Genomic DNA, 112,650 nt, shown 5'->3' on the forward strand with positions numbered 1-112,650 from the left:
GGCGCACATCCGCTGCACCAGGGCCTCCTCGTCGCCCCGGTACGGACTGGCGAACCACGACGCCCCGGCGAACTCGCGCAGCCGCCGCCGGGTCAGCGTCCGACTGTCCCCCCGGTCCGAGGGCTGTGACAGCAGGAGCCCCTCCGTGCCGATCGGCCGAACCGTCAGTGTTCCCGGAAATTCCCGGGGCAGGAGGCTGTACTGGTACACGACCCCCAGGTCGGCCTGCCCGTCCTGGAGGAGCGCCAACGCCTGCTCCGACTCGTACTCGGTCAGATGGATGTCGATCCCGGGATGCTCGTCCCGCAGCCGACGCAGCGCGGGCAGGACCAACGGCGCCGCGCTCGTGTACATCACCAGGTGGACGCGGCCCACCGGCTCGCCCTCGCCCTCGAACTCGGCCCTGGCCGCCTCCACGCGCGCCAGGATGCCCACGGCGTGCTCGGCCAGCCTCCGCCCGGCCGGGGTCAGCCGCACCCGGCGCCCGTCCTGGGCCAGGAGCGGTACACCCGCCTCCCGCTCCAGGACCGCGAGGTGTTTGGAGACGGCGGACGTGCTCATGCCCGTGACCTCGGACACAGCGACCATGGTGCCCAGACGCTCCAGTTCGACCAGCAGACGCAGCCGGGTGAAATCCATCCACCAAAACTACATGATCCATCAACCACGGGTTCGTGGACAGCAACGGAAGATGTCGATCCAATGGTCGGGTGATCCCCTCATCCATCTCCTCGCTCCGCCGTGCCGACGTCCGGGTGCCGGCGCCGCTGATGCTGCTCATCGGCATGTTCACCCTCCACACCGGCAGCGCCCTGGCCGTCACCGCCTTCGACCAGGCGTCCCCCGCCACCGTCACCTGGCTCCGGCTCACCTGGGCCGCGCTGCTCCTGCTCCTGCTCAGCGGTCGCTCCCTGTGGCGGGCCGTGCGCGATGCGACGTGGCGCGAACGCGGCTCCGTGGTGATCCTGGGCACAGCGAGCGCGGGGATGATGCTGTTCTACTCCGAGGCCACGGCCCGCATCGAACTCGGCACCGCGACCTCCATCGAGTTCCTCGGCGCCCTCGTGGTCGCCGTGGCGGCGATGCGGCGCCGCCGCGAACTGGTGTGGATCCTCGCCGCCGGGATCGGCGTGGTGTGCCTGACCCGTCCCTGGCAGAGCGACCTGGACGTGCTCGGCGTCGGGCTGGCCCTGGCGGGCGCGGCCTGCGTGGCCGCCTACATCGTGCTCACCCAGCGGGTCGGCGCGGGCTTCGGCGCCGTCCACGGCCTGGCGCTGGCGATGACCGTCTCGGCCCTGGTCACCGCGCCGCTGGGCGCCCCCGCCGCGATCGCCGCGCCCGACCTCGACCTCATCCTGCTCACCCTGGGCATCGCGCTCCTGTTCCCCCTGGTGCCGTTCCTGCTGGAGATGGTGGCCCTCCAGCGCATGAGCCGCACCGCCTACAGCACCTTCGCCAGCCTCGAACCCGCGGTCAGCCTGGTCATGGGTCTGGTCGTCATCGGCCAAGCGCCCGCCGCGGTCCAGATCGCGGGTATGGCCCTGGTGGTGGCCGCGGGCGTGGGCGCCGCCCGGGGCGACGGGTCGGGGCGCTCGGCGCCGCCTCCGGAACCGGACCCGCGTCACTCCCGCACCGACGGCTCCGACGCACGGAACGACGTGGTGATGCACTAGCTTGGTGCGAATCATGGCCGCGACATCTGATCTCCAACTCCTGCGTGCCCACGAACCGGTGCTCGTGTGCACCAAGGGGGAGCTGTTCTTCCCCACCCGCGTGGACAACTACGTGCGCAACTGCAGCCTCTGGGTCGAGGAGCCCGGCGGGCGCGAGCGCGTCCTCGTCCCGGCGGGGGAACTGACCCTGGAACGCCTCGGACAGGCCGAGCGCGAGTGGCCGGACCGCCACAAGCACCTGCGGTTCGTCCAGGAGGAGTCGATCCGCGAGGAGGCCCGCCGCTTCCGCGGCATCGCCCGCACCGTCATCCCCAAGAGCGGCCGCCTGGCCGCCGTCGGGGTGCTCGGGCGCATCCTCGACATCCTGATGAAGTTCTCCCTGCTCATCCGGGGCGCCGTCCCCGGCGGGGTGACCTTCGCGGCCGTGACCCGCTACCGCGAACGCGTCGACGACGGCGGCGCCACCTACTACGGGCGCGTCACCCGCGAGGGCGGCTACGTCATCCTCCAGTACTGGTTCTTCTACGCGATGAACGACTGGCGGACGATCTACGGCGGCGTCAACGACCACGAGGCCGACTGGGAGCGCGTCACCGTCTACCTCGCCGAGAACGGCGACGGCACCCACCGCCCCATGTGGGTGGGCGCGTCCTCACACGAGTACCACGGCGACGACCTGCGCCGCAGCTGGGACGACCCCGACCTGCACCGGGTCGGAGACCACCCGGTGGTCTACGTCGGCGCCGGATCGCACTCCCACCAGATGCTGCCCGGCGACTACCTCATCCAGGTGGACCCGGCCGTCCTGCGCGGCGCCGTCCGCGCCTACCGGAGGATCACCCGCCTCCTCTTCCGCGCCGACAGCGCGATCAACCGGCACGGCATCGGCGTCCCCTTCGTCGACTACGCCCGGGGCGACGGCATGCGCCTGGGACCCGGCGGCGACCGTGAGTGGGAACCCGTCCTCATCGACGACGACACCCCCTGGGTCCGGGGCTTCCGCGGCCTGTGGGGACGCGACACCGGCGACTTCTTCGACGGCGAGCGGGCCCCCAGCGGCCCCCGCTACGAGCGCGACGGCACCATCCGCCGCTCCTGGGCCGACCCGCTCTCCTGGGTGGGCCTGCACAAGGTCGCCCCCACCGAGACCGCCGCCCGCGCCGAACTGCGCACCCACCTCGACGCGCTCGACGGTCGGCTGCGCGAACTGGACGCCGACATCGTCGCCCGCCGCGACCGCCTGCGCCAGCTCGACGCGGCGCGCATGGTCCTGCACCGCAGGGCCAGATCGCGCCCGCTCGCCCGCGAGTACGCCGAACGCATCGAGACCCTGGAGCGGGAGCTCGCCGAGGTCTACGAGGAGCGCGTCCTGACCGCCGACGAGCGCGAGACCCACCTGCGCGCCCTGGCCGACGACACCCCGCTCGTGCCCGGACCGACGGACCACCTCAAGGCCCCGCACCTGCCCTACTCCTCGGGCGAGCAGCGCACCGCCCGCTTCCTGCACCTGTGGGTGGCCCTGAGCACCCCGCTGCTGCTGATCTCCCTCGGCCTGACGCTGTTCCTCCTCAACGGGCAGACCACCCTGTACGCGATGCTCGGCGTGGTGGTGGCCTTCGCCGCCGTCGACTCCATCGCCCGGCGCAAGTTCCTCTCGTTCCTCACCGGGCTGGCCATCCTCGCGGTGCTGGTCGGCGTCATCGTGGGCGTGGTGGCCGCCTTCATCGCCGACTGGCGGATCGCCATCGCCGTCCCGATGGCCGTGGTCGTCGTGGTCCTGCTCGTGGTCAACGTACGCGACCTGCTCCGCCGCTGACCGCGACGGGTGGCGGGGCGACGACGCGGGGAGGAACCACACATGGACGATCCCCTGTTCCCCGCCCCGCCGGTGACCGTCGCACCGGGGGCGGTCCACCTGCCCGGGTGGCTGCCCCCGGCGCGCCAGGCCGAACTCGTCCGGCACTGCCGCCGCTGGGCGCGCGCCGGGATGGTGCGGCACGCCATGCCGCGCGGCGGGGTCATGAGCGTGCGTATGCTCAGCCTGGGCTGGTACTGGGAGCCCTACCGCTACTCCCGTACGCTGCCCGACGGCACCCCCGTGCCGCCCTTCCCCGACCTGCTGGGCACACTCGCCCGGCGGGCCGTGGCCGACGCCCTCGGCGCGCCGCCCCCGCCGGACGCCGACCCCTACGACGTCGCCCTGGTCAACTTCTACGACGCCGACGCGCGCATGGGCATGCACCAGGACCGCGACGAACACTCCGACGCCCCCGTCGTCTCCCTCAGCCTCGGCGACACCTGCGTGTTCCGTTTCGGCAACACCCGGACGCGCGCCAGGCCCCACACCGACGTCGAACTGGCCAGCGGCGACCTGTTCGTGTTCGGCGGCCCGTCCCGGATGGCCTACCACGGCGTCCCGCGTACCCGCCCCGGCACCGCGCCGCCCGAGCTGGGCTTGGAGGGACGGCTCAACATCACCGTCCGGGCCTCCGGCCTGACCGCCCGACCCCGCCCGCGGGCCGCCCCCGACACGGCGCCCGGAAGCACGGAGCGAGGTGACGGGGACGATCCCGCCGCGGGGTGGCATCCTGGACCCTGCCGACGCTGCCCGTGACCCCCGACCCCCGACCCCCGACGACACGACGAGAGGCCGCCCGGTGAACGACGACGAGACCGCGTCCCGAGAGCTGATCCGACTCATGACCGGACCCTGGGTCGCCAGGTCCGTGGCCACCGCCGTGCGGCTCGGGGTCGTCGACCGCATGGACGGCGACCCCGTGACCGCGTCCGACCTCGCGGCGGTGCTCGACCTGGAGCCGGAGCGGCTCGGCCGCCTGCTGCGCCTGCTCTCGGCCGTGGGGGTTGTGCGCCGGGACGCGGAGGGGTACGCGCTCACCGCCACGGGCGAGCGGCTGCGCGACGGCCACCCCTCCGGCCTGCGCGACCTCGCCCTGCTCTACGACAGCGACCTGTTCGCCGACGCGTGGGAACGGCTGCCCGAGACCGTCCGCACGGGCCGGACCGGGGTCGACCTCGCCCACGGCACCGACGTGTTCACCCTCCTGGAGGGCCGCCCCGACGACGCGGAGCTGTACGCGGCGGGCATGGCGGCCGGGGCCCGCTTCGTCCGCGACCTGCCCTCGGTGTACGACTTCGGTGACGCGCGCACGGTCGTCGACGTCGGCGGCGGCAGCGGGGAGCTGCTCCACGCCGTACTCGACAGCGCCCCCGACACGCGCGGCGTGCTCCTGGAGCGCCCCACTGCCCTGGCGACGGCCCGGAAACGCCTGGCCGACCACGTGGCCGCCGGCCGCTGCGACCTGGTCGAGGGGGACTTCCTGACCTCCGTGCCCGAGGGCGCCGACGTCTACGTGCTCAGCCGAGTCCTGCACAACTGGTCGGACGCGGACGCCGGACTGATCCTGCGGAACTGCCGGGAGGCCATGCCCCCGCACGGTCGGGTCCTGGTGGTCGAGCGGGTGCTCCCGGACGGGGACGACCCCTGGCTGTCCCTGGTCTTCGACGTGCACATGATGGTCATGACCACCGGAGCCGAACGCACCGAGCGCCAGTACGAGGAGCTGCTGCGCGGATCCGGTCTGACCGTCGGGCGGATCCTCGACCTGCCGCTGGAGATGCGCGTCCTGGTCGCCGGACCCGCCTGAACCGTCGGCTCAGGGGGTCAGCAGTTCGCGCATCCGGTCGGCGTGCAGCCGGACGGACTCGGCCGACTCCTCCGCCGCGGAGGACCGCTCCCTGCCCTCCCCGAGGTTGCCGACCAGGGCGGCGATCAGCCCGAGCAGGGCCAGGAACCACGTCACCGGGGACATGGTCATCACCCCGAGGACGACGAAGAGACCGGCCACCACCAGACCGCCCCACAACAGGAGACGGCCGTTGTTCTGTGGCTGGTGGCGGTCGTCGATCCGCCGCTCGGCCCTCGCCAGATCGGCGGCGTCGGCGCCGTCACCGGTCAGCGCCACGCGTGTGCCGCCCACCGGGACCGAGGACGTGTCGGGGGCCGGTGCGGTGGCCTCGGCCAACCGGCCGGTCAGCTCGTGCGGGGCGCGCGAACGGCGGGACCGCTTCGGGCGCCCCCACCGTCCTCGCGCATGCCCGGAGCGCGCAGCGCGGCGGAGGCCGGGACCGCCACCCCCTCCCGGGACCAGTGGCGCACGGTCGACAGCGGCAGGTGCTCGCGGGCGTCGGCGCCGAAGACTCCGTCGGCGGTCAGCATCCACAGGGCGCGATGGCCGCGCGTGACCTCGGCCGTCGGCACGGGGAGGTGGGCGAGCAGGTCGGCGGCCAGGTTCCCGCCGAGGGCGCGGGCGTGCTCGGCGCTGGTGCGCGATGGAGGCGTGCGCGCTCTCCAGGTCATCCCTGAGCTCCTGGATCCTCCGGTTCTGCGCGTAGTCGATGAACTCCATCCTGTCCCCTCCGTTGGGCGGTCGACGGCGGTGCGCGCCCGGGGTTTCGACGTGCCGCGCGCGTTCGCGGTTCGCCCGCCGACCGGTCGGTGACCGCGTCGTGCCCTTCCGCTCCGGAGCGTGGGGGAGGAGGGCGCCCGGGCCCGGTCCGGGCGCGGTGTCCGCCCGTGGCGGTACGCTCCAGGCGGGGCCGCGCAGGTCGTGGCGGCCCGGTGCCGGTGGATGAGGACAGTGGGGACGATGGCGGAACGGGGATCGGGCATGGCGGTACCGGCGGAGTCCGGCCCGGGGACGAGCGGCAGTCTGCGGGCGGCGCGGCGCATGCTCCAGTTGCAGAACAGCCTGGTCGCGCTCCTCGGCACCAAGCCCTTCAGCCAGATCACCTACAAGGAGATCACCGAGGGCGTCGACATCGACCGCTCGACCGTCTACCGGTACTACAACCACAAGAACCAGGTGCTCCAGGCCGCCGTCGACGTGCGGTTGGCCGCCTTCGCCTCCCAGGTGGACCTCACCTTCGGCCGGAGGGAGACCGTCGACGGCTACATGGGCCGCCTGATCGACTCCTGGGTGGGTCTGTGGCTGGAGTCGGGCGCGCTACTGGCGGCGGCCTCGGGGCTGGGCGCGGAACCGGGTCCGCAGCGGGACTGGTGGCGTGAGCGCGTCGAACCGTGGGTCGAGGCGGTGCGCGAGGCGATCGAGGTCGCCCGCTTCGTGGAGGAGCTGCCCGACGACGGGCGGCCCGCGCGCCCGCTCGCGGAGATGGTCGTGGGGATGTGCCTGTCCACGTTCAACGGCGAACTGACCGTGGAGCACACCGCCGAGCACCGTCAGGTCGTCCGGGACCTACTCCTGGACGCCGTGCTGCGCACGATGGGCCGGGTGTCGTGAGGGGCCGAGCGCGCGGTCGAACGCCTGACCGGATGCCGGGAACGCTCACCGCGTCTGACCGGTGTCCCGGGACCCCGGTGGGACGTGTGCCGTCCGCCCCGCTTCCCACACGACCATCCCCGGCAGGCGACAGCGCGAAAAGCGTTTCGGTCGGCGTGCGCGGGCGACGCCGCACGACCGGCAGGTGAAACGGGCCCGGAAGATCCGGTCGCGCCGGTGGGCGCGGGACCACTCCGCGCACTCGCGTGAGGAGTGCGCCGGGTTCACGGACACCACCGGCGCCCCGACCCGGCCGCGCCTTGTCGGTGATGAGGTCTCCGAGCTCAGACCTCCTGACGGGCGACACCGCCGAAGGTGCCCACCACCGCGCCGAGCGCGAACATGGACGCCTCGTCCTCGTCCATGTGCACGATTCCGGCGGGAACGCGCACCCGGTAGGGCTTGGCCTCGCCGCGGAGGATCTCCAGACCGTCGATGATCCTCTGCCCCTGCAACATCAGGAGCGCTTCCTCGACCCTGCCCGTGCGGTCGCCGCGTGACCAAATCGACATGTGCTCACCCTAACGACCCTCCGGGCCCGGGACAACGGCGCCGTGGACGGGGCATCGTCGGTGGTCGGGGCGTGTGTGTGCCCGGGCTGGTCCGGTGCGCGGGGCGTGTGTTCCGGTGGGGGAGGGGGTGGCTCAGGGGGTGTGGGCGGTTGTCCCGGAGGGCGGCGGCGGTGCATTCTGGCCGGGCTCTCCGGACCGGTGGGGCTGGGCGGTACCCGCGTACACCACCGAGGGATGGAGCCCGACCCAGCCACGCCAACGAGCCTCGACCATCTCCTGCGAACCCGAACGGACCGTGGTCGACCGGGCCGCAGGCACACCGGGACACGGTCCCGCGTCCCACCGTGCCACGCGGCCCGGGTCGTCCCGGACCGGGACGGACGGGGATCGGAACGGGTGCGCCCGTCAGGCCCGCCCGATCCGGCGCGGGAGACGGACGCGAGGGCGCCGGCGCCCCAGGCGACGCCGTCGGTGGTGACCTCCCACCCCAGCTCTCGGGCGACCAGACCGCTCAGGGGGTGGTCGACCGGGTGGGGGAGCCGGTCGGGCAGCTCCCACTCGTGCTCGCCGTACCGCGGGTCGTCGAGGCGCGCACGCTGGGCCCTGAGCTCGGTCCGGACGAGCCTGGCCAGCTCCCGGACCCTCCTCAGCTCGTCCGGGTGGTTCCCACGCAGGTCCTGGGGAGCGTGTCCGGTCCGTGCCGCCGACTCCTCCGCCTTTGTGAATCTACGACGTAAAGGTGACGTTACGTTCCCTCCCGGCCCTTTCCCCGAACCATCCACACACCCAGCCCCGGATCCGTAGGGTGGTCACGCGCGGAATCACGCGAGTGCCGGTGTGGGGCGGGTGGACGGTTGGTCCCCACACCGGTCCACCCGCGCGCTCGCCGTGGACCCCGCTCAGCGGCGCTGGCCGAGCATCCAGTGGCCGCCACAGGACCAGCCCAGGAAACGGCGCGCCGACTCCGGCTCCCGCTCCACCAGCGTGCCGTACTCCAACACCTGGCGGAGCCCGCCCAGCACGGGGGTCAGCCGTTCGCGGGCTGTGCGCGGCACCCGGTCCAGGCGCTCCTCCATCCACCCGAGGACCTCCCACCGCTCCTTCTCGGGGCACAGGGACAGGAAGAACAGGCACTGCCGCCACGCGAACGCCGCGTTCCTCACGTGCCCCAGCGGCAGGGCCACGCGCGGCAGGCGCGCCACGCCGGCCTCGGCCACCGTGTAGGCCCGCCTGGCGGCCTCCGCCCAGCCGTGGCGCGGCCGGGCGCCGACGCTCACCAGGGCGGCCAGGTTGTGGGTGGTGAGGATCTGCGCCTGCTCGATCACCATGCCGTTGCCCGCCACCCCGGACCGGGCGTTCCCGGCACGCCTGCGGCACAGGTCCGCGAACGGCGTCGACGACCGTCGCGTGGTGGCGCGCTCCTCCTCCGCCGCGACCAGCACCTCGGCGCCGTCGATGGCGTAGTAGCGGGCGTAGGGGCTCCCCTCCGTCAGCTCGGCGGCCAGCGCGGCCACGAGCGGGAACTTGGGGGAGAACCTGCCCATGAAGATGTCGGCGGCCAACTCCTCCAGGAAGGGCGGGGCGCCCTCGACCCCTCGGGCCAGGCCGTTGAGCGCGCTGACCATCGGGTTCGGCACGAGGGTGCCCGGGAAGTGGGTCAGCAGGGTCGCGCCGAGCCGGGGCAGCAGGTCCCGGACCGCCGCCGCCCGGGCGTTCCCGCGCCTCCGGTGCCCGTCGGTCGCCCGGATCCAGGGCAGTTCGTGCTCGCGCACCTGGTGCTGCAGGTTGAGCAGCAGGAGCGAACGCCGGTTGCGGAAGGCCCGGTGGTGGGCGCGCAGGAGCCGGGAGAGCGCGGGGTCGGCGACGGCGGCCGTCTCGGCCTCGGCCGTCAGGGCGGGGATCACGGAGGCCAACACCTCCGCCGACGGGATGACCCCCCGTTCGACCAGTTCGTCAGGGGTGCCGACGCTGGCCCGCAGGACGATCGCCCGGAGCGGCGCGGGGATCGGCCAGGTGCCCGGGACACCCTCCGCTCTGGTCGTGGGGCGCAGGACCGCGTCGGTGTCGGTGATCCCCGAACCGCTCGGCAGGGGAGCGAGCCGGTCCAGCAGCACCCGGGACAGGACGTCGTGCGTGGGCCGGGCCGCGTGCTCGGCCTGTTCGCGGCGCAGCGCCGTGTGCCGGTCCGATCCCGGGAGGCCGCGTTTGCGGATCATGGAGTCGACGGCGTGTTGGAGCAGGCCGCGGCCGCGCGGGGAGGGACCGCTCCCCTCCACCGCCTCCCGCAGGGCGGTGAGCAGGATGGCGAGATTCTCCTTCGGCTTGCGGTGCTTGGCGCACAGGGTGTGTTCGGCGGCCAGGCGGGCGTACTCCTCCAGCAGGGTACGGCCGCGTCCGGTCCAGCCTCCCGGCCGCCGGGTGTCCACGCGCCCGTCGGCCACGGTCTCCAGCCAGTGCGCCAGCACCCGGTCGGCGAACGGGTTCCACACCGCCAGGGCCTCCTGTTGGGCCCTGGCCCGGGTACCGGTCCTGCCCGCGCGCTCCCCGAGCGGGCGGCGGACGTCGTCGACGGTGTCGCGGAAGACCGTGCCCGCGGGCGTGTCCTGCCGGGGCGCGGGGCGGGGGGTGAAGCACAGCCGGTCGGTGAACGGCTCGATCGCGGCCAGGATCCGCAGCGCGGCGTCGGTGTCCTTGGCGCGCAGCAACCAGGCGACGGTGAGCATCGCGCCCTGTTCGGGCAGGTCGAGTGCGTACTCGCCGCTGTCGAGCAGGGCGGTGAGTTCGGCCAGCCCCTCCTCGGTCAGCAGGTGGGCGTGGACGGCCCGGCGATCGGCGGGCAGGCCGTGGCGGGCGGCCAGCTCCTCCTCGTGGGGGCGCAGGGGGCCGCCCGCGGCGGCGGCTCCGGTGGCGAACCCGCCGTGCGCGACCTCGGGGGTGACCCAGGCGGGGAGGCCGCGGACCGGGGTGCGGGAGCCGATGGTCAGGGTCCCGTCGCCCATGCCCTCGACGACGCGGGTCCACGCCTCGGCACGGGCGCGGGCCGACGCGCGGACGTCGGGGTCCTGGTGGTGGAACGCGGTGGTCAGGGCCGCGGCCAGCCGTCCGGAGGGGTAGTCCCGGCCGACCGCCTTGGGGGTGTGGTTGGGGTTCATGCCAGCGCGGCGGGTGCTGCCCCCGCGTCCTCCCGGGAGTCGGGTGCTCTGCTGCCTGAGCTACGCGCTGTACGGCCAGCGTGGCGGGCTCCGCCCCCGCGCCCTCCCGGTCCCGAGCCGGGTGCTCTGCTGACTGAGCTACACGCTGTGTCGGCCCCGGAGCCTAGCAGGGGACCCCCGGGACGGCGCCACCGGTTTTTCCGGCCGGTCCCCCGACGGGGCGCGCCGGGGACGGCCGGACCGGGGGCGGGTGCGACCCGGTGGGGCGCACCCGCGCCGGGTTCAGCGGGTCCGGACGATCGTGGCGAGCAGGCCAGCGATGATCATCATCGACAGGCTCACGATCATGAGCACGAGCGCGACGGTTCCGACCATGGTGTGTCCTTACGTTCGTCGTTTCCGGGCACCGTGCCTACACGCGTCGGCGCCCGACGCGCCGGTGCCGCACGAGAACGGGTGCGGCGCGTACCTCTTCGCCGCGCAACCCTATCTCGGCTCGTGGCGGGGCGTGCGCCGGGTCGCCGCCGCGGACGGGCGGGTCGGCGGGTTGTCCACAGGTCGGTGTGGGGGCTGGTGGGCGCGCGGCCGTCCGTGGTCCGATGAGGACATGGGCACACGCGGAGTCCTCATCGACATCGACGGCGTCCTGACCGTGTCGTGGCGGCCGGTCCCGGGTGCGGCGGCGGCGCTGGACCGGTTGCGGCGGGCGGGGACGCGCACGGTGTTGCTGACCAACACCACCTCCCGTACGCGCGCCTCGATCGCCGAGACGCTGCGCGGGGCGGGGTTCGACGTGTCCGAGGAGGACGTGCTGACCGCGCCCACCGCGTTGGCCGCCTACCTGGCGGGGCACCATCCGGGGGCCCGGTGCCGCCTGGTCAACAGCGGGGACATCCGCGCCGACCTGGCCGGGGTGGACCTGGTCGAGGAGGATCCCGACATCGTGGTCACCGGAGGGGCGGGGCCGGAGTTCGACTACGCGACGATGGACGCGGCCTTCAACGACCTGCGCTCGGGTGCGCGCCTGGTGGCGATGCACCGGAACATGTACTGGCGGACGGCGGAGGGGATGCGGTTGGACGCCGGCGCCTTCGTCGTGGCGTTGGAGCGCGCCGCCGGGGTGACGGCCGAGGTGGTGGGCAAGCCCGCGGAGGCGTTCTTCACGGCGGCGCTGGAGCGGTTGGGGGTGCCGGCGAAGGAGGCGGTGATGGTGGGCGACGACGTGGTCAGTGACGTGCTGGCCGCCCAGCGGCTGGGGATCACCGGTGTCCTGGTGCGTACGGGCAAGTTCGAGGAGGGGGTGCTGGACCGGATCGAGGGGATGCCCGATCACGTGGCGGGGTCGTTCGCGGACGTGCCCTCGCTGCTGGGCGTGGACGAGGCGCCGCCCGACCAGGAGGACCAGGTCCGCTGATAGGCCGCGACCAGCCACCGGTTCGCCCAGTCGGTGTCCGGTTCGGCGGGCAGGTCGGAGGTCCGGCACAGGGCGGTGAGCCGCTCCTCCAGGTCGCGGGCGCGCTCCAGGGCATCCCGCCGGGTGTGTTCGCCCCGGCGCAGGGCGCGCAGCCAGGCGCGGTCGGGTTCGGGGACGGGCAGGGTGAGGTCGCCGGTCTCCATGAGTTCCACGCCCTGGATGCCGAGCCGGACCATGTGGCAGGCGTACTTGGTGTCGAAGCCGTGCACGGCCACCAGTTCGGGGCGGTTGGTGTGCCGACCGCCGCGGGTGCCCTCCAGGCGTTCGCGTTGGGCGCGCAGGTAGCCGAGGAAGCGGTGGCCCGCCCGGCGGGAGAGCAGGCGGCGGCGGTGGGCGCGCAGCTCGCGGCCGAGGTCGGTGAGGACGACGAACTCCGTCTCGGGGGTGAAGAGCGGCAGCAGCACGGTGGGGTTGCCCTCCAGGGCCAGGCGGGTCCACTTCCGCAGGGAGTACACGGTCAGTTCGAGGTCGTCGGCCGTGGAGCGGACGTGTTCGGGTCGGCTGCGGTACATGTACTGCTCGAAGGTCCGCAGGCCGATGACGTACTCGGGCGGTTCCACGCAGATCCCCATCTCGTCGCGGTCGCTGGCGCCGTCGACGGCGAGGCCGTGGACGGTGGAGCCGACCTCGCAGCGCAGGAGGGTGCCGCGTTCGGCGATGCGGGCGAACTCGGGGGTGGAGTGCTTCACGGGGCTCCTTGGCGGACCTGTCGGGAACCGGGGCGTGCGCACGGTAGCGCGTTCGCACCGGCGCGGGCGAGACGTTATCGGCCCCGTGGCCCTTGCCCTCGTGGGGGCGAGACCGTTTACTGGTCAGGCGCCGCCGGGTGCCGGCGGTGCGGACGATCGACCACAGAAAGCAGGACCGTGTCCGCCAACGCCCCCAAGATCGACACCTCCATCCCCCACAACGCCCGCATCTGGAACTACTGGCTGGGCGGGAAGGACAACTACCCGGTGGACCGGGAGATGGGTGAGCAGATCCGCTCGTTCTTCCCCGAGATCGTGGACAACGCGGTAGCCGACCGCGGGTTCCTCGTCCGCGCGGTGACCTACCTGGCGGCGGAGGAGGGGGTGCGGCAGTTCCTGGACATCGGGACCGGGCTGCCCACCCACAACAACACCCACGAGGTCGCCCAGTCGGTGGCGCCGGAGTCGCGGGTGGTGTACGTGGACAACGATCCACTGGTGCTCGCGCACGCCCGCGCGCTGCTGACCGGGACCGACGAGGGCGTCACCGACTACGTGGACGCCGACCTGCGCGACCCCGAGGCCATCCTGGCCGCGGCCTCCCGCACGCTGGACCTGTCCAAGCCGGTGGGTCTGATGCTGCTCGGCGTGATCAACTTCGTCGACGACGACGCCGAGGTCCGTTCCATCCTGGACCGTCTGTTGGCCGCTCTGGCGCCGGGCAGTTTCCTGGTGATCTCCCACCCCGTCGACGACATCGACCACGAGCGCGCCCACGAGGTCGCCGCGGCGTGGAACGAGAAGGGGACGCCGAAGTTGACGGTGCGGTCGGCGGCGGGGGTCCGGGCGCTCTTCGAGGGTCTGGAGCTGCTGGAGCCGGGTGTGGTCTCCTGCTCCCTGTGGCGCGCGGGGGAGACCGAGGTGGGTGAGCTGCGCCCGGTGGCCGAGTACGGCGGTGTGGCCCGTAAGAACTGACCGGGAGGCGCGGTGCCCCGCACCGGTGGACGGGGTGCGGGGCGCGCGGCCCCGCCGGGCGCCGGACCCGTGGACGGGCCGGCGCCGGTGGCCCGGTGCGCTGGTGGTCCGGTGGTGTTCCCCGGCGTCAGCGGGGCCGTTGGTCGATGATGCGGCGGAACTTGCCGACGGACCGTTCGATGCCCTCGGGGTCGACGACGTCGACGGTGACGCTGACGCCGACCCGGTCCTTGACGGTGGCGGTGATCCGCCGGGCGAGTTCGGCGCGCTGGGCTCCGGTGGTCTCGGGGCGGGCCTCCACGCGCACGGCCATCCGGTCCAGTCGGCCCTCGCGGGTGAGGACGAGCTGGAAGTGCGGCGCCAGTCCGTCCAGGCCCAGGACGATCTCCTCGATCTGGGTGGGGAAGACGTTGACGCCGCGCAGGATGATCATGTCGTCGCTGCGGCCGGTGACCTTGTCCATGCGGCGCATGGGGCGCGCGGTGCCCGGGTGCAGGGTGGTCAGGTCACGGGTGCGGTAGCGGATGACCGGCATGGCCTGTTTGGTCAGGGAGGTGAAGGCCAGTTCGCCGTACTCGCCGTCGGGCAGGACCTCGTGGGTGACCGGGTCCAGGATCTCGGGCAGGAAGTGGTCCTCCCAGACGTGCAGGCCGTCCTTGGTCTCCACGCACTCGTTGGCCACGCCGGGGCCCATGACCTCCGAGAGGCCGTAGATGTCGACGGCGTGCAGGTCGAAGCGTTCCTCGATCTCGGTGCGCATCTGCTCGGTCCAGGGTTCGGCGCCGAAGATCCCGACCCGCAGGGAGGTCGTGCGCGGGTCGACGCCCTGGCGTTCGAACTCGTCGAGCAGGGTGAGCATGTAGCTGGGGGTGACCATGATGATCTCGGGCCGGAAGTCCTGGATGAGCTGGACCTGTTTGGCGGTCTGGCCGCCGGAGGCGGGGATGACGGTGCAGCCGAGCTTCTCCGCCCCGTAGTGGGCACCCAGTCCGCCGGTGAACAGCCCGTACCCGTAGGCGACGTGCACCTTGTGTCCGGGGCGGCCACCCGCGGCGCGGATGGAGCGGGCGACGACGGTGGCCCAGGTGTCGATGTCGTCCTCGGTGTAGCCGACGACGGTGGGCCGCCCGGTGGTGCCGCTGGAGGCGTGGATGCGGCTGACGCGCTCCTGGGGGACGGCGAACATGCCGAAGGGGTAGTGGTCGCGCAGGTCGGCCTTGGTGGTGTGGGGGAAGTGCCGCAGGTCGGCCAGTTCCCTCAGGTCGGAGGGGTGGACCCCGGCCTCGTCGAACCTGCGCCTGTAGAAGGGCACATTGGTGTAGGCGTGCTCCAGACTCCACCGCAGGCGCTCCAGTTGCAGGGCGCGCAGTTCGTCGACACTCATGCGCTCGGCCGGGTCCAGGAGTTCGGGTGCGGGGGCCTGCCCCAGGCGTGTGCGCGGTGCGGCACCGGTCGACCGCCGGATGGTGTCGTCGATGGCCATATGAGACTCTCCGTGGTGCGGAGCGCGGGGGGCCGCCACGCCGGACGGAAGGGCGCGGCGGCGCGGACGCCGCGCGTTCGAGGTGGGGTCGGTCCGTTACGGCGCGGCCCGACTTGCTTACTTACCGAACGTTCGGTTACTAATGCATTAATGCAGCCTCCGGGCGGCCGTGTCAAGGAGAGGTGTCGATGAGTTCACACGAGACGGTGGCCCAGGCCACCGCTGTCAACATGGGAGGCTCCGCGTGAGCGACGTCTACTTGGTCGACGGGGTGCGCACCCCGCAGGGGCGGTACGGCGGCGCGCTGGCGGCGGTGCGGCCCGACGACCTGGCCGCCACGGTGGTGGCCGAGGCCGTGCGCAGGTCCGGCGTCCCCGGTGAGTCCGTGGACGAGGTGATCCTGGGAGCCGCCAACCAGGCGGGTGAGGACAACCGCAACGTCGCCCGGATGGCGGCGCTGCTGGCGGGCCTGGCCCCGACCGTGCCCGGGTACACCGTCAACCGCCTGTGCGCCAGCGGCCTGACCGCCGTGGCCTCCGCCGCCCAGGCCATCCGCGCAGGCGAGGCCGACGTGGTGGTCGCGGGCGGTGTGGAGTCGATGACCCGCGCCCCCTGGGTCATGGCCAAGCCCGGCACCCCCTGGGCCAAACCGGGAGAGGTCGCCGACACCTCGTTGGGGTGGCGCTTCACCAACCCCCGGTTCGCCGACCACGACGCCCAGGCCCCCGCCGACGCCACCCCCCACGACCTGCGCTACACCCTGTCGATGGGGGAGACCGCCGAGGAGGTCGCGGCTCTGGAGGGGCTGACGCGTCAGGAGTGCGACGCCTTCGCCCTGCGCAGTCACCGGCGCGCCGTCGCCGCCGCCGAGGCGGGCCGGTTCGACCGCGAGATCGTCCCGGTCACGGTCACCGGGCGCAGGGGCGCCACGCACGAGGTCACCGCCGACGAGGGGCCCCGCCCCGACACCGACGAGGCGTCCCTGGCCAGGCTGCGCCCGGTCTTCCGCGAGGGCGGCATCGTCACGGCGGGCAACTCCTCCTCCCTGTCCGACGGCGCCTCCGCCCTGGTGCTGGCCAGCGCCGAGGCCGTCCGACGCCACGGCCTGACACCGCGCGCCCGCGTGGTGGCCTCCGCCTCGGCCGGTGTGCCCCCGCAGATCATGGGGCTGGGTCCGGTGCCCGCCACGGAGAAGGTGCTCGCCCGCGCCGGATGGACGCTCGACGAGGTCGGCTCGGTGGAGCTCAACGAGGCCTTCGCCGCCCAGTCCCTGGGCGTGGTGCGCCAGCTCAAGCTCGACCCCGGGCGCGTCAACGCCGACGGCGGCGCGATCGCCCTGGGCCACCCGCTGGGCAGCTCCGGCGCGCGCATCCTGGTCACCTTGGTCAACCGGATGGAGCGCGAGGACACCCGGCGCGGTCTGGCCACCCTGTGCGTGGGGGTCGGTCAGGGGGCCGCCCTGCTGGTCGAGCGGGTCTGAGGAGGTCTGATGAGCGACGTCGAGGACGGCGGCGGGGCAGCCGCCGACAGGGACGGCGACTTCGCGACCCTGCGCGTGGAGTGGCGCGAGGACCGCGCGGTGGTGGAGCTGTACCGGCCCGAAGCCCGCAACGCGATCAACGGGGCGATGATCGCCGAACTGCACGAGGTGTGCGCCCGGCTGGAGGCCGACCCCCGGCCCCTGCTGCTGACCGGGCACGGGAACGTGTTCGCGGGCGGCGCCGACATCGCCGAACTGCGCGACCGCGGCCGCGCCGAGGCGATGGCCGGGATCAACAGCCGCCTGTTCGAGCGCCTGCACCGGCTTGCGGCGCCCACCGTGGCCGCGGTCGACGGCTACGCCCTGGGCGGGGGCGCCGAACTGTCCTACGCCTGCGACATCCGCCTGGCCACGCCCGCGGCGGTGTTCGCCCAGCCCGAACCGGGGCTGGGCATCATCGCGGGCGCCGGGGCGTGCTGGCGGCTGCGGGAGCTGGTCGGGGCGTCGGTCGCCAAGCAGGTGCTCCTGGGCGGGTTCCGACTGGACGCCGAGGCGGCCCTGCGGCACGGCCTGGTCGCCGAGATCGTGCCCGCCGACGAACTCCGCGGGCGGGCGCACGCCCTCATCGACCGGATGTCGGCCTCCTCGGCCCTGGCACTGCGGATGACCAAGATGGTGCTGGACGCCGACGGGGCGCACCCGATCGCCGACGACCTGACCCAGGCGGTGCTGTTCGAGAGCGCCGACAAGCACGACCGGATGACCCGTTTCCTGGAGAGGAAGAAGCGTTGAGCAGCACCGACACGGGCGTGCCCGGGACCGTCGCCGTCATCGGCGGCGGCACCATGGGCGCCGGTATCGTCCAGCAGTTCCTCACCTGCGGCGCGGACGTCGTGCTGGTGGAGGCCACCGCGGAGGCCGCCGAGGCGGGGCGCGGCCGGGTGGCCGCCGGTCTGGACAGGGCACGTGAGCGCGGCAAGGTCGACGCCGCGCCCGCCGCCTACCTGGAGCGGCTGACCACCGTCACCGACACCGCCGCCATCCCCGCCGACACCGGCCTGGTCGTCGAGGCGGTCCCGGAGCGGCCCGACCTGAAGACCGCCGTGCTCACCGCGGCCGAGGCCGCCGTGGGCGAGGACACCGTCCTGGCCTCCAACACCAGTTCGCTGTCGGTGACCGACCTGGCCGCCGCGCTGAGGCGTCCCGGCCGGTTCCTGGGCACGCACTTCTTCAACCCCGTCCCCGCCTCCAAGCTGGTCGAGATCGTCACCGCCCCCGACACCGACGCCGCGGTGGTGGCCAGGGTGCGCGGCTGGGTCGGCGCCCTGGGCAAGACGGAGATCGTGGTGCGCGACGCCCCCGGGTTCGCCACCAGCCGTCTGGGGGTGGCTCTGGGGCTGGAGGCGATCCGGATGGTGGAGGAGGGCGTGGCCTCGCCCGCCGACATCGACACCGCGATGGAGCTGGGCTACCGGCACCCGATGGGGCCGCTGCGCCTGACCGACCTGGTCGGCCTGGACGTGCGGCTGGCCATCGCCGAACACCTGGCCGAGGAACTGGGGGACCGGTTCGCTCCGCCCGAGCTGCTGCGCCGTATGGTCGCCGAGGGCAGGCTCGGGAAGAAGACCGGGCAGGGCTTCCACACCTGGGACGAGGGAGAGCAAGCGTGAGCGAACACAGGGCGGCGGAGTTCGAGGAGGCCGACGGGCTGGCCACGGTGCGGCTGAACAGCCCCGCGCTGACGGTCGCGGTCAAGGAGGAGCTGCTGGCGGCGCTGCGCGCGGCCGCGGCCTCGAAGACCGCGCGGGCGGTGCTGCTGCTGGGGTCGGATCGGGCCTTCTGCGTGGGTCAGGACCTGGCCGAGCACGCACGCGTCCTGAGGGAGGCGCCTGAGACCGCGCTGACCACCGTCCGGGAGCACTACAACCGGATCGTCCTGGCCCTGGAGGAGATCCGGGTGCCGGTCGTGGTCGGTATCGGCGGGGCCTGCGTGGGCGCCGGGATGGGCTTCGCGCTCGCCGGCGACGTGCGGATCAGCGCCCGCAGGGCGAAGTTCGGCACCGCGTTCACCGGGATCGGCCTGGCCTCGGACTCGGGGCTGGCCTACCGGCTGGTGCGCTCGCTCGGCCAGGCGCGGGCGATGGAGCTGATGCTGCTGGGCGACGTGGTCGCTGCCGACCGCGCGCTGGAGCTGGGGCTGGTCACCGAGGTCGTGGACGACGATGCGTGGGAGAAGCGCGCCCGCGAGGTGGCCGCGCGGCTGGCGTCGGGGCCCACGCTCGCGTTCACGGCGGCCAAGCGCGAGGTGCGCGCGGCGGCGAGCGGGACCCGTGAGCTGCCCTCCCTGCTGGAGGAGGAGGCCGAGTTGCAGAACCGGCTGGGGGTGAGCGCCGACCACATCGGCGCGGTCGACGCCTTCCTCAACAAGGAGACGCCGACCTTCACCGGTCGCTGACCTGCCCGATCCGGCCGCCCGGGACTTGCCCGGGCGGCCGGATCGGTGGATACTAATTACTTACCGAACGTTCGGTTATGAATGGGGAGCGAGCAATGTCCACCGTGACGGCCCAGGCGCCGCCCGAGGGCGCCGACGTCCAGCAGGCGGAGTTCGACGCCAAGATCGCCGCCGACCAGCGCATCGAACCGCGCGACTGGATGCCCGACGGGTACCGCAGGACCCTGGTGCGCCAGGTGTCCCAGCACGCCCACTCGGAGATCATCGGCATGCAGCCCGAGGGCGACTGGATCGCCTCGGCGCCCAGCCTGCGCCGCAAGGCCATCCTGCTGGCCAAGGTCCAGGACGAGGCCGGACACGGGCTGTACCTGTACGCCGCCGCCGAGACGCTCGGCGTGGACCGCGCCGACCTGACCGACCGGCTCATCGAGGGGCGCCAGAAGTACTCCTCGATCTTCAACTACCCGTCGCTGACCTTCGCCGACGTCGGCGTCATCGGCTGGCTGGTGGACGGCGCGGCGATCTGCAACCAGGTACCACTGTGCCGCAGCTCCTTCGGCCCCTACGCCCGCGCCATGGTGCGCATCTGCAAGGAGGAGTCCTTCCACCAGCGCCAGGGCTACGAGCTGCTCATGCGCATGATGGAGGGCACCGACGCCCAGCGCGCGATGGTGCAGGACGCCGTCGACCGCTGGTGGTGGCCCTCACTGATGATGTTCGGCCCGCCCGACGCCGACTCGCCCAACACCCGGCAGTCCATGGCCTGGCGGATCAAGCGCGACACCAACGACGAGCTGCGCCAGAAGTTCGTCGACATGACCGTCCCCCAGGCCGAGCGGCTCGGCGTCACCCTGCCCGACCCCGAACTGGCGTGGAACGACGAACGCGGCCACTACGACTTCGGCGAACCCGACTGGGCCGAGTTCAAGCAGGTCATCTCCGGCAGCGGCCCCAAGAACGCCGAGCGGATCGCGCGGCGCCGGGCCGCCCACGAGAAGGGCGCCTGGGTCCGCGAGGCCGCCACCGCCTACGCCCGCAAGCACGCCCAGGAGGCCACCGCATGAGCACCGAGAACACCCACCCGTCCCCCGCGCGCCCGGAGTGGCCGCTGTACGAGGTCTTCGTCCGGGGCAAGCGCGGACTCAACCACGTCCACGTCGGCTCCCTGCACGCCCCCGACGACCGCATGGCCCTGCACAACGCCCGCAACCTCTACACGCGCCGCAACGAGGGCGTGAGCATCTGGGTCGTGCGCGCCGAGGACATCACCGCCTCCAGCCCCGACGAGAAGGACCCCTTCTTCGAGCCCAGCGGCGACAAGGTGTACCGGCACCCGACCTTCTACCCCATCCCCGACGATGTCCCGCACATCTGAGCGGACGCCCGTGACGGCCCCGGGTGACGGGACGAGACCGAGGAAGACATGAGTGGCGACAACATCTACACGGCCCTGAGCGAGGAGCACGGCGGCGACACCCGCTGGGCCTTCGGGACGGGGTTCACCGACGCCCTGGCGGGCGTGGACACCACCCTGCCCGAGGGGGTGGACGGGCAGGACCTGGCGCTGTACTGCCAGATGCTCGGCGACGACGCGCTCGTCCAGGCGCAGCGGCTCATCCACTGGGTGACCGACGCCCCCGAACTGGAGGAGGAGGTGGCCCTGGCCAACATCGCCCTGGACCTGCTCGGCCAGGCCCGGCTCCTGCTCTCCCGCGCGGGGCAGGCCGACGGTACCGGACGCGACGAGGACGCCTTCGCCTACCACCGCACGGCCGACCAGTTCCGCAACGTCCACCTGGCCGAGGCCCCCAGGGGCGACTTCGCCCGCGCGATCGTCACCCTCCTGGTGCTCTCCAGCGTCCGGCTGGCCGTGTTCACCCGCCTGGCCGACAGCCGCGACCCCGTCCTGGCCGCGATCGCCGCCAAGGCCGTCCACGAACTGGCCTACCACCGCGACTACGCGGTCTCCTGGGCGCTGCGGCTGGGCGACGGCACGCCCTACTCCCACGAACGCATGGTCGAGGCCGTCACCGACGTGTGGCCCCTGACCGGCGAACCCTTCGCCACCCACCCGGTCGAGGCGCGCCTGACCGCGCAGGGCGCGGCCGTGGACCCCGCGACCGTGCGCGCCGAGGTGCACGACGTCCTCACCCAGGTCCTGACCACGGCCACCCTGCAGGCCCCGCCCGCCTTCCCCGAGCCGGTCCTGGCCGGCCGCGGGGGCGAGCACACACCCGAACTGGCGCCCCTCGTGGCGGAACTCCAGAAGGTGGCCCGCGAGCACCCGGAGGCGACATGGTGACCACCACCCGACAGGAGACCCGTGAGCGCGCCCGAGCGGCGGCCGCCGCGGTCACCGACCCCGAACTGCCCATGCTCACCCTCGCCGACCTGGGCATCCTGCGTGACGTCGCGGTCGAGGAGGACGGCACCGTCACGGTGTGGATCACCCCCACCTACACCGGCTGCCCCGCCATCGCCGAGATGCGCGCCGACGTGGACCGGGCCGTGCGCGCGGCCGGGTTCGACCGCGTGGACGTGCGCACCGCACTCGCCCCGGCCTGGAGCACCGACTGGATCACCGACGAGGGCCGACGCAGACTCGCCGAGCACGGCATCTCCCCGCCCGGGAGCGCGCCGCGCCGCACGTCCGGCCCGATCCCGCTGACCCTGTCACCCACCCGGACCGTCCCGCGCTGCCCGCGCTGCGGGACCGCCGACACCGAGGAGCTCTCCCGGTTCGGCGCGACCGCCTGCCGGTCGCTGCACCGCTGCCGTTCCTGCCTCGAACCCTTCGAGCACGTCAAGGAGGTCTGATGACCACGACCGCCACCGAGACCGCGGCGCCGCGCCGGGGCGCCGCGTTCCACCGGCTGCGGGTGGCCGACGTCGAGCGTCTGTGCGACGACGCCGTCGCCGTCACCTTCGACGTGCCCGACCACCTGGCCGAGGAGTACGCGTTCGCGCCCGGGCAGTCGCTGACCCTGCGCCGCGTGGTGGACGGGGTGGAGGAGCGCCGCAGCTACTCCGTCTGTTCGCCGGTGGGCCAGGCCCCCAGGGTGGGCGTGCGCCTGGTACCCGGCGGCCTGTTCTCCTCCTGGCTCGTCAACGAGGTGCGCCCGGGCGAGGAGATCGAGGTGGGCACCCCCACCGGCCGGTTCTGCCCCGATCTGACCACCTCCGGGCGGCACGTGCTGGTCGCCGCCGGGTCGGGTGTCACGCCGATGCTGTCCATGGCGTCGTCGCTGCTGCGCGCGACCGACTCCCACGTCGTGCTGCTCTACGGCAACCGGCGCAGCGACACCGTGATGTTCGCCGACGAGCTGGCCGACCTCAAGGACGCCTTCGGACCCCGGTTCGAGCTCGTCCACGTGCTCTCCCGCGAGCCGCGCGAGGCCGAGCTGTTCACCGGCCGGTTGGACGCGGCCAAGCTGGAGCGGCTGCTGGACACGGTCGTGGCCGCCGACGCCGCCGACCACTGGTGGCTGTGCGGGCCCTACGGCATGGTGACCGGCGCGCGTCGGGTCCTGCGCGGTCGCGGGGTGCCCGGGGAGCGGATCCACCAGGAGCTGTTCTTCGTCGAGGGGGACGAGCCGCCGCCCCAGACGCGTCACGAGGAGCCCGGTGTCCAGGGCCCGGCCAGCGAGGTCACGGTCGTCCTGGACGGGCGCACGACCACGCTGACCCTGCCCCGGGGGGTGCCGATCCTGGACGCGGCCCAGCGCTACCGGCCCGAGCTGCCCTTCGCGTGCAAGGGCGGGGTGTGCGGTACGTGCCGGGTGAGGGTGTGCGACGGGGAGGTCTCCATGCGGCGCAACTACGCGCTGTCCGAGGAGGAGGTCGAGGCCGGGTACGCCCTCTCGTGCCAGGCGTTGCCCGAGACCGACGCCGTGACCGTGGACTTCGACTCGTGAGCGGGGGCCGGCGGACCCCCGGGAGCGACGGGGGCAACGAGACCGCACGGCGGATGTTCGAGGCCGACCGGGCGTCCAAGAACCTGGGGATGCGGCTGGTGGCGGCCGGTCCGGGCACGGCCACGGTGGAGATGACCGTGGGGCCGCTGATGGTCAACGGGCACGGCATCGCGCACGGCGGGTTCGTGTTCACCCTGGCCGACACCGCCTTCGCGTGCGCGTGCAACCGGGACGGGCGCGGGGTGACGGTGGCCTCCGGCGCCGACATCACCTTCGTGGCGCCGGTCCACGAGGGCGACGTGCTGGTGGCCACCGCCGTGGAGCGGGTCGCCTACGGGCGTAGCGGGGTCGTCGACGTGACCGTGCGCCGGGGCGAGGACGTCATCGCCGAGTTCCGGGGGCGCAGCCGCACCCTCAACGGCGGCTGAGCGGACAGGTGCGTGGGGCCGGGCCGGGGTACCGGGCGGTGTCCGGGCTCCTTCCACCTGCGGACATAGCTGTGGCCCGCGTCCCCCAACGCGGGCCACAGCCTGCGCGGCCAGGGTGCACTGAGTGCGGTCCGGCCGCTGGGAAGGCGGGTGGGCGTCTGAATACGTGTCGGTAACCCCCATTGCCGACACGGGCACCAGCACCCGCGCATGGATTGTGGTGAGCGCCCTCAGGTGGGTGAGTTGGGTGGACTTGGGGTCTCTCCGGGGTCCTTATGAGGCGCTTCACCTGTGAGAACGCTTCGTATGGGTCCAGTGTTCCCTACGCCCGGCCCGATTTTCGGCCGTGTCGGTAAAAACGAGGTGCGGAGTACGCCACGACCTCCCTAAACTCCTCCTCCGACCGACGAGGAGGGGCGGCGGTGTGCGCGACACGGTGACGCTGTGGCGTCCGACGGGACCAGAGGAGCTGGCACTGGTCAGGGCGTCCGGATGGCGGGCCTGGCCGCCGAGACTCCCCGGACAGCCCATCTTCTACCCCGTGCTCAACGAGGACTACGCGGTCCGCATCGCCCGGGACTGGAACCTGCCCCGCGACGGCGAGGGCCACGTCACGCGGTTCCACGTGGACGCGGCCTTCGCCGCCCGGTATCCGGTGCGTCAGGTCGGCGGCCGGACGATCCTGGAGCTGTGGGTGCCCGCGGAGGAGCTGGGCGAGTTCAACGCCCACATCCGCGGGCCGATCGAGCTGGTGCGTTCGTTCCCGCCCGAGTGAGCGGGCCGCCCAGAGCGTCGATGACCTCGTCCAGGGCGTCGGCCAGCACGACCGGCTCGCGGTCGTGGTCGGTGCGGTCGTCGGGGTTACGGCGCTGGTGGGGGACGTGTCGTCGGGGATCGCGGGTGGTGGTCATGGGGGGTGTCGGGCGCCCGGTCGGGCGGTCGGCGCCCTCCTCCTTGTCGTGTGCTCACGTTCTCCAGCCGCGCTCGGCCGCGTGACTCCCGGTGACCGTCGCGGTGTCCGCCACCACCAGGATTAGCACCTCCCGGTGACGTTCGGTGGATACGGACGGTGCCTGTGGATGAACGGGCGCCGTCCCGTACCGTCCCTGTCCCCGGTCCCGGACCGCCGCGCGTGTGAGCGTCGCCCCGGTCCCGGGCGGCTCCGTGCGGGCGCGAACGGGGGGTGCGCGCGACGGGCGAACCCCGCACCGTGCCACAGCGGACCACCACCGTGTGGTTGACTCCTTGGGCGGAACGCCACGACGGCATCGACGACCGCCACAGCGAGACACAGGTGACCCCACATGTACGCCGAAGAGCGTCAGCGGCTCATCCTCGAGCGTGTCCGCCGGGAGGGGAGGGTCGACGTCGCCGCGCTCGCCGCCGAGTACGACGTCACCTACGAGACGATCCGGCGGGACCTGACCGCTCTGGAACGACACGGGGCCCTGCGTCGCGTGCACGGTGGCGCGATTCCCGTCGAACGGCTCGGATTCGAGCCCACCCTGACCCAGTGTGACACCCTCATGACCAAGGAGAAGGAGCGGATCGCCAAGGCGACGCTGGCCGAACTGCCCGACGAGGGCGCCGTCTTCCTCGACGACGGTTCCACCACCGGACGGCTCGCCGAGCAGATCCCGGTCGACCGCGAGCTCACGATCGTCACCAACTCCGCTCCTGGGTTGGGCGTTCCAGGCACTGGAGGAGACCTACGTCGACGTCGCGTTCCTCGCCACGAACGGCATCTCCGCAGAACGCTGCCTCACCACCCCGACCCCTCCGAGGCGCGGGTCAAGCGGGCGATGATCCGTGCGGCCCGCCGTGTCGTGCTGTTGGCCGACCACACCAAGGTCGGCGACGACCACTTCACCCGCTTCGCCTCCGTCGAGGAGGTCGACCGCGTCATCACCGACACCGGCCTGGCCGACGGTCTGTCGCGGGAGCTGGCCGCGATCGGGCCGCGCGTCACCACGGTCTGAGCCGGTCCCGGCCCGCGTCGTCGCGCACGTCCACGACGTCGAGGTCCACCCGGACCACGGGCAGCCCCAGCTGCTCCTCGACCAGCGCGCGCATGGTGCTCCTGGCCGCCTCCGCGGCCTCGGGGATGGGTCGGTCGAGCCCGACCCGCACCGTCGCCCGGACGACCACTCCCCGGGCCGTCTGCTCGATCCGGCAGCGACCCACGACCACGCCGGGCACGGCGTCGACCGAGGCTCGGAGAAGGGCCGCCACGGCCGACTCGCGGACCTCGGTGCCGCCGGGGCCGGATCCGTCCAGGACGATGCTGCGCCCGCCGCGCCGCTCCGCGCGTACGACGCGCATGACGTCCGAGACCAGCCCGGGCGGAGCGGTCACCCGCCGCTCCTCGGACCGGCGCACCGCCGTGACGAGGGGCCGCAGCTCCTCGGCCTGGTCCCGGCAGTACCGGCACGCGGACTCGTGCTCGGTGAGCGCACCGGAGACCAGGTGGCGCAGCAGAGCGTCCACCGAGTTGGCGCAGGGCAGTCGGTCGTGGACGTCGGACGGGTCTACCGCCATGACTCAAGCGCCTCCACGAGATGGGTACGCGCGCGGTGTATGCGTCCACGCACGGCGGTCGGGGTCGCATCGACGATCCCGGCTATCTCCTCATAACCCAATCCTTCCATTTCGCGCAGAATCCAGCAGACACGCTGTGCGGGCGGCAGCTCGGACAGTGCGTCGTGCAGGGCCTCTCTCAGGTCCCCGGCGAACGCCTCAGCCGCCGGTCCGGGGGCGGCGGCCGTGATCCGCTCGCCGCCCTCGATCGGCGTCTCGGGTCTCCTGGCGCGCAGGACGTTCAACGCGCGCCGTCCCACGATGCGGTTCAGCCAGGCGGCGAAGCTCTCGGTGTCGGCGAGTTCGGGCAGCTTGCGCCAGGCGGTGACCAGCGCCTCCTGTGCGGCGTCACGGGCGTCCGCGGGTTCTCGCAGGATGCGCAGGGCGATGCGGTAGACGGTGTCCTGGTGTCGGCGGACGAGGACCTCGAACGCCCTGTCGTCGCCGTCCTGGGCGCGCTCGACGAGCACACCCTCCGAGAGCGCGTGCGCGCCGCGCGTCGGCGACCGAGTGGGCCCTCCGGTACACATGCACAGAGAAACTACCCCACGCGATCGTGTGATAACTCATTGATTTCACCTCCTCCTCGCGTGTCGGCGAGAGTGAAGCAGATCACAGTAAATCGACCGTGAGTCCCGCGCTTCCCGGCGTGTCCTTACCACTGACACACGACGCGACCGCGTCGACGAGGACGACCCGTGCCCGAGTCGGGGCACGCCGCCCCTCCCGCCCTCACCCGAAGGAGTCGCACGTGACCCACATCCAGGAAGCGGCGAAGGCCCTGGGCCGGACGCCCGGTGCCTCTCCGAGAGAACCCCGTGCCGCGCGGCGCACCGCTCTGCGGGTCTTCCGGCCGCAGCCCTCGGTGCCCGCGTTCGTCGCGGGTCTGTCCGTCACGGGCGTCGGCGGAACGGCCGTACTGCTCTCGATGGCTCAGTTCGGCGTCCCCGCGCCGACGCTCCGGGTCCACGACCGGCTGGTCGGCGTTCCGGTGACGCCCTGGGAGTCGCCGGGGGCGATGATGGCCTCCGCGGCCGCGGCGGCCCTCGGACTGACCCTGATCGTGGCCGCCCTCGTTCCCGGGGTCCACGCGAGCCTGCGCGCCGACGACCGCGCAGCGGTCGTGGGCGTGTCCGGGCGAGCCCTGCGCTCGCTGCTCACCGGCGCCGTCCACGGGGTCGACGGAGTCGCCCGGGCTCGGGTGCGCGTGGGGCGCCGCTCGGTGCGGATCAGTGTTCGCGCGCACGTTCGTGACGCCGACGGAGTGTCGTGGCGGGTCGAGGCCGTCGTCCTCCAGCGCCTGGGGGAGCTGGCTCCGCTCCGCTCCCCGCGTGTGGTCGTGCGGGCGCGGGTGGCGGCCTGATCGCGCGGGAGCGTGCGTAGGAGGGCGGGGCCCGGACCGCCGCCCGGCGGTGGGGAATACCACGGAGGCCGCCGCTGTTCAGCATGATAGTTTCTGACGAAACTACTTCTTTGGAAGAGAATTAGGAGCGGGTCATGCAGTTCGGAGTCTTCTCGGTCAGCGACGTGACCACCGACCCGACCACCGGCCGGACGCCGACCGAGGCCGAGCGGATCAAGGCCATGGTCGCCATCGCCCTCAAGGCCGAGGAGGTCGGCCTGGACGTGTTCGCGACGGGAGAGCACCACAACCCGCCGTTCGTCGCCTCCTCGCCGACCACCATGCTCGGCTACGTCGCCGCGCGGACCAAGGACCTCATCCTGTCCACGTCCACCACGCTGATCACCACGAACGACCCGGTCAAGATCGCCGAGGACTTCGCGATGCTCCAGCACCTGGCGGACGGGCGCGTGGACCTGATGATGGGCCGGGGCAACACCGGCCCGGTCTACCCGTGGTTCGGCCAGGACATCCGCCAGGGCATCCCGCTGGCGCTGGAGAACTACAACCTCCTGCACCGGCTGTGGCGGGAGGACGTCGTCGACTGGGAGGGCAAGTTCCGCACGCCGTTGCAGGGCTTCACCTCGACCCCGCGCCCGCTGGACGGCGTGCCGCCGTTCGTGTGGCACGGCTCCATCCGCAGCCCGGAGATCGCCGAACAGGCCGCCTACTACGGTGACGGCTTCTTCCACAACAACATCTTCTGGCCCGCCACCCACACCAAGAAGCTCATCTCGCTCTACCGCCGCCGCTTCGAGCACTACGGCCACGGCACCGCCGACCAGGCGATCGTGGGACTCGGCGGTCAGGTGTTCATGCGCCGCAACTCCCAGGACGCCGTCCGCGAGTTCCGGCCCTACTTCGACAACGCGCCCGTCTACGGCGGCGGGCCCTCGCTGGAGGAGTTCACCAGCCAGACACCGCTGACCGTCGGCAGCCCGCAGGAGGTCATCGACCGCACCCTGACCTTCCGCGAGATGTTCGGCGACTACCAGCGCCAGCTCTTCCTCATGGACCACGCGGGTCTGCCGCTCAAGACCGTCCTGGAACAGCTCGACATCCTCGGTGAGGAGGTCGTCCCCGTACTGCGGAGGGAGTTCGCCGCCCGCCGCCCCGCCCACGTCCCCGACGCGCCCACCCATGCCTCCCTGCTGGCCGCCCGGCGGGAGGCCGACACGACCACGGAGGTCGTCCGATGACCACGCGCTCGATCGTCACCGTCACGGCGGGGCTGAGCACCCCGTCCTCCACCCGCCTGCTCGCCGACCGGCTGACCGCCGCCACCGGGGAGGCGCTGTCCGAACGCGGGGTGCGGGCCCAGACCACGACCGTGGAGCTGCGCGAGGTGGCCCACGACGTCGTGAACGCCATGACCACCCGGGTTCCCACCGGGCAGCTGCGCGAGGTCCTGGACCGGGTGAACGACGCCGACGGCGTCATCGCGGTCACCCCGGTGTTCAACGCCTCCTACAGCGGGCTGTTCAAGTCGTTCTTCGACGTGGTCGAGCCCGAGGCCCTGGACGGCATGCCCGTGCTGGTCGGGGCGACCGGCGGCAGTCCGCGGCACTCCCTGGTGCTGGAGCACGCGCTGCGGCCGATGTTCGTCCACACCCGTTCGGTCGTGGCTCCGACCGGAGTGTACGCGGCCTCGGAGGACTGGGGTTCGGGTGAGGGCGGCGGCCGTGAGCTGACCGAACGGATCCGCCGCGCGGCCCACCAGTTGGCGGGCCTGGCGGTCGACCGCGCTCCCGTGGGACGGGACGGCTTCGAGGACCCGGTCTCCTTCGACGACCTGATGAGCGGCCTGGGGCGGTGAGGCCCGCGTGCCACCGGGTGGAGCACGGGCGTTCCGGGCGGACGGGCACCGGTCCGCCCGGAACGCCCGTGCTGGTGCGCCGGACACCGTCCGGGGGCGTCGGGTGTCCGGCGGGTCCCATCGGCGAGTGCCGGAAATCCGCTTTTTATGGGGTGTTTACACGCGGGCGGTTGGTGGCTACGCTCATGGGAGCGCTCCCGAAGTGGTGTACGCCACGAAGATGGGTGGCGTGGGTCATGCGGGTTTCGTTCGGGTGATTCCGCCATCCCGGTATGGGAGCGCTCCCATACAGCCTTCCCCCACGACACGACCACAACGATCCCCCACGACACGGTGCCCGCCACGCCGATCACCGAGGTGGTCATGCTCCTTCCGCTTCCCCCCGACTCCGACCGCGCCGGCCGCGCACGCACACCGTGCCCGGCCCGCGGACCGCCCGCGCGCCTGCTCACGTGATCCCTGATGGACCGACCCCCCAACCATGAGGAAACAGCAGATGAGCATTTTCAGACGTGTGCCGGACCCGGGTCCGGCGGCACGACGCGGACTCGCCGCGATGACCGTCCTCCTCCTCGGCGGCGCACTGGCCGCCGTCACCCTTCCCACGACCGCCAGCGCCGCCACCCAGTGCGAGGTCGACTACCGGATCGACAACGACTGGGGTTCGGGTTTCACCGCGAGCGTGGAGATCACCAACCTCGGTGATCCCGTCGACGGATGGGACCTGGACTGGGACTTCCCCAGCGACCAGCAGATCACCAACATCTGGAACGCCACCCGGACCCAGTCCGGGCAGAGCGTGACCGCCAGCAACGTCGGCCACAACGGCTCCATCGCCACGGGGAGCAGTGTCTCCTTCGGGTTCCAGGGAACCTACGGCGACGACAACCCCGTTCCGTCCGAGTTCGCCCTCAACGGCACGGTGTGCCGGGGCGAGGTGGACCCGGATCCCACGGACGAACCGACCGACGAACCGACCGACGATCCCACCGACCCGGACCCGACCCCCGGTGAGCGCGTCGACAACCCCTACGTCGGCGCCGACGTCTACGTGAACCCGGTCTGGTCGGCCAACGCCGCGGCCGAGCCCGGCGGCGACGCCGTCGCCGACGAGCCCACCGGTGTGTGGCTCGACCGCATCGGCGCCATCGAGGGCAACGACAGCCCCACCACCGGCAGCTACGGCCTCCGCGACCACCTGGACGAGGCCCTGGCGCAGGCCGCCGGCGACCCCCTGGTCATCCAGCTCGTCATCTACAACCTGCCCGGCCGCGACTGCGCCGCCCTGGCCTCCAACGGGGAGTTGGGCCCCGACGAGATCGACCGCTACAAGCACGAGTACATCGACCCGATCGCCGACATCCTCGCCGACTACGAGGACACCGAACTGCGCGTCGTGACCACGGTCGAGATCGACTCCCTGCCGAACCTGGTCACCAACGTCGGTTCCCGGCCCACGGCCACCCCCGAGTGCGACGAGATGCTGGCCAACGGCAACTACGTCGAGGGTGTGGGGTACGCCCTGGCCACACTCGGCGACATCGACAACGTCTACAACTACGTGGACGCCGGACACCACGGCTGGATCGGCTGGGACAACAACTTCACCGCCTCGGCCGAGATCTTCTACGAGGCCGCCAACGCCGCCGGAGCCACCCCCGACGACGTGCACGGCTTCATCGCCAACACGGCCAACTACTCCGCCCTGGAGGAGCCCTACATCGACGTGGACGGGGTCATCGGCGGCGCGCTGGTCCGCCAGTCCGCCTGGGTGGACTGGAACCGCTACGTCGACGAACTCTCCTTCGCGCAGGCACTGCGCACGGAGCTGGTCGGCCTCGGGTTCGACGAGAACATCGGCATGCTCATCGACACCTCCCGCAACGGCTGGGGCGGCGACGAGCGTCCGACCGCGCCGAGCTCCTCCACCGACGTCGACACCTACGTGGACGAGAGCCGGATGGACCGGCGCATCCACGTCGGCAACTGGTGCAACCAGGCCGGCGCCGGCCTGGGGGAGCGTCCGCAGGCCGCTCCCGAGCCGGGGATCGACGCCTACGTCTGGATGAAGCCGCCGGGTGAGTCCGACGGCTCCAGCGAGGAGATCCCCAACGACGAGGGCAAGGGCTTCGACCGCATGTGCGACCCGACCTACGAGGGCAACCCGCGCAACGGCAACAGCATGAGCGGCGCCCTGCCCAACGCCCCGATCTCCGGCCACTGGTTCTCCGAGCAGTTCCAGGAGCTGCTGGCCAACGCCTACCCGCCCCTCGACTGACCGATTCCCCGTGCCGGGGTCCGCGCGGGCCCCGGCACACCCCGGCGACGGGGGTGGTCGGTACGACCGCCCCCGATGTCTCGACCCTGTTGGACAACGTTGTCTTCTCGTTGGAGGGAGATCCATGACAACGCCCAGACCCCCACAGCTCCTCGCCGTCCTCGGGGCGGTCCTCGCCCTCGTCGCGGCGCTCGTGGTCCACGCGCTGCCCGCCCAGGCCGACACGGGCTTCCGTGTCCAGGACGGCCGACTGGTGGACGCGGCCGGCAACGACTTCGTCATCCGCGGTGTCAGCCATCCCCACACCTGGTACTCCCAGGAGGTCGGCTCCCTCGCCGACATCAAGTCCCTCGGCGCCAACGCCGTCCGGGTCGTCCTCAGCAGCGGTGACCGGTGGACCGAGAACGACGTGGCCGACGTGGCCGACGTGGTCGCGCGCTGCAAGGCCAACCGGCTGATCTGCGTGCTGGAGGTCCACGACACCACCGGTTACGGCGAGGAGCAGGCCGCCGCCACCCTGGACCAGGCCGTCGACTACTGGCTGCGCGTCCGCGACGCCGTCGAGGGCGAGGAGGACTACGTCCTGGTCAACATCGGCAACGAGCCCTACGGCAACGACGAGGCGACCAACGCGCACTGGGCCAGCGACACCAGCCGTGCGATCAACCGCCTGCGCGACGCCGGGTTCGACCACACGCTGGTGGTCGACGCCCCCAACTGGGGCCAGGACTGGCGCGGGATCATGCGGCGGGAGGCACAGGGCGTCTTCGACTCCGACCCGCACGCCAACACCGTCTTCTCCGTCCACATGTACGGCGTCTACGAGCAGGAGTCGACCGTCGTCGACTACATGGAGTCCTTCGTCGAGGCCGGTCTGCCGCTGATCATCGGCGAGTTCGGCCACGACCACAGTGACGGCGACCCGGACGAGAACGCGATCATGCACCACGCCGAACGCTTGGGGCTGGGCTACGTCGGCTGGTCCTGGAGCGGTAACAGCGGCGGGGTCGAGTACCTGGACATGGTCGAGGACTTCGACGTCACCCGGCTGACCCCGTGGGGCGAGCGGATCTTCCACGGTCCCGACGGCATCGTCGAGACCGCCGAGGAGGCGCCGGTCTACGGGGGCGGCGAGCCCACCGACCCGCCCACGGACGAGCCCACCGACCCGCCGGCCGACGGCGACTGCACGGCCGAGTACGCGGTGCTCCACCAGTGGCAGGGCGGTTTCCAGGCCGAGGTCACCGTCACCGCCGGAACCGACCTGGACGGTTGGACCGTGGAGTGGACGCTCCCCGACGGCGAGGGCCTCGGGCAGGTCTGGAACGCCGACCTGTCCACCGACGGGTCCCGGGTGACCGCGGTCGACGTCGGATACAACGCCGTCCTGTCCGAGGGCGCAACCACCACCTTCGGCCTCATCGGAACCAGCCAGGGTCCCGCCGGGGTCCCCGAAACCACCTGTACCGCGGGTTCCTGACCCGTCCGGACCGGCCGTGCTCGCGCGGCCGGGCCGGTGCCGCCCCCGGCGGGTCTGCGGGGGCGGCACCGGAGTATCCGAACATCGTTCGGTAACGTGTGCGCATGGACTCAGCCAGCGTGTACACCAGCTGTCAGAACAGGCTTCTCGACCTGGCCGCCGAACTCACCGCCGACCAGATCGCCACCCCTGTCCCCGCGCTGCCCGCCTGGGACGTGCGCCAGACCTACGCCCACCTCGCGGGGATCAGCGTCGACATCGGACACAAGGGCCTGACCCCGCCCGCGGACGACGAGACGACCGCCCGCCAGGTGGCCGAACGCGCCGAGGACGACCTGCCCACGATCTGTGACGAGTGGCGCTCGGCCACCCCCGCCCTCCTGGAGGTCCTCGCCCGCCAGACCAGGGCGCGCTACGCCCTGCCCGTGCTCGACGTGTGGCACCACGAGAACGACCTGCGCGGCGCCCTGGGGACGACGCCCCAGACCGAGTACGCCGACCAGATCGCCGACTTCGTCCTGCGTGGCCTCGCCCGCGGCTGGGACGAGGCCCTTCCGGGGGTGCGGGTGGCGGCCACCGACACCGGCCAGGAGTGGCGTCTGGGCGGTGGCGACGACCTGGCGCTTCGGGCCAGCGCCTTCGAACTCGCACGGGCCGTGACCGGACGTCGCAGCATCGCGCAGATCACCGCCATGGACTGGTCCGGCGACCCGTCGGCCGTGGCCGCCCGTCTGCCCACCCTGCCCGCACCGGAGCGGGACCTGGAGCTGTGACCGGACGGCCGCCCCGGCGGCCCTCCCCGGCTCCGGCGGCTCAGCGGCGGTAGGGCAGGCGGTCGAGTTCGCTGACCTCGCCCAGCGTGGACCACTCGTTGCGGCCCAGGCGCGCCAGCGGTCGCAGCCGCGTGACCTCCGGGTGGCCGTCGACCAGGACCTCCTCGGCCACGGCGGCGTGCACGACGCGCCCGAGGACCACCGTCGAGTCGCCCAGAGGCACGGTCGAGTGCAGGACGCACTCCAGGGCCACGGGCGAGTCCGCCACGCGCGGCGGCCGCACCGCCTTGCTCTCCTCCCGGGTGAGGCCGACCGCGTCGAACTCGCTCACGTCGTGCGGGTAGGGGGTACCGGTCGCGTTCACCTGCTCCTGGAGTCGCGCCGGAGCGAGGTTGACCACGAACTCCCCGGTCGCCTCCGCGTTGCGCAGTGAGTCCTTGCGCCCCACCGACGTGAACTGCACGATCGCCGGATCCGTGCAGGCCACGGTGAAGAAGGAGTGCGGAGCCAGGTTGTCCACGCCCGACCCGGAGGTGGTCGAGACCCAGGCGATGGGCCGCGGCACCACCACGGCGGTCAACAACTGGTAGAAGGCCCGGCCGGGCAGGTCCTGGGGAGTCCATTCGGTACGCATCGGGTTTCGCAATCTACCGCATGCCGCGGGTGTCGGACGCCGGTTCGCGTGGTAGACGTGCACTCAGGACAACTACGGACAGTTGTCATATATTTACAGAAAGGAGCGGATCATGCGCCGAGCGTACTCCGTCGCCGGGGCCCTCGCCACCGCCGCCGCACTCGTCCTGAGCACCGCCGCGCCCGCCGCCGGGGCCAGGGGAGAGATCATCTTCGTCACGCTGGGCGGGGGGTCCGTGCACCACGCCAACCCCTCCGGCTGCGTCAGCGTTCCCGAGAAGGCGGCGGGGGTGGTCAACTCGACCGACGCGCGGATCAAGGTGATGAGCGGTTCGTGTCACTCGACCGACGGGCGTGTGGTGGAGGCGGGTGAGGACGGCGTGGTCTTCCCCTGGGAGAGGCGCGTGGTCGTGTTGTGACGCCGTTGCCGCGCCGGAGGCGTCGGTTGAGGGTGGTGGAGGGCGACGGAGTGGGGGGTGCCGCGCCGGAGGCGTCGGTTGAGGGTGGTGGAGGGCGACGGGCGGGCATAGTGACCCCATGCAGCTCGTCACAGCCGACGACGTCCGCGCCGCCGCCGCACGGGTGGAGGGCCGCGTCGTGCGCACGCCCCTGACAGCCGGTCCCGACGGGGGGCCGCCGTTCCTCGTCAAACCGGAGAGCCTCCAACCGACCGGCGCGTTCAAACTGCGCGGGGCCACCAACGCCGTCGCGCTCCTCGACCCCTCCCAGCGCGCCGCGGGGGTGGTGACCCACTCCTCCGGCAACCACGGCCTGGCGCTGGCCCACGCGGCTCGGGAGCAGGGGGTGGCGTGCACGGTGGTGGTCCCCGAGGGGGCGCCCGCGGTCAAGGTGGACCGCGTCCGCGCGTGCGGGGCCCGGGTGGTCACCGTGTCCCCGGAGCGGCGGTCGTCCACCGCTCGGGAGCTGGCGGACAAGGAGGGGCTGGCCCTGGTCCCGCCGTTCGACGACCGGCGTGTGATCGCCGGTCAGGGCACCGTGGGCCTGGAGATCCTGGAGCAGTCACCGGAGGTGACCACGATCGTGGTGCCGGTGGGCGGGGGAGGGTTGGCCTCAGGGGTGGCCACGGCGGCGATGACCGTGCGGCCCCGCCCGGTCCGGGTGGTGGGCGTGGAGCCGGAGTTGGCCGCCGACGCCGCCGAGAGTCTGCGGGTCGGGCGGCGCGTGGCCTGGGGGCCCGAGCTCACCCATCGGACCCTGGCCGACGGGGTGCGGGTGTGCCTGTCCGATCTGACCTTCGCGCATCTGATGGCGCGGCTGTCGGAGGTGGTGACGGTCACCGAGGACGAGATCGCCCGCGCGGTGGCCGCCCTCGCGTACGGGTCGCGCCTGGTGGCCGAGCCCAGCGGCGCCCTGGCCGTCGCCGCGGTCATGGCGGGCCGGGTGCCCACGGAGCCGGGGCGACCGGCTTCGACGGTCGCGGTGCTCTCGGGCGGCAACGTCGACCCGGACATCTTCGCCCGCCTGGTGTCCCCACGGTAGGCCGCCGCCCGGGGGTGACCCCGAAGGTCGGCGTGTCGGCTCGTTCGTCAGCGAGGGGCCGGGTGGCCGTTGTGCCGTGCCAGCTCGGTGGTCTCCTCTGCGCGACGGTCGGCCTCGGCGCGGTCCTCGCGTCGGCGCAACGCCATGTCGGAGATGATCGCCAGCCCGAGGAGCAGGACGAAGGCGGCGCCGATCAGCACGGACCACAGGGCGGTGCCGAAGGATGCGGGGTCGGTCATGGTGCCTCCGGGGGGTGGCTTGCCGTCCCCAGAAGAGTAATACCCGTTTACTTTCGAACCCACTGTTAGCAAGAGTGAACTGGGTCATAACGAGGGCATGGATCTGTGCCCCGAAAGCCACTGGCGTTACCGCGTGTCACGGGTGTACTCCGGTGGGCGGGCCCGGACACTGGTTCGGGTCGTCTCCTCCAACCCTCAGGAGAACTCCATGCGGCAGAAGTGCACCGTCCTGCGTGACACGGGAAGTCCGTCGACCACCGGCCCCTTCGACCTCGGCGGCCTCAGGCGTCCCTCAGCGCTCGCCGCGACCGCCGAGGCCGCCGGTGAGCCCGTCGTCGAGGTCCTGGAGATGGACAAGCACGACCTCGACGACGCCGCGCGCGATCCACGGGTCCGCGCGGTCGCCCCCGTCATGCCCACCCTCCTCATCGAACCCACCCCCCACGACACCGACGAGGCCACCACCGTCGACGACACCCGCACCTGGGGTGTGGCGGCCGTGGGTGCCGACACCTCCTCCGCGACCGGCGCCGGGGTGACGGTGGCCGTCCTGGACACCGGCATCGACGCCGAGCACCCGGCGTTCAGCGGCGTCGACCTGGTGCAGCGCGACTTCACCGGCTCGGGCGTCGGCGACCGCCAGGGCCACGGCACCCACGTGGCGGGCACGGTCTTCGGCCGCGACGTCGACGGCACCCGCATCGGCGTAGCCCGCGGGGTGGAACGCGGCCTCGTCGGCAAGGTCCTCGACGACCGGGGCCGGGGCGACTCCGAGATGCTGCTCCAGGGCATCCAGTGGGCCGTCGACCAGGGCGCCCACGTGGTCTCCATGTCCCTCGGCTACGACTTCCCCGGCCTGGTGTCCAACCTCGTCGACCAGGGGTGGCCCGCCGACCTGGCCACCTCCTCCGCGCTGGAGGCCTACCGCGCCAACCTGCGGATGTTCGACTCCCTGCTGGACCTGCTGCGGGCCCGCGCGGCGTTCGGGCAGGGGACCGTGGTGGTGGCCGCCGCGGGCAACGAGAGCCGCCGCGAGGTGCACCCCGACTACGAGATCGCCGTCTCCCTCCCGGCCGCCGCCGAGGGCGTGGTGTCGGTGGGCGCGCTCGGCCAGGGCGGCTCGGGACTGACCATCGCCCCCTTCTCCAACACGTTCCCTCAGATCAGCGCGCCGGGCGTCGGGGTCCTGTCGGCCCGGACGGGCAGCGGCCTGGTCGCGTTCAACGGCACGAGCATGGCCTGCCCGCACGTGGCCGGGGTGGCCGCGCTGTGGTGGGAGCGTGTGCTGTCCGAGTCCGCCCCGCACGCCGCCACGACCGTGACCTCCCGCCTGCTCGCCCACGCCGACACCGGAGCGATCGACTCGGGGGTGGCCGCCGCCGACCGCGGCGTGGGCATCGTCCGCGCGCCCTGAAGGGTCTCAAACACACGTCGGGGCCCGGCGGACGGTCTCCCCGTCCGCCGGGCCCCGACCGGACGTTCCTAGAGGATGGCGCCGGGGCGGTAGGCGGCCGCCTCGGGGTGCTCCTCGGTGATCTCGATGACGCGTTCCACGACCGCCGCGATCTGGTCCTCGGCCGCGCCGGTGAACGTGATCCGGCTGCCCAGCAGCGCGTCCAGCTCCGCCCGGTTCAGCGGGAACCGCTCGTCCTGGCCCAGCCGGTCCAGCAGGTGGTTGCCCGTGCCCTCCTGGCGCATCGCCAGCGCGGAGGCGACCGCGTGCTCCTTGATCAGCTCGTGCGCCGTCTCCCGGCCCACACCCGCGCGCACGGCCGCCATGAGCATCTTGGTCGTGGCCAGGAACGGCAGGTAGCGGTCGAGCTCGGCGGAGATCACCGCGGGGAAGGCGCCGAACTCGTCGAGCACCGTCAGCATGGTCTCCACCAGCCCGTCGAACGCGAAGAACGCGTCCGGCAGCGCCACCCGGCGCACGACCGAGCACGACACGTCGCCCTCGTTCCACTGGTCCCCGGCCAGCTCACCGGCCATCGACGCGTAGCCGCGCAGGATCACGGCCAGCCCGTTCACCCGCTCGCACGAGCGCGTGTTCATCTTGTGCGGCATCGCCGAGGAACCGACCTGGCCCTCCGCGAACCCCTCGGTCACCAGCTCGTGCCCGGCCATCAGACGCACGGTCTTGGCCAGCGACGAGGGTCCCGCCGCCAGCTGCACCAGCGCGGTGAGCACCTCGAAGTCCAGCGACCGCGGGTAGACCTGTCCGACGCTGGTCAGGCAGCGCTCGAACCCCAGGTGGGCGGCGACCTCCTCCTCCAGCGACTTCAGCGCGTCGCGGTCCCCGCCCAGCAGGTCCAGCATGTCCTGGGCGGTGCCGACCGGACCCTTGATCCCGCGCAGCGGGTAGCGGGCGATCAGCTCCTCCAGCCGCCCGTGGGCGACCAGCACCTCGTCGGCGATCGACGCGAACCGCTTGCCGAGCGTGGTGGCCTGGGCGGCGACGTTGTGCGACCGGCCCGCCATCACCGTGCCGCCGTACCGGGCCGCCAGGTCGCCGAGCCGCGCCAGCAGCGCCACCACGCGGTCGCGCACCAGCAGCAGGCTGTCGCGCACCTGGAGCTGCTCGACGTTCTCTGTCAGGTCGCGCGAGGTCATGCCCTTGTGGACGTGCTCGTGGCCCGCCAGGGCGTTGAACTCCTCGATCCGCGCCTTCACGTCGTGCCGGGTGACGCGCTCACGCTCGGCGATGGAGGCCAGGTCCACCTGGTCGAGGACCTTCTCGTAGTCCGCCACGACACCGTCGGGCACGTCGACGCCCAGGCGCGCCTGCGCCCGCAGGACGGCCAGCCACAGCCGCCGTTCGGCGACCACCTTGTACTCGGGGGACCACAGCCGGGCCAGCTCCGGGGACGCGTACCGGGCGGCCAGGACATCGGGGATCAGAGGTTTCGCGCTCACGTCGTCCCACCCTACAGTCCTGAACTGCGAAGTCCGTGCCCGGACGGGGGTTGGCGGGTAGGGCCGGGCCTCCCCCGGACACGGTGGCGGGACCGATGCCACCCGGCCCGTCCGGCTCCCGGCGTCGGGGCCGTGACGACGTCCCACACGCCTTTGAGGACCCTGTCCCGGGCCGCGGCCCGCCCGCGCTTCCTCCTGCCAGTCCGGCCCCGGCGGGCGCCACTCCACTCCGCCGGGATCCTCGCCCGGGGGGCACACGGCGATCGCCCGCGAACCCACCGTCAGCGACGCGGCCGTGGGCAAGCACGTCGGCACCATCCCCGCCGAGCTCGACCTGCCTTCCGGACGAGGGGGCGCACCGCCGGGTCCGCACGGTCCTGGCCCACCTCGGGGCCGCGGCGACCGAGACGGTCCGTACGGGCTCCCCTGAACCGGCCTGCCCAGGATCGTCGGGCGCTTCGGGCACCCGCCCGAGCCACGGACGGACCCGGACGTATCGTGGGAACCGAGTCCGCCACGCGGTGCGAACCCCCGCGGCCCCTGGAGGAGACCGGATGCAGCCGACCGTCGCCGCCCCGGAGAGCGTCACCTGGAAGATCCACCTGGACCGCTCCATGTGGGTGGCGGGCGTACGCGCGCTCATGCTCCAGGCCCTGCACCCGCTGGCGATGCAGGGCGTGTGGCAGCGCTCCGACTTCCGCGTCGACCCCACCGGGCGCCTGCTGCGCACCGCCCACTTCGTCGCGATCACCACCTACGGCAGCCCCGAGGAGGCCGAGGAGCTCGGCGCGCGCATCCGCCGTGTGCACCGCGCCCTGAGCTTCGCCGACCCCGACACCGGCCGCACCCACCGCGTCGACCAGCACGACCTGCTCGTGTGGGTGCACTGCGCCGAGGTCTCCTCGTACCTGGAGACCACCTACCGGGCGGGGGTGCCGCTGACCTCCGAGGAGATGGACCGCTACGTCGACGAGCGGGCGCGCGCCGCCGTCTACGTCGGACTGGAACCGGACGACGTGCCGCGCGACGTGGCCGAGCTGCGCGGCTACCTCGCCGCTGTCCGGCCACGGCTGCGCGTCACCCCCGAGGCCCGCCAGGCGGTGCGGTTCCTGCTGTGGCCCACGGTCCCCGACCGCCTGTCCTGGCTGGCCCCGCTCAAACCCCTGTGGTTCCCCGTGGGCGCGCTCGCCTACGCCACCCTGCCCGCGTGGGCGCGGCGGGCCTACGGTGTCCTGCCCGAGGCGCCCGGGGCGCGGCCGACGGCCACCGCCGCGCTGCGCGCCCTGCGCGGGGGCCTCAACCGGGTCCCGGAGCGCTACTACAACCTCATCTTCGACGAGGCCACCGTGCGCAGCGCCGACGCCGCCCGGGAACGCCTCCTGGCCGCCGGGTACCGGGTCGGGAACGGCCTCCAGGCCCTGCGGGCACGTACCCTCTTCACGTCGCCGCCGGTTCCGGAGCCCCGCGCCCCGGTCTGACCGGCACCCGGGTACGTGAGGAGGACCAAGGTGACACACGCCCAGGGCACCGGTGTCGAGGCGGGGGCCGCGACGGCGCCGGACGCGTCGAAGGACGGCGTTCGGATCACGCGGGTCCACCACGACGACCCGCGCGTGGCGGGGCTGCTCGCCGGGCTCCTGGAGGAGTACACCGAGCGCTACGGGGCGGACAACGCCGCCCGGGAGCTGGAGCGCTACCCGGTCACGGAGTTCACGGCTCCGCACGGCCGCCTGGTCCTGGCCGAACTCGACGGCGGGATCGTGGCCGGGGGAGCGGTGCGCCCCTACCGGCAGGAGCGCGCGACCCAGCCCGAGACCGCCGAGTTCAAGCGCGTGTGGACCTCGCACCGGCACCGCCGCCGAGGGCTGGCCCGACGGGTCATGACCGCCCTGGAGGAGGCCGCGCGCGACCTCGGCTACACCCGCGTGGTGCTGTTCACCGGTCCCTCCCAGCCCGAGGCGCTCGCCCTGTACGACCGGCTCGGCTACCGCCGCCTGGGCCGGGACGAGGTCGAGGAGTTCCCGTACCCCGAGGCGATCGGCTTCACCCGCGATCTGACCGGCTGACCGGGCGGGTCACGGCTGCTCCGGCGGCGTCCTGCCGGCCGGAGCGCCTCGCCCGGGCGGGCCCCGCCTCCGCCGCTGGCGGACTCCCCGGGGGCGACCCCCACGACCACGGTCAGCGTGTACCCGTCCTCCGGGGCGCTCTCGGCCGCCCCTGGTCAGTGGCCGCGTGATCCGGGCGTTACGTGCTATGCCCGGGAGAAGCGTGTGAGCGGCCTGGGAACCGCCTGGGGCAGCGGATACGACCCCGTGCGCCCTCGGGAGCGCCCGGGGACCGACGTTATGGGGGCCGCTATGTCCGTGGAGCGGTCGGGCGGGCGGCGCCGCCGTACGATGGGTCACACGGGCCGCCACAAGCGGCCGAGAACCCCGCGACCGACGAGGAGAGCCACGACGTGAGCGACCAGCAGCGTTCCGGAGCCGAGCAGGACGGCTTCGTGTTCACCCCACGCAAGAACGGCCAGGCGCAGTCGGTCTCCGACGAGCTCGCCGCGTGGATGCGCACGGGCTGGGCCGACACGGAGCGCCGCGACCTGGAGCCCGTCGCGCAGGCCGAGCACACCGCCCGCCGCCGCGCCGCGCTCAGCGCCGCCTTCCCCGGTGAGCGCCTGGTCGTGCCCGCCGGCCAGCTCCTCACCCGGTCCAACGACACCGAGTACCCCTTCCGCGCGGCGACCGACTACGCGTACCTGACCGGCGACACCTCCGACGGCGGCTGCCTGGTGCTGACCCCGCGCGCGGACGGCGGCCACGACGCGGTGCTCTACCTCAAGCCGCGCTCCAACCGCGACAACGGCGAGTTCTGGCTCGGCGGGTACGGCGAGCTGTGGACCGGCCGCCGCAACAGCCTGAGCGAGGCCGCCGACCTGCTGGGCGTGGCCACCGCCGACGTGCGCACCCTGCCCGACGCCCTGCGCGCCGACGCCGTGACCACCCGGATCGTGCGCGGCCACGACGCCGACCTGGACGCGATCGTGGACGAGCTGCGCGCCGACGCCGACGACGAGGCCCGCGCCAAGTCCGCCAAGCTCGACGAGGACCTGGGCGTGACGCTGGCCGACCACCGCCTGGTCAAGGACGAGTGGGAGATCGCCCAGCTCCAGCTGGCCGTGGACGCCACCGTGCGCGGCTTCAACGACGTCGTCACGGCGCTGCCGCAGGCCAAGGACACCTCCGAGCGCTACGTCGAGGGCACGTTCTTCCTGCGCGCCCGCGTGGAGGGCAACGACGTCGGTTACGGCACCATCGCGGCCTCCGGCCCCAACGCCACCACCCTGCACTGGACCCGCAACGACGGCCCCGTCCGCGACGGTGACCTGCTGCTGCTGGACGCCGGCGTGGAGACCACCACCCTGTACACGGCCGACGTCACCCGCACCATGCCGGTGTCGGGCACGTTCACCGACCTCCAGCGCAAGGTGTACGACCTGGTGTACGCCGCCCAGGAGGCCGGGATCGCCGCGGTGGCGCCGGGGCGCCCGTTCACCGACTTCCACAACGCCGCCCAGCGGGTGCTGGCCGAGGGACTGATCGAGTGGGGTCTGCTGGAGGGGCCGGTCGACCGCGTCCTGGAACTGGGCCTCCAGCGCCGGTACACCCTGCACGGCACCGGCCACATGCTCGGCCTGGACGTGCACGACTGCGCGGTCTCCCGCCAGGAGGTCCACCTGTACGGCGACCTGAAACCGGGCATGGTGCTGACCGTCGAACCGGGCCTGTACTTCCAGCCCGACGACCTCACCGTGCCGGAGGAGTACCGGGGCATCGGCGTGCGGATCGAGGACGACGTCCTGGTCACCGAGGACGGCCGCCGTGTGATGTCGGAGGGCCTGCCGCGCACGTCGGCCGACGTCGAGGCGTGGCTGGCCGAGCGCATGCCGCGCTAGGCGGTGTTCTTCGGGCCCCCGCCGCGCTTCGGACCGGCTTCGGGCGCCCGAACGGCGCCTCCGCGGTGACCGTTCCACACGACGGAACCCTTCGTGTCCGGGCCGTCTCCCCGCAGGGAGGCGGCCCGCCGTCGTGATGGCCGCCCCCGGTGCGGACGTCAGAGGCCGGGGCCGCCCCAGTCCCCGGTGAGCAGAGGGAACACCGGGCACGGGTCGGCGACCACGGGCTTCCACACGGGTGCGGGCGGTGGTGCGGGCATGGGGCTCCCCGGGGCGGCGGCACGACTCGGGGAGGACGCACGGGACCCGCCGGGCGCTGGCTCCCACACGCGGCGCGGTCCCCCGACGCGCCATCCTCCGCCCGCCCCGGGACGCGGCCGTGCGCGGCAGCCCCCCGTGCTCGGTTGCGGGTTCGTGAAGGAACGCGTCGACCTGTGGTTTTCCTGAGCGACCTGTGTTCTGGTGAGGAACATGAGGGATGACCGGATCCGACATCCGCTCTTCGCCCGCTTCTACACCTGGGTGGCCGGAGCGATGGACGACGCCGGTCTGGTCGACCACCGCCGGGCGCTGCTGGCCGGGCTGCGCGGCCGGGTCCTGGAGGTCGGCGCGGGCCACGGGCCCAACTTCCCCCACTACCCGCGCACCGTCGACCACGTCACCGCTCTGGAACCCGAACCCCACCTGCGCCACACCGCCCGGGGGAGGGTCACGGCCGCGCCCGTCCCGGTCACCGTCGTCGACGGGCGAGCCGAACGGCTCCCGTTCGAGGCGGCCCGGTTCGACGCCGTCGTCGTGGCGCTCGTCCTGTGCTCGGTCGCCGACCAGGGCGCCGCGCTGGAGGAGATCCACCGCGTCCTGGCCCCGGGGGGCCGGTTGCGCTTCCTCGAACACGTGCGCGCCGACACCGCCCGGATGCGCCGCACCCAGCGGCTCATCGACGCGACCCTGGGCCCGCGCCTGCTCGGCGGCTGCCACTGCGCGCGGGACACGCTCACCTCGATCGAGCGCGCCGGTTTCACCCTGACCGTCCTCGACGCCTTCCTCTTCCCCGAGGCCCGCACCCCGCACTCCTTCCACGTACGCGGTGAGGCGAAAAGACGCTGAGGACCCGTGCGCCGGGCGGATAGGGTCGTCCCCCGAAACCTCCGTCGGGCCGCCACCGACGACCGGCGGCCCGACGACCGCAGTCGAAGGGAAGCCGTGACCGACTCCAGTGCCGCCGACGCCGCCGAGCCCACCCCTGATGAACTCCGGGCGGCCTTCTTCGCCCTGCACGCCGACCTGCCCCGCCAGGGCCCGGGCTCGGACGCGACCACCCGCCGGATGCTCGACCTGGCCGGGCCGCTGCCCGAGCGGCCCCGCGTCCTGGACGTCGGCTGCGGTCCGGGCCGGTCGGCGCTGCTGCTGGCGGCCGAGGCCGGTGCGCGTGTGACGGCGATCGACGTCCACCAGCCGTTCCTGGACGCCCTCACCGCGGCCGCGGCCGAGCGCGGTCTCGCCGACCGCGTCACGGCGGAGAACCGCTCGATGGACGACCTGCCCTGGCCGGACGGGACCTTCGACGTCGTCTGGGCCGAGGGGTCGGCGTTCGTCATGGGGTTCGAGCGCGCCCTGCGCTCGTGGCGTCGGCTGCTGGCCCCCGGCGGGGTGCTCGTGGTCACCGACTGCGAGTGGACCACGGACACGCCCTCGCCCGAGGCCCGAGCGTTCTGGGACGCCGCCTACCCGTTGCGCACCCGGGAGGAGAACACCGCCGTCGCCCGCGAGGCCGGGTACCGGGTCCGGGCCGCCCGCCTCCAGCCCGACTCCGACTGGTGGCCGGAGTACTACGAGCCGCTGGAGGCCCGGGCCGAGGCGGCCGACACCTCCGTTCCGGGGATGGCCGAGGCCGTGGCGGGCGCCCGCGCCGAGATCGCGCTCCGGCGCGACCACGGCGGCGAGTACGGCTACACGGCGTTCGTGCTGCGGCCGGAGGGGGAGCCCACGGCCACCGGGGACTGAACGGCGGGGCGGATATGACCTGTGCCTCGATCTGCCCAGGCATGTCGTGGGAATGAAAACGGTTGTCATATGCTGTGGGTCGCGCTCCGCACCCCGGAGCGCGACCCCTCCCGCTCATCCCCTGGAAGAAGCTCCCGTGCACGTCACCAGACCCCTGACCGGCGCCTGCCTGACCCTGGCCTCCGCACTGACCCTCACCGGCTGCTTCCCGTCCGGCGAGCCGACCGCCGCCACCGACGACCGCCTCTCGGTCGCGATGATGCAGCCGCCCCGATCGGCGCTGTCCCCGCTGAGCGACGACGCCTTCAAACTCTCCCGCTGGAGCACCGCCGAGACCCTCGTCGTCCTCGACGAGAACGGCGACCCCCAGCCCGCCCTGGCCACCGAGTGGACCCGGACCGACATCGCCACCTGGGAGTTCACCATCCGCGACGGGGTCGTCTTCCACGACGGCACCGATCTGACCGCAGCCGTGGCCGCCCACGCCCTGGACCACGCCGCCCACGCCTCACCCAAGCCCCGCATCCTCGACGGCGTCGACCTGACCGTCACGGCCGAGGGCGACACCGTCACCGTCACCACCGCCGAGGAGGACCCGCTCGTCCCGCACCGGCTCTCCTCCCCGCAGCTGTCGATCCTGGCCGAGAGCGCCTACCACGGCGGCACGGTGGACCCCGTCGGCACCGGCACCGGCCCCTTCGAACTGGTCGAGGTCGACGGCACCACCTCCGCCCGCCTGGACCGGTTCGACGGCTACTGGGGGGACCCCGCCCAGGTCGCCGGAATCGACGTCACCTTCGTCCCCGACGGCACCGCCCGGGCCGCCGCCCTGCGCACCGGCGAGGCCGACATCGTCGAGGCCGTGCCCGTCTCCCAGGCCGCCCTGCTGGAGCAGGACCTGCTGACCGAGGTGCCGATGCCGCGCACCAACACCCTCTACCTCAACGCCGACCGCGGGCCCCTGGCCGACCCGGGACTGCGCGCCGCCGTGCGCGACGCCGTCGACCGCCAGGCCCTGGTGGAGGGCGTCTACGAGGGCCGCGCCGACGTCGCCGAGGGCCTGCTCGGCCCGGCCATCCCCTGGTCCGCCGACCGGCCCGAGCGCACCGACCCCACCGAGGCCGACGACCCCGACGGCGCCGGGATCACCCTGGCCACCTACACCGACCGGGCCGAACAGCCCGAACTCGTCACCGTCCTGGAACAGCAGCTGGAGGACGCCGGGTTCGAGGTGGAGCAGGTCGTCCGCGAGTACGCCAACATCGAACAGGACATGCTGGCCGGGGAGTTCGACGCGTTCGTCCTCTCCCGCGCGACCGTCCTCGACTCCGGTGACCCCCTCGCCTACATGGCCAGCGACTTCTCCTGCGACGGCTCGTTCAACATCGCGCAGCTGTGCGACGAGCGGATCGACGCCCTCCTCGCCCAGGCCGAGCCGCTGACCTCCGGTGAGGACCGCCGCGCCGCGATCCTGGCCGCCGAGGCGGCGATCCTGGCCACCGACACCGCCATCCCGCTGCTGCACGAGCGCGTCATCCAGGGTGACGCCGCCCGCGTCGTGGACTCGGCCAAGGACCCGCGCGAGCGCCTGCTCGTCACGCCCCGGACCCGGCTGGACTGATGGACACGACCACATCCGCCACGCCGGGGGAGGCCGCGGACTCCTCTCCGCACGGGGCCGACGACGGCGGCGCACGGCATGGGTTCGACGGCCCGGGGGACGGTGCCATCCGCCCCACCGGCACCACCGGCACCGGCCGGTCGCGCTACCTCACCCGGCTCGGACCGCCGCTCATCCGCCTCGGCGCGCTGGCCGCCATCACGGTCGTCGTCGGTCTCTCCTGCCGTGGCTGTCCGACCGCGACCCCGCCCTGGCACTCCTGCGCGCGCGGTCGGCCGAGCAGGAGCCCACCGCCGAGGCCCTCGACGCCATCCGGGAGGAGTACGGCCTGTCCGACGGACCGCCGGTCCTGCTCGCCCGCTGGTTCTCCGGCGTGCTCCGGGGCGACCTGGGCACCTCCTGGGTGTCCGACGCGCCCGTCCTGCCGTCGGTGCTGTCGGCCACCGGGGTGTCGCTGACCCTGATGGCCTGCGCCCTGGCCGTCGCCCTGACCGTGGCCGCCGCCCTGTGCGCCCCCGCCCTGCTCCGGGGAGCGCGCGGCACCTGTGGTCCGGCCCGGTCCGGTGGCGGAGCGGTCGCCGCCGCACTGACCGCGCTCCCGGAGTTCCTCCTGGCCATCGTGCTCATGGTGGTGCTGTCGGTCTGGTGGGGTTGGCTGCCGCCCTACGGCTGGGCGGGGCCGGAGAACCTCGTCCTGCCCGCCCTGGCGCTCGGACTCCCGGCGGGCGGCCTGCTGGGTCGTCTCGTCGACGACGCCCTGCCCGCGGTCCTGAACGAGCTCTGGGTGGCGCTGTGGTCGGCCTCGGGGTGCTCACCGGCCCGGATCGCGGGCGCGGCCCTGCGCCGCGCGATCCCGGCACTCGTCCCCCAGTTCGGCCTGGTCGCGGTCGGCCTCACCGGCGGAGCCGTGGCCGTCGAGACCATCTTCACCGTCCCCGGGATCGGCCGCACCGCCCTGGGCGCCGCCCGCTCCCAGGACCTGCCGCTGCTCCAGGGCGCGGTGCTGGCCCTGGTCCTGCTCGGCGTCCTGGCCGGGCTCCTCGCCCAGGCCGCCCACCGCCGCCTGCTCGGCCCGGGCCTGGCCGACGCCGCCCTCTCCCTGGCCCCGCCGCCCACCGCCCCCGCCGGGCCGCTGCGCCGGGCGGTCCCCGCCGTGTGCGCGGCGGTCCTGCTCGCCGTGACGGTGTGGGGGCTGACCCGCGACCCGCTGACCGTGGACGCCGTCGAACGGCTCGCCGCCCCGTCCTGGCCCCACCCCCTGGGCACCGACGCGGTCGGCCGCGACGTGCTGGCCCGGCTCGGCCACGGCGCCGCCGCCACCGTCGGCATCGCCGCGCTGGTGTGCCTGGTGAGCCTGGTGATCGCCCTGGTCCTCGGGTTCCGCCCGGCCCTGGCGTCCGGCGCCGCCGAGATGACCAACGCCCTGCCCCCGGTCATCGCCGGAATCCTCGTCGTCGCCGTCACCGGCCCCGGCGTGTTCGGGGCCTGCGCGGCGATCGTCCTCGTGTCGTGGCCCCCACTGGCCTCGCACGCCGCCGCGCTGGTCCAGGAGACCCGAGCGGCCGCCTACCTGACCGCCCAGCGCGCCATCGGCGCCCCGCCCCGCTGGATCCTGCTCCGGCACGTGCTGCCCGCCGTCACCGGACCCGTCACCCGCCACGCGGTGCTGCGGCTGCCCGGAATCGCGCTGGCGCTCGCCTCGCTCGGCTTCCTCGGGCTCGGCGCCCAGCCGCCGTCGCCCGAGTGGGGGCTGAGCCTGTCGGAGTCCCTGCCCTACGTCGAACGCGCGCCGCTGGCCTCCCTCGCCCCCGCCGGGATGCTCCTGCTGCTCGCCGCGTTCGCCGTGTCCCTGTCCACCCTGCCCACGGCGGCCCGGCCCCGGAACGGACGCCGGTTCCGGCCCGCCGCCGCCACGCGCCGAGGAGCACGACGATGAGCGAACGACCCGTGCTGTCCGTGCGCGACCTGCGCGTCACCCTGGACGGCGGCGGCCCGCGCCAGAACCGGGGGCTACCCGCCGTGCGCGGCCTGTCCTTCGACGTCCTGCCCGGCGAGGCGCTCGCCCTCATCGGGGAGTCGGGGGCGGGCAAGTCCCTCACCACCCGCGCGATCCTGGGCCTGGCACCGCACGGCGCGACCGTCACCGGCAGCGTCCGCGTCGGCGGCCGGGAGGCGGTCGGCGCCGCCCCCTCGACCCTGCGCGCCTTGCGCGGACGGCGGATGTCGCTCATCCCGCAGGACGCCCTGTCCGCGCTCAGCCCCGTGCACACCGTGGGCGCCCAGCTCGCGCACGCGCTGCGCTCGGTGCGCCGCCTGTCCCGCGCGCGGGCGTGGGAGCTGGCGGTGGCCGCCCTGGACCGGGTGGGCGTCCCCGACGCCGCCCGCCGCGCCCGCGCCTACCCGCACGAGTTCTCCGGCGGCATGCGCCAGCGCGCCGTCATCGCGATGGTCACCGTCAACGAGCCCGACGTGGTGTTCGCCGACGAGCCGACCACCGCCCTGGACCCCCGTGCCCAGACCCGGGTGCTGGACCTGCTCGACGACCTGCGCGCCGCCACCGGCACCGCCCTCGTCCTGGTCACCCACGATCTGGCCTCCGTCTCCGGGCACGCCGACCGCGTCGTGGTGCTCTACGCCGGACGGCACGTGGAGTCGGGTCCGGTGGAGGGGGTGTTCGCCGCGCCGCGCGCCCCCTACACCGCCGGTCTGCTCGCGTCGGTGCCGCCACCGGAGTCGAAGGACCGCCGTCTGCCCGCGATCGGCGGCGCGCCCCCCTCTCCCCGGGACCTGCCCGACGGCTGCGCGTTCGCCCCCCGCTGCCCGCTCGCCGCGGACCCCTGCCACACCGACCTGCCCGAGCCCCACCCCACCGGCGACGACGGCCACCTGGTCTCCTGCCACCGCTGGCGGGACCTGCCCGACCCCGCCCACCGCCTGTTCACCGCCGGGTCCCCGTGATCCGCCCGACCGACGCGACGACCGACCCGCGCGAGACCCGACCGGTGGGCGGCGCGACCGCCCGCCCCGCCCGCCGGCCGGCACGAGGAAGGACACCATGACCGACCCCGCCCCGCCGCTGCTGCGCGTCCGCGACCTCGTCGTGCGCTACCCGGCCCGCACCCGCCGGGCCGAGCCCGTACCCGCGGTCGACGGCGTCTCCTTCGACCTGTACGCGGGGGAGACGCTCGCCCTGGTGGGGGAGTCGGGGTGCGGCAAGTCCAGCACCGCCGCGGCCGTGCTCGGCCTGCGCCGCCCCGACGGGGGGTCGGTGTGCTTCGAGGGCCGGGAGCTGACCGGGATGGACGAGCGCGACCTGCGACCGCTGCGCCCCGCCCTCCAACCGGTCTTCCAGGACCCCTACGGCTCCCTCAGCCCCCGCCTGCGGGTACGCGACGCCGTCGCCGAACCCCTGCGCGTCCAGGGCCGGTGGGACCGCGCGACCGGCCCCGACCGGGTCGCCGAACTCCTGGACCGGGTGGGCCTGGACCCCGAGCACGGCGACCGGCTGCCGCACGAGCTGTCCGGCGGCCAGGCACAGCGGGTCGGGATCGCCCGGGCGCTGGCCAGCCAGCCGCGCCTGATGGTCCTCGACGAACCGGTCTCGGCGCTGGACTCCTCGGTCCGCGCCGGGGTGCTCAACCTGCTCACCGACCTGCAGGGCGAGCTCGGCGTCGGCTACCTGTTCATCTGCCACGACCTGGCGCTCGTCCGCCACCTGGCGCACCGCGTCGCGGTGATGCACGGCGGCCGGATCGTGGAGACCGGCCCCGCGCGCCGCGTGTGCGCCGAACCCGAGCACCCCCACACGCGCGAACTCGTGGCCGCGATGCCCTCGATCGCCCCCGCGACCGCCGCCACCCCCGCCCCGAGCGCGCCGTGACCCGGACCGCCCCGGCCCCCGGCCCCCGGACACGCCCCTTCGACACCGTCGGGGACCTGCGCGCGGTCGGACCGGTCACCCGCCTGCTCATCGGATCGCAGCTGGCGTTCAACGTCGGGTTCTTCGCCGTCCTGCCCTACCTGGCCGCCCACCTCACCGGCGCGATCGGCCTCGCCGGGTGGCTGGTCGGCCTGGTCCTGGGACTGCGGACGTTCAGCCAGCAGGGGCTGTTCGTCGTCGGCGGGGCGCTCACCGACCGGTTCGGGGCGCGCCCGGTCGTCCTGGTCGGCTGCGTGCTGCGCGTGGCCGGTTTCGCCTGGCTGGCGTTCGCCCGCGACACCGGGCCGGTCATCGCGTCCGTGCTGCTCATCGGGTTCGCCGCCGCTCTGTTCTCCCCGGCGGTCGAGACCGAGGTCGCCCGCCGGGCCGTGCGCCACGAACGGGCCACCGGCACACCGCGCACCCGTGTGCTCGGCCTGTTCTCCGTCGCCGGTCAGGCGGGCACGCTGATCGGTCCGCCGCTGGGCACGCTGCTGCTGTTCACCGGTTTCCCGACCGCCTGCCTCGTCGGCGCGGGCGTGTTCGCCCTGGTCCTGGCCGCGCACCTGCGCTGGATGCCGCGCCACGCGCCCGGCGCGCCCGGTGTCCCCGACGGCCGGAACCGTCCACGTCCGGGGGAGGGGGCGCGAGCCCTGCTCGGCCACCGCCGGTTCCTGCTGCTGTGCCTGGCCCACAGCGGCTACCTGCTGGCCTACAACCAGCTCTACCTGGCCCTGCCCAGCGAACTCGAACGCGCGACCGGCACGCAGACCGCCCTGGGCTGGCTGCTGGCGTGGGCGTCGCTGCTCTACATCGCCGCCCAGTTGCCCGTGCTGCGCTGGGTCGGTGGCCGCCTCTCCCACCGCGCGACCGTCCGCTGGGGGCTGGCGCTGCTCGCGGCCGGGTTCGCCGCCGTGCCCGCGCTCGCGTCGACCACCGTGCTCGACGGCCTGGCGCCCTCGGTCGTGCTCGTCACCGCGCTCACCCTCGGACAGGTCCTCATCGTGCCGACCGTGCGCGCCTGGCTGCCCGACCTGGTCGACGGCGCCCGGCTCGGCCTGTTCACCGGGGCGATGTCGTCACTGTCGGGACTGGTGGTGCTCCTGGGGAGCGTGCCGGTCGGAGCGCTCCTGGACCTCGGCGACCCGGCGGTCTGGATCGTCCTGGCCGCCGTCCCCCTGCTCGGGATCGCCTGCGTTCCGCGCACGGCTTCGGGGACGCCGGAGACCGGTGTCCGCGTGTCCTCCGGACCCGGAAGGACCGGGTCTCCACGCCCGACACACCGATGACAGGGGCCGGGCCGCACGACGGCGCGCCCCGGCCCCGAAGGCGCGTCAGCTGCTCGCGCCCGCCACGGCGTCGAGCGCGGCACGGTAGAACAGGCCGATCGTGACCGCGCCCGGGTCCGGCACGCCCAGGGCCGCCTCGCCCACGTAGCTCGTCCGGCCCTTGCGGCCCAGGATCTGGCTGGTGTCCTCCGCGCCCCGCTCGGCGGCCTCCGCCGCCGCCCGCAGGCCCGCCTCCAGCGAGTCGGCCTCCTGCTCCGACCGCTGCAGGGCCTCGGTCGCGGGGGCGATCGCGTCGACCATCGTGCGGTCGCCGACCTTGGCCGACCCCAGCCGGGTGATGGTGGCCCAGCCCTTCTGGCTGGCCTCGGCCACCGCTCCCAGGGTCAGGAAGTCCACCTGCGCCCCCACCTTGGCGAAGTCGCGGAACCACATGCCGAACAGCGGGCCGCTCGTGCCGCCGCTGTGGGACAGGAAGGTATCGCTGAGCACCTGGAACGGCGCTCCCGGGCTACTCGGGTGGTCGGGCAGGTCGGCCAGGGCGCGGCGCAGGCCGGTGGTCATGTTGACGCCGAAGTCGCCGTCGCCGCTGCGCCGGTCCATCTCGGTCAGCCGGTCGCCCGCGTCCTCCACCGCGGCCGCGAAGCCGCGGACCCAGCGGTCGGCGAGTACGGGGCTGAGCTGGTCGGCCATCTCGGTTCTCCTCCTGCGGTCTCGGTGGTCTACCAGGTCAGCGCGGGCGTGGTCACGGGGGCGTCCCACAGGTCGAGGATCTCGTCGTCGGCGCGCACCAGCGTCACCGAGCAGCCCGCCATGTCCAGGGAGGTGACGTAGGAGCCGACCAGCGAGCGCGCGGTCCCGATTCCGGCCGCCTCCAGCACGCGCCGGACCTCGCCGAACACCCCGTACAGCTCCAGGTCGTGCGTGCTGCCCAGGCCGTTGACGATCACGATGACCCGCTCGCCCCGGGTCAGGCCCAGCGCCTCGATCACCGGCGCGGTCATCTGGGGGACGATCTCACCCGTGGGACCGAACGCGCGGCGCTCGCGGGCCCGCTCGCCGTGGATGCCCACGCCGAACTCGACCTCGTCGGCGGGCAGCTCGAAGGAGGGTTCGGACTGGCCGGGGTGGGCTCCGGCGGCCAGGGCCACCGACAGCGTGCGGCTGCCCGCCACCACCCGGCGCCCGAGCTTGGCGAGTTCGTCCAGGTCCGCGCCGCGTTCGGCCGCCGCCCCGCACACCTTCTCGACCGCCACGACGGCGGCCGTGCCGCGCCGTCCCGGGGCGTCGGGGTCGTCGGTGTCGGTGGCCAGGTCGTCATCGACCAGCACGAACTCGGTCCGCACGCCCTCGTCGGCCAGCAGCTCACCGGCGATGCGGAAGTTGAGGACGTCGCCGGTGTAGTTCTTGACCACGTGCAGGACACCCCGGCCGCTGTCGGCGGCCAGCGAGGCGGCCTTGATCTGCATGGCGGTGGGGGAGGCGAAGACCGCGCCGGGCACCGCCGCGTCGAGCATGCCCTCGCCCACGAAGCCGACGTGGAGGGGTTCGTGGCCGGAGCCGCCGCCGGAGACGAGCGCGACCTTGTCCCGGGCGGGGGCGGCGCGGACGACGTAGCTGGGTTCCGGGCTCCAGCTGACGTGGTGCGGCCACGCCGCCGCGAAGCCCGCCAGGGCCTCGGGCACCACGTCCTCGGGAGAGTTGATGAACTGTCGGCGCATGCGCTGCCCCCGTCAAGTAGCCCCTGTGTTGGCTGGCGTGGCACATCCAACCACGGCGGACCCCGACGGAGCCAGAGCCGCGCGGGAAGAGGCCCCGCCGCGATCGGCGGGGCGCGGGGGGTCAGAGTTTGGCAGTGGTGAGGAAGGCGTCCCACTCGGCGGCGGGGAAGGGGAGGTGGCCCTTGGCCGGGTGCTTGGAGTCCCGGACGGCCGCGCCGCAGGGGAGGGAGCCGACCTCCACGCAGTTCTGTCCCTGGCCGCTGTAGCTGCTCTTGCGGAAGTTCGCAGGGATCTGGGCCACTTCAACACACTCCTGGTCCTGAGCGCTGTAGCTGCTCTTTCGAAACTCAAGCTTACTGATCATGACCGGCCTTCTAGGGAGCGCAGAACGTCATCGATGAACTCCAACGACAGCGCTGTGGATAGTGCCACGCCCTGTACGTTGCTGAATGCCACGTTATAGCGCTCCAGATCTTCCGGTAGTTCGAGGTACAGGCCGTCTGCGGCCGTGCTCACGTAGATGATCGGTTGGTCCCGAGGCTCAGGGAAATCAAGGATGGTGAAGGCACCGCCGAGTGCCAGATGCGCCCCAGCCTCGTAGGGCAGCACCTGGATGTCGATGTGATGGCGGATGGCCATGTTCTTGAGGTGCACAAGCTGCCCGCGCATCACCTCGGGGCCGCCGATGACGCGACGGAGAACACCTTCATCCAGAACCGCGATCAGGTGTGGAGGCTTGATCCGGTTGAAAATCCTTCGGCGCTCCATACGGGCCTCAACGCGACGTATGACCTCGGCTTCGTCTATGGCTCGCCCCGCTCGGAAGACCGCCGCCGCGTACTCCGGTGTCTGTAGAAGTCCGGGGATCGTCTGCGCCTCGAACCTGCGGATCATGGAGGCTTCGGCCTCCCAGTCGGGGAGTGCCTGGTCTCCGAAGATGTCCTTGTACTTCGACCACCAGCCACGCTGCTTGGATTGCTGGGCGAGTTCGTGCATGCCCTCACGTGTGGCGGGGTCGACCTTGTAGAGGTCCGCCAGGGAATCGAGGTCGGCTTTCCGGAGTCTGCGCGCTTCGGCGGTCTCCATCCGGCCGAGCGTCGAGCGCGGCACCTTGGACTGCTTGGCCGCCTGTTCCAACGTGAGATCCGCCTTCTCACGGAGGCTGCGCAGGACGTGGGCGAGCCGCCGCCGTCGGATGTTGGGACTCTGCTGATCCATGGGGGCACCTTACATCCTGTTCATGGGAATCCCATGAAATCTCTTGACTTGTGGGATTCCCATTACACGCTTGTCGTAGCGGGATGACTACGGGGTGCCACTCCGTGCTGAACGCTACTGCGCGCCCGTCCTCCATGTCCCGGCAACCGGGAAACCTCCACGGGCCCGCGCGAACCGTTGCCCACTCCCACACGCCAAGGAGCCTGTTCGCCATGCGCTCTCTCGCGCCGCCGCCCGCCCTGCCCGAGGTGACCGTCCCGCTCATGGAGCTGGTCCACCCCTACTACCGGCACTACTTCACCGGCAGCCCCGACGACGCCCACTACCGCGTCCGCCGCTACGACTTCGGCCCCTCGCCGCTGTACCTGCCCCTGGTCCGCGCCTACCTGGGCACCCTCTCCGCCCACCGCGACGACGAGTACCGCCACCTGTTCACCCTGCTCGGCTCGGAACTCGCCGCCAACGCCCTCACGCACACCCGCTCCGGCCTGCCCGGCGGCACCTACTCGCTCCTGGCCCAGCGCCACCGCGACGGCATCACCCTCACCTGCCGGGACGAGGGCAGGCCCACCGACCGCGTCCTCGGCCACCGCGAGCGCGAGTACCTCGCCCCGGACCCCGGCGGCCTGGACCCCTCCGCCGAGGCCGGGCGCGGCCTGGCCATGATCGACGCCCTGTCCACCCGCTGGGGCGACAACGGCCAGCCGAGCCACCGCCAGGTGTGGTGCCACCTCGCCTACGACTTCGCCGACAGCGCCTGGCCCGGGCTCTGATTCGCACCCCGGAAACCAGAAGGGCTCAGAAGAGCGTTGCCGCGCTCTTCTGAGCCACACGAACCGATCCCAACCAACGCAATCGAGTAAGGAAGGATTCGATGACGCATCGTATCCCCTCCCCGCGCCCGTCCAGCGATCCGCTCCACCATGCCAGCCCACCGCTGCCCCGACGACCCCCGCTGATCGGCCCCTCCTGCCCGTCCTACGCACACCCGTCCTGCCGTCGCCGCCGCGCCGAGCGCTCGCCCCGCCTGGGCGGCCACCGCGCCGAGTTCGCCCCCGAGCACGCGCTCGCCGCCGCCGTCCAGGACCGCCACCCGCACCTGATCATCTGGTACGGAGAGGAAACGGGCTCGTACTGGGTGGCCTCCTCCTCCGGCCTGGCCGAGGTCCCCGACGCAGCAACCCTGACCCGCCTCCTGACTCCCGCCCCGGCACGCCGCTGATTCGCCTGACCGTCCCGCCCCGGCGCGCTGTCTCCGGGGCGGGCACTCGTGTGGTCACGTGGTCCGCCAGCGTCGGAAACCGGCGTGGAGCACCTCGTCCGCCCCGGCGGTCCAGGGCAGGACCTTACCGTCTCCAGCCCTCAGAACAGGAGGAAACTCCTGCCTTCGGAGGGCCAGTCGGCGTCGTTCCCACCGTCGAACGTGACCGGCATGACCTTCTCGACAGCGGTCGCGGACCCGGCCCCGCACGGCCGGTCCATGATGACCACCAGGGCGTCGCTGTTGTTGAGGACGCGCAACGTCCCCTCGGGCGCGTCGTGGCAGCCTCCCCTCTCCAGATCGGTGAACAGGTGTACCTGGATGACGCCGTCCTGGCGTCCGAAGAGCGTGACGCCGCCTTCGACGGACCTGGCGTGGGCCGGTGCGGCGGCGGACAGCGCCAACCCGAAGGCGGCCAGGGTCGCGGCGACGGCGGTGGGAACGCGAACCACGTTCATCCCTTTCCGTGATCATGTAATGGCACAGCGTGCTGGGTGCGGCCTATGCGTACCACGAACACGGCGACGACACACCGTGCGACCACCGCGCTCGGCGGTCCGCCGCAGGGTCGGGGCTCCGCGCACTCCTCCGGTTCCGGCTCCACCGGGTAGCCGGATTCCACGCCCTCCCCGGAACCGGTGGAGGTCGGCACCGCGTCCGACGACCTCCCTCCACCCCGGTGTTCGCCCCCTCACCTCCGGGTCGTGCGGGTGGCCGCGCGTCTCCTCCCGCCGCGCAGCATGCTCAGCTCGTAGACCACCACCGACAGCAACCACAACGCGGTGATCGGGATGACGAACCACACCATCGCGGCGCTGAAGGGCCGCAGGGCCGCGTGTCCGGTGGCCTCCATGACCAGATAGGTGATGTAGGCGGCGTAGAAGCCGACGAGCAGCCCACCCTCCCAACGGGCCACTTCCCACCCGGTCAGGGCGATCGGCAGCAGCACCAGGGACACCGCCGCCATGATCGGCAGATCGAACCGCAGGGCCTCCGGCGCGATGGCGATCCCCGCGGGGGACACGATGGCGGTCAGTCCGAGGACCGCGCCGATGTTGAACACGTTGCTGCCCACGATGTTGCCCACCGCCATGTCGCGCTCGCCGCGCACTACCGCGACGACACAGGTCACCAGCTCGGGCAGCGACGTACCGACCGCGACCACGGTCAGCCCGATGAGCAGGTCGCTCACCCCCAGCGCCGTCGCGATCGCGCTGGCCCCGTACACCAGCAGCCGCGCCCCCGCCACCAACAGGGCCGCTCCCAGGACCACGAGCGTCACGTCCACCAGAACGCGCCTCGTCCGTGTGGCGCCGCGTACCGGACCGTCCGCGCCCGGACCGGTGCTGTCGGCGCCCGCACGCGCGGAACCCGAACCGCCCGTCGCCCGCCTTCGGGAGACGAGCACCGTGACGGTGACGTAGACCAGCAGGGTCACGAACAGCGCGGCGCCCTCGAAACGGCTCAGGACCCCGTCCAGGGCCAACAGGAGCACCACCACCGACAGCGCCGCCATCACCGGGATGTCGGCGCGCACGACCTGCGATTTCGCCGCCAGGGGAACGAACAGCGCCGACGTCCCGAGCACCAACAGGATGTTGGCGATGTTGCTGCCCACGACGTTGCCCACGGCCAGACCCGGGTACCCGGAGAGCGCGGCGTCGGTGCTGACCGCCAGCTCGGGCGCCGACGTCGTGAACGACACCACGGTCAGACCCACGACCAGCGAGGACATCCCCAGGATCCGTGCCAGAGAGCTGGCGCCTCGCACGAGTGTCTCGCCTCCGGCCACCAACAGAACGAACCCCGCCACCAGAGCGAGAACCACCAGTACGCCCACTCGAACCCTTCGATCGTCCCGCCGTGCCGCGCCCGGCATACCCGTTCGCCGCGGGGTCTCGTCACGCAAACTACTCGGTTTCCTCCGGTCCAGCCCGTGTCACACCCGTCGTGGCCGGTGGTGAGGTGTTCCTTCACAGGATCTTCATGCCGAGTTCGCGTTCCACTCCCGGCACTTCCGGCCGGGGGAGCCCGGCCGGGCGCTCGGACGCCGTATGGGCACGGTGGTACGGGGTAGCTCCTGCGAAGGGGGAATCACGAGCCGGGGGAGGGGGTGACCGTCGTTGTGGGACGTGGCGGCGATCACGGCCGCGGCACTGATCCTCATCATCGTCGGAGGTCCGTTCACCCGGCTGGTCGACCGCCTCGCCGACCGCACCGGCATGGGCGAGACCCTGGCGGGGATCGTCCTGATCGGCGCGGTGACCTCCCTGCCCGGCCTGATCACCAGCATCGTCGGTGCGGCCCACGGCGACGCCTCCTTCGCCATGAACAACGCCCTGGGGGGAATCGCGGCGCAGACGGTGTTCATCGCCCTGGCGGACATGTTCTACCGGCGGGCGAACCTGGAGCACGCCGCCGCGTCGCTGCCCAACCTCCTCGCCCCGATCGGGCTCTCCGTCATGCTCGGCGTGGTGCTGGTGGCCGGGATGGGGCCGCCGCTCGGCGTCCTGGCCGTCCATCCCGCCTCACTGCTGCTCGTGGCCTGCTACCTGTACTGGCTGTGGCTCTCACGCAAGGTCCGCGCCAAACCCATGTGGCGCGTCACGCACACCCGCTACACCCAGGTCGACGAACCGGACCCGACCACCGAAGGCGGTGACGAACCGCTCGGACGGATGTGGGTGAGGTTCGCGGTGCTCGCCGGGGTGGTGGCCACCACCGGCTACGTCGTGGGCGAGGCCGGGTTGTCGCTGGCCGAACGGACGGGGGTGTCGAGCGGACTGGTCGGTGCGGTGATCACCGGTGTGGTCACCTCCCTGCCCGAACTGGTGACGGTGCTGTACGCGGTCCGCATCCGCGCGCTGCACCTGGCGCTGGGGGACATCATCGGCGGCAACGGCTTCGACGTGCTCTTCCTGTCCGCCTCCGACGTCGCCTACCGGGAAGGCCCCCTGTACGCGGCGATGGACGCCCGGGTGGTGCTGCTCATCGGGCTGGGCGTCGTCCTCAACCTGCTGGTCGCAGCGGGACTGATCCGCCGCCAGGAGTCCGGGATCGGCTTCGAGGGCATCGCGCTGCTCGCCTTCTACGCGCTCGGCGTGGCCGCGTTGGTCTCCCTGGGATGACCGAGACCCCGCCAGGGAATCCGGATCGGTGCGCCTGATCCCGGCCGTCCTGGCCCGCGCGTCGTCCACCCGGCGGTCGCACCGACGCGAGGCCCTCAACGTCCCGTCCCCGGGGACACCTCGTCCGCACGGGGTCGTCCGCGGCATGCGTCGCGGCCCCGGGTTCACGACGAGGCCGAGGGGGCGCCCGCGCTCGCCGTCGCCTCCTCAGCGGCCAGCGCGGCGATCGCGTGAGACGTCCTCCGCGTGATCCGGTTGGACCTTCCAGCTGGGTGGAAGGTCCACAGTGGGAGGCAGGAGGCCATAATGCGTATCGGGGAACTCGCCCGCCGAGCCGGGGTCAACCCCAGGACCGTCCGCTACTACGAGGACATCGGCCTGATGCCCCCCGCCCGCAGGACGGGCGGCGGATACCGCGACTACGGCGGGGCCGACGCCGAACGGCTGGGTTTCATCCGAGCCGCCCAGCGGCTGGGCCTGCGCCTCGACGAGATCGCCGAGGCGCTCGCCCTGCGCGAGGACGACCGGCGGCCCTGCGACTACGTGCGACGGACGATGCGCGACCACGTCGCCGACATCGACCGACGCATCGCCGAGCTGCGGCGGTTGCGCCGGGAACTGGTGGACCTGGAGGCGCGCGCCGACCGGCTCACCGCAACCCCGGACACCGCCTCCGCTTCGTGCCCGCTCATCGACCACGTCCGCGACCGGGAACGGAGCCGGAACCGCACTTGACCTTCCAGCCGACTGGAAGCCCTAGCGTGTGGTCATCAGGAGGTGGTGATCATGGCCAAGCGCCGTGTGGAGGTGTTCACGACCGGATGCGCGGGTTGCGGGCCCGCGGTGGAACTGGTGAGGGAGACGGCCGGCCCCGAGTGCGAGGTGGTCGTGCGCGACCTGCGCACCGACCCGGACGCGGCGGCCGACGCCCGGAACCGCGGGGTCACGCGTGTTCCCGCCGTGGTGGTGGACGGCCGGTTGGCGGCGTGCTGCCGGGACGGCGGGGGACCGACCCGCGAGGGGCTGGCCGAGGCCGGTGTCGGCGGCTGCCGGTAGTCGCCCCACGGTTTCCCCGGGGGGTGGAGCGCACGGCCCCACCCCCACAGCGCCGAATCCCGGTGGGCCGGTGGTCCGTTCACGCCTGCCCGTACCTCCCGAACCAGCTCCCCGGGGGAAGACCGAACTTAGGATCCGTCGGCGGAGCGGGGCCGAACTCCAGCGCGGCCGACGTCTCCCCGTGCCCGTCGTGGCGTTCCGGTTCGGCCCTGGCACCGTCCAGGGCCTCCCTCAGGGGCACGTCGCGCACCAGCCCGGAGACCGTCGCGGCCAGGGTCCCCGCCGAGAGGTAGCTCGTCGGGTGGCCTGGGTCAGCGCGGCCGTCGCGACCCCGAGGGCGAAGGCGGGCCCGGAATCGCGGCTGAGGAACCCGTACGGTGCGGCGCGCATGACGCCTCCGCCCCCTTGGAGTCGTTGATCGGCTCCTCCACCGTCCCCAGCGGCCACCCGGATCTGCGCCGTACCGCGGCCCTGCGCAACGCCGAGATCACCGTTCTCCCGGGCCCGCGCCGATGGTGATCCCGGCCCCGGCGTGGTCGGTGTCGAACACACCGATTCCGCCCACCTCTGATACGTGACTAAAAGTAGTTAGTCATGAACATTTTGTGTCTATTTCCATGGGGAACTGGCTTCCCGTTCGGCGCCCATGATGTCGGCGGTTCCTTTACTCCACGCCCGAGGTCGTATGCAAGGGGTTTCCTGGGCCTGGAGCGGCCAGGTTCGGCGGCGCGACGGGGGTGGCTGTTCGCGCGTGCGCGCCCATCTGGGATTGTGCGGCCGCCCGGTCGCTTCTGCGGCGGCTCTCCTCATGTTCTCTGAACGTGTGATCTCAAACACGGAGAGTATGCCTTGCTGTTTTTTGCGCCCAGGCGTAATTTGTCCGTGCATAACACAGTCAAGCATCTTATGTACGTACAAGTTATTATTGGAGGTGCCGGTATGTCCCTGGCCGTACCCGGCTTCCGACTGGAGATCGTCGACGATGAGATCACGGACGGATACTGGATCACCGCTGCGGACATCGACGGTGACGGACGGGTCGATCTCGTCACGTCGGGTGTGGCCGACGGGCGGATCGCCTGGTACCGCAACTCCGACTGGACGAAACGGGAGATCGCCAAACTCCACCGCCCCGTCGCCGTCGACGCGGCGGACATCACCGGTGACGGCCGGCCGGACCTGGTCGTGTGCCATGAGTACGGACGCACCCTGAGCGAGTGCGACCCCGACGAGGGACGTGTCTCCTGGCTCGCGAACCCCGGGGGAGGGGCCGAGTCCGGCTCCTGGGAACGGCACGACATCGGTCAACTCTGCTCCGCGCACCGCGTGCTCGGAGTCCGCCTGGGTGACCGCGGGAACGTCCGCGTGCTCGCCGCCCCGATGGTTGGCCCGAGCGGCGGTCGCGCGGCACTGTCCCAACCGGTCCGGCTGACGGCCTACCGCCCCGAGGGCTCCCCCGCAGGCCGTTGGAGCGCCGAGACCATCGACGACAGCTCCTACCTGCTCGTCCACGAACTCACCCCGGCTCGGCGGGCCTACCGTTCCTCCGACGACCCCTTCCTCCTCGCGAGCGCCGAGGGCGTCACCCGGCTCGACCTCGACCCCGAGACCGGGGAGTGGCGGGCCACCCCCGTCGGCGCCGGTGAACGGAGCCAGCAGGACCACACGGGCTTCACCGGGAGCAACAGCGCCTCCCTGGGCAGACTCAACGGAGGCCGGGACTCCTACGTCGCGGCCCTCGAACCCTTCCACGGCAACACGGTCGCCGTGTACACGCGCGCCGCCGGTGGCGGCGAGCGCTGGGAACGCACGGTCCTGGACGTGTTCGGCGACCCGAACGAGCTTGGCGAGGGCCCCGGGCACGACCTGGTCTGCGCCGATTTCGACGGTGACGGCGAGGACGAGTTCCTCGTCGCCCTCCGCGGCCCCGAACCCTGGCAGGGCGTCCACTACTACAAGGCCGTCGACGCCGCCCGGGGCCTGTGGACCCGCAAGCGGGTGTCCACCGAGTCCGCGGCCCGCATCGCCGTCGCCGACTTCACCGGAGACGGACGACTCGACTTCGCCACGGTCGGTTACTCCGTCCCCGGCTACTTCCAGGCCGAGGCCCCCAAGGTGGTCGTCGCCCACAACCAGGGGACGACCGCCTGATCCTCCGGGCACCCCCGGTTCCGCGACGGACCCCCGCGTCACGTCGAGCACCCCTTCGAGAGCGAACGGGAGAAGACCCAGCATGCCCAGAATCCTCTACCTGGCGGGAGGCTGGCCGGGGCACGACCCCGACGGCGTCGCCCGCTGGCTCACGCCCAAGCTGCACGATCTGGGGTACGAGACCGAGCTGACCGCCGACCCCTCGCGTCTCGGTGACGACCTGTCCGGCTTCGACCTCGTCCTCCTGGGGTGGACGCAGTCCGACACCACCGAACGGCTCCCGCCCGCCACGGAGGAACGGTTCTCCCGTTCCGTCCAGGACGGCCTGGGCGTCGCGGGCTGGCACGGCATGGCCGCTTCGTTCAGGGCGAGCCTGACCTACAACATGCTGGTCGGCGGCAACTGCGTGTCCCACCCCGGCGGGGAGGGCGTACGCGTGCCGTACAAGGTGCGGATCGTCGACCACGAGCACCCGGTGACCTCGGGGGTGTCCGACTTCGAGGTCGCCTCCGAGCAGTACTACATGCACACCGACCCCTCGAACCACGTCCTGGCCGAGACCACCTTCAGCGGTGAGCACCTCCCCTGGATCGAGGGCCTGACCTCGCCCGTCGCCTGGACCAGGACGTGGGGCTCCGGGCGCGTCTTCTACATGTCGGTCGGCCACTACGTGGAGGACCTCCAGATCCCCGACGCCGACCGCCTCCTGGCCCGGGGCGTCCTCTGGGCCACCAGGGGAGCGCCGGCACCCTCCTGAGACCGACACCGGGCCGCGTTCACCGAACCTCGTCCCCGGGCCCCTGACCCCGGTCCGCGCCCACCCATCCTCACAACACGCGAAGATTCGGAAAGTTCCCATGTCAGACAGCACACGCCCGTCCGCCTTCCCGACCCCCGAGGTTCCCTCCAGACTGGGCGTCGGGCCCATGTCCAGGAACGCCGTGGACGCAGCCCTCAATGTCGCCGATCGCCTCGACCAGAAGCTCATGCTCATCCCCAGCCGCCGCCAGGTCGAGGCGGCGAGCCAGGGCGGCGGCTACGTCGAGGGATGGGACACGGCGGCGTTCGCCGAGTACGTGCGCGGCAACGACGCCGACGGACGCCTCCTGCTGTGCCGGGACCACGGCGGCCCCTACCAGTCCGCCGGTGAGCGCGACCGGCGGCTGACCCCCGAGCAGGCCATGTCGTCCGCCCTGGAGTCCTACCAGGAGGACATCCGCAACGGTTTCGACCTGCTGCACATCGACACCTCCATGGACCTGGACGGGGTCGCCGACGACAGGGTGGCCATCGACCGCGCCGTGGAGCTGTACGGGCAGTGCGTCGAGTACGCGCGCGGCCAGGGCAGGGAGGTGATGTTCGAGATCGGCTTCGAGGACCAGGGGCGCGACACCAACGACCCCTTCGAGTTCCAGGAGCTTCTCGGTACCGCTCTGGACCGGCTGGGCAAGGCCGGTCTGCCGCTGCCCACCTTCGTGGTCGCCCAAACCGGTACCAAGGTCGTGGAGACCCGCAACACCGGCGGCGTCGTCGTGGCCCCCAGCGCGGTCGGAGTCGCCGTCCGGGCGCTCGCCGACGTCACCGAGCGCCACGGCATCGCACTGAAAGCGCACAACTGCGACTACCTGAGCGAGACCACGGTCGAGTATCTCGCCGCCAAGGGTGTGCACGCACTCAACGTGGCACCCGAGTTCGGCGTGGTCGAGACGCGGGCCTTCATCGCCCTGCTGAGGGAGCTGGGTCTGGGCATCCAGCTGGAGCGGTTCCTCGCACTGGCCTACGCCTCCGGTTCCTGGCGCAAGTGGATGACCGAGGACACCACGGCCACCGACTACGAGCGCGCCGTCATCGCGGGCCACTACGTCTACAACACCGAACACTTCCGCGACATCAAGGCCGCCGTCCAGCACGAGGCCCGGTCCAGGGGTGTGGACGTGGACGCTCGGCTGCGCACCGCGATCGAGGCGTCGATCGAGAACTACGCGCGACCGCTGAGCGCGGTCGAGCGGCGCGTCCCGGTCGCCGGTTCGGCGCTGTGAACGCTGTACCGCCGGAGCCGGTCGGCTGTACAGCGACACACCCAGCCCACAGGAGGACACCGTGACCACCACCACCGCCCAGGTCCCCGAACAGACGAGTGTCGGGGCCCGTGAGGACGAACTGATCGAGGAACTGACCGGAGAGCTGCGGGCGACTGTGGAGGAGGAGGTGACCGAAGGCGGATCTCCCGCCCGCATCCTGCGGCTCCGCATGCCGGACGGCACGCGCCAGGTGCTCAAACTCCAGGTGGAGATGCCCGGTGCCGTGGACGGGCACGACCTGGAGTCCTTCCGGGTCAAGCTCCGTCAGATCGACAAGATCCGGGCGGACGCACCGGCCCTGCGTGACGTGTACACGGAGAAGCTGCGCGAGTTCCACGGCCATGACTGGTCCGCGTACACGATGCCCTACTACCCCAACGAGGACATCGCGGCCGTCATCCGAGGTGAGCGGTCCGACGTCGCGGAGTTCTTCAACCGCTTCGACGTCACCATGTCCCTCCTGGCCCGTCGAGGGTGGAGCCTGGAGGAGGTCCGCTCGGAGCCCGGGCAGATCGCTGAGATACACGCGGACCGGTTGACCCGCCGGTTCTGGCTCCTGGAGAGGCACCTGCCGCGGGAGTACACCGAGCGGGGGCGCCTCGTCGTCAACGGCGTCCCCTGTCGGCACCCGCTGGAGATCGCCGAACTCCTCGGTCAACGTCCGGAGCTGACCCGGCACGTGGACGCCACCCGGTTGCACTTCCCCGCGCACGGTGACCTGAACACGCGCAACGTGCTCATCACCGGCCGGGAGGACGGCCGACCGACCGTGCGGATCATCGACCCGCGCGGCACGCTCCAGCCTTGGGACCTCGGCTACGACTGGGGCAAGGTGCTCTTCAGCCTGACTGTGTGGGACGCCGGTCTCCGCGAGGGCTTCGAGATCGACACCGCCGGTACGGGCTCCGTCCGGGAGGTGTCCGTCCACCAGCGGGGCGGACTCTATCCGGGGTACCGGGAGGCCGCCCGGGGGCTGGTCGACGCGATCGCCGACCACGAGGATCTGGCCCCCCTGGTGGCCGAGGACCCGGGATGGCGCAGCCGTCTCCTCCTCGGTCACGGCTTCCACCTCCTGGCCGAGGCCGCGTGCCGACTGTCCGACATCAAGAAGCGCGCCAGCACGGTCGGAAGCATCGACCTGAGCCCGATCGAACTGGCCGGCGGGCACTATCTGCTGGGTGTGCTGTTCCTGGAGGACGCTGTCGCGCAGTTGGAGGAGAACGGCGAGATCGACCCCAGGAGCCACCTGGATCTGCTGGACCTCTGACGCTTCGGTCCGACCCGGGGGTGGGGACGTCGAGGGCCCCACCCCCTTCCCCGCTGTCCTCGTTTCACGTTTTCCGGAAAGGAGTCATGGTGTTGGAGTGCGACGCGGTGCTGTTCGACTTGGACGGGGTGCTCGTGGAGTCGGGTCCCGTCATCGAGAGGATGTGGCGGGGGTGGGCCGCACGGCGGGGCCTGGACCCTGACGAGGTGATGGCACTCACCCCCGGACGCCGCGCGCCGGACGTGGTGCGTCTGGCCGCTCCCGAACTGGATGCGGTGAAGGAGGCGGACGACCTTGAGGAGCACCAGGTCGCCGACCCCCACCTGCTGCGGGAGATCCCGGGGGCCCGGGCGCTGACCGGGGCGCTTCCGGTCGGCGCGTGGGCCGTGGTCACCTCCGGAAGCAGGTTCGTGGCCACGACGCGGCTGCGCGCCGTCGGCGTCACGGAACCCCCGGTGCTCGTCACCGCCGACGACGTGGTGCACGGCAAGCCCAGCCCGGAGGGATACTTGTCGGCGGCCGAGGCGCTGGGGGTCCCGGCTGGCAGGTGCGTGGTCGTCGAGGACGCGCCCAGCGGCGTACGCGCGGGATTGGCCGCCGGTATGCGGGTGATCGGGGTCGAGGGGGGTGGTGTCGGCGACGGGGTCGAGTTCGTCGTCGCCGACCTCACCTCCCTGAGCGTCACGGTGGTCTCGGGCGGGGGAGGCGGTCTGCGGATCAGTCGGACAGCAACGCGGTGACCGCCGCGCGCAGGTCACCCTCCCGTTCCTCGGCCAGGACCCTCTCCAGAGTGGCCACGTAGCTCTTCCTGGCCTCCTCGACCTTGGCGCGCCCCTTGTCGGTGATCTGCGTGTAGACGCCCCGCCGGTCGTCGGCGCAGTGGTAGCGCTCGGTCAGTCCGTTGCGCTCCAGGCGGCCGACCAGCCTGCTGAGCGAGCTCTGGTTGATCGGGATGGAGTCGGCCAGGAACTGCTGGCGAAGGTGCCCGTTGTCGTCGGAGTAGTGGAGGGCGACCAGGGCCGAGTACTCCGAACACGTCAGGCCGTGCGGCTCCAGGGCCACCTCCAACCGCTCGCGTACCCGCGCCTCGAACAGACGCAGCCGGCGCCAGTTGCTCTCCAGTTCGGTGGGCTCCTGGATGCGCGGGACGGGGTGGGTGGAGGAGGCGGAGCTCATGTACGACTCCCAGTCGTTGTGGACTTTGCACCAGCATACCCCTTCCATGCGTCTAACGTCCGAGCGCACGTTTGAACCAAGGATAGCGCCTGTGCAATAGTTGCACAGGCGTGTACTTCTGGAGAGGTTACACGCCCCGACCCGCCCTGCCCCCGCGGGAAGGACCCAACAGAGCCGCTACCAGCGGAGGAACCTCCATGCCCCTCGCCGTATTCGCCCTGATGATCGCCAGTTTCGGTATCGGTACGACCGAGTTCGTGATCATGGGCCTGCTTCCCGAGGTCGCCGACGACATGTCGGTCAGCCTCACCAGAGCCGGACTGCTCATCTCCGGCTACGCGCTCGGAGTCGTCTTCGGCGGCCCGTTGTTCACCGCAGCGGCCACACGCATGCCCCGCAAGAGGATGCTGCTGATCCTCATGGTCCTGTTCATCCTGGGCAACACGCTCTCTGCGGTCGCGCCCGCCTACTGGATCCTCATGGTGGGCCGGATCCTGGCCGCGATCTGTCACGGTGCCTTCCTCGGCATCGGCTCCGTCGTCGCCGCGGACATGGTCGCCCAGGACAAGCGCTCCCGGGCGATCTCGCTCGTCTTCACCGGACTGACCGTCGCCAACGTGTTCGGCGCCCCCATGGGCACCTGGATCGGGCAGTCCTTCGACTGGCGCGCGACGTTCTGGGCCATCGCCGCGATCGGCGTGATCAGCCTGATCGGCCTCGCGGTCCTGGTGCCCACCAGGCGCGACGACGGTTCCGTGCGCCTGCGGGACGAACTGGCGGTGTTCCGCCGAGGCCAGGTGTGGATGGCACTCGCGATCGCCGGTCTGAGCATCGGCGCCCTGTTCGCCGCGTTCAGCTACGTCGCCCCGCTCATGACGGAGGTCGCCGGGTTCAGTTCCGGGATGCTGACGCCGCTGCTCATGCTCTTCGGCGTCGGGTTGGTCATCGGCAACCTGCTGGGCGGCCGGTACGCCGACCGCGCACAGGTCGCGACACTGCTGACCGCGCAGGCGCTGCTGTTCGCGGTCCTGATCGTCTTCGCCCTGACCGCCCGGTTCGAGGTGGCCGCCGTCGTCCTGCTCATGCTGCTGGGCGGTGCGGGCTTCGCCACGGTCCCCGGGTTCATGACGAGGGTCATCGACAAGGCGAGGGGGGCCACCACGCTCGCCGCCGCCGTCGCCTCCTCCGCGGCTAACGCGGGGATCGCGGTCGGTTCCTACCTGGCCGGGACGACGATCGACGCGGGTTACGGATACACCGCGCCCCTGGTGGTCGGCGCGCTCATGGCCGCCGCCGCGTTCGGCGTCACCTTCGCCTCCCACGCGTCGGACCGTCGTTCCACGCTCGTCCAGGCGGGGTCGCGGCCCACCGTTGCCCCGTCCCCCGAGGAGACGAGGTGACCGGTATGCGGCGACCCGACACCACGGAGAACACGCTCGACGCACTGCACCGCGTCGCCCCGGGGCCGGGGCGGATCACCCTGGGGCTCGAACTCCCGCTGGACAACGACTGGTCCCCCGGGGGCGAGCGCTCCCGGCGGGTGGCCGGTCGGCTTGGCGGGGAACCCGACATGACCTCACACGCCGAGCGCGCCCGCCTGGCCGATCGGTGGGGGTTCTCGGCCTTGTGGTTGCGCGACGTCCCGGTGTACTCCCCGAACTTCGGTGATGCGGGGCAGGTCTTCGACCCCTTCCCGTATCTGGGCTACCTGGCCGCGGCCACGGACCGCGTCGTGCTCGGGACGGCGGCGATCGCGCTTCCCCTGCGCGCCCCGGCCCACGTCGCCAAGATGGCCGCGACCGTCGACCGGCTGTCCGGGGGGCGACTGATCCTGGGCGTGGCCTCCGGAGACCGCCCCGTGGAGTTCCCCCTGTTCGGGGTGGAACACGGGGACCGGGCACGGCTCCTTCGCGAGGGCGTGCACACTCTGCGCTCCCTGTGGGCGGGCCACGAACTCGCCGAGGGCTCCGGACTCCGCGTGCTCCCCACGCCCGACGGTTCCGGGATCCGCACGGTCCTGGCGGGACGCGGCGGGCAGTCCATGGAATGGATCGCCGAGCACGCGGATGGCCACTTCACCTACCACCGGCCACCGGACGCCATGCTCCCGGTGGCGTCGTCCTGGCACGGGACGGTCCGCGAGGTCCACGGCGACCCCTCCGCGTTCCGCCCTCTGCTGACCACAATGCTCGTGGATCTGTTCGACGACCCGCGGGCGCCCGTCGTACCGATCCGCTTCGGGGCCCGCCTCGGCCGCGACGCCCTGATCGCCTACCTGGCGGGGCTGCGGGAGAGCGGGGTCAACCACGTGGCGATCAACCTTCGGCCGAGCCGACGTCCGGTGGAGGAGGTGATCGAGGAACTCGGCGCCCACGTGCTTCCCGAGTTCCCTTCGCCGGATTCCGTGGCCTCCCCCTCGTCCCGGGGCCGGGAGCGCGCTGCGAGGGAGGGGGAGGCCGAGGTCGGGTACGCGCGCTGACGCCGTACCCGGGGCGGCCCGTGAGCTGGCTCGGCCCGACCTCGGAGGAGGCGGCGGTGGTGGAGTCCGCTCCGGGCCCATCACCGCCGTCGTTCCCGTGGAGTCGAGGTTTTCCTCGGGCTCTCGGACGACCGCCGGGGTGGAGCGGCGGCTGGCGAGCAGCGTCCCGATCCCCGCGGTCGGGTTCAGTCCTCGAAGGTGTGGGTGTTGTACCCGGCGGCGCGCTCCTGACCGGACAGGTCGTGGATGGCGTCCATGATGCGGTCGGTGATCTCCCGACGCGCCCTGCCCGGGGCCAGGTGATCGTAGCCGGTGGAGAAGTCCATCGGCCTGCCGAACCGCACGGTGAACGGGTGCGGTCGGGGGACCGGCGCACCGATCGGCTGCACGTGCTGCGTCCCGGACACCGCCACCGGGACCACCGGAGCCTTGGACTCCAGCGCCAGGTGGGCCACGCCCGTCCGCCCCCGGTACAGTCGCCCGTCGCGCGAGCGGGTGCCCTCGGGGTAGACCACGCACGCCTCGCCCTCGCGCAGCCGTTCGAGCATCAGCTCCAGCGACAGCATCGCGTCACGGGCGTTGTCCCGGCGGACCGGCATCGCCCCCAGAGAGCTGAACATGGCCTTGGTGGCCCGCCCCCTGACGCCGCTCCCCTCGAAGTAGTCGCTCTTGGCCAGGAACCGGACCCGACGTGTCCTGACCGCCAACGGGATCACGACGCTGTCGACGAAGGAGAGGTGGTTGCTGGCGAGCAGGACCGCCCCCCGGGCGGGGACGTTCTCCCGGCCCTCGATGGTCGGTCGGCACAGGGTCCGGGCGAGGACCGCCGCGGTCTGCCGCAACGCACCGTACAGCACGTGTTCTCCCTCACGAAGGTGGTCGGATGTGGACCCCAATGTAAGGGCGACCCGTGGGTAACAATGGCGTGGCGCACATGAGCGCCATCACAGTGCGAACCGGGGCGGTCAGCGCACAACACGTCGGTGACGTGCGAAAACCCCGTGAGGTGGGCGGATCGGGGCCGCGTTGGCTCAGTCCGCGCGCCGCCAGTGCGCGTTGGCCCCGCACACCACCAGACACGGGTTCTCCCCCGGGACCCGACCGGCCAGCCAGGCGGCGAACGGCACCGCAGCGGCCGGTTCGGTGGCGATCCGGAACTCCGTCCACAGCCGGTCCTGCGCCCGGACGATCTCCTCGTCACTGACCAGCGCGGGCGTCACCGGGTGGGTGCGCAGCACCTCGAAGGGCACCCGGCCCAGGACCGCCGCGCCCAGCGCCGAGGCCGCGACCGAGTCCACCGGCCCCGACACCGGGTGCCCGGCGGCCAGCGCCGCGTGCAGGCTCTGGCAGCCCTCCGGCTCCACCGCGACCACGCGCCGCTCACCGCTGCCCAGGCGCACACCCGCCACCAGACCGCCGCCGCCCACCGCCACGGCGACGGTGTCGCACTCGGGGGCGTCGGCGGCGATCTCCAGACCGATCGTGCCCTGACCGGCGACGACCAGCGGGTCGTCATAGGCGTGCAGGTAACGCACACCCTCGCTCTGCGCGCGCGTGCGGGCGGCCTCGGCGGCCTCGGCGTACTCCCGTCCGACGCGCACGATCTCCGCGCCCGTGGTGGCCAGGGCCACCGCCTTGGCCTCGGGCACCGTCTCGGGCACGTACACGGTCGCCCGGATCCCCAGCAGCGAGGCCGCGGTGGCCACGCCCAGCCCGTGGTTGCCGCCCGAGGCGGTGATCACCCGGTCGGTGGGCTCCCCGCCGAGCAGGGCGTTGAGCGCTCCGCGCAGCTTGAACGCCCCCGTGCGCTGGAGGTACTCCAGCTTCAGGGTGAGCGGACGCCCGTCGACCTCGGCGCGCATGACCGGGGTGCGGCGGGCGTAGGGGGCGATGCGTTCGGCTGCGGCACGGACGTCGGTGGCCGTGGGCGTGCGAGAGGCACGTGCGGTACTCGGGCTCATGGCCCCATGCTGCCGCTACTGGGCATTAACTTAAAGTTGGGTCTGCTAAAGATCATTAAGTGAAACTTTGTGCCTGACTTTGTTGTACAGCGGAAAGGGGGGAGAACCGTGCTGGACGCCAACCGGCTCCGCGTCCTCGTCGAGATCGCGCACGCCGGATCCATCGCCGCGGCCGCCGAACGGCTCTCGTTCACCCCACCGGCCCTGTCCCAACAGCTCACCAAACTCGAACGCGAGGTCGGCTGCCGCCTGGTCGAGCGCGGCCGGACCGGGGCCACCCTCACCGAGGCCGGACGGGTCCTGCTCGACCACGGTGAACGCGTCATGGGGGAGCTGCGCGACGCCGAGGCCGCCGTCCGCTCCATCGCGGGCGAACCCCCCGACCGCCTGTCCCTGGGCGCGTTCGCCAGCGCGGGCAAGGTACTGCTGCCCGAGACCCTCGCCGCCTTCGGCCACGCCCACCCGCACGTGCGCCTGTCACTGTCCGACATCGAGCCGCCCGGAGGGTACGGCCTGGTCACCTCCGGCGACCTGGACCTGCTCGTCACCCACCGCTACCCGGGCGCGCCCCTGCCCCACGCCGGCGGCCTGCACCGCGAACGCGTCCTGGTGGATCCGCTCATAGCGGTCGCCCCGGCCGGACACCCCGTCGTCGCGCGCCGGTCCCCGACCCTGGCCGACCTGGCCGAGGAGGAGTGGATCTGCGGCGCGCCGGGCATCCCCAACCGGGTCAGCCTGGACACCGCCGCCGCGGCGGCCGGAGTGCGCCTGACCGTGGCCTACGAGACCCGCGACTACGAGGTCGCCCTCGCGCTGATCGAGGCGGGTGTGGGCGTGGCGCTCGTCCCCAGCAGCATCCTCGGCGCCGCCCGGCGCGGGGACTGGGTCAGCCGTCCGCTGCGCGGGGCCCGGCTCGCCCGGGACATCTTCACCGTGCACCGCCGCCGCCCCTCCGAACCGGTCTCGGCGATGGTGGCGATCCTGCGGAACACCGCCGCGCGCGCCCTGGACCGGAGCGGAGCGTGAGAGCCGGAGAGGACCTCGCCCACGCCCGCCCGGCCCGGTAGGGTCGCGGGGGTTCCCCACCGCGGGGGCCGCGAGATCCGCGCGCGGTCACCCCCCGGCAGCACCCACGTTCGAGAGCAGGTTTTGTCGATGGCATGCCGTATCAGTGACCTCGTGCTCGCCTGCCGCGACCCCGAGGCGCTGGCGCGGTTCTGGTGCGAGGTGCTGGACTTCGTGGTGCTCGCCCGCGGCGAGGACGGCGTCGAGATCGGACCGCGCGAGGCCTCCGGCGACCCGCAGCCGGTGATCGTCCTCATCCGCGACGACGAGCCGGCGAAGGGCAGGCTCCGGCTGCACATCGACGTCGCCGCCACCGACCGCGACCAGGACGCCGAGCTCGAACGCCTCCTGGCCGCCGGAGCCGAACCCGTCGACGTCGGGCAGACCGGAAAGGAGCCCTGGCACGTCCTCGCCGACCCCGAGGGCAACGAGTTCTGCCTGCTCGGGGGGCGTCTCGACCCGCTCTGACCGCCCCGGCCACCGCCGGGCTAGAGCGAGGGCGCCCCGGGCGGGCGCGGCGCGTTCCACCGGTAGCGCAGCGACAGGACGCGGACGGTGAAGCACGTCGCCGCGCCGCCGACCGCGACCCACCCCGCCCCGAACCCGAACACGTCCACGACCACCACGAACCCCGCGCCGAGCATCGCCGGGATCGCGTACAGGCGCGAGTCGGCGCTCAGCACGGTCGGCACCCGGTTGATGAGGACGTCGCGGACGGTGCCGCCGCCCACCGCGCTCAGCGCCCCCAGGATCGTCGCCTGGAGCGGACCGACCCCCAACTCCAGCGCCTTGGTCGCCCCGATCACCGCGAACAGGCTCAGCCCGGCCGCGTCGAAGAGCAGGATCGGCTTGTTCAGATGGTGCAGCCAGCGGCTGAGGAAGAACGCCACCGTGGCCCCCGACAGCGCCGTGACCAGGTACCGCCAGTCCTGGAAGGTCGCCGGGGTCACCCCGAGCAGGACGTCGCGGATGATGCCCCCGCCGATGGCGGTGACCACGCCCAGGGCCATGACGCCGACGATGTCCACCCGCGCCGAGCGGATCGCGGTCAGGGCCCCGTCCAGGGCGAACGCGAACACGCCGAGCAGGTCGAGGACGAGAAGGATGGTCTGGGTGGACATACGGGTACGCCGGAACGGCTTCCTCTCCGGGACGGACGGTGCGACAACCCGCCAGTACACCACGGGCTGACGGCGTCACCGCACGTCTCGGCTGTGACACGCCGCACGGTCGGGGCGCTGCGGCCGTACGGCGTGTCACCCCTTCCCCCGGCGCCCGTCAACCGTCACGATCGAGGGGACCACCAGCACACGGGCGGAGCCGGGCACATGGAGCACGTCGACGCGATCGTCATCGGGATGGGGCCGGGGGGTGAGACGGTCGCCTCCCGCCTCCTGGACGCGGGGCGCCGCGTCGCCGTGGCCGAGCGCGCGCTCATCGGAGGGGAGTGCGCCTACTACGCCTGCATCCCCTCCAAGGTGCTGCTCCGCGCCCCCGAGGCCCGACAGGAGGCGGTCGAGGCCGCCGGGGTGGACACGCCCGGACTCGACTGGCCCGCCCTGCGCGACCACCGCGACCGGATGATCCGCCACCTCGACGACTCCGCGCAGGTCCGGGGCTACCGCGACCGGGGCGCGCTCGTGCTCCGGGGCCAGGCGCGCGTCGTCGGACGCGACCCCTGGCGGGTGTCCGTGGGCGAAAAGCAGGTCAGCGCCGACCACCTCGTCGTGGCCACCGGCTCCGAGGCGGTCCGCCCGCCCGTGGCGGGCCTGGACGAGCTGGGACCGGCCCGGATCTGGACCAACCGCGAGGCCACCACGCTCACCGCCCCGCCCGAGAGCGCGCTGGTGATCGGCGGCGGCGCGGTCGGGATCGAACTCGGCCACTTCCTCAACCGGATGGGCGCCGAGGTCACCCTCGTCCAGCGCGGCCCCCGCCTGCTGGACCGCGAGGAACCGCGCCTGTGCGAGCTGATCGGAGAGCGGTTCGCCCGCGACGGCGTCGACGTACGCGTGGGCACCACCGTCGCATCGGTCGCCCGCGACGGGTCGGGTGTACTCGCACGCCTCGACGACGGCCGGCGCGTGCGCGCCGACGTCGTCGTCCTGGCCTCGGGCCGCCGCCCGCGCGCCGACGGGCTCGGTCTGGCCGAGCTGGGCGTGGACCTGGACCGGACCGCGCTGGGCGTGGACGAGCGCTGCCAGGCGGCGCCGGGGCTGTGGGGGGTCGGCGACGCGACCGGACGCGCCATGTTCACCCACGTGGCCAAGTACCAGGGGCGGGTCGTCGCCGACAACATCCTGGGCCTGGGCCGGAGCGCCGACTACACGGCCGTGCCCCGCGTGGTCTTCTCCGACCCCGAGATCGCCGCCGTGGGGCTCACCGAGGAGCGGGCCCGCGCCCAGGGCGTCGACGCGGTCACCGCCGAGGTGGACGTTCCGGCGAACCTGGCGCGCCCGTGGACCTACTCCATCGACCCCGAGGGCACGCTCGGCCTGGTCGCCGACCGCGCCAGCGGCGTGCTCGTGGGGGCGTGGGCGTTCGGCCCCCTGGCCTCGGAGTGGATCCACACCGCCGCCCTGGCGATCCACGCCCGGATCCCGGTCGCGCTCCTGGCCGACTCGATCCCCCAGTTCCCCACGTTCAACGAGGCCTACCTCGTCGCCCTGGAGCGACTGAACCTGTGACGCGGCGGGGCGGGACCGGTCAACCGCCACTCCGGCCCCGCCCCGACCGGTCTCACCCCTGGCGGTACACCACCCGCCCGTCGACCACGGTCATCGCCACCGGCAGCTCGGGCAGGTCGTCGGGGGCGGTGGTGAGCGGGTCGCCCGCGAACACGGTCAGGTCCGCCCGGGCCCCCTCGCGCACCACCCCGGCGACGGACTCCTCCCCGGTGCCGTAGGCCGCCCACGACGTGTAGCCCGCCAGGGCCTGGCCCGCGGTGAGCGCCTGCTCCGGCCCCACCGGCTCCCGGCCGTCCCGCCCTGCGGGCCGCCGCAGCCGAGCCCCGGCCATGACCGGACGCGGGTCGAAGGCGGCGATCGGCCAGTCCGAACCCAGCGCCACCCGGCCGCCCGCGGCGACCACGTCCCCGTAACGCCAGGCGCGGGCGCAGCGCGCGTCGCCCACCCGGCCCGACCAGTTGTCGGAGTGGTCGGGCAGCGTCCAGTCCATGTGCGTGGGCTGCATCGAGGCCACCACGTCCAGCTCGGCGAAGCGCGGGACGTCCTGGTCGAGGATCAGCTCGGCGTGCTCGATCCGGTGCCGCCCCCGGGCGGGCGCGCCCACCCGCGCGTAGGTGTCGAGGGCGTAGGTGACCGCGCGGTCGCCGATCGCGTGGGTGAAGGAGGGCAGTCCCAGCGCGGCCACGGCGCCCACCGCCCCGCGGTACCGCTCCGGGTCCCGCCAGATGGGCCGGTTCCCCTCGCCCAGGCAGTCGGGGTGGTGCAGCCAGGCCGCGCCGCCGTCGATCGTGCCGTCGAGCAGGAACTTCACCGCGCCCGTCCGCAGCAGCCGACCCGACCGCCCGCGCAGGTCGCGCACGATCTCCAAGGTGTCGTCGACCCGCCCGGGCAGCGCCCATGGGGCGAGCAGGACCCGGCTGGTCAGCTCGTCGCGCTCGGACAGCAGTTCCAGCGTCTCCAGGGTGCCGGGCGCCAGGTCCAGCACGTGCAGCCCGGTCAGGCCCACGGCGTTCTGCCCACCCAGCACGCGCCGCAGCCCGCGCGCGCACTCCTCGACGTCCATCGGGGGCACGGCCTCCTGGCCGGTGAACACGGCCAGGGTCTCGCGCAGGTAGCCGGTGGGGAGCCCGTCGTCGTCCACGTCGATCTCGGAGTGGTCGGCGAACTCGATCGGTCCGGTGATCCCCGCGCGCCGCAGCCCCTCGGAGCTCATCAGCGCGTTGTGGGCGTCGATCATCGAGATCATCGCGGGGCGGCCGCCGACCGCCGCGTCGATGTGGTCGCGGTGGGGGGTGCCGGGCCGGAACGCGGTGTACTCCGCGCCGAAGCCGATCACCCACGCGTCGGGCGGGAGGTCGGCGCAGTGCGCGCGCAGGGCCCGGCGCAGGTCGTCGAGGTCCTCGATGTGGGTGAGGTCGACCCCGCGCCCCTGGGACAGGGCCAGCACCGGGTGCTGGTGGGAGTCCACCAGGCCGGGGGTGACCGTCAGGCCGGTCCCGTCGACCACCTCGGTGCGGCGGCCCGCCAGGGCGCCGACCTCGCGGTCGTCGCCGACGGCCACCACCGTGCCCGCACGGACGGCGACGGCGGTCGCGGACGGGCGCGTCGGGTCCATGGTGTGGACGCGGGCGCCGCGGATCAGCAGGTCGGGGGCGGTCAACGGTAACCTCCTCGGTTCAGCGGGCGGACGATCGCCTTGGTGAGCACGACGTGCACCGCGGCGGTGACGGCGAAGGCGGGCAGGGACGCGGTCAGGTACGGGAAGAGGGGGGAGCTGGCGTAGGTCACGGGGTTGAGCAGGAGCAGGTAGGTGACCGCCCCCGCCGCCACGGCGACGAAGGCCACCGGGTTGATCCCCTGCCAGAACCCGTAGCGGGACTCCTCATCGCCGGTGTACAGGTCGCGCAGGTGCAGCCTGCGGCGGCGCAGGAGGTAGAAGTCGGCGAAGTACACCGCGCACAGCGGCGCCACGATCAGCGCCACCAGGGCGAGGAAGCGGAAGAACAGCTCGTAGACGCCGCCGGGGAAGAAGACCATGACGGTGGCGGGCAGCAGGAGCAGCGCGGCGAGCACCGGCCAGGGCAGGTGGGCGATGGCGCCGTGCAGACGCTGCACGGCCAGCGCCCCGGAGTAGGTCTGCCCCAGGATGCTGGTGACGTTGGCGAAGGCGACGAACAGCAGGGCCAGCGCGCCCAGGACCACGCCGCCGACCGGGACCATCCACGTCGTGGGGTCGCTGGAGCCGAAGGCGAGCGCGGCCAGCGTGCCGACCAGCCCGGCGACGGTGCTGGCGCCGAACAGGCCGATGAGGTTGGGCCAGTACGCCACCCGCGCGGTGGTGGTGAGGCGGGCGAGGTTGCCGGTGATCGCCCACCAGGAGAACCCGGCGCCCAGGCAGACCTCCAGTGCGGCGGTGTAGCTGAGCAGCGGATCGCCCAGGGGGGTGAGCGGGGCGAGGGCCGCGAGCTCGGCGGGGCCGCGTTCGCGCAGGATCACGACGAGCATGACCAGGGTGATCACGGCCAGGGCCGGGGCGATGAGGCCGTTGACGCGGCTCAGTGAGAGCGGTCCGCGCAGCAGCAGGAGCCAGCAGGCCACCAGCGCCACCAGGCAGAAGCCGATCACCACGGGGGAGTCCGCACGCAGGTCGGTGCCCAGGACCGCGTTGGACACGTTGGCCAGCGCGCGACCGAACATGATGGCCAGGATGGCGTTCCAGGTGGCCAGCAGGAACGGCATGAGCAGCAGCAGGAGGATCCGGACGCCGTTGCGCCCGAAGACGCTGCGCAGGGCGCCGAACTGCTCCACGCCGTACTTGGCGGACGGGACGCACGTGGTCAGCGCGACCAGGACCACGCCGACGAGATTGCCGACCACGGTGACGGCGATGGCCGCCTTGGCCCCGACGAAGAGCGCGACGCTCCCGCCGGTGAGGAAGGCCCAGGTGGCGATGGCCAGGCCCACGTTGACCGAGGTGAAGCCCCAGAAACCCCACACGCGCTCGCCGCGCAGCAGGGGGAGTCCGGCCAGGGAGCCGGCGGAGCCGGAGACGGTGGGGGTGTCGCTCATGACAGCCCCCACCACAGCAGGAGGACGCTGACACCGACGACGGCGACCGCGGTCACCACGAGGTCGAGGGCGGGCAGGTCGGCGTGCGCGGGGTCGTGGTAGTCGGGGGATTCGATGGTGCGGATTCGGGTGTCCAATTCCGCCAGATCGTTCGCGTGCATGTGGAACTCCTGACGACTAACGTTGTTAGTTGATACGCTAGGGGGAGTTTCCCGATTTGTGAAGTACCTCACGGAAACCCTGACGGAGAGCGGTGTGGATGCGCGGGCGGCAGCGGTGAACGGCGGACCCCGGACGGCCCTGACGCGTACCCTGATCGCCTCCGCCGCCCTGGGCGTGCTCGACGAGGAGGGCGTCGACGCCCTCACCCTGCGCGAGGTCGCCCGGCGCCTGGAGGTCAAGGCGTCCTCGCTGTACAACCACGTGCGGTCCAAGTCCGAGATCCTCGACCTGGTCACCGAGCTGATCAGCGGCAAGGTGGATCTGGCGCTGCTGGACGCGGACGACTGGCGCACGGGGCTGCGCCGGTTCGCGGTCGCCTACCGGGACGCCTTCCTCGCCCACCCCAACGCCACCGCCGTCATCGCCCGCCGCGCCGTGGAGACCCCCTCGTCCCTGCGCTACTACGCCCGATCCGTCTCGTCGCTCACCGACGCCGGATGGTCGCCCGCCAAGGCGTTGGAGATCGTCCTGGCGGTCGACTACATCGTCATGGGCTCGATCATCGTGCCCTTCTCCACCGGCTTCGTCCGCCCCCCGACCTCCTACGGGCCCGACCACGCCCCCCTGGCCGCGGCCATCGGCGCCGTGGACCCGGACACCGTCGACGACACCGCCTTCCGGGCCACCCTGGACGCCTATCTGACCGGCCTCGGCGACCCGCCGACCGGGTAGCGGCGCGGCGTCTCTCCGAACCCCCGCCCCGGTCCGCCCGACACCCCGGGCGCCGCTCCGCGACGGACTGGCCGGGCGACCTCCACCGGCGCCCGCGGCGCGCCACCCCTCGTGGGACCGCCGCCCGTTCCTCGCCGCGCGGCATCCCTCCTGCGCCCGAACGGCGACCGGTGGCCCGTCCCGGGAAACAGGGCCGGGTCCCGGTCAGGCGGCGTCACTCCGGCCGCTCCGCCGACCCGTCCGGGTGAAGACCTCGTGCAGCGCGCGGTCGGTGTCGGACACGCCCGCGCGCAGGGCCGCCAGCCACGCCGCCCCGCCCGCCGTGCACCCGGCCATGACGATCTCCGTCCCCGACGATCCCAGCTCCAGCTTGCGGGTGAGCGCGGCGCGCACCGGTGCGGAGTGGCTGAGCACGCCGCCGGACAGCACCACCGGGGTGTGCTCCCCGGGCGTGCGCACCTGGTGCACGGTGTGCGCCAGGTGACCCGCCGCGGCCTCCACGATCACCTCCGCCGCCGGATCACCCGCCGTGTGCGCCTCACTGACCAGCGGCGCGAGCGTGGCCAGCGCCACCGGAGGCCCCTCGGTCAGCGTCCGGGCGAAGTTGCGGGCGTGCTCCTCGGGCCAGTGGTCCTGCCCGTCGACCGGGCGCTGACCGGGGATGACGCGCTTGGCCACCGTGCGCGCCAACGGGCTGAGCTCCCCGCCCCGGGACAGCTGCCGCGCGGTCTCCTTGGCCGCCTGGTGGCCGATCCAGAACGCCGAGCCGTCATCGCCGATCAGCCATCCCATGCCGTCGGCCGACCGGGTGCGACGCCGTCCCTCGAACCTCGTCGCGATCGCCCCGGTCCCGGCGATGAGGACCGTTCCGTCGGGCAGCGGCGTGCCCGAGGCGAAGGCGACCTCGTCGTCACCGGTGAACTCCGTCTTTCCCCGGGGCAGGCCAGCCTCGACCAGGGCCTCCTCCATCCGCGCGCGCACGTCCGCGTCCCGCAGCGCCGACACCCCGGCCAGGCCGACCACGATCGCCGCGACCTCCTGGCGCGCCCAGCGTTCGGCGCGGTCCAGGGCCCCCTCGACCGCCTCGGTCAGCTGGGCGGCGGCCCGGATGACGCCGTGGGTGTTGGGGTTGGCGCCGCCCGCCCACGACTCGCCCAACCGCTCACCGGTCAGGGTGGTCACCAGGGCGCGGGTGGTGGTGCCGCCCGCGTCCACCCCCACCACGACGCGCGTCGCGCCGCGCGCGGACCGGGTTCTGTGCCGTTTCGGTGTCGAAGGAGGAGTCACACCGTAGAGGTGCCCCTCCGTGACGTCCGTTACTCCTCGGTGAGGTATCGGCCTCCGAACCGGGCGGACACCGCGCCGTGCTCTCCACACCCCGGGAAAACGGGTGGCCACGTCCGCGGAGCCCCTGATAGGCAGACTGTCATGACGAAGACTTCCGAACCTGATCCGACCCCCGCGCCAGCCACGGACTGGACGGTGCGCGGCACCGACCGCGACGAGTACCCCCAGGCCGCCGGAGTGGTGGGGGAGGCGCTGCTGGCCCCGGGCTCGGTGGAGGAGCGACTGGAGTACATCCGCCCGCTCATCGACGCCCACGGCTACGACCGTGTCCTGGTGGCCGTGGACGGGGACCAGATCATCGGGTCGGTCAACGCCTTCGGGTTCGAGATGACGATGCCCGGCGGACCGCGTCCGGTCGCGGGCGTCACCGGAGTGGGGGTGTGGCCCACCCACCGCAGGCGGGGCGTGCTCAGCGCGCTCATCCGCCGTCAACTCCGCGACCTGCGGGAAGGCGGTGAGAGCATCGCGGCGCTGTGGGCGTCCGAGGGAGGTATCTACGGCCGGTTCGGCTACGGGGCGGCCTCGATGGAGACGGAGCTGACCGTCGCCCGGCCGCACGGCGCCCTCGTCCCCACCGCCCCGCGCGATCCCGCGCTCACCCTGCGCCTGCTCGGCGCCGAGCAGGCCCGGGAACAGGTGGCCGAGGTGTTCGACCGGGTGCGTCCCACCCAGATCGGCCGCTTCCGACGCGACCGGGCCTGGTGGGACCGCGTCCTGAGGGACACCCCGCAGGTGCGCGGTGACCGCACCGCCCTGAACGCCGCCGTCGTCAGCGACGCCGACGGTCCGCTGGGGTACGCCCTGTACCGGACCCGCAGGGCCTACGACCAGGCTGGCTGGCACAGCGAGCTGCGCGTCGAGGAGCTGGTCGCGGCCACACCCGCCGCCCGGGTGGCCCTGTACGACCACGTGTTCCAGCGCGACCTGGTCGCCACGGTCGTGGTGGAGCACGCCGCGGTGGACGACCCGCTGTGGACCCTCATGGCCGACCGGCAGCGGATCAGCGCCGTGCCGACCACCGCCCTGTGGGTGCGGCTCGTGGACGTGCGCGCCGCCCTGGCCGAGCGCTCCTACGCGGCGCCGGTCCGGACGGTGGTCGAGGTCGGCGACCGGTTCGCGCCCTGGAACGCGGGTCGGTGGCGGCTCGGGGGCGACGGGGACGGCGCCGCGGTCGAGCCCACCGACGACGAACCGGACCTGTCCCTGGACGTGTCCCATCTGGGCGCGGCCTTCCTCGGCCAGCACACGCTCGCCGCCCACGTCGCGGCCGGGGTGGTCACCGAGCACACCCCCGGTGCCGCCGACCGGTTGGACGCCGCCCTGCGGGTGCCCCACGCCCCCGTGTGCGGGGTGGTCTTCTAGGAGTCCGCCGCCTTTCCCCGGCCGTCGCGGTATGCGGCCGGGGTGTTCGGGGTAGGTGCCGACCTGGGCACACGACGATGTGTGTCCGTCGCGTCACGGAAACGGGCGCGCGGAGCAGCGACCGGGGGAGTCGAAGACATGCACGCGAGCGTGGGAGACCGGGTCCGGATCAGGGGCAGGGTCGTCGGCATGAGGGAACACACCGGCGAGATCGTCGAGGTCCGCGGTGCGCAGGGTGAGCCGCCCTACCGGGTGCGGTTCGACGACGGGCACGAGTCCCTGATCGTTCCGGGGCCCGACTGCGTCGTCGAACCGCGTCGCCCGGCGGACTGAGCACTCCGTCCACGCGTGGAGGTCCGGGTTGTCCCGGGCCTCTCCCGCGTGGCCGCATCCGGCCTACCGCAGCGCCTTGACCAGCCGGTCGACGTCCTCCTCGTCGTTGTACAGGTGGAACGAGGCCCGCAACCGCCCGGCGCGGGTGGAGGTGACGATCCCGGCCTCCGCCACCCGTCGGGCGGACTCCTCGGAGACCTCCAGCGACACGATCGCCGATCCGGTCGGTTCGAGGTCCAGGGCGGCCCGGAGGCCGTCTCCCAGGGCGGTGTCGTGCCGGTGGATCGCCGCCACACCGACCTCCTCGATGAGTTCCAGCGCCGGGGCCAGCCCGATCCAGGCCGACCACACCGGTGCCAGGTCCAGGCGGCGCGTCCCCTCGGCCAGCCGCAGCGGGCCGCCGTACAGGGAGTCCCAGGGGGTCTGGCCCGCGAACCAGTTCGGCGCGAGCGGGCGGAGCGCGGCCAACGCCTCGTCCGTGCCGGTCAGCAGTGCCGCCCCGCGCGTCCCGAGCGCCCACTTGTAGGTGCTGCACACGGTGAAGTCGACGCGGTCCGCGGGCACGGGGAGCCAGCTGAACGACTGGGTCGTGTCGACCATCAGCCGGGCGCCGTGGTCGGCGCACGCCGCGAGCAGGTCCTCCAGCGGGGCGATCGCGCCGTCGGCCGACTGGACGGCGGCCACGGCCACCAGGGCCGTGGCCGGGCCGACCTCGTCGGGCAGGCGGTCGAGGGGGACCTCGCGGACGCGGATCCCCTCGTCCCGCCGGGCCATGAAGGGGAAGACCACCGACGTGAACTCGTTCTGAGCGACCAGCACCTCCGAGCCCGGGGGCAGGCTCGCCGCGATCGTCCCGACGAACTGGGAGACGTGGGCGCCCACGGCGATCCGGTCGACGGGGACACCGGTCAGGCGGGCGTAGGCGGCGCGGGCGGAGTCCACCGCGGCGTCGGCGCGGGCCGGCTGGAAACGGCCGGCGGCCACCTCGTGGGTGTGCCGTTCGAGGGCCCGCAGCGCCCGGTGGGGCGGGAGGCCGTGGGTGGCGGTGTTGAGGTAGGTGACCTCGGGGGAGAACTGCGTTCGTGCGGTCTCGAGTCGGGATCGGCTGCTGTCGTCCATGCCCTGATGCTCACAGCGGCGGGTGGTCCGCTCAAGGGCCAATCGGGGCGGAAGTGGTGTTCGATCCGCGGCGCGCCTCAGCTGCGGAACTTGGCCTGTGCGGTGGTCGATCCGGCCATGAGTTTGTTGAGCAGGCGGACCAGCTCGCGGCGCTCCTCGGGTTCGAGCGCCTCGGCCCAGGCGCTCTCCCGCCGGTTGTGGGCGCGGAAGCCGCCCAGGATCGCGCCGTAGCCCGCCTCGGTCAGGCTGAGCTGGAGGGCGCGGCGGTCGTGTTCGGCGCGTTCGCGGACGATGAGCCCGTCCCGTTCGAGGGTGTTGAGCAGGGCGGACAGGGCGGCGCGGCTCATGCCGGAGATCTCGGCGGTGGTCTTGGCCTCCATCGGCCCGGCCAGCCACAGCGCGAAGATCACGCGGAACCCCGGCCAGGTGAGCCCCCTGGGCCGGTGGACGGACGACTCCAGGTCGTAGATGACCATGCTCGTCGCCCGGTTGAGGGTCAGGACCATGCGCATGGCCTCCGCGTCGACGGAGGGCAGCTCTCGTTCCGCCTTCTGCACCGCGTAGTCGACGAATGACCAGAAGGTGAGGTCGGTTGGGGGAGCGGTGTTATGGGTCACCTCACCAGCCTAGTACCTGGGTCCGCCGTGGAACGGGCGGATCCCGTGCGCCTCGGCCGAACGGGGGCCGGGTACGGCGGCGGTGTGTTCCGCGGCGGGTCGTGCGCGGGCGGGGAGGATACCCTCGGAGAGTGATCTGTATCACCCACGGATCGGCCGGAGATCTCTTGGCCGTGTGGTGCGGAGCACGTTATGGTCCAAATCATCAAAGGTTTGATTAATTGGGCGGCCGACCGCCGTCCATGAGCGAGTGAGAGGTCCCACGACCATGGCCAAGCCGTTCGCCTCGTCCGCCGACACCGAGGCCAAGGAGCAGACACTGGAGGTCCTGGCCGACGGCGTCTACGCGCTCACCGCCGAGGGCGACCCCAACGTGGGCGCCATCGAGGGCGAGGACTTCCTCGTCGCCTTCGAGGCCCTGGCCACCCCCGCCGCGGCGCGGGACTGGCTCGCCCTCCTGCGCGAGCACACCGACAAGCCGGTCCGCTACCTCGTGCTCTCGCACTACCACGCCGTGCGCGTCCTGGGCGCCAGCGCCTTCGACGCCGACATCATCCTCACCCACGAGAAGACCCACGAACTCATCCGCGAGCGCGGCAAGGAGGACTGGGCCAGCGAGTTCGGCCGCATGCCCCGCCTGGCCAAGGACCCCGACTCCGTCCCCGGCCTGACCTGGCCCACCCAGACCTTCGCCGACCGCACCACCATCGACCTGGGCGGCGACCGCGGCGAACTGGTCCTGGAGTACTTCGGCCGCGGCCACACCGAGGGCGACATCGTCGCCTGGCTGCCCAAGCACAGGATCCTCTTCGCCGGCGACCTGGTCGAGGCCGAGGCCGCCCTCTACACCGGCGACGCCTTCCACCACGACTGGGCCGGACCCACCCTCGACCGCGTCGCCGCCCTGGAGGCCGAGGTGCTCGTCGGCGGTCGCGGCGCCGTCACGCACGGCCGCGCCGACGTCGACGCCGCCATCGACCAGACCCGCGGCTTCCTCACCACCATGATCCGCGAGGTCGGCGCCGTCCACGAGCGCGGCGGCACCCTCAAGGAGGCGTTCCAGGCCGCCCACGCCGCCCTGGAGGGGACCTACGGGCACTGGCCGATCTTCGAGCACTGCCTGCCCTTCGACGTCTCCCGCCTGTGGGACGAGTTCTCCGGCATCGAGCGGCCGGTCATCTGGACCGCCGAACGCGACCGCGAGGTCTGGGACCAGCTCCAGAGCTGACCGAGGCCGACCGCCCCCCATCCCCCGACCGCCGCGCCCCGCACGGGCGCCCCACGCCGAACGGAGCCCACGATGCGCCCTCCAGCTCCACGACCCCCCGCCGACACCGTCGCCGACCCCGTCCTGGTGCTCGGCGCGGGGCCGGTCGGCCAGACCGCGGCCCTGCTCCTGGCCCGGCGCGGGGTGCCCGTCCGGATCGTCGACACCAGACCCGAACGCGACGCCGTCGGCTCCAAGGCCATCTGCCAACAGCGCGACGTCCTGGACGTGTGGGACTGGCTCGGCGCCGGAACCATCGCCGAGGAGGGCCTGACCTGGGACACGGCCCGCACCTTCTACCGCGACCGCGAACTGTTCAGCGTCCGCCTGCCCGACCCCGGCGCCTCGCCCCTGCCCCCCTTCGTCAACATCTCCCAGTCCCGCACCGAGCAGGTCCTCGACCACCTCCTGGACGAGGCCGGCGTGCCGACCCTGTGGAACCACCGCGTCACCGGCCTCACCCAGGACGACGAGGGGGTCGACGTCGAGTGCGCCACCCCCGGCGGGCCGGTCCGCCTGCGCGGCTCCCACGCCCTGGCCTGCCTCGGCGCGCACGGCGGCGTCGTCCGCGACGCGCTCGGCCTGGGCTTCGAGGGCACCTCCTTCGACGACCGCTTCCTCATCTGCGACATCCGCGCCGACCTGCCCGGCTGGGAACGCGAACGCCGCTTCTACTTCGACCCCGAGTGGAACCCCGGCCGCCAGGTGCTCATCCACCCCTGCCCCGACTCGGTGTTCCGCATCGACTGGCAGGTCCCCGCCGACTTCGACCTCGACGCCGAACGCGACACCGGCCGCCTGGACGCCCGTATCCGCCAGATCATCGGCGACACCCCCTACGAGATCGTCTGGAACTCGGTCTACCGCTTCCACACCCGCGTGGTGGACCGCATGCGCGCGGGCCGCGTCCTCCTGGCCGGGGACTGCGCCCACCTGGTCGCCCCCTTCGGCGCCCGCGGCCTCAACTCCGGCGTCCAGGACGCCGAGAACGCCGCCTGGAAGCTCGCCTACGTACGCGCCGGATGGGCGGGGGAGGAGCTCCTGGAGAGCTACCACACCGAACGCCACGCCGCCGCCCTGGAGAACGCCGAGGTCACCAGCGCCACCATGCGCTTCCTCGTCCCCCACGGTCCCCAGGAGCACGACCGAAGGCTCAGCGTCCTCGACCGCGCCCTGACCGACCCCTCCGCCCACCCGCACGTCGACTCCGGACGCCTGGCCGAACCCTTCTGGTACACCGACTCCGCCCTGACCACCCCCTGCCCCGAACGCCCCTTCGGCGGGCGCCCCCCGCGCGGACAGGCCCCCGTCCCCTGTCCCGGGGTGATCCTGCCCGACGCGCCCGCCGTCCTGCCCGGCTCCGCGCGACCCACCCGGCTGCGCCCCCTCCTGCGCCAGGGCCTCACCCTCCTGCTCGGCCGCGCCCCCGAGGGGCAGGACCCCGCCGCCCTCCTCGACCGCGTCCGCGCCACCGCCGAGCACGCCTGCCCGGCCCCGACCACCGCCCTGTACCTGGCCGACGTCGACACCACCGGCGCCCTCACCCGCGCCCTGGACCCCGCCCCCGGGCAGGTGTGGGTCGTGCGCCCCGACGCCCACATCGCCGCCGTCGTGCCCGGAACCGACACCGCCGCCCTCCGCGCGGCCCTGCGCGCCGCCCTCGGCCTGGCGTCCGACCGGGCCGAGCCCGGCACGCGACACCCGCGGACCACCACGACCCGCTGATCCCGACCCACCACGGCTCGACGACCACGGTAAGGAGATCACCGCCATGGCCCACTACCGGAAGGTGGGCGAGGTGCCCCGCACCCGCCACACCCGGCACCGCAACCCCGACGGCGGCCTGTACTACGAGGAGCTGATGGGGGAGGAGGGCTTCTCCAGCGACTCCTCGCTCCTGTACCACCGCGCCATCCCGTCGGCGATCGTCGACGCCGCCGAGTGGGAGCTGCCCGACCTGACCCGCACCCGCAACGCGCCCCTGGTGCCCCGCCACCTGAGGCTGCACTCGCTCTTCACCGACCGGGACTGGAAGGCCGCCGACGTCGTCGGGTCCCGCCGCCTGGTCCTGGGCAACGACGACGTGCGCATCTCCTACGTCGTCGCCGGGGCGCCCTCGGAGCTGTACCGCAACGGCATCGGCGACGAGTGCGTCTACGTCGAGTCCGGCCAGGCCCGAGTGGAGACCGTCTTCGGCGCCCTCGACGTCGGCCGCGGCGACTACGTCATCCTGCCGCGCGCCACCACCCACCGCTGGGTGCCCACCGGCGACGGACCCCTGCGCGCCTACGTCGTGGAGGCCAACAGCCACATCGCGCCGCCCAAGCGCTACCTGTCGCGCTACGGGCAGTTCCTGGAGCACGCCCCCTACTGCGAACGCGACCTGCGCGGGCCCTCCGAGCCCCTGCTCGTCGACGGAGAGAACGTGGACGTGCTCATCAAGCACCGCGGCGACGGTCCCGGCGGCATCTCCGGCACCCGCTACACCTACCCCACCCACCCCTTCGACGTCGTGGGCTGGGACGGCTGCCTGTACCCGTACGTGTTCAACATCGACGACTTCCAGCCGATCACCGGCCGCGTCCACCAGCCGCCGCCCGTCCACCAGGTCTTCGAGGGGCACAACTTCGTCATCTGCAACTTCGTGCCCCGCAAGGTGGACTACCACCCCGAGTCCATCCCCGTGCCCTACTACCACTCCAACGTGGACTCCGACGAGGTCATGTTCTACTGCGGGGGCGACTACGAGGCCCGCAAGGGCTCCGGCATCGGTCAGGGGTCGATCTCCCTGCACCCGGGCGGCCACTCCCACGGCCCCCAGCCCGGCGCCTACGAACGCAGCGTCGGCGTGCACTACTTCGACGAACTCGCCGTCATGGTCGACACCTTCCGCCCGCTCGACCTGGGCGAGGGCGGCCTGGCCAGCGACGACGGCGGCTACGCCTGGACCTGGGCCGGAGGGAGGAGGAACCGGTGACCCACCCCCTCTACCACCAGCTGTTCGACGACGCCGCGCTCTTCCCGCCCGGCAACGCCCCCATGGGCCAGGCCGTGCCCGCCCACCGCGGGTACCGCTCCGGGTGGCGCGACGGCTACGTCGGCCCGTTCCTGGTCGCCGACGGCCGCGTGGCCGAACTCCGCGCCGTCCTGGCCCGGGAGGAACCGGCCCACGAGACCCTCGCCGTCGCGGTCACCGTCCCCGGCGGCCCCGACGGAATCGGCCCGGCCGTCGAGTCGGTCCTGGCCGATCCCGCCCTGCGGCTGGTCGGGGTCGAGGCCGCGGCCGAACCCGGCGCGGCCGCGACCGTCGCCGGGCACCTCACCCGCCACCTGCCGCCGGGCGCGTCCGGGTTCGTGGAGGTCTCCCGCGCGGGGAACGTGCCCGCTGACCTGGACGCCCTGGTCGGCACCGGCCACAGCGCCAAGTTCCGCACCGGCGGCCTGACCCCCGAGGCCCACCCCGGCGAGGCCGAACTCGCCGCGTTCGTGACCGCCGTCCTCGCCCGCGGACTCCCGTTCAAGTGCACCGCCGGGCTGCACCACGCCGTCCGCCACACCACCGCCGAGGGCTTCGAGCAGCACGGGTTCCTCAACCTGCTCGTCGCCACCGCCGCAGCCGCCGACGGCGCCGGGACCGACGACCTGACCGGGATCCTCGCCGACCGCGACGGCGCCGCCCTGGTCGACGCCGCCGCCCGGCTGACCCCCGACCAGGCCGAGGCCGTGCGTGCGAGGTTCGTCTCCTTCGGCACGTGCAGCGTCGTCGAACCCCTGGAGGATCTGGTCACCCTCGGCGCCCTGGTCCCCGACCCCCGGCCGCACTGACCACCACCACAGAAAGCAGCGATGATGCCCGACACCTGGCTCGACCTGGACCCGGACGCGCCGTTCGGCCCGGCGACCCTGCCCTACGGGGTGTTCAGCACCGACACCGACCCCGCGCCGCGCACGGGCGTGGCGATCGGTGACCACGTCCTGGACCTCGGCGCCGCCGCCCGCGCCCTGGACGCGCCGTTCGCCGACACCGTCGCCCGGCCCGACCTCGACGCTCTCCTGGCCGCCGGACGGCCCGTCTGGGACGCCGTACGCGCCGCCCTGACCACGTGGTTCACCGACCCCGGCCACGCCGACGCGATCCGGCCGCACCTGGTCGAGCGGTCCCGGGCGCGCCTGCACCTGCCGTTCACGGTCGCCGACTACGTGGACTTCTACGCCTCGGAGCACCACGCGAGCAACGTCGGCCGGATGTTCCGGCCCGACCAGGAGCCGCTCACGCCCAACTGGAAGCACCTGCCCATCGGCTACCACGGACGCGCGGGCACCGTCGTGGTCTCGGGGACCGACATCGTGCGCCCCACCGGACAGCGCAAACCCCCGACCGAGCCCGCGCCCCTGTTCGGGCCCTCCGCGCGCCTGGACATCGAGGCCGAGGTCGGCTTCGTCGTGGGCACGCCCAGCCGCATGGGCGAGCGCGTCGCCGTGGACGACTTCGCCGACCACGTCTTCGGGGTGTTCCTGCTCAACGACTGGTCCTCGCGCGACCTCCAGGCGTGGGAGTACGTGCCGCTCGGCCCGTTCCTGGGCAAGTCCTTCGCCACGTCGGTCTCGCCGTGGATCGTGCCGCTGGCCGCACTGGAGTCGGCCCGCGTCGAGCAGCCCGCCCAGGACCCCGAACCGCTGCCCTACCTGCGCGGCAGCCAGCCCTGGGGGCTGGAACTGGACCTGGAGGTGCGGATCAACGGTCACGTGGTCTCGCGTCCGCCGTTCGCCACGATGTACTGGACGGCCGCCCAGCAGCTCGCGCACATGACGGTCAACGGGGCGTCGCTGCGCACCGGCGACGTGTACGCCTCGGGCACGGTCAGCGGGCCCGAGCGCGAGCAGCGCGGGTGCCTGCTGGAGCTGACCTGGGGCGGCAAGGAACCACTGCGGCTGCCCGACGGCACCGAGCGCACCTTCCTGGAGGACGGCGACGAGGTGGTCATCACCGCGACCGCGCCCGGGCCGGACGGGACCAGGGTGCACTTCGGCGAGGTGACGGGACGGATCCTGCCCGCCCGTTAGGGCGCCGTCGTCGGCCCCGCGCACCCTCCCGGGGGTGTGCGCGGGGCCGACGTACGAGGAGTGTCCAACATTTGTTGGACCTTGGAGGTATGAGCACCGGATTTCGACCCACGGAAGCGGACACACAACTCATCGAACGTCTGAAGAGCCCGGGGGAGTCGACCAGCGAACTGATCCGGCGTGGACTGCGCTCCCTGGCCAGGGAGGAAGAACGGCGCAGAGCCTACGAGGACATGATCCGTATCGCCGAATCCGGCGAGAATCCTGCCGATGATCCGGACGAATGGGAGTACACGGCCGACGGTCGTATCCGCGTTATCGGCACTGACACGACCGTGAGCGCACGTCGGGAGGGGCCCCGTTGATCCGAGGCGCTGTCTACCCGATTGAGTCGGGGGACGCCAAGCGCGGCCATGAACAGCGTGGACGCCGTTTGGGGGTGGTCGTCAGCGATGGCCCACGTGTGTGGTCCACGGTAACCGTCCTCCCCACATCGACCAGTGCCCAGGCGGCGCTGTTCAGGCCCCGGTTGCACATCACCGGACGCGACACCCCGGCCCTCACCGACCAGATCCGGACCATCGACACCAGCTACGTGGTCGGTCACCCGGTGGGGTACCTGGACCACACCGACATGGCGCAGGTGGAGTACGCGCTGGGCCTGTGGCTGGCGTTGAGCATCGACAGCGGTTTCCAGTCCGAAACCGCTGTTCGTCTCATGACTGAGTCGGTCGTCTGAGTCGTGCGTCCTGTGAACACGCAACCATCCCGACCCCCGCCGCGTCTCACGTTCCGTCGCGTCCTCCCGACACGTGACAGAACGGAAGGGTTTCCCCACGATGCGAGACGACCTGACGGATGAAGACGACTGGAGGGAACTCGAGTCGATGGGATTCGGGCAGCACGACGACACACGCTCCGTGTTCGACCCGACCCTGCCCGAGGAGATGCTCCGAGGGCTGCGCGCGGGCGCCGCCGAGGTCCGGAAGGCCCCGCCAGGGACGCGGCCGCGGCTGCTGCGGACCCGGCGGGAGCGTCTGATCACGGGCGGGATCGCCTTTTCACCGCCACTCTGGGCGCGATGGCCGTGTGCGACTTCGTCCTGGACGCGGCGACGCTGTCCATCGTGGTGGGCGTCCTCGGGCTGTTCCTCTACATCCCGGTGCGCCTGGGAGAGGACGGGATCAAGGGGGAGCTGTCGACCCTCGGTTTCGGACTCCTGTGGTCCCTGTGGGGGATCGGGATGAGTGGTTTCGGTGGGGCCTTCTTCTCCTTCCTCCTCGTCCACCTGCTGCGCTTCGTGTCCTTCGTCTTCTTCGTCGGGAAGGTGGCGGAGTACGTGGTGCCCGCGGACCGGTTCGTCGACCGCGCCAGGCTCGGACACGGGGCGCGCGGGAAACTGCGCCGGGTCCAGGACGCCTGTGACCGTGTGGCGCGGGCCCAGCGCCTGATCCCGGCCTTCGACGGCCGGTCGGCACTGGTCGTCCTGCGTGAACAGGAGTGGCTCGTGGCGTGCGACCTGGCTCGGATCGCGCCGCTGGCCGAGGAGGTCCGGAGGATGGAGGCGGAAGCCGTCTCCGACCGGGTCCGCGCGGCCACGCACTCCAGGGCGCGGGCGGTGGAGGCCGCGAACCGCCAGGTGGACCGGCGGCTGGACCAGATCGCCGCGTACGTGCGACCGGTGGACGCCGCGCTCACCGCCTACCGGGAGTGGGAGCAGCTCTCCCGGCTGGCCGAAGACACCGATGACTACACCGACCTGCTGGCGCACAGCGGCTCCGACCCCGCGGGCCCGCTCCCGCACGACCTGCGCAGGGAGGACGCGCTGCGCGCGGCCCGGAGCGCGTTCGAGGAGCGCGTGCGCGAGGCCCACGAGGCCGCCGACCGACTGGCCTCAGCGGTCCGGTAGAGAGCGGCGGGGCCCACCGGTGGCTCCGGTTCGGTCGAAGCCCCCGCCGTGTCCTTGGGCGTCCGGCGGCCGTGACCGGGTGACCGATGGCATGATCGTGCGCCTCCTCCCGCGTGGGGAGGGTTGCCTGTCCGACTCACCGGTAATGAATCTACGCCGTAAAGGTGGCCTTTCAGTTCACCGAACCAGAAACAAAGACCAACGAACGAGGGCGCGTCCGGTGTCCTCACCGAACGCCCCCGACGACATTCGGGCCGCGGATCACTCAGGCCGACGCCCCACCGCCACGTCCACCTGGTTCACCGCGTTGGCCGTGGCGATCGAGAACACCAGGTGCGCCAGTTCGCCCTCACTGAACCGCGCCCGGGCCTCCTCCCACACCCGGTCGGGCACGGGGCCGCCCCCGGCGACCGTCATCGCCTCGGCCAGGTCCAACGCCGCCCGCTCCTTGGGCGTGAACAGGTCGGTCTGCCGCCACACGGCGACCGCGTGCAGGCGCCGGTCGCTCTCGCCCTTCCCGGCGGCGGTCTGGGTGTGCCGGTCCACGCCGTGGGCGTTGCCGCTCAACTGGGCGGCCCGCACCAGCACGAGTTCGGTCAGCAGGGGGTCCAGGAAGCCCACCGCCTTGTCGTGCAGGGCGGCCAGGGCCGTGTTCAACTGCGGAGCCACCTGGCGCGGCTCCATCCGGGGCTCGTAAGCAACGTCACTCATGGTGGAGAGGTTAGCGCGGTGCGTGACCTCATGGGAGTGGTTTCCATGTTCACAACTCCCGGAGGACCGCCAACAGCCCGTCGATCTCCGCCACGGTGTTGTACACGTGCAGACTCACCCGCACCGAACCCTCCCCCGGCTGGGCCCCCGCCTGGCAGTGGCTGTCCGACCGCACCATGAACCCGTGGCTGAACAGGATGAACCCCAGATCCCCCGAGTCGATCCGCTCGTGCCGGAACGCGACGATCGACGTACGCCGCTGCACGGGGGAGTCCTCGGCCAGACTCAGCTGACACCCCAGCACCTCGAAGGCGGGCAGTTCGCTCAGCCCCTCGGTCAGCCGGGCCGCCAGCCCCGCGCACCAACGGTCGATCCGCTCCAGTCCGGCTTCGTCCAACCAGTCCAGCGCAGCCGCCAGACTGGCGATCCCCACCGTGTTCGGCGTGCCGTCCCACCCGCCGGGGGAGAACCGCGGCCCCCGCGCCTGCCGAGCCCACACCGCCCCCGTCCCGGGCAGCGCCAGCGCCTTGTGCCCGGAGAAGACCACGAAGTCCACGTCCGACGCGGCCACCGACACCGGCAGGTGCCCCACGCTCTGCGCCGCGTCCAGGCAGATCACCGCGTCCGGTCCGACCGCCGCGCGCACGCGGTGCACGTTCATGTCGCCCCCGTAGACGTGGTGCACGTGGGTGACGGCCACGAACCGCGTCCGGGGCCCGGCCAGCGCGGCCAGCGCGTCGGTGTCGTAGTCACCCGACCCCGCCTGCCTCGGCATCTCCACCACCCGCACCCCGATCCCGCGCCGCGCCAGCACATCGCGCGCCTCCAGCCACGGCGACAGGTTGGCCTGGTGGTCGGCGAACGGCACCACGATCTCGTCCCCGTCCGCCAGGAACCCCGTCAGCCAGTCCAGGGCGATCCTGCGCAGCCCCTCGGTCGTCCCGCCGACGAAGTGCACCGCCGATCGCGCCGGCTCCGGATCATCGAGGAACGCCTTGACCCGCTCCCGGGTGTCCTCCACCATCGTCGTCGTCGCGTTGGCCCAGGGGTAGGTGCCGCGCCCCGCGTTGGCGTTGCCGGTGACCAGGTACTCCTGGACCGCCTCCAGCACCGCGCGCGGCTTCTGCGACGTCGCGGCGCTGTCCAGGTAGGCCAGGTCCGGGTGCCCGGTGATGATCGGGAACTGCTCGCGCAGGGGCCGCTGCCAGTTCCCGAGCTCCTCCCACGCCCGCCCCACCTCAATCACGCACCAGCGGGGCACCCGCGTCGCGCCAGGCGATGATCCCGCCCGCCAGGCTGCGCGCGTCGGTGTGACCCATCCGGGTGAGCAGCGCGGCGTAGCGCGCCGACTGCTCACCGACCGGGCATGCCAACAGGACGGGCTGCCGGGTACTGAACGGCAGCCCGCCGCGCAGCATCTCGTCGAACAGTTCGTCCACGATGTTCACCGATCCCTCGATGTGCAGCGCCGCGTAGGCGAAGGGGCTGCGCAGATCCACGACGAGCGGCCGCTCCTTCGCGATCCAGCCACGCGCCTCCGCCACGTCCAGGGCCGGGGCGGCCAGCACCTCCTCCTCGGTCAGGCTCGCCACCGAGTTGGCCTCGGGCGGCCGGTGGAACAGGTCCGGGCGCAGCCGCCGCACGTAGCTGAGGTAGCTCTCGCACCGGTCGCACACGATGAACACGGCCGTGGCCCGCCCGGTCAGCGTCGCGTCGACCTCCCGCAGGTGCCGCACCGCCCCGAAGTAGGCCGCACCGCCCGTCGGACCGGCCAGGATCCCGCACCGGCGCACCAGCGTCAGCATCCCCTCGACCGCGTCCTCGGCGCTGACGTCCTCGATCGTGTCGTACACGCCCGGGTCGAACAGCCCCACCTCGTGCACCTCGTCGATGGTGCGGATGCCGGGGATGAAGTCGGACTTGGCACCGACCAGCCCGACCACCCGCGTCCCCGGGTCGTGCTCGCGCAGCACCCGCGCCACCCCCGTGGAGGATCCCGCGGTGCCCACGCACGCCACGAAGTACTCCGGGGCACGTCCGCCCAGGTCGGCGACGATCTCCGGCCCCGTGCCCGCCGCGTGCGCGTCGGCGTTGCGCGGGTTGAAGTACTGGTCGGTGTGCAGGTGGGCGCTGTCGGGCGCGGACAGTTCCTGGTGGATGAGGGTGAGCGGGTCGTCGGTCAGGGTCGGGTCCAGGCACTCGGTCCGCCCGGGCAGCTCCTCGATGTGCGCCCCCAGGAGCAGGAGCAGGTCCTTGATCTCCGGCACCCGCATCCGGTTGGTCACGCTGCGGAACGGCAGACCGTGCATCCCCGCGATGGCGGCCAGCGCCTTGGCGGTGTTGCCGCTGGACAGTTCCACGACCGTGGCGCCGGACCGCCGGGCCTCGGCCAGCCCCGGCCGTGCCATGTTCCACGCCGCCCGGTCCTTGACCGAGCCGAACGGGTTGAGCATCTCCAGCTTCGCGTACAGGTCGATGTTGCGCAGGCCGTGCACGGCCGGGTCTATGCGCACGAGCGGGGTGTCGCCGATGGCGTCGGTGATGCTGTCGTACCTCACGCCGACCTTCCTTCCGGACGCGGAACCGGCCAGTACTCCTCGTCGAGCGTCCACCGCCAGCGCCCCGGCCCCCCGCCGATCGCGACCTTGCGCGCCGGGGGTTGGCGCTGGGCGTGGGTGGCGGCGAAGTCCATGCAGTAGCCCGCCGTGTTGGCGAAGGCCAGCAGGTCGCCGGGGCATGGGGTGCGGGGGAGGAAGACCCGGCGGCGGGTGATCAGGTCGCTCTCCAGGCACAGGCTCCCGGTGAGGAACACACCTGCGGGCTCCTTGGCGTCGGCGGGGTCGGCCGGGCCGCTGCCGCCCCTGTCCAGCAGCAGCGGGTCGACGAGCACGCCGTGGTCCTCCAGCCCGATGTCGGTGGCCTTGGCGGCGAGTCGCAGCACGGGCTCGCCCGCCCGCGTGGTGCGGGTCTCCAGCACGCGCGCCAGGGTCAGGCCGCACTGGTCGAGCAGGGCGCGGCCCGGTTCGACGTACAGGTCGTAGAGGTTCTCCAGCAGCAGACCGCCCAGCGGACGGCCCAGGGTCGGCGCGGTCCGCGACAGCAGCGCGTCCAGGTAGGCGGGGCCCGCGTCGGGGCGGTGGGCGGGGTACAGGCCGAGCGACCCGCGTACGGTGCCGCCCTCGGCGCGCAGGCCGTAGCCGTGCCCGCCCCACGTCAGCGGCGGTCGCTCGCCCAGGACGGCGCGGGTCAGTTCGGTGGTGTAGCGGTCCCACTCGTCCCGGTGTTCGACGTAGCCGGTCCCGAACCCGCCGCCGACGTCGACGATCCTGGGCTGGAAGCCCCGGGCGCGCAGGGTGTTCATCGCGTGCAGGCAGCCTTCGAGGGCGACCGCCTTCTCGTCGAGGCTGACGGTGTCCAGGTGGTAGGCGGTGCCGACGGGGTCGATCGCGTCGCGGTGCCGTTCCAGGTCGTCCAGGAGGCCGTCCAGGGCCGCGGCGGGCACGCCGAAGCGGCTCTCGCGCGAGCGGATCGCCACTCCCGGCGAGGTGAACCCGGACAGCCGGACCAGGACGCGCACCGGGGCCAGCCGATGGTCGCGGACGATCCCGGCCAGGGTGTCCAGCTCGGTGGGGCCGTCGATGTGGACGGTGGCGCCCACCAGCGCGGCCAGCCACAGGAACTCCGGTCCCTTGGGGCCGGAGGCCACGATCCGGTCGCCGGTGAACCCGGCGCCGAGCGCGTGCCGCAGTTCGTCGAGTGAGGCGACGTCGACGCCCGCGCGGGTCGCCGCCAGGTGCCGGACCAGGGCGCTGGACCGGTTGGCCTTGTGCGCGAAGAACTCGCGCCCGCCCAGCCGGTGGGCGCGACGGACGTCGGCGAAGCGCTCGGCGTTGGCCGCGATCCGGTCGGGTAACAGCACGTCGAGGGGGGATCCGAGCGCGTCGACCAGGGTGTGGAGGAGGTCGGACGAGTCCAGGAGGGGCGCCAGCGGGGGTTCCAACCGCGGTCGCAGGTACAGGGGGGCCTCGTCCACCCGGCTCTTCCTCCCCAGAGCGGAACACTCTCGACGGTCCTCCCGACTCCTTTCCAGTTGCCGCGCCGCTTACCCGCGCATGACCGCCACTTCACCGGGCGTGAGGCGGCGGGGGAGAAGTCTTTCGAGGAAGGAGGTACTGCGACCCCCGCAAACTATGACCAGGGTCACATTGAAGAGTGGGGTGTGCGGACTCAGCACAGCTCGACGATGACGCCGAAACGCCGCAGGGTGCGAAAGACGTCGTCGAAGTAGCCGAGCCGTCCCTCAGGGGCGAGGCGGACGTCGGCCAGTGCGCGCCGTGACGCTCGGGCGTCGTGCCACACGAGCCGGAAGGGGGGCTCGGCGGCGAACCCGCCGGACAGGCAGTCGCGCATCGCGTCCATACCCGATCCGTAGTAGCCGCCGGGGCCGTCGAGCGCCTCGCCCAGGGCGCAGTGCAGGCCGGGGACGTCGCTGACGGCCCGGCCGTCCAGGTGGTATTCGCCACCCGAGCGCGGGAGCGGGGTGTCGGCGCGGGTGAAGTGCAGGTGGAGCGCCAGTCGGAGCCACGCGTTCCTGCCCTCGGCGGAGAAGGCGGTCCACTGGTTGAGGGAAGTCGGGACGCCCTTTCGCCACAGGTCCCACACCGGCCGCGCGGTCACTGGGAGACGCTTGTCGTCCCCGTCGGCGATGGGGATGTCGAGGAGCGCGCCGCCCGTCGCCGACGGCTGGGCTCCCGCCGTGTCCAGGGTGACCGAGAACCGTTGCATCTCCCGCCCGCTCGCGTCCAGTGGGCACAGCTCAACCCTGACCGGGGCGCGATCGTCCGCGCGGCGCAGGGCGTCGACCAGCGCTGTGGCGGGTTCGCAGCCGATGAGCCGGAACGGACTTCCCGTCGCGTCCCCGGGGGCGACAAACAGGCCCTCGACGTCCGCGCACCGTCCCCACAGCTGTGTCCCCTTCCAGGAACGGCGCGTCAGCGCGTACCCCACCGGGAACGGCCGGTCCCACGTGACCCACGCCCGGCCGACCACCGGCTACCCCTCCGCGCCCAGGGCGCGCATCAGGTACGGCAGCAGTCGGTCGGCCATGTCCGCGCCCGGGTTGGCCCCGGGCACGTGCGGGATGAGGAACGTGTGGGTGACCATCGGTCCGATCACCATCTCGCCGACCACCACCGGGTCCTCGACCGGCGAGATCTCCCCGCGCTCGGCCGCCCGCTCCAGCAGCGCCGCCACCCGGTTCTGCAGCGGCATGACGAACGCGTCGAACAGCACGTCCGCCAGCGCCTGGTTGTGCGCGGCCTCGCCTACGATCGCCCGCAGCAGCCGTCCCGAGGGGCCGTCGAGCGCGCGGGCCTTGTCGTGCAGCACCCGGCTCAGGTCCGACTCCAGGCTTCCGGTGTCGAGGTCGGGCCCCAGGTCCTCGGCCCAGGCCTGGGCGGCCCCCACCACCAGGTGCTCCTTCGACCGCCAGCGCCGGTACAGCGTGGCCGTGGAGACCCCGGCGCGTTTGGCGACCGCGGCCGTGGTCAGGCCGCTGTACCCGTGCAGCTGGAGTTCGGTGAGCGTGGCGTCCATCAGCGCGCGGTCCCGGGCGGCGTCCCGCGGCCGCCCCCGGGAGGGGGCGCCGGACGCCTCGGGCAGATGGTCCGTGGTCATGCCAGGAATCCTATGCCAGCCACCCTGTTGGAAACGAAACATTTTCGTTTAGTATCGGCCCATGACCGACACCCACGCCCCCAGCGAACCGCTGACCGACACCTCCGCGATCCCCGGGATCGTCGACCGCCTGCGCGCCACGTTCGCCGCCGGTCGCACCAAACCGCTCTCCTGGCGCCGCGACCAACTGCGCGCCCTGCGCCGCCTGCTCACCGAGGAGCGCCCCACCCTGGAGAAGGCGCTCAAGGCCGATCTGGGCAAGAGCCCGGTCGAGGCGCACACCACCGAGATCGGGTTCGTGGTCAACGAGATCGACCACACCCTCAAACACCTGGCGTCGTGGCTGCGGCCCCAGCGGGTCTTCGTGCCGATGGCGCTCGCCCCGGCCAGGGCGCGCCGGGTTCGTGAACCCCTGGGCACCGTCCTGATCATCGCGCCCTGGAACTACCCGGTGAACCTGTCCCTGGCGCCCCTGGTCGGCGCCATCGCGGCCGGCAACACCGCCCTGGTCAAGCCCAGCGAACTCGCCCCCGCCACCTCCGCCGCCCTGGCCGAACTGCTGCCCCGCCACCTGGACACCGAGGCGATCGCGGTCGTCGAGGGCGGCGTCCCCGAGAGCACCACCCTGCTCGAACAGCACTTCGACCACATCTTCTACACCGGTAACGGCGCCGTCGCCCGCGTCGTCATGGCCGCCGCCGTCAAGCACCTGACCCCCGTCACCCTGGAACTGGGCGGCAAGAGCCCCGTCATCGTCGAACCCGGCGTCGACCTGGCCACCACCGCCCGCCGCCTGGCCTGGGGCAAGTACACCAACGCCGGACAGACCTGCGTGGCCCCCGACTACGTCCTGGCCGTCGGCGACACCGCCGACGAACTGGAGCGCGAGCTGGCCGCCGCCATCACCGAGATGTTCGGCGACGATCCCCGCACCAGCCCCGACTACGGCCGGATCGTCAACGAACGCCACTTCGACCGGCTCACCGCCCTGCTCGACTCGGGCACCGTCGTCGTCGGGGGCGACCACGACCGCGACGAGCTCTACATCTCCCCGACGGTCCTCAGCGGCGTCACCGCCGACACCCCCGTCATGGCCGAGGAGATCTTCGGCCCCGTCCTGCCGGTCGTCCGCGTCCCCGACCTGGACGCCGCCATCGCCTTCGTCAACGAACGCGACAAGCCCCTGGCCCTGTACGCGTTCACCGACTCGGAGGAGACCAAGCGCCGGCTGACCACCCAGACCTCCTCCGGGGCGCTGGCCTTCGGCCTGCCGATCGCCCACCTGGCCGTCCCCGACCTGCCCTTCGGCGGTGTCGGCGAGAGCGGCATGGGCGCCTACCACGCGGCGGCCTCCGTCGACACCTTCTCGCACACCAAGTCGGTGCTCGACAAGTCCCTGTTCCTGGACACCATGCGGGTCGCCTACGCGCCCATCACCGACCTCAAGGAGCGCGTCCTGCGCCGCATGCTCTGACCGCCGCGGCCCGCCCGGCCCCGACGGCCGCGCGGCCCGCCCGGGGCGTTCGCCCGGTCGGGCCGCGCGGCTCACCCGTGCCGGGCGTCGGTGTACACGTCGCCGGGCTCCAACCCCGACTCGAACAGCTCGGTGACCGTCACGAAGTGGAACCCCCGCCGGTGCAGCTCGTCCAGGACCTCGGGGATCGCCCGCACGGACGACTCGTGGATGTCGTGGAAGAGCACCACGCTGCCGGACGTGCTGTGCTCGATGGCGTGCGCGGCGACCTCGTCGGTGTCCCGGCTGCGCCAGTCCATCGTGTCCACGTCCCACAGGATGATCGGCATGCCGACCGTCTCGCGCACGGTCCCGTTCAACGCGCCGTAGGGCGGCCGCATGGACGGCGGGTCCACCCCGATCACGTCGCGCACCGCCGCGTTGGTGCGCGCCATGTCGGCCTCGATGTCCTCGGCCGACATGCCGCTCAGGTCGTCGTGCTCCCACGTGTGGTTGCCCAGCTCGTGCCCCTCGGCGGCCATCCGCTCCAGCGCCTCGGGGAACTCCTCGACCAGGGAGCCCAGAACGTAGAAGGTCGCCTGTGCGTCGTACTCGGCGAGGGTGTCCATGAGCGCGTCGGTGTGCTCGCCGGGGCCGTCGTCGAAGGTCAGCGCCACACACCTGAGCCGCTCGCAGTCCAGACTGCCGCCCTCGCCGGAGGGCCCCTCCTCCAGGAAGACGTCCGGGTCGGGGCCGGACAGCGCCGCCTCACGGGCGTGGAAGCCCAGCTCGGACAGGAGTTCCTCGGCCTCCTCCGGAGCCACGGGAAGCATCACGTCGGAGACCTGGCCGGTTCCGGGCATCCGTGTGGGGTCCAGCCGCACCGCCAACCCGCCCGCGGTGCTGAACGCGACGTCCTCCAGGGGAGAGCCGGACCAGGCGTCCGCGGCCTCCCGCGCCCACTCGGCGTCGAAGGCTCCGGTCGGCGCCGCCGCTCCGGCCCCCGCCGCCCCCGCGGTGTCGGGGGACGCCTCGGCGCTCTCCGGTTCGTCGGTGGCCCCGGCCTCCTCCTCGGCGCGCCGGGCGGCCTCGCCGACCACCCCGGGCAGGTCCGCCAGGGGCAGGTCGTAGTCCTCCCGCAGCACGTCGGCCAACAGGACGTGGGCGCGTTCGACGGCCTCCTCGTCGCGGAACAGGGCCGTCCAGGGCAGGACCGCTCCGCTGTCGGCGTCGAACCACAGCGTGGTGGCCTCCCGGCTCTCCCGCATGCCCGCCGTGGACACCGCGGTCAGCCGTGCCCCGACGACCTGGGGGGACGCCGCGAGCAGGGACACGTCCTGCCGCAGTTCGGGCCGCCCGTTCCCGGACAGGTCCTCCAGGAAGGCGGTCTGCCGCTCGGCCATGACGGTGCGCACCTCCCGGGTGAGCGGGTGGCCCGCGCCCAGGAGCGGATAACGGTAGCCGACGACGCTGTGGTCGGTCTCCACCACGTGCTCGCCGACGGTCGCGCCCGGCACCTCGTCGACCGGGAAACCGATCGCCTCGGCGTGGGGCTGTGTGTGCTCGGCGACGTGGCAGCCGGGGACCAGAAGGAGTCCCAGGGCCGCGCCGACGGAGACCTTGCGTCGCAGTGAGGTGACAGCCACGAAGGGACCATATCGAAAGTCCCGCCCGGAGTAGCCGTAACACGGCACGCTCGGCACGGAGTGTCACGAAATGGTGGAGGGCGCGGCCATCGGCGCCCCCGTCGTCAGCATCCTCGTGCCCCACGGCGGCATGGTCCCGTTCATGCCCATGGACACCCACAGCGGCGGCTACCAGGGTCGGTCACCGGGCCGGGCGCCCCGGTTCGGGAGAGGGGGTCAGCCGACCACGGCCGCCACGATCTTTCGGAGCTGTGCCAGCGCCTCGGCGTGCTCGGCCGGTGTCGTCGTCCGGGGCAGGTGCACGTGGCCGGCCGGAACCGACCGACCCGAGCGGTCGCGCAACAGGGTGTTGCGGTAGGCGATCTCGTTGGACAGGTAGTCCCCGCCGCCGCCCGCGCGGGCGGCCGACCCCTCCGTGGGGCCCTGCGGACGGCGGATCTCCTCTGCCGATCCGGCCGGAACCTCGACCACCTCGGTGTTGGCCACCACCGGGTGGCGACCCGCGGCGCGCTCGACGATCCGCTCGAAGGGCAGGGAGGAGCGCGTCCACTCGGGCGCCTCCGGTCCCGGCACCGGGGCGCGACCCGTACCGGTGCGCCCCTCGTTGTCGGTGCCGCCACCGCGCCACACGCCGTTCCACACCTCCAGGTCGAACCGGTCGGGACGCCCCCGGCTCAGGGTGACCACCGCGTCGGCGTCGGCGTGGTGGCGGCCCAGGGCCCGCTCCACCACACCGGAGTCGAAGTCCGACCAGCGCACGGGGAAGATCGCGGCGCGCACCACGGCGGTGCGCTCCCCCGCCGGGAAGGTCCACCCGTGCAGGTCGAGCGCGGCGGCCCCGGAGGGGTTGGAGCACTCCACGTCCTCGTCCAGGCGGAAGGGGTCGAAGCCGGTCACCACGATCCGCGCCCAGCGCTCCCCCGGAGGGAAGTCGATGTCGGAGAAGCCCCGCGACTCCCACTCCAGCAGACGTAGCAGGTCCGCGCGTTGGCCGTCGGTGAGGGCGAAGTCGGGCCGCCAGGCGCGCAGCCGCGCGGAGAGCACCAGCCGGGCCCAGTACAGGGGGCGGTCGTCGGTGTCCCCGGCCTCCGCGCGCGTCGCCTCGGTCCACAGGCGGGAGGCGTGCGCGGCGACCGTCTCCCTGGCCTGGCCGAGGTCGGTGCTGGCCGCCAGGTCGGCGGCGAACAGGGGTCCGGCGGCGGCGAACCCGGACCGCGCCAGGATTCGTTCGGGTTGGGGGAGTCGGGCGCGAACCTCTTCGGGCGTGGTGTCGTGCTGCACGGTTCCCTGTCTGCTGGTCGGGGGATGGGCGCGGTGCGCGCGGGCGGGCCGGTCGAGTGTAACGCCACCGGTCCGGGCCGCCGGGAGGGGGCCGCCGCCGTTGTCCACAACCTCGACACCGGGGGTGGACCGGCGGGCTCGGAGTTGGCAGTGTGAGAACTGACATACCGTCCCTCTCAACGGAGAGAGCAACACATGCACACTGGCGCCCTTCCCGACACCGACGTCCTCGCCGATCGCGCGCGGACCGCGTTGGAACGGTGCGGAGTCGACCGCCTGCGCGAACCCATCGGCGCGGCCGGGGTGGCGAGGACACCCATCACCGGTCAGATCCTCTTCCCGGTCGAGTTCGACACCCCCGCCTCCGTCGGCCGGGCCGTCGGGACCGCCCACGAGTGCTTCACCGCCAGCTGGCGGGACACGCCCGCACCCGAGCGCGGCAGGCTCGTCCACCGGTTCGGCGAACTGCTGCGGGAGCACAAGGCGGACCTGGCCGAACTCGTGACGATCGAGGCGGGCAAGATCACCTCCGAGGCCCTCGGCGAGGTCCAGGAGATGATCGACATCTGCGACCTGGCCGTGGGCATGTCCCGACAGTTGTACGGGCGCACCATGCCCTCCGAACGCCCCGGCCACCGCCTCATGGAGACCTGGCACCCGCTGGGCGTGGTCGGCGTGATCACGGCGTTCAACTTCCCCGTCGCCGTGTGGTCCTGGAACACGTGTGTGGCTCTGGTCTGCGGCAACACGGTGGTGTGGAAGCCCTCCGACCTGACCCCGCTCACGGCGCTGGCCTGCCACGGGCTGCTCATGCGCGCCGCGGCCGACGTCGGCGCGCCCTCGGACGTCCACACCGTGGTGCTGGGCGGCCGCGAGGTGGGGGAGGCGCTCGTGGACGACGCGCGGGTGGCGCTGCTGTCAGCCACCGGCTCGGTCGCGATGGGCAGGACGGTCGGCCCCCGGGTCGCCGCGCGGATGGGCCGGTGCCTGCTGGAGCTGGGCGGCAACAACGCGGCCGTGGTCGCCCCGTCGGCCGACCTGGACCTGGTGGTGCGCGGCAGCGTCTTCGCCGCCGCCGGGACAGCCGGGCAGCGGTGCACGACGCTGCGCCGTCTGATCGTGCACGAGGACGTGGCCGACGAGGTCACCGAGCGCGTCGTGGACGCCTACAAGCAGCTCCGGGACCGGATCGGCGACCCGTTCGAGGAGTCGACCCTGGTCGGTCCGCTGATCGGGGAGCGCGGGTACTCCGGCATGGTCAAGGCGCTGGAGCAGGCCAAGGCCGACGGCGGAGACGTGCTGGTCGGCGGTGGGCGCCGCCTGGAGCAGGCCGCGGCGGACGCCTACTACGTGGACCCCGCCGTGGTGCGGATGCCCGGGCAGACCGAGATCGTCCAGGAGGAGACCTTCGCGCCGATCCTGTACGTGCTCACCTACCGCACCCTGGACGAGGCGGTGGCGCTGCACAACGGCGTGCCGCAGGGGCTGTCGTCGGCGATCTTCACCCAGGACCAGGCCGAGGCCGAGCGGTTCCTGTCCTCGGCGGGTTCGGACTGCGGGATCGTCAATGTCAACATCGGCACCTCCGGGGCGGAGATCGGCGGCGCCTTCGGCGGTGAGAAGGACACCGGCGGCGGGCGCGAGTCCGGCTCCGACTCCTGGAAGGCGTACATGCGGCGGGCGACCAACACGGTCAACTACGGCGGGCAGCTGCCGCTGGCCCAGGGGGTCCGTTTCCTCTAGATCGTTGATGGGGGTTGTTGTGTGTCCTGGTCAGTGGTCGTAGGCGATCAACGACCGCTTGACCGGGGCACCGATCAACCAGTTGTGCCAGATCACGGCGTTGAGCGCCACGATGCGCTGGCACACCCTGGCCCACAGCCCCTCCGTGGTGCGTGCCGCGTGCCGCTCCAGCCCAAGCTGGTTCTTCAGCGTCCAGATCACCGCCTCGATCCGCTGACGCAACCAGGACGGGAACACCTCCACCCCGGGTGCGGGCTCGTCCTGGCGCACCGGGCGGATGAGCACATGGCCCAGATCGGCCGCCGCGTTCTCGATCCCGACCCCGGCGAAGCCCTTGTCGCACACGATCGGGGCCGGACCCGGGGCGCAGTCCTGAACGTGGAGCAGGTGCAGGGCCTGTTGACGTTCGTCCAGCTCCTTGGGGTGGGCCAACGAGAAGGCGCACACCGCCCCGTCGGTGGTGGTGATGAGCATGAGTTTGGCGCCCCAGTAGAACGCGTGGTGGGACACGTCCCGCCCGTATCCGGCGATCTCACCCAGCATCGAGCGGTCCACCGTGACCTTGGGGGCTCCGCAGCGTACCGGGGTGCCGTCCATCAATCGCAGGTTCTCCCACCAGGTGGGCACGGCCCGGGCGAGCCACATCGCCGCCGTGAGCAGGGCCGGGGCCAGATCGCGCAGGTGGCGGTTGTACTCGGACTGGCCGGGCAGGCGGGGGAACAGGTGGCCGATCCGGGTGGGGGCGGCGCGTATCCAGGGGGGTGGACAAGATAAGCCGGAAAGGGGCAACGGGCTGGTCGGCGGGTAGGTAGAGGCCATGGGCAGGCACACCGAGATGGACAAGGACGCTACCGCGCGGATCCAGTCCGCCGCAGCCCGCGACCCCGAGTCGGACACGGCGCAGAGCGGGTTCGGCTCCCGGGCGCAGTCGGCGGCCGACCGCCACCAGAACGAGGCGGAGCAGGACGACGAAGACGACGACCCCGCCGGGACGGTCATCGGGGTCCGGGCGAGGATGACCGCGGAGTCGTCCTACCTTTCACCGTGGCCGAACAGCTCGGGTCCTTCAAATAACCAACGTTTTCTGAAGCCTGTGGCGAGCGAGGGCAGAGGCTACCCAGGGCCTTCAAAAACCCCTTCAGAAACCAGAAGGATTCAACAACCCTCCCAGGCCGTTTTCTGAGGGAATCGCGGGCATGGAGCACTCCGCGCACGAGCCATCGGACCTGCTCGCGGCCGAACCGGTCGTGCTCACCGAGATCCGCATCGGCTACGCCCGCGTCTCCACGCGCGAGCAGAAGCTTGACCGCCAACTCGACGCGCTCACTGCGGCCGGGTGCCGTCGGATCTTCGCCGACACCAAGTCCGGCCGCACCGACGAGCGCCCCGAGTTGAAGGCGTGCCACGCCTTCCTCAACCCCGGCGATACCCTCGTCGTCCCCTCCCTGGACCGCTACGGCCGCTCCCTCCAGGACCTGGTCACCATGGTCGCCGACCTGCGCACCCGCGAGATCGGCTTCACCTCCCTGCACGAGAAGCTCGACACCACCACCCCCGGCGGGCGGCTGGTCTTCCACGTGTTCGCCGCCCTGGCCGAGTTCATCCGCGAGCTCATCGTGGCCGGCACCCACGAGGGCCTGGCCGCCGCCCGCGCCCGCGGCCGCGTCGGCGGCCGACCGAGCGTGGTCAACGCCGACCTGATTCGCGCGGCCCGCGACATGCTCCCCAACCCGGAGTACTCAGTGACCTCCATCGCCAAGCTGCTCGGTGTCAGCCCCGGGACGCTGTACAACCACATCCCCGACCTGAAGGAGCTGCGCGCAAAGCGGTGTAGCGCACCCCCGAGTCAGCCAAAGAGATGAACGAAGCAGAAGAACCCACAGATTCGGACCTGTGTGCCGACACCACTCTCGTGACCGGGTCGAAGCGATGCACTGGATACGTGTGGTGAGCAGTCCTTGCTGAAGGGCGGGCTCCTGATCCGCAACTCCGAATGTTGTACCTGTTGGAGTGCCAAACCGAAGCAGGGTAAGTTTACTTGATGGGTTTCTTGTCCGTAACCAGTCTGGTAAGTACCGCTATCGTCCTCTCACTCCCACTCGCTCTTATCGCCGTTGTCCTGTTCCTGGTTCGGTTGCGGCGTGACCGGAAATGGAAAGAGGCCGCCTTGGACAGCGCCTTCGATGCGCTCACCTTGGGTGTGCTGGCGCTTATGTCCATCATTACCCTGGTGAACCCCGGTAGCAGCGGCGGGGTGGAACTCGTGCCCTTCGCTGACATCGCGGCGGCAGGGTGGGGTTTGACGGGGCTCTACCAGAACGGCGGAAACATCGCGATGTTCGTGCCGTTGGGTGCGTTGCTGCCCCTGGCGCTGGGAGGGAGGCTGGCCAGCTTTCCCAGAGTGCTCGCCGTGTCAGGGGCCGTGTCGATCACTGTGGAGATTCTTCAGTACGTTCTCGACGCCGGGCGCATCACCGCTGTGGACGACGTCATCCTCAACTGTGCTGGAGCCTTGATCGGTGCAGTTTTGACCTGGCCCTGGTGGCGCACACGAAGTCGGCGGCGTGGCCGGGAGGGTGCACAGGTCACCAGGGGCCTCAGTCATCGATGACAAGTCGAGGTCGGATCGCCCAAGGGCACGTCTCCTGGGTGATCCGACCTCAGGAGTTGCATGCGGTCGCTTAGGGGTAGTACGTGGTTCCGCTGGTGTAGCGCCCGTAGTCGCTGCCGCTGCTGGTGCCGTCGATGCCCAGGAACCAGCGGTAGGTGTCAGACTCCATGCCGCTCCATCTGAGTGTGCCACCACCGCAACTGAACTCTTTGGTTCCCTGATCGCTCCAGCCGTACCAGGTCTTCTGCTCCAGCCGGATGTAGGGGGTGTCGTAGGAGTTGTTGCAGTTGCTGATCGAGTTGACCTGGACCGTGTGCGTCCCGCTGTTGGGCGTGCTGTACTCACGCGAGAAGATGCCCATGTCAAACTCGGCCGTCCAGTCGAACTGGCCGGACATGAGCATGGTCGAGGAGAAGGTGGAGCCGTCCTCGTAAGTCAATTCGTTGGTACTGCCGACCGTTGTCTCCCGAACGATGCGATCGGTCGGCTTCTGCGCAACCTCCTCAGCCAGGGCGGTCGTGGTCGGCAGCAGGCTGAAGGCGAAAGCGGTGGCTCCAAGTACGGCAGCCGTCCTGGGGATCAAGCGCATGAAATTCATCCATCCTTCACTTTTGAGGTCATATCGACCAGCGAAGGTCCTTGCCCATGGAGACCTGACAAATCATCTGGGGCCAGATCCGGTCACAAAACAACCTGGCTCCCAGCTCACGCCTTTGATTGAAAGGCGGGCTGAAACAAAGGGACTTACGCCTCTTCCTGGCCTGGGAGATATCTGTTATATGACTCAGTTCTTCTGGAGGGGAGACGATAGAAATTTCAGGGGCGGTCGCTGCATCATGCGGCCAGGTCCAGGCAGCGGCGCACGTGGTCGACCACCTCGTCGGGGACCTCATGGGCCCGGGGGAAACGCGCCATCTTCTGGTGGCACTTCAGCGCGAGCACCACCGCGAACAGCGCCTCGGGGGTGCTGGTCAGCTTGGTCGCCCACGTGATCTCGTCGGCGTTGGGGGTGAAGGACAGGTGCAGCATCCGCACTGAGGCCAGCTTCCTGAACTGCGGGTGGGCCGTGAGTTCGATCGAGGTCACCGACAGCCCTCTCCGGATGGGGGGGTCAACGAACGCCGAACACGGTACGGCGGTCGGACACGGCGTTCTGGGCACTTCACCGAACCGCAACCGAACAGGCGCACAACGTCACATCTCAGCGAAGAGTGAGGCCGCCGACCAGCCCGTTGCCCCTTTCCGGCTTATCTTGTCCGCCCCCCTATCCAGTGGCGTTCGGAGTTATGGCGCAGCAGGACCTGGGCCACCGCGACGCAGACGAGTTCGGCGTCGGTGAGCAGCCGGTTCGGGCCGCGTTTGAGGGGTTGTTCGCGCGAAGGCAGGACGTGGTCGTCCAGGTGGACGTAGAGTGCGGTCAGAAGGGCGTCAAGGTCAGTCTTCACACACCGATCCTCGGCGCCCTTCGCCATGGGCGCAGGAGTTCCAGGAAACCCCCATCAACGATCTAGGGGTTGACCGCCGGGCCGCCATGTCGGGTGGCGGGCGGCCCGGCGGGTCCGCGCGTGGCGGTGGGCCGCCCTGGCCGGGGTGCGCCCGCCTGTCCGGGGCCGGGTGCCGGGCGGTGGGTTCCCCGCCCGGTGTCGGGGCGGGTCCGTGCTCGGCGGTGCGCCCTGGGAGGGGCTATCCGGTGTGTCCGAGGGTCCACCCACCAGCCGTCGCCGTGATCTGCGGTCACGCCTCGGCTTCGCGGACTCCGTCGGCCGGAGTGGCGTGGTCTCGGGGATCGACCCACCCGTACAGCAACACCGTCTCCCCGGAACCTCCCTCTTCCCGGGACCTTCCTTTCGACGCGCCCCTGTGCACCGGGCGCGTGCGCACCGCGCCCAGCGGGTTCGTGTCGCCGGATCACGGTGGTCGGCCCGTCGCGGAAGCCTCCGGGCGGTTGTCCGCGGTGTCCCTCGTCCGGAACCGCTGCCGCTCGCCGTGCGCTTCGGTGGTAGCACGTTCCGGTCGGCCTCCACCCCCGCCCCCGAAGGGTGACGACCGTGTCCGACCCCGACGTCAGCGGGGCATGGTGCCGGGGCGCGGCGCCGCCCGGCCTCGGCCTTTTCCCGCTTCCCGGGGCAGGAGGCGACACGCGATCAAAAAAATTGCGCGAAACCATGTTGTGCACAACTAATCTCTGTTACGGTGGTCCCGATCGATGGACGGTGCCGCGCACGCGAGGGGAGGAACCATGTCCGACCCCGACGGGGGAGACGCCCTCGCGCTGGACAACCAGCTGTGCTTCTCCCTGTACGCGGCCTCCCGAGCCCTGACCGGGCTGTACCGGGAACTCCTGGACGACCTGGGACTCACCTACCCGCAGTACCTGGTCATGCTCGTGCTGTGGGAACGGGGGACGTTGACCGTCAAGGAGCTGAGCCGGGCACTGCACCTGGACTCGGGGACGCTCTCCCCCCTGCTGCGCCGGCTCCAGGCCGCCGGGCTCCTCACCAAGGAGCGCCGGGCCGACGACGAACGCGTCGTCGAGGTCACGGTGACCGAGGAGGGAGCACGACTGCGCGCACGGGCCCGGGACATCCCGGACCGCCTGCTGTGCGCCGTCGACCTACCCGAGGACCGGGTGCGCGAGGTGAAGGGGATCCTCGACCAGATCACCCGGTCGGTGGAGACCGCCACCGGCGGGCGGGCGTCCACCGGACCCCAAGCCCCGCGTGACTGAGCACCGCCACCGACATCCCGTCACCTTCCGACCCCGAGTCGGAGCAGAGAAAGGCAGTCATGGCAGTCGACATCCTGTACACCGCCAACGCCACCGTCACCGGTGAGGGCCGCGCCGGAACCGGCAAGACCGACGACGGCCGCCTCAACGTCGACCTGTCCGTGCCCAAGGGCATGGGCGGCGACGACGGCCCCGGCACCAACCCCGAGCAGCTCTTCGCCGTCGGCTACGGCGCCTGCTTCCACGGCGCCCTGAAGAAGGTCGCCCGCGAGGCCAAGGCCAATGTCGACGGCTCCGTCATCGACTCCCAGGTCAGCCTGGGCAAGGCCGAGGACGGCTTCGCCCTCGTCGTCGACCTGACCGTCACCATCCCCGGCGCCGACCAGGCCGCCGCCGAGAAGCTCGTCGAGGCCGCCCACCAGGTGTGCCCGTACTCCCGCGCCACGCGCGGCAACATCGACGTCAACCTCACCGTCAAGACGGCCTGAGACGCGTCCCTCCCGGAGCGCTGACTCCGGGGCGCCCACGGGGCGGGGGCGGGGGATGCACGTCCCCCGCCCCCGCGTTCGTGTGTTCCCGCGCCTAGGCCACGGGCTCCAGCAGCAACAGCCGGTCCAGGATGTCCTGGAGGGTGACCAGGCCGATGACACCCTCCTCCTCGACCAGCGACAGGTGGCTGCGGCTGTCCCGCATGATGCTCATCGCCGCGTACATCGGCGTGCTCGCGTGCAGCAGGAGCACCGGACGCATCAGGTCGGCCGCGGTCGTCCCGGGCGGGCAGGTCAGGGCCTCGCGCACGTGCAGCACACCCACCGGCTCACCCCGGTCCATCACCACCAGACGCAGGTGCGTGGAGGAACGGGAGACCCGCTTGATCTCCTCCAGGTCCGCCTCCGGAGCCACCCACGCGATCTCCTCGCTCGGGGTGACGATCTCGCTGAGCGGACGGGAGTTGACCTCCAAGGCGGTGGCCAGCTGGTCACGGCGCTCGGTGTCCAGCGCTCCGGCCTTGGCCGAGTGCTCCACCAACTCCCGCACATCGTCGGGGTTGTGCCCCGACGTCATCTCGTCCACCGCCTCGACACCGACCCGGTGCAGGCACCAGTTGGCGAGCCCGTTCACCCCGACCAGGAGCGGACGGGTGAACCACATGAACGCCCGCATCGGCACCGACAACAGCCTCGCCGACTTCTCCGGGTGCGAGATCGCCCAGGACTTGGGCGCCATCTCACCCACCACCAAGTGCAGGAAGGTCACGATGACCAGGGCCAGCACGAAGGAGAGCGTCGAGGACACCGCGTGCGGCAGGCCGTGGAACAGCGGCTCCAACAGGTGGTGGACGGCGGGCTTGGAGATCGCGCCCAGCGCCAGTGTGCACAGGGTGATCCCCAACTGGGACCCGGCCAGCAGCAGCGACAGGTCACGCGCGTTGCGCAGCGCCGCGCGCGCGGCCAGACTGTGGTCGGCGTCGGCCTCCAGGCGGTAGCGGCGCGCCGCCACCAAGGCGAACTCGATCGCCACGAAGAAGGCGCTCAGCGCGATGATGAACACGGTCAGGGTCAACGCGACCCACGGGTTCATGTCACTCATGCCCGCACCTCCCGGGACCCCTCACCGGCCAGCTCCCGCAGCCGCAGCTCCACGGTGTGCGGAACGTGCCGCTGCACCGAGTTCACGATCATCGTCAGCGCCATGTCCGGGTCGCCCTCGTGGGCGCTCGCCGGACGCGGCAGGACGAGTTCGACCCGGTCGCCGACCTCGGGCAGCCGGTGCAGCTCGTGGATGACCAGACCGCCCACGGTCTCGTAGTCGCCCCCGGGCAGGTCGTGGCCGAGCAGGCGCTCGGCCTCGTCCACGTGCAGGGCGCCGGGCACCATGTAGCCGCCCTCGCCCTCCAGGTGCGCCGGAGCCTCCTCGTCGGGGGAGTGCTCGTCGGCGATCTCCCCGACCAGCTCCTCGGCCAGGTCCTCGGTGGTGATGACCCCGGCCAGGCCGCCGTACTCGTCCACCACGCAGGCGAACTCGTCGTTGGCCTCACGCAGTTGGCGCAGCACCCCGGGCAGCGCCAGCGACACCGGCACCAGGACCGTGGGCCGGGCCACCTCGGAGACCTTGATGTCGTCCAGGTCGCGTTCGCCCAGGGCCAGCACGTCACGCAGGCAGATCACACCCACGATGTCGTCCACGCCGTCACCCAGGACCGGGAAACGCGAGTGGTCGGAGGCCATCAACTCCACGACCCGGCTCACCGGGTCGCCCTCCTCCACGGTCGCCACCTCGGGCCGCGGGATCATCGCGTGCCCGGCCGTGCGCTCGTGGAAGTCCAGGGTGCGGTCCAACAGGGTGGACAGCTCCGCGGGAAGGTCGCCGGACTCACGCGACTCGGCGATGATGCTCTCCAGGTCGCGCGGTGTCGCCGCGTGCTGGACGTCCTCGACCGGGGTGATCCGCACCGTCTTGAGCAACAGGATCGCGGCCTGGTCGAACAGCCAGATCACGGGGCCGAACACACGCAGGTAGACGAGGGTGGACAGGGCCAGCCAGCGGGCGACCGGTTCCGGCCTGGCGATCGCCAGGTTCTTGGGGA

Annotated in this window: 112 protein-coding genes, 1 tRNA gene and 3 pseudogenes (2 of these 116 running past the window's edge); 72 read left to right on the plus strand and 44 right to left on the minus strand. The window is 72.5% G+C overall.

Translation table 11 applies throughout. The features are described 5' to 3' along the window. Positions 1–639, minus strand: the 5' portion of a protein-coding gene (locus DVR05_RS15525) for a LysR family transcriptional regulator (protein ID WP_116246608.1). 285 nt of this gene lie to the left of the window's left edge; 639 of the gene's 924 nt are visible here — the first part of the coding sequence; the start codon lies at positions 637–639; its stop codon lies beyond the left edge, outside the window. Positions 640–710: 71 nt separating this feature from the next. Here DVR05_RS15525 and DVR05_RS15530 point away from each other — a divergent pair, with 71 nt between their 5' ends. The 4 genes and pseudogenes from DVR05_RS15530 (at position 711) to DVR05_RS15545 (ending at position 5,338) form a co-directional block, all read left to right on the plus strand. Next, entirely contained in the window at positions 711–1,673 is a 963-nt protein-coding gene (locus DVR05_RS15530) for a DMT family transporter (RefSeq protein ID WP_116246609.1), read from the plus strand. A 13-nt stretch (positions 1,674–1,686) separates the two neighbouring features. Next, a complete protein-coding gene (locus DVR05_RS15535) occupies positions 1,687–3,489 on the plus strand; it encodes a hypothetical protein (protein WP_116246610.1) in 1,803 nt (600 codons plus the stop codon). A 42-nt stretch (positions 3,490–3,531) separates the two neighbouring features. Continuing rightward, positions 3,532–4,170: pseudogene (locus DVR05_RS15540) on the plus strand (alpha-ketoglutarate-dependent dioxygenase AlkB family protein); the annotation flags it as partial. 160 nt (positions 4,171–4,330) lie between these two features. Then, on the plus strand, positions 4,331–5,338 hold the full coding sequence (locus tag DVR05_RS15545; protein WP_116246611.1) for a methyltransferase: 1,008 nt from the start codon (positions 4,331–4,333) through the stop codon (positions 5,336–5,338). 9 nt (positions 5,339–5,347) lie between these two features. Here DVR05_RS15545 and DVR05_RS15550 read toward each other — a convergent pair whose 3' ends face one another. Together DVR05_RS15550 and DVR05_RS15555 are read right to left on the minus strand one after the other, a co-directional pair. Next, positions 5,348–5,716 carry a hypothetical protein gene (locus DVR05_RS15550; protein ID WP_116246612.1) on the minus strand — a complete coding sequence of 123 codons (369 nt, stop codon included), beginning with the start codon at positions 5,714–5,716 and terminating at the stop codon, positions 5,348–5,350. 8 nt (positions 5,717–5,724) lie between these two features. Beyond that, positions 5,725–6,051, minus strand: coding sequence for a hypothetical protein (locus DVR05_RS15555; protein ID WP_116246613.1), 327 nt, complete (start codon positions 6,049–6,051; stop codon positions 5,725–5,727). A 370-nt stretch (positions 6,052–6,421) separates the two neighbouring features. Between DVR05_RS15555 and DVR05_RS15560 the strand changes: the two genes are divergently transcribed. Beyond that, on the plus strand, positions 6,422–6,991 hold the full coding sequence (locus DVR05_RS15560) for a TetR/AcrR family transcriptional regulator (RefSeq protein WP_116246725.1): 570 nt from the start codon (positions 6,422–6,424) through the stop codon (positions 6,989–6,991). Between the two features lie 323 nt (positions 6,992–7,314). Here the strand turns inward: DVR05_RS15560 and DVR05_RS15565 are convergent, their stop codons facing one another. The 3 genes from DVR05_RS15565 to DVR05_RS15575 form a co-directional block, all read right to left on the minus strand. After that, positions 7,315–7,542 (minus strand): hypothetical protein, encoded by a 228-nt coding sequence (locus DVR05_RS15565; protein WP_116246614.1) that lies wholly within the window; start codon positions 7,540–7,542, stop codon positions 7,315–7,317. An 899-nt stretch (positions 7,543–8,441) separates the two neighbouring features. Further along, complete coding sequence (locus DVR05_RS15570) at positions 8,442–10,694, minus strand: transcriptional regulator (protein ID WP_116246615.1); 2,253 nt, start codon at positions 10,692–10,694, stop codon at positions 8,442–8,444. 75 nt (positions 10,695–10,769) lie between these two features. Continuing rightward, positions 10,770–10,842 (minus strand) — tRNA-Pro (locus DVR05_RS15575). A 459-nt stretch (positions 10,843–11,301) separates the two neighbouring features. Between DVR05_RS15575 and DVR05_RS15580 the strand changes: the two genes are divergently transcribed. Continuing rightward, the gene (locus tag DVR05_RS15580) at positions 11,302–12,108 is read left to right on the plus strand and encodes a TIGR01458 family HAD-type hydrolase (RefSeq protein ID WP_116246616.1); all 807 of its coding nucleotides are present in this window, start codon (positions 11,302–11,304) and stop codon (positions 12,106–12,108) included. Here DVR05_RS15580 and DVR05_RS15585 read toward each other — a convergent pair. Continuing rightward, positions 12,024–12,857 (minus strand): DNA polymerase beta superfamily protein, encoded by an 834-nt coding sequence (locus DVR05_RS15585; RefSeq protein WP_116246617.1) that lies wholly within the window; start codon positions 12,855–12,857, stop codon positions 12,024–12,026. The two genes, DVR05_RS15580 and DVR05_RS15585, sit on opposite strands and share 85 nt — an antisense overlap. A gap of 177 nt (positions 12,858–13,034) precedes the next feature. Here DVR05_RS15585 and DVR05_RS15590 point away from each other — a divergent pair, with 177 nt between their 5' ends. After that, on the plus strand, positions 13,035–13,832 hold the full coding sequence (locus DVR05_RS15590) for an SAM-dependent methyltransferase (RefSeq protein ID WP_116246618.1): 798 nt from the start codon (positions 13,035–13,037) through the stop codon (positions 13,830–13,832). Between the two features lie 127 nt (positions 13,833–13,959). On the opposite strand, the gene paaK is transcribed toward DVR05_RS15590, so the two are convergent. Continuing rightward, positions 13,960–15,315, minus strand: coding sequence for a phenylacetate--CoA ligase PaaK (gene paaK, locus DVR05_RS15595; protein ID WP_116246619.1), 1,356 nt, complete (start codon positions 15,313–15,315; stop codon positions 13,960–13,962). Between the two features lie 244 nt (positions 15,316–15,559). Between paaK and DVR05_RS15600 the strand changes: the two genes are divergently transcribed. The 12 genes and pseudogenes from DVR05_RS15600 (at position 15,560) to DVR05_RS15660 (ending at position 25,571) form a co-directional block, all read left to right on the plus strand. Then, a complete protein-coding gene (locus DVR05_RS15600) occupies positions 15,560–16,795 on the plus strand; it encodes a thiolase family protein (protein WP_116246620.1) in 1,236 nt (411 codons plus the stop codon). Between the two features lie 9 nt (positions 16,796–16,804). Further along, positions 16,805–17,587, plus strand: a complete 783-nt coding sequence (locus DVR05_RS15605; protein WP_116246621.1) for an enoyl-CoA hydratase/isomerase family protein — start codon at positions 16,805–16,807, stop codon at positions 17,585–17,587. Beyond that, on the plus strand, positions 17,584–18,465 hold the full coding sequence (locus DVR05_RS15610; protein WP_116246622.1) for a 3-hydroxyacyl-CoA dehydrogenase family protein: 882 nt from the start codon (positions 17,584–17,586) through the stop codon (positions 18,463–18,465). Before DVR05_RS15605 ends, DVR05_RS15610 begins: the two co-directional genes overlap by 4 nt. Next, a complete protein-coding gene (locus DVR05_RS15615; RefSeq protein ID WP_116246623.1) occupies positions 18,462–19,250 on the plus strand; it encodes an enoyl-CoA hydratase/isomerase family protein in 789 nt (262 codons plus the stop codon). The genes DVR05_RS15610 and DVR05_RS15615 overlap by 4 nt, the downstream gene beginning before the upstream one ends. 95 nt (positions 19,251–19,345) lie before the next feature. Further along, positions 19,346–20,314 carry a 1,2-phenylacetyl-CoA epoxidase subunit PaaA gene (gene paaA, locus DVR05_RS15620; protein ID WP_116246624.1) on the plus strand — a complete coding sequence of 323 codons (969 nt, stop codon included), beginning with the start codon at positions 19,346–19,348 and terminating at the stop codon, positions 20,312–20,314. Further along, positions 20,311–20,625 (plus strand): 1,2-phenylacetyl-CoA epoxidase subunit PaaB, encoded by a 315-nt coding sequence (gene paaB, locus DVR05_RS15625; protein ID WP_116246625.1) that lies wholly within the window; start codon positions 20,311–20,313, stop codon positions 20,623–20,625. The genes paaA and paaB overlap by 4 nt, the downstream gene beginning before the upstream one ends. 48 nt (positions 20,626–20,673) lie before the next feature. After that, entirely contained in the window at positions 20,674–21,552 is an 879-nt protein-coding gene (gene paaC / locus DVR05_RS15630; protein WP_116246626.1) for a 1,2-phenylacetyl-CoA epoxidase subunit PaaC, read from the plus strand. Then, positions 21,546–22,067: a 1,2-phenylacetyl-CoA epoxidase subunit PaaD gene (gene paaD / locus DVR05_RS15635; protein WP_116246627.1), complete on the plus strand. Its 522-nt coding sequence runs from the start codon at positions 21,546–21,548 to the stop codon at positions 22,065–22,067. Before paaC ends, paaD begins: the two co-directional genes overlap by 7 nt. Then, on the plus strand, positions 22,067–23,164 hold the full coding sequence (paaE, locus tag DVR05_RS15640) for a 1,2-phenylacetyl-CoA epoxidase subunit PaaE (RefSeq protein ID WP_116246628.1): 1,098 nt from the start codon (positions 22,067–22,069) through the stop codon (positions 23,162–23,164). The genes paaD and paaE overlap by 1 nt, the downstream gene beginning before the upstream one ends. A 53-nt stretch (positions 23,165–23,217) precedes the next feature. Then, on the plus strand, positions 23,218–23,592 hold the full coding sequence (paaI, locus tag DVR05_RS15645) for a hydroxyphenylacetyl-CoA thioesterase PaaI (protein ID WP_116246726.1): 375 nt from the start codon (positions 23,218–23,220) through the stop codon (positions 23,590–23,592). Between the two features lie 424 nt (positions 23,593–24,016). After that, complete coding sequence (locus DVR05_RS15650; RefSeq protein ID WP_116246629.1) at positions 24,017–24,367, plus strand: ADP-ribosylation/crystallin J1; 351 nt, start codon at positions 24,017–24,019, stop codon at positions 24,365–24,367. A gap of 529 nt (positions 24,368–24,896) precedes the next feature. Next, a pseudogene (locus tag DVR05_RS15660) lies at positions 24,897–25,571 on the plus strand (DeoR/GlpR family DNA-binding transcription regulator). Here DVR05_RS15660 and DVR05_RS15665 read toward each other — a convergent pair. Further along, positions 25,558–26,130: a hypothetical protein gene (locus tag DVR05_RS15665; RefSeq protein ID WP_116246631.1), complete on the minus strand. Its 573-nt coding sequence runs from the start codon at positions 26,128–26,130 to the stop codon at positions 25,558–25,560. The pseudogene DVR05_RS15660 and the gene DVR05_RS15665 sit on opposite strands and share 14 nt — an antisense overlap. Continuing rightward, positions 26,121–26,699 carry an RNA polymerase sigma factor gene (locus DVR05_RS15670; protein ID WP_116246632.1) on the minus strand — a complete coding sequence of 193 codons (579 nt, stop codon included), beginning with the start codon at positions 26,697–26,699 and terminating at the stop codon, positions 26,121–26,123. The genes DVR05_RS15665 and DVR05_RS15670 overlap by 10 nt, the downstream gene beginning before the upstream one ends. Before the next feature lie 221 nt (positions 26,700–26,920). Here DVR05_RS15670 and DVR05_RS15675 point away from each other — a divergent pair, with 221 nt between their 5' ends. The 6 genes from DVR05_RS15675 (at position 26,921) to DVR05_RS15700 (ending at position 33,918) form a co-directional block, all read left to right on the plus strand. Then, on the plus strand, positions 26,921–27,532 hold the full coding sequence (locus DVR05_RS15675; protein WP_198659205.1) for a DUF6286 domain-containing protein: 612 nt from the start codon (positions 26,921–26,923) through the stop codon (positions 27,530–27,532). 134 nt (positions 27,533–27,666) lie between these two features. After that, positions 27,667–28,770, plus strand: a complete 1,104-nt coding sequence (locus tag DVR05_RS15680; RefSeq protein ID WP_116246633.1) for an LLM class flavin-dependent oxidoreductase — start codon at positions 27,667–27,669, stop codon at positions 28,768–28,770. After that, positions 28,767–29,387, plus strand: coding sequence for an FMN reductase (locus DVR05_RS15685; RefSeq protein WP_116246634.1), 621 nt, complete (start codon positions 28,767–28,769; stop codon positions 29,385–29,387). Before DVR05_RS15680 ends, DVR05_RS15685 begins: the two co-directional genes overlap by 4 nt. A gap of 496 nt (positions 29,388–29,883) precedes the next feature. Continuing rightward, positions 29,884–31,665, plus strand: a complete 1,782-nt coding sequence (locus DVR05_RS15690; RefSeq protein WP_116246635.1) for a glycoside hydrolase family 6 protein — start codon at positions 29,884–29,886, stop codon at positions 31,663–31,665. Between the two features lie 124 nt (positions 31,666–31,789). Then, the gene (locus DVR05_RS15695; RefSeq protein WP_116246636.1) at positions 31,790–33,145 is read left to right on the plus strand and encodes a cellulase family glycosylhydrolase; all 1,356 of its coding nucleotides are present in this window, start codon (positions 31,790–31,792) and stop codon (positions 33,143–33,145) included. A 104-nt stretch (positions 33,146–33,249) separates the two neighbouring features. After that, positions 33,250–33,918 carry a maleylpyruvate isomerase family mycothiol-dependent enzyme gene (locus DVR05_RS15700; RefSeq protein ID WP_116246637.1) on the plus strand — a complete coding sequence of 223 codons (669 nt, stop codon included), beginning with the start codon at positions 33,250–33,252 and terminating at the stop codon, positions 33,916–33,918. Between the two features lie 40 nt (positions 33,919–33,958). On the opposite strand, the gene DVR05_RS15705 is transcribed toward DVR05_RS15700, so the two are convergent. Next, complete coding sequence (locus DVR05_RS15705) at positions 33,959–34,552, minus strand: flavin reductase family protein (RefSeq protein WP_116246638.1); 594 nt, start codon at positions 34,550–34,552, stop codon at positions 33,959–33,961. Positions 34,553–34,664: 112 nt separating this feature from the next. On the opposite strand from DVR05_RS15705, the gene DVR05_RS15710 reads away from it, so the two are divergent. Then, entirely contained in the window at positions 34,665–34,970 is a 306-nt protein-coding gene (locus DVR05_RS15710) for a hypothetical protein (RefSeq protein ID WP_116246639.1), read from the plus strand. A 118-nt stretch (positions 34,971–35,088) separates the two neighbouring features. Further along, complete coding sequence (locus tag DVR05_RS15715; RefSeq protein ID WP_116246640.1) at positions 35,089–36,051, plus strand: threonine/serine dehydratase; 963 nt, start codon at positions 35,089–35,091, stop codon at positions 36,049–36,051. A 47-nt stretch (positions 36,052–36,098) separates the two neighbouring features. Here the strand turns inward: DVR05_RS15715 and DVR05_RS15720 are convergent, their stop codons facing one another. After that, on the minus strand, positions 36,099–36,290 hold the full coding sequence (locus DVR05_RS15720; RefSeq protein ID WP_116246641.1) for a hypothetical protein: 192 nt from the start codon (positions 36,288–36,290) through the stop codon (positions 36,099–36,101). Between the two features lie 208 nt (positions 36,291–36,498). On the opposite strand from DVR05_RS15720, the gene DVR05_RS15725 reads away from it, so the two are divergent. Next, entirely contained in the window at positions 36,499–37,704 is a 1,206-nt protein-coding gene (locus DVR05_RS15725; RefSeq protein ID WP_116246642.1) for a S8 family serine peptidase, read from the plus strand. Positions 37,705–37,772: 68 nt separating this feature from the next. Here the strand turns inward: DVR05_RS15725 and purB are convergent, their stop codons facing one another. After that, a complete protein-coding gene (gene purB, locus DVR05_RS15730; RefSeq protein WP_116246643.1) occupies positions 37,773–39,203 on the minus strand; it encodes an adenylosuccinate lyase in 1,431 nt (476 codons plus the stop codon). A gap of 250 nt (positions 39,204–39,453) precedes the next feature. Here purB and DVR05_RS27440 point away from each other — a divergent pair. From DVR05_RS27440 to DVR05_RS15780, 11 genes and pseudogenes are all read left to right on the plus strand, one after another. Next, a pseudogene (locus DVR05_RS27440) lies at positions 39,454–39,592 on the plus strand (DNA-binding response regulator); the annotation flags it as partial. A 165-nt stretch (positions 39,593–39,757) separates the two neighbouring features. Continuing rightward, a complete protein-coding gene (locus DVR05_RS15735) occupies positions 39,758–40,681 on the plus strand; it encodes an oxygenase MpaB family protein (RefSeq protein ID WP_116246644.1) in 924 nt (307 codons plus the stop codon). Positions 40,682–40,711: 30 nt separating this feature from the next. Beyond that, a complete protein-coding gene (locus DVR05_RS15740) occupies positions 40,712–41,269 on the plus strand; it encodes a GNAT family N-acetyltransferase (RefSeq protein WP_369974544.1) in 558 nt (185 codons plus the stop codon). A gap of 392 nt (positions 41,270–41,661) precedes the next feature. Beyond that, on the plus strand, positions 41,662–43,152 hold the full coding sequence (locus DVR05_RS15745) for an aminopeptidase P family protein (protein WP_116246645.1): 1,491 nt from the start codon (positions 41,662–41,664) through the stop codon (positions 43,150–43,152). A 471-nt stretch (positions 43,153–43,623) separates the two neighbouring features. Then, positions 43,624–44,259 (plus strand): class I SAM-dependent methyltransferase, encoded by a 636-nt coding sequence (locus DVR05_RS15750; protein ID WP_116246646.1) that lies wholly within the window; start codon positions 43,624–43,626, stop codon positions 44,257–44,259. 96 nt (positions 44,260–44,355) lie between these two features. Beyond that, the gene (locus DVR05_RS15755; RefSeq protein ID WP_116246647.1) at positions 44,356–45,156 is read left to right on the plus strand and encodes a cyclopropane-fatty-acyl-phospholipid synthase family protein; all 801 of its coding nucleotides are present in this window, start codon (positions 44,356–44,358) and stop codon (positions 45,154–45,156) included. Between the two features lie 136 nt (positions 45,157–45,292). Next, complete coding sequence (locus DVR05_RS15760; protein WP_116246648.1) at positions 45,293–46,777, plus strand: ABC transporter substrate-binding protein; 1,485 nt, start codon at positions 45,293–45,295, stop codon at positions 46,775–46,777. Between the two features lie 373 nt (positions 46,778–47,150). Then, a complete protein-coding gene (locus DVR05_RS15765; protein WP_232832163.1) occupies positions 47,151–48,713 on the plus strand; it encodes an ABC transporter permease subunit in 1,563 nt (520 codons plus the stop codon). Then, positions 48,710–49,735, plus strand: coding sequence for an ABC transporter ATP-binding protein (locus DVR05_RS15770; RefSeq protein ID WP_116246649.1), 1,026 nt, complete (start codon positions 48,710–48,712; stop codon positions 49,733–49,735). The genes DVR05_RS15765 and DVR05_RS15770 overlap by 4 nt, the downstream gene beginning before the upstream one ends. Positions 49,736–49,832: 97 nt before the next feature. After that, entirely contained in the window at positions 49,833–50,657 is an 825-nt protein-coding gene (locus DVR05_RS15775) for an ATP-binding cassette domain-containing protein (protein WP_116246650.1), read from the plus strand. After that, on the plus strand, positions 50,654–51,985 hold the full coding sequence (locus tag DVR05_RS15780; protein WP_232832164.1) for an MFS transporter: 1,332 nt from the start codon (positions 50,654–50,656) through the stop codon (positions 51,983–51,985). Before DVR05_RS15775 ends, DVR05_RS15780 begins: the two co-directional genes overlap by 4 nt. 45 nt (positions 51,986–52,030) lie before the next feature. Here DVR05_RS15780 and dhaL read toward each other — a convergent pair whose 3' ends face one another. The 4 genes from dhaL to DVR05_RS15800 form a co-directional block, all read right to left on the minus strand. Continuing rightward, positions 52,031–52,675, minus strand: a complete 645-nt coding sequence (dhaL, locus tag DVR05_RS15785; RefSeq protein WP_116246651.1) for a dihydroxyacetone kinase subunit DhaL — start codon at positions 52,673–52,675, stop codon at positions 52,031–52,033. A gap of 29 nt (positions 52,676–52,704) precedes the next feature. Beyond that, the gene (locus tag DVR05_RS15790) at positions 52,705–53,703 is read right to left on the minus strand and encodes a dihydroxyacetone kinase subunit DhaK (RefSeq protein ID WP_116246652.1); all 999 of its coding nucleotides are present in this window, start codon (positions 53,701–53,703) and stop codon (positions 52,705–52,707) included. A 121-nt stretch (positions 53,704–53,824) separates the two neighbouring features. Further along, the gene (locus DVR05_RS15795; protein ID WP_116246653.1) at positions 53,825–54,067 is read right to left on the minus strand and encodes a DUF397 domain-containing protein; all 243 of its coding nucleotides are present in this window, start codon (positions 54,065–54,067) and stop codon (positions 53,825–53,827) included. Further along, the gene (locus tag DVR05_RS15800; protein WP_116246654.1) at positions 54,064–54,921 is read right to left on the minus strand and encodes a helix-turn-helix transcriptional regulator; all 858 of its coding nucleotides are present in this window, start codon (positions 54,919–54,921) and stop codon (positions 54,064–54,066) included. Before DVR05_RS15800 ends, DVR05_RS15795 begins: the two co-directional genes overlap by 4 nt. 212 nt (positions 54,922–55,133) lie before the next feature. On the opposite strand from DVR05_RS15800, the gene DVR05_RS15805 reads away from it, so the two are divergent. Both DVR05_RS15805 and DVR05_RS15810 read left to right on the plus strand, forming a co-directional pair. Beyond that, complete coding sequence (locus DVR05_RS15805) at positions 55,134–55,694, plus strand: ATP-binding protein (RefSeq protein WP_116246655.1); 561 nt, start codon at positions 55,134–55,136, stop codon at positions 55,692–55,694. 101 nt (positions 55,695–55,795) lie between these two features. After that, entirely contained in the window at positions 55,796–56,143 is a 348-nt protein-coding gene (locus DVR05_RS15810; protein ID WP_116246656.1) for a hypothetical protein, read from the plus strand. 140 nt (positions 56,144–56,283) lie between these two features. On the opposite strand, the gene DVR05_RS15815 is transcribed toward DVR05_RS15810, so the two are convergent. Together DVR05_RS15815 and DVR05_RS15820 are read right to left on the minus strand one after the other, a co-directional pair. Continuing rightward, positions 56,284–56,640 carry a hypothetical protein gene (locus DVR05_RS15815; protein ID WP_116246657.1) on the minus strand — a complete coding sequence of 119 codons (357 nt, stop codon included), beginning with the start codon at positions 56,638–56,640 and terminating at the stop codon, positions 56,284–56,286. Between the two features lie 233 nt (positions 56,641–56,873). Then, positions 56,874–58,010, minus strand: a complete 1,137-nt coding sequence (locus DVR05_RS15820; RefSeq protein WP_232832165.1) for a calcium/sodium antiporter — start codon at positions 58,008–58,010, stop codon at positions 56,874–56,876. Between the two features lie 304 nt (positions 58,011–58,314). Between DVR05_RS15820 and DVR05_RS15825 the strand changes: the two genes are divergently transcribed. From DVR05_RS15825 to DVR05_RS15835, 3 genes are all read left to right on the plus strand, one after another. Further along, positions 58,315–59,310, plus strand: coding sequence for a sodium:calcium antiporter (locus DVR05_RS15825; RefSeq protein ID WP_232832166.1), 996 nt, complete (start codon positions 58,315–58,317; stop codon positions 59,308–59,310). 306 nt (positions 59,311–59,616) lie between these two features. Further along, entirely contained in the window at positions 59,617–60,045 is a 429-nt protein-coding gene (locus DVR05_RS15830) for a heavy metal-responsive transcriptional regulator (RefSeq protein WP_116246659.1), read from the plus strand. 51 nt (positions 60,046–60,096) lie between these two features. Beyond that, positions 60,097–60,366 (plus strand): thioredoxin family protein, encoded by a 270-nt coding sequence (locus DVR05_RS15835; protein ID WP_116246729.1) that lies wholly within the window; start codon positions 60,097–60,099, stop codon positions 60,364–60,366. A 79-nt stretch (positions 60,367–60,445) separates the two neighbouring features. On the opposite strand, the gene DVR05_RS27065 is transcribed toward DVR05_RS15835, so the two are convergent. After that, positions 60,446–60,616, minus strand: coding sequence for a hypothetical protein (locus DVR05_RS27065; protein ID WP_198659206.1), 171 nt, complete (start codon positions 60,614–60,616; stop codon positions 60,446–60,448). Between the two features lie 689 nt (positions 60,617–61,305). Here DVR05_RS27065 and DVR05_RS15845 point away from each other — a divergent pair. The 5 genes from DVR05_RS15845 to DVR05_RS15865 all read left to right on the plus strand — a co-directional run bounded on the left by DVR05_RS15845 (position 61,306) and on the right by DVR05_RS15865 (position 66,605). After that, positions 61,306–62,517 (plus strand): VCBS repeat-containing protein, encoded by a 1,212-nt coding sequence (locus DVR05_RS15845; protein ID WP_198659207.1) that lies wholly within the window; start codon positions 61,306–61,308, stop codon positions 62,515–62,517. An 82-nt stretch (positions 62,518–62,599) separates the two neighbouring features. Beyond that, positions 62,600–63,274, plus strand: coding sequence for a ThuA domain-containing protein (locus DVR05_RS15850; RefSeq protein ID WP_116246661.1), 675 nt, complete (start codon positions 62,600–62,602; stop codon positions 63,272–63,274). 100 nt (positions 63,275–63,374) lie between these two features. Continuing rightward, the gene (locus DVR05_RS15855) at positions 63,375–64,556 is read left to right on the plus strand and encodes a class II D-tagatose-bisphosphate aldolase non-catalytic subunit (protein WP_232832167.1); all 1,182 of its coding nucleotides are present in this window, start codon (positions 63,375–63,377) and stop codon (positions 64,554–64,556) included. A 61-nt stretch (positions 64,557–64,617) separates the two neighbouring features. Next, positions 64,618–65,865: a hypothetical protein gene (locus DVR05_RS15860; protein ID WP_116246662.1), complete on the plus strand. Its 1,248-nt coding sequence runs from the start codon at positions 64,618–64,620 to the stop codon at positions 65,863–65,865. A gap of 86 nt (positions 65,866–65,951) precedes the next feature. Beyond that, on the plus strand, positions 65,952–66,605 hold the full coding sequence (locus DVR05_RS15865) for an HAD-IA family hydrolase (protein ID WP_116246663.1): 654 nt from the start codon (positions 65,952–65,954) through the stop codon (positions 66,603–66,605). On the opposite strand, the gene DVR05_RS15870 is transcribed toward DVR05_RS15865, so the two are convergent. Then, entirely contained in the window at positions 66,583–67,041 is a 459-nt protein-coding gene (locus DVR05_RS15870) for a MarR family winged helix-turn-helix transcriptional regulator (protein WP_232832168.1), read from the minus strand. The two genes, DVR05_RS15865 and DVR05_RS15870, sit on opposite strands and share 23 nt — an antisense overlap. Positions 67,042–67,238: 197 nt before the next feature. On the opposite strand from DVR05_RS15870, the gene DVR05_RS15875 reads away from it, so the two are divergent. Both DVR05_RS15875 and DVR05_RS15880 read left to right on the plus strand, forming a co-directional pair. Then, positions 67,239–68,441 carry an MFS transporter gene (locus tag DVR05_RS15875; protein WP_116246665.1) on the plus strand — a complete coding sequence of 401 codons (1,203 nt, stop codon included), beginning with the start codon at positions 67,239–67,241 and terminating at the stop codon, positions 68,439–68,441. Positions 68,442–68,446: 5 nt separating this feature from the next. Next, the gene (locus tag DVR05_RS15880) at positions 68,447–69,520 is read left to right on the plus strand and encodes a TIGR03571 family LLM class oxidoreductase (RefSeq protein ID WP_116246731.1); all 1,074 of its coding nucleotides are present in this window, start codon (positions 68,447–68,449) and stop codon (positions 69,518–69,520) included. A 185-nt stretch (positions 69,521–69,705) separates the two neighbouring features. Here the strand turns inward: DVR05_RS15880 and DVR05_RS15885 are convergent, their stop codons facing one another. Together DVR05_RS15885 and DVR05_RS15890 are read right to left on the minus strand one after the other, a co-directional pair. Then, the gene (locus tag DVR05_RS15885) at positions 69,706–70,377 is read right to left on the minus strand and encodes a 1-acyl-sn-glycerol-3-phosphate acyltransferase (protein WP_116246666.1); all 672 of its coding nucleotides are present in this window, start codon (positions 70,375–70,377) and stop codon (positions 69,706–69,708) included. Between the two features lie 174 nt (positions 70,378–70,551). After that, a complete protein-coding gene (locus tag DVR05_RS15890; protein WP_116246667.1) occupies positions 70,552–71,481 on the minus strand; it encodes a serine/threonine dehydratase in 930 nt (309 codons plus the stop codon). A 108-nt stretch (positions 71,482–71,589) separates the two neighbouring features. Between DVR05_RS15890 and DVR05_RS15895 the strand changes: the two genes are divergently transcribed. Together DVR05_RS15895 and DVR05_RS15900 are read left to right on the plus strand one after the other, a co-directional pair. Beyond that, a complete protein-coding gene (locus DVR05_RS15895) occupies positions 71,590–72,507 on the plus strand; it encodes a LysR family transcriptional regulator (protein ID WP_116246668.1) in 918 nt (305 codons plus the stop codon). A 129-nt stretch (positions 72,508–72,636) separates the two neighbouring features. After that, complete coding sequence (locus DVR05_RS15900; protein WP_116246669.1) at positions 72,637–73,014, plus strand: VOC family protein; 378 nt, start codon at positions 72,637–72,639, stop codon at positions 73,012–73,014. A gap of 20 nt (positions 73,015–73,034) precedes the next feature. Here the strand turns inward: DVR05_RS15900 and DVR05_RS15905 are convergent, their stop codons facing one another. After that, positions 73,035–73,667 (minus strand): trimeric intracellular cation channel family protein, encoded by a 633-nt coding sequence (locus tag DVR05_RS15905; protein ID WP_116246670.1) that lies wholly within the window; start codon positions 73,665–73,667, stop codon positions 73,035–73,037. Between the two features lie 207 nt (positions 73,668–73,874). Here DVR05_RS15905 and DVR05_RS15910 point away from each other — a divergent pair, with 207 nt between their 5' ends. Beyond that, on the plus strand, positions 73,875–75,233 hold the full coding sequence (locus DVR05_RS15910) for an NAD(P)/FAD-dependent oxidoreductase (protein WP_116246671.1): 1,359 nt from the start codon (positions 73,875–73,877) through the stop codon (positions 75,231–75,233). Between the two features lie 52 nt (positions 75,234–75,285). Here DVR05_RS15910 and DVR05_RS15915 read toward each other — a convergent pair whose 3' ends face one another. The 3 genes from DVR05_RS15915 to DVR05_RS27070 are packed head-to-tail and all read right to left on the minus strand — an operon-like array spanning position 75,286 to position 78,463. Next, on the minus strand, positions 75,286–76,893 hold the full coding sequence (locus tag DVR05_RS15915; protein WP_116246672.1) for an amidohydrolase: 1,608 nt from the start codon (positions 76,891–76,893) through the stop codon (positions 75,286–75,288). Then, entirely contained in the window at positions 76,890–78,302 is a 1,413-nt protein-coding gene (locus DVR05_RS15920; protein WP_116246673.1) for a cytosine permease, read from the minus strand. Before DVR05_RS15920 ends, DVR05_RS15915 begins: the two co-directional genes overlap by 4 nt. Further along, entirely contained in the window at positions 78,299–78,463 is a 165-nt protein-coding gene (locus DVR05_RS27070; protein WP_198659208.1) for a hypothetical protein, read from the minus strand. Before DVR05_RS27070 ends, DVR05_RS15920 begins: the two co-directional genes overlap by 4 nt. Before the next feature lie 94 nt (positions 78,464–78,557). On the opposite strand from DVR05_RS27070, the gene DVR05_RS15925 reads away from it, so the two are divergent. After that, positions 78,558–79,196: a TetR/AcrR family transcriptional regulator gene (locus DVR05_RS15925; RefSeq protein ID WP_232832169.1), complete on the plus strand. Its 639-nt coding sequence runs from the start codon at positions 78,558–78,560 to the stop codon at positions 79,194–79,196. A gap of 204 nt (positions 79,197–79,400) precedes the next feature. On the opposite strand, the gene DVR05_RS15930 is transcribed toward DVR05_RS15925, so the two are convergent. Then, complete coding sequence (locus DVR05_RS15930) at positions 79,401–80,411, minus strand: N-acetylglucosamine kinase (RefSeq protein WP_116246732.1); 1,011 nt, start codon at positions 80,409–80,411, stop codon at positions 79,401–79,403. A 213-nt stretch (positions 80,412–80,624) separates the two neighbouring features. Between DVR05_RS15930 and DVR05_RS15935 the strand changes: the two genes are divergently transcribed. Both DVR05_RS15935 and DVR05_RS15940 read left to right on the plus strand, forming a co-directional pair. Then, positions 80,625–81,905 carry a GNAT family N-acetyltransferase gene (locus DVR05_RS15935; protein WP_116246675.1) on the plus strand — a complete coding sequence of 427 codons (1,281 nt, stop codon included), beginning with the start codon at positions 80,625–80,627 and terminating at the stop codon, positions 81,903–81,905. A gap of 138 nt (positions 81,906–82,043) precedes the next feature. Beyond that, on the plus strand, positions 82,044–82,238 hold the full coding sequence (locus DVR05_RS15940; RefSeq protein ID WP_116246676.1) for a DUF1918 domain-containing protein: 195 nt from the start codon (positions 82,044–82,046) through the stop codon (positions 82,236–82,238). A gap of 63 nt (positions 82,239–82,301) precedes the next feature. On the opposite strand, the gene DVR05_RS15945 is transcribed toward DVR05_RS15940, so the two are convergent. Together DVR05_RS15945 and DVR05_RS15950 are read right to left on the minus strand one after the other, a co-directional pair. Beyond that, positions 82,302–83,357, minus strand: a complete 1,056-nt coding sequence (locus DVR05_RS15945; protein ID WP_116246677.1) for an aminotransferase class V-fold PLP-dependent enzyme — start codon at positions 83,355–83,357, stop codon at positions 82,302–82,304. Between the two features lie 77 nt (positions 83,358–83,434). Continuing rightward, on the minus strand, positions 83,435–83,974 hold the full coding sequence (locus DVR05_RS15950; RefSeq protein ID WP_116246678.1) for a MarR family winged helix-turn-helix transcriptional regulator: 540 nt from the start codon (positions 83,972–83,974) through the stop codon (positions 83,435–83,437). Between the two features lie 268 nt (positions 83,975–84,242). Between DVR05_RS15950 and DVR05_RS15955 the strand changes: the two genes are divergently transcribed. From DVR05_RS15955 to DVR05_RS15985, 8 genes are all read left to right on the plus strand, one after another. Beyond that, on the plus strand, positions 84,243–85,202 hold the full coding sequence (locus DVR05_RS15955; RefSeq protein WP_116246679.1) for an MBL fold metallo-hydrolase: 960 nt from the start codon (positions 84,243–84,245) through the stop codon (positions 85,200–85,202). A 72-nt stretch (positions 85,203–85,274) separates the two neighbouring features. Then, a complete protein-coding gene (locus tag DVR05_RS15960) occupies positions 85,275–86,966 on the plus strand; it encodes an FAD-dependent monooxygenase (protein ID WP_116246680.1) in 1,692 nt (563 codons plus the stop codon). A gap of 46 nt (positions 86,967–87,012) precedes the next feature. Next, positions 87,013–88,218, plus strand: a complete 1,206-nt coding sequence (locus DVR05_RS15965) for a homogentisate 1,2-dioxygenase (RefSeq protein WP_116246681.1) — start codon at positions 87,013–87,015, stop codon at positions 88,216–88,218. Then, entirely contained in the window at positions 88,215–89,066 is an 852-nt protein-coding gene (locus DVR05_RS15970; protein ID WP_116246682.1) for a hypothetical protein, read from the plus strand. The genes DVR05_RS15965 and DVR05_RS15970 overlap by 4 nt, the downstream gene beginning before the upstream one ends. A 24-nt stretch (positions 89,067–89,090) precedes the next feature. After that, positions 89,091–90,305 carry a fumarylacetoacetase gene (gene fahA / locus DVR05_RS15975; RefSeq protein WP_116246733.1) on the plus strand — a complete coding sequence of 405 codons (1,215 nt, stop codon included), beginning with the start codon at positions 89,091–89,093 and terminating at the stop codon, positions 90,303–90,305. Between the two features lie 89 nt (positions 90,306–90,394). Then, entirely contained in the window at positions 90,395–90,670 is a 276-nt protein-coding gene (locus tag DVR05_RS26625; protein ID WP_157982453.1) for a hypothetical protein, read from the plus strand. Next, positions 90,667–91,044 (plus strand): type II toxin-antitoxin system PemK/MazF family toxin, encoded by a 378-nt coding sequence (locus DVR05_RS15980; RefSeq protein ID WP_116246683.1) that lies wholly within the window; start codon positions 90,667–90,669, stop codon positions 91,042–91,044. Before DVR05_RS26625 ends, DVR05_RS15980 begins: the two co-directional genes overlap by 4 nt. 342 nt (positions 91,045–91,386) lie before the next feature. Next, the gene (locus tag DVR05_RS15985; protein WP_116246684.1) at positions 91,387–92,214 is read left to right on the plus strand and encodes a hypothetical protein; all 828 of its coding nucleotides are present in this window, start codon (positions 91,387–91,389) and stop codon (positions 92,212–92,214) included. A 261-nt stretch (positions 92,215–92,475) separates the two neighbouring features. Here the strand turns inward: DVR05_RS15985 and DVR05_RS15990 are convergent, their stop codons facing one another. The 6 genes from DVR05_RS15990 to DVR05_RS16015 form a co-directional block, all read right to left on the minus strand. Then, positions 92,476–92,925, minus strand: coding sequence for a carboxymuconolactone decarboxylase family protein (locus DVR05_RS15990; protein ID WP_116246685.1), 450 nt, complete (start codon positions 92,923–92,925; stop codon positions 92,476–92,478). Between the two features lie 49 nt (positions 92,926–92,974). Further along, complete coding sequence (locus tag DVR05_RS15995) at positions 92,975–94,171, minus strand: aminotransferase class V-fold PLP-dependent enzyme (protein WP_232832170.1); 1,197 nt, start codon at positions 94,169–94,171, stop codon at positions 92,975–92,977. Then, positions 94,164–95,483, minus strand: coding sequence for a pyridoxal-phosphate dependent enzyme (locus DVR05_RS16000; RefSeq protein WP_116246687.1), 1,320 nt, complete (start codon positions 95,481–95,483; stop codon positions 94,164–94,166). Before DVR05_RS16000 ends, DVR05_RS15995 begins: the two co-directional genes overlap by 8 nt. After that, entirely contained in the window at positions 95,480–96,958 is a 1,479-nt protein-coding gene (locus DVR05_RS16005; protein WP_116246688.1) for a Y4yA family PLP-dependent enzyme, read from the minus strand. Before DVR05_RS16005 ends, DVR05_RS16000 begins: the two co-directional genes overlap by 4 nt. Before the next feature lie 194 nt (positions 96,959–97,152). Further along, positions 97,153–97,974, minus strand: a complete 822-nt coding sequence (locus tag DVR05_RS16010) for a barstar family protein (RefSeq protein ID WP_116246689.1) — start codon at positions 97,972–97,974, stop codon at positions 97,153–97,155. A 3-nt stretch (positions 97,975–97,977) separates the two neighbouring features. Next, complete coding sequence (locus tag DVR05_RS16015; RefSeq protein ID WP_198659209.1) at positions 97,978–98,601, minus strand: TetR/AcrR family transcriptional regulator; 624 nt, start codon at positions 98,599–98,601, stop codon at positions 97,978–97,980. Between the two features lie 61 nt (positions 98,602–98,662). Here DVR05_RS16015 and DVR05_RS16020 point away from each other — a divergent pair, with 61 nt between their 5' ends. Continuing rightward, entirely contained in the window at positions 98,663–100,075 is a 1,413-nt protein-coding gene (locus tag DVR05_RS16020; protein ID WP_116246690.1) for an aldehyde dehydrogenase family protein, read from the plus strand. 71 nt (positions 100,076–100,146) lie between these two features. Here the strand turns inward: DVR05_RS16020 and DVR05_RS16025 are convergent, their stop codons facing one another. Both DVR05_RS16025 and DVR05_RS16030 read right to left on the minus strand, forming a co-directional pair. Then, positions 100,147–101,700: a polysaccharide deacetylase family protein gene (locus tag DVR05_RS16025; protein ID WP_116246691.1), complete on the minus strand. Its 1,554-nt coding sequence runs from the start codon at positions 101,698–101,700 to the stop codon at positions 100,147–100,149. A gap of 216 nt (positions 101,701–101,916) precedes the next feature. Further along, complete coding sequence (locus DVR05_RS16030; RefSeq protein ID WP_116246692.1) at positions 101,917–102,981, minus strand: pyroglutamyl peptidase; 1,065 nt, start codon at positions 102,979–102,981, stop codon at positions 101,917–101,919. 195 nt (positions 102,982–103,176) lie between these two features. On the opposite strand from DVR05_RS16030, the gene DVR05_RS16035 reads away from it, so the two are divergent. Next, positions 103,177–104,724 (plus strand): aldehyde dehydrogenase family protein, encoded by a 1,548-nt coding sequence (locus DVR05_RS16035; RefSeq protein WP_116246693.1) that lies wholly within the window; start codon positions 103,177–103,179, stop codon positions 104,722–104,724. Positions 104,725–104,754: 30 nt separating this feature from the next. On the opposite strand, the gene DVR05_RS16040 is transcribed toward DVR05_RS16035, so the two are convergent. Continuing rightward, positions 104,755–105,543 carry a transposase gene (locus tag DVR05_RS16040; RefSeq protein WP_232832171.1) on the minus strand — a complete coding sequence of 263 codons (789 nt, stop codon included), beginning with the start codon at positions 105,541–105,543 and terminating at the stop codon, positions 104,755–104,757. Between DVR05_RS16040 and DVR05_RS16045 the strand changes: the two genes are divergently transcribed. The 3 genes from DVR05_RS16045 (at position 105,542) to DVR05_RS16055 (ending at position 107,335) form a co-directional block, all read left to right on the plus strand. Then, positions 105,542–105,907 carry a hypothetical protein gene (locus DVR05_RS16045; protein WP_116246694.1) on the plus strand — a complete coding sequence of 122 codons (366 nt, stop codon included), beginning with the start codon at positions 105,542–105,544 and terminating at the stop codon, positions 105,905–105,907. The genes DVR05_RS16040 and DVR05_RS16045 overlap by 2 nt on opposite strands. A 13-nt stretch (positions 105,908–105,920) precedes the next feature. Beyond that, the gene (locus DVR05_RS16050; RefSeq protein ID WP_116246695.1) at positions 105,921–106,586 is read left to right on the plus strand and encodes a recombinase family protein; all 666 of its coding nucleotides are present in this window, start codon (positions 105,921–105,923) and stop codon (positions 106,584–106,586) included. Between the two features lie 305 nt (positions 106,587–106,891). Next, positions 106,892–107,335, plus strand: coding sequence for a VanZ family protein (locus DVR05_RS16055; RefSeq protein ID WP_157982454.1), 444 nt, complete (start codon positions 106,892–106,894; stop codon positions 107,333–107,335). Between the two features lie 70 nt (positions 107,336–107,405). On the opposite strand, the gene DVR05_RS16060 is transcribed toward DVR05_RS16055, so the two are convergent. From DVR05_RS16060 to DVR05_RS16070, 3 genes are all read right to left on the minus strand, one after another. Beyond that, entirely contained in the window at positions 107,406–107,774 is a 369-nt protein-coding gene (locus tag DVR05_RS16060) for a hypothetical protein (protein WP_157982455.1), read from the minus strand. Positions 107,775–108,169: 395 nt separating this feature from the next. Next, a complete protein-coding gene (locus tag DVR05_RS16065; RefSeq protein WP_232832172.1) occupies positions 108,170–108,421 on the minus strand; it encodes a DUF4158 domain-containing protein in 252 nt (83 codons plus the stop codon). 161 nt (positions 108,422–108,582) lie between these two features. Then, on the minus strand, positions 108,583–108,780 hold the full coding sequence (locus DVR05_RS16070) for a hypothetical protein (protein ID WP_232832173.1): 198 nt from the start codon (positions 108,778–108,780) through the stop codon (positions 108,583–108,585). Between the two features lie 794 nt (positions 108,781–109,574). Between DVR05_RS16070 and DVR05_RS16075 the strand changes: the two genes are divergently transcribed. Then, positions 109,575–110,063 carry a MarR family winged helix-turn-helix transcriptional regulator gene (locus DVR05_RS16075; protein ID WP_116246698.1) on the plus strand — a complete coding sequence of 163 codons (489 nt, stop codon included), beginning with the start codon at positions 109,575–109,577 and terminating at the stop codon, positions 110,061–110,063. Between the two features lie 59 nt (positions 110,064–110,122). Continuing rightward, on the plus strand, positions 110,123–110,551 hold the full coding sequence (locus DVR05_RS16080) for an organic hydroperoxide resistance protein (protein WP_116246699.1): 429 nt from the start codon (positions 110,123–110,125) through the stop codon (positions 110,549–110,551). Between the two features lie 94 nt (positions 110,552–110,645). On the opposite strand, the gene DVR05_RS16085 is transcribed toward DVR05_RS16080, so the two are convergent. Together DVR05_RS16085 and DVR05_RS16090 are read right to left on the minus strand one after the other, a co-directional pair. Further along, positions 110,646–111,653, minus strand: a complete 1,008-nt coding sequence (locus DVR05_RS16085; RefSeq protein ID WP_116246700.1) for a hemolysin family protein — start codon at positions 111,651–111,653, stop codon at positions 110,646–110,648. After that, a protein-coding gene (locus DVR05_RS16090; RefSeq protein WP_116246701.1) for a hemolysin family protein crosses the window boundary here: on the minus strand, positions 111,650–112,650 show its 3' portion. Its footprint extends 379 nt past the window's final position; 1,001 of the gene's 1,380 nt are visible here — the last part of the coding sequence; the start codon falls outside the window, past its right edge — the gene reads right to left on this strand; it ends in the stop codon at positions 111,650–111,652. Before DVR05_RS16090 ends, DVR05_RS16085 begins: the two co-directional genes overlap by 4 nt.

The sequence above is a fragment of the Nocardiopsis sp. FIRDI 009 genome (assembly GCF_003386285.1).
Taxonomy (GTDB): domain Bacteria; phylum Actinomycetota; class Actinomycetes; order Streptosporangiales; family Streptosporangiaceae; genus Nocardiopsis.

Excerpts from the sequence above, each read along its gene's own strand:
- DVR05_RS15535 (WP_116246610.1), top strand. The coding sequence starts at position 1,687 with ATGGCCGCGACATCTGATCTCCAACTCCTGCGTGCCCACGAACCGGTG.
- DVR05_RS15555 (WP_116246613.1), bottom strand. The coding sequence starts at position 6,051 with ATGACCTGGAGAGCGCGCACGCCTCCATCGCGCACCAGCGCCGAGCAC.
- DVR05_RS15560 (WP_116246725.1), top strand. The coding sequence starts at position 6,422 with ATGCTCCAGTTGCAGAACAGCCTGGTCGCGCTCCTCGGCACCAAGCCC.
- DVR05_RS15565 (WP_116246614.1), bottom strand. The coding sequence starts at position 7,542 with ATGTCGATTTGGTCACGCGGCGACCGCACGGGCAGGGTCGAGGAAGCG.
- DVR05_RS15570 (WP_116246615.1), bottom strand. The coding sequence starts at position 10,694 with ATGAACCCCAACCACACCCCCAAGGCGGTCGGCCGGGACTACCCCTCC.
- DVR05_RS15580 (WP_116246616.1), top strand. The coding sequence starts at position 11,302 with ATGGGCACACGCGGAGTCCTCATCGACATCGACGGCGTCCTGACCGTG.
- paaK (WP_116246619.1), bottom strand. The coding sequence starts at position 15,315 with ATGGCCATCGACGACACCATCCGGCGGTCGACCGGTGCCGCACCGCGC.
- DVR05_RS15605 (WP_116246621.1), top strand. The coding sequence starts at position 16,805 with ATGAGCGACGTCGAGGACGGCGGCGGGGCAGCCGCCGACAGGGACGGC.
- paaA (WP_116246624.1), top strand. The coding sequence starts at position 19,346 with ATGTCCACCGTGACGGCCCAGGCGCCGCCCGAGGGCGCCGACGTCCAG.
- paaB (WP_116246625.1), top strand. The coding sequence starts at position 20,311 with ATGAGCACCGAGAACACCCACCCGTCCCCCGCGCGCCCGGAGTGGCCG.
- paaC (WP_116246626.1), top strand. The coding sequence starts at position 20,674 with ATGAGTGGCGACAACATCTACACGGCCCTGAGCGAGGAGCACGGCGGC.
- paaD (WP_116246627.1), top strand. The coding sequence starts at position 21,546 with ATGGTGACCACCACCCGACAGGAGACCCGTGAGCGCGCCCGAGCGGCG.
- paaE (WP_116246628.1), top strand. The coding sequence starts at position 22,067 with ATGACCACGACCGCCACCGAGACCGCGGCGCCGCGCCGGGGCGCCGCG.
- paaI (WP_116246726.1), top strand. The coding sequence starts at position 23,218 with ATGTTCGAGGCCGACCGGGCGTCCAAGAACCTGGGGATGCGGCTGGTG.
- DVR05_RS15665 (WP_116246631.1), bottom strand. The coding sequence starts at position 26,130 with ATGGCGGTAGACCCGTCCGACGTCCACGACCGACTGCCCTGCGCCAAC.
- DVR05_RS15670 (WP_116246632.1), bottom strand. The coding sequence starts at position 26,699 with ATGTGTACCGGAGGGCCCACTCGGTCGCCGACGCGCGGCGCGCACGCG.
- DVR05_RS15680 (WP_116246633.1), top strand. The coding sequence starts at position 27,667 with ATGCAGTTCGGAGTCTTCTCGGTCAGCGACGTGACCACCGACCCGACC.
- DVR05_RS15685 (WP_116246634.1), top strand. The coding sequence starts at position 28,767 with ATGACCACGCGCTCGATCGTCACCGTCACGGCGGGGCTGAGCACCCCG.
- DVR05_RS15690 (WP_116246635.1), top strand. The coding sequence starts at position 29,884 with ATGAGCATTTTCAGACGTGTGCCGGACCCGGGTCCGGCGGCACGACGC.
- DVR05_RS15695 (WP_116246636.1), top strand. The coding sequence starts at position 31,790 with ATGACAACGCCCAGACCCCCACAGCTCCTCGCCGTCCTCGGGGCGGTC.
- DVR05_RS15700 (WP_116246637.1), top strand. The coding sequence starts at position 33,250 with ATGGACTCAGCCAGCGTGTACACCAGCTGTCAGAACAGGCTTCTCGAC.
- DVR05_RS15705 (WP_116246638.1), bottom strand. The coding sequence starts at position 34,552 with ATGCGTACCGAATGGACTCCCCAGGACCTGCCCGGCCGGGCCTTCTAC.
- DVR05_RS15710 (WP_116246639.1), top strand. The coding sequence starts at position 34,665 with ATGCGCCGAGCGTACTCCGTCGCCGGGGCCCTCGCCACCGCCGCCGCA.
- DVR05_RS15715 (WP_116246640.1), top strand. The coding sequence starts at position 35,089 with ATGCAGCTCGTCACAGCCGACGACGTCCGCGCCGCCGCCGCACGGGTG.
- DVR05_RS15720 (WP_116246641.1), bottom strand. The coding sequence starts at position 36,290 with ATGACCGACCCCGCATCCTTCGGCACCGCCCTGTGGTCCGTGCTGATC.
- DVR05_RS15725 (WP_116246642.1), top strand. The coding sequence starts at position 36,499 with ATGCGGCAGAAGTGCACCGTCCTGCGTGACACGGGAAGTCCGTCGACC.
- DVR05_RS15735 (WP_116246644.1), top strand. The coding sequence starts at position 39,758 with ATGCAGCCGACCGTCGCCGCCCCGGAGAGCGTCACCTGGAAGATCCAC.
- DVR05_RS15750 (WP_116246646.1), top strand. The coding sequence starts at position 43,624 with ATGAGGGATGACCGGATCCGACATCCGCTCTTCGCCCGCTTCTACACC.
- DVR05_RS15770 (WP_116246649.1), top strand. The coding sequence starts at position 48,710 with ATGAGCGAACGACCCGTGCTGTCCGTGCGCGACCTGCGCGTCACCCTG.
- DVR05_RS15775 (WP_116246650.1), top strand. The coding sequence starts at position 49,833 with ATGACCGACCCCGCCCCGCCGCTGCTGCGCGTCCGCGACCTCGTCGTG.
- dhaL (WP_116246651.1), bottom strand. The coding sequence starts at position 52,675 with ATGGCCGACCAGCTCAGCCCCGTACTCGCCGACCGCTGGGTCCGCGGC.
- DVR05_RS15790 (WP_116246652.1), bottom strand. The coding sequence starts at position 53,703 with ATGCGCCGACAGTTCATCAACTCTCCCGAGGACGTGGTGCCCGAGGCC.
- DVR05_RS15795 (WP_116246653.1), bottom strand. The coding sequence starts at position 54,067 with ATGATCAGTAAGCTTGAGTTTCGAAAGAGCAGCTACAGCGCTCAGGAC.
- DVR05_RS15800 (WP_116246654.1), bottom strand. The coding sequence starts at position 54,921 with ATGGATCAGCAGAGTCCCAACATCCGACGGCGGCGGCTCGCCCACGTC.
- DVR05_RS15805 (WP_116246655.1), top strand. The coding sequence starts at position 55,134 with ATGCGCTCTCTCGCGCCGCCGCCCGCCCTGCCCGAGGTGACCGTCCCG.
- DVR05_RS15810 (WP_116246656.1), top strand. The coding sequence starts at position 55,796 with ATGACGCATCGTATCCCCTCCCCGCGCCCGTCCAGCGATCCGCTCCAC.
- DVR05_RS15815 (WP_116246657.1), bottom strand. The coding sequence starts at position 56,640 with ATGAACGTGGTTCGCGTTCCCACCGCCGTCGCCGCGACCCTGGCCGCC.
- DVR05_RS15830 (WP_116246659.1), top strand. The coding sequence starts at position 59,617 with ATGCGTATCGGGGAACTCGCCCGCCGAGCCGGGGTCAACCCCAGGACC.
- DVR05_RS15835 (WP_116246729.1), top strand. The coding sequence starts at position 60,097 with ATGGCCAAGCGCCGTGTGGAGGTGTTCACGACCGGATGCGCGGGTTGC.
- DVR05_RS15845 (WP_198659207.1), top strand. The coding sequence starts at position 61,306 with ATGTCCCTGGCCGTACCCGGCTTCCGACTGGAGATCGTCGACGATGAG.
- DVR05_RS15850 (WP_116246661.1), top strand. The coding sequence starts at position 62,600 with ATGCCCAGAATCCTCTACCTGGCGGGAGGCTGGCCGGGGCACGACCCC.
- DVR05_RS15855 (WP_232832167.1), top strand. The coding sequence starts at position 63,375 with ATGTCAGACAGCACACGCCCGTCCGCCTTCCCGACCCCCGAGGTTCCC.
- DVR05_RS15865 (WP_116246663.1), top strand. The coding sequence starts at position 65,952 with ATGGTGTTGGAGTGCGACGCGGTGCTGTTCGACTTGGACGGGGTGCTC.
- DVR05_RS15870 (WP_232832168.1), bottom strand. The coding sequence starts at position 67,041 with ATGAGCTCCGCCTCCTCCACCCACCCCGTCCCGCGCATCCAGGAGCCC.
- DVR05_RS15875 (WP_116246665.1), top strand. The coding sequence starts at position 67,239 with ATGCCCCTCGCCGTATTCGCCCTGATGATCGCCAGTTTCGGTATCGGT.
- DVR05_RS15880 (WP_116246731.1), top strand. The coding sequence starts at position 68,447 with ATGCGGCGACCCGACACCACGGAGAACACGCTCGACGCACTGCACCGC.
- DVR05_RS15890 (WP_116246667.1), bottom strand. The coding sequence starts at position 71,481 with ATGAGCCCGAGTACCGCACGTGCCTCTCGCACGCCCACGGCCACCGAC.
- DVR05_RS15900 (WP_116246669.1), top strand. The coding sequence starts at position 72,637 with ATGGCATGCCGTATCAGTGACCTCGTGCTCGCCTGCCGCGACCCCGAG.
- DVR05_RS15905 (WP_116246670.1), bottom strand. The coding sequence starts at position 73,667 with ATGTCCACCCAGACCATCCTTCTCGTCCTCGACCTGCTCGGCGTGTTC.
- DVR05_RS15910 (WP_116246671.1), top strand. The coding sequence starts at position 73,875 with ATGGAGCACGTCGACGCGATCGTCATCGGGATGGGGCCGGGGGGTGAG.
- DVR05_RS15920 (WP_116246673.1), bottom strand. The coding sequence starts at position 78,302 with ATGAGCGACACCCCCACCGTCTCCGGCTCCGCCGGCTCCCTGGCCGGA.
- DVR05_RS27070 (WP_198659208.1), bottom strand. The coding sequence starts at position 78,463 with ATGCACGCGAACGATCTGGCGGAATTGGACACCCGAATCCGCACCATC.
- DVR05_RS15935 (WP_116246675.1), top strand. The coding sequence starts at position 80,625 with ATGACGAAGACTTCCGAACCTGATCCGACCCCCGCGCCAGCCACGGAC.
- DVR05_RS15940 (WP_116246676.1), top strand. The coding sequence starts at position 82,044 with ATGCACGCGAGCGTGGGAGACCGGGTCCGGATCAGGGGCAGGGTCGTC.
- DVR05_RS15945 (WP_116246677.1), bottom strand. The coding sequence starts at position 83,357 with ATGGACGACAGCAGCCGATCCCGACTCGAGACCGCACGAACGCAGTTC.
- DVR05_RS15955 (WP_116246679.1), top strand. The coding sequence starts at position 84,243 with ATGGCCAAGCCGTTCGCCTCGTCCGCCGACACCGAGGCCAAGGAGCAG.
- DVR05_RS15960 (WP_116246680.1), top strand. The coding sequence starts at position 85,275 with ATGCGCCCTCCAGCTCCACGACCCCCCGCCGACACCGTCGCCGACCCC.
- DVR05_RS15965 (WP_116246681.1), top strand. The coding sequence starts at position 87,013 with ATGGCCCACTACCGGAAGGTGGGCGAGGTGCCCCGCACCCGCCACACC.
- fahA (WP_116246733.1), top strand. The coding sequence starts at position 89,091 with ATGCCCGACACCTGGCTCGACCTGGACCCGGACGCGCCGTTCGGCCCG.
- DVR05_RS26625 (WP_157982453.1), top strand. The coding sequence starts at position 90,395 with ATGAGCACCGGATTTCGACCCACGGAAGCGGACACACAACTCATCGAA.
- DVR05_RS15985 (WP_116246684.1), top strand. The coding sequence starts at position 91,387 with ATGGCCGTGTGCGACTTCGTCCTGGACGCGGCGACGCTGTCCATCGTG.
- DVR05_RS15990 (WP_116246685.1), bottom strand. The coding sequence starts at position 92,925 with ATGAGTGACGTTGCTTACGAGCCCCGGATGGAGCCGCGCCAGGTGGCT.
- DVR05_RS16015 (WP_198659209.1), bottom strand. The coding sequence starts at position 98,601 with ATGACCACGGACCATCTGCCCGAGGCGTCCGGCGCCCCCTCCCGGGGG.
- DVR05_RS16020 (WP_116246690.1), top strand. The coding sequence starts at position 98,663 with ATGACCGACACCCACGCCCCCAGCGAACCGCTGACCGACACCTCCGCG.
- DVR05_RS16035 (WP_116246693.1), top strand. The coding sequence starts at position 103,177 with ATGCACACTGGCGCCCTTCCCGACACCGACGTCCTCGCCGATCGCGCG.
- DVR05_RS16045 (WP_116246694.1), top strand. The coding sequence starts at position 105,542 with ATGGGCAGGCACACCGAGATGGACAAGGACGCTACCGCGCGGATCCAG.
- DVR05_RS16040 (WP_232832171.1), bottom strand. The coding sequence starts at position 105,543 with ATGGCCTCTACCTACCCGCCGACCAGCCCGTTGCCCCTTTCCGGCTTA.
- DVR05_RS16050 (WP_116246695.1), top strand. The coding sequence starts at position 105,921 with ATGGAGCACTCCGCGCACGAGCCATCGGACCTGCTCGCGGCCGAACCG.
- DVR05_RS16075 (WP_116246698.1), top strand. The coding sequence starts at position 109,575 with ATGTCCGACCCCGACGGGGGAGACGCCCTCGCGCTGGACAACCAGCTG.
- DVR05_RS16080 (WP_116246699.1), top strand. The coding sequence starts at position 110,123 with ATGGCAGTCGACATCCTGTACACCGCCAACGCCACCGTCACCGGTGAG.
- DVR05_RS16085 (WP_116246700.1), bottom strand. The coding sequence starts at position 111,653 with ATGAGTGACATGAACCCGTGGGTCGCGTTGACCCTGACCGTGTTCATC.